Annotated in this window: 110 protein-coding genes, 2 tRNA genes and 1 pseudogene; 69 read left to right on the plus strand and 44 right to left on the minus strand. The window is 71.1% G+C overall.

Annotation, left to right across the window (positions count from 1 at the left end):
- Nucleotides 1-197 precede the first annotated feature (197 nt).
- A complete protein-coding gene (locus ACIPYQ_RS30475; RefSeq protein WP_401257108.1) occupies nucleotides 198-983 on the plus strand; it encodes a hemolysin III family protein in 786 nt (261 codons plus the stop codon).
- Nucleotides 984-1049: 66 nt separating this feature from the next.
- Here ACIPYQ_RS30475 and ACIPYQ_RS30480 read toward each other — a convergent pair whose 3' ends face one another.
- Nucleotides 1050-1394, minus strand: a complete 345-nt coding sequence (locus ACIPYQ_RS30480) for a PRC-barrel domain containing protein (protein WP_401257110.1) — start codon at nucleotides 1392-1394, stop codon at nucleotides 1050-1052.
- 517 nt (nucleotides 1395-1911) lie between these two features.
- Between ACIPYQ_RS30480 and ACIPYQ_RS30485 the strand changes: the two genes are divergently transcribed.
- A complete protein-coding gene (locus tag ACIPYQ_RS30485; protein ID WP_401257429.1) occupies nucleotides 1912-3120 on the plus strand; it encodes a PP2C family protein-serine/threonine phosphatase in 1209 nt (402 codons plus the stop codon).
- 48 nt (nucleotides 3121-3168) lie between these two features.
- On the opposite strand, the gene ACIPYQ_RS30490 is transcribed toward ACIPYQ_RS30485, so the two are convergent.
- On the minus strand, nucleotides 3169-3507 hold the full coding sequence (locus ACIPYQ_RS30490) for a MerR family transcriptional regulator (RefSeq protein WP_385358118.1): 339 nt from the start codon (nucleotides 3505-3507) through the stop codon (nucleotides 3169-3171).
- A gap of 1278 nt (nucleotides 3508-4785) precedes the next feature.
- Here ACIPYQ_RS30490 and ACIPYQ_RS30495 point away from each other — a divergent pair.
- Together ACIPYQ_RS30495 and ACIPYQ_RS30500 are read left to right on the plus strand one after the other, a co-directional pair.
- Nucleotides 4786-5001 carry a hypothetical protein gene (locus ACIPYQ_RS30495; RefSeq protein ID WP_401257112.1) on the plus strand — a complete coding sequence of 72 codons (216 nt, stop codon included), beginning with the start codon at nucleotides 4786-4788 and terminating at the stop codon, nucleotides 4999-5001.
- Nucleotides 5002-5214: 213 nt separating this feature from the next.
- Nucleotides 5215-5388, plus strand: a complete 174-nt coding sequence (locus ACIPYQ_RS30500; protein WP_266594583.1) for a CsbD family protein — start codon at nucleotides 5215-5217, stop codon at nucleotides 5386-5388.
- Between the two features lie 74 nt (nucleotides 5389-5462).
- Here the strand turns inward: ACIPYQ_RS30500 and ACIPYQ_RS30505 are convergent, their stop codons facing one another.
- The 3 genes from ACIPYQ_RS30505 to ACIPYQ_RS30515 form a co-directional block, all read right to left on the minus strand.
- Nucleotides 5463-5909, minus strand: coding sequence for a DUF2267 domain-containing protein (locus ACIPYQ_RS30505; protein WP_389114476.1), 447 nt, complete (start codon nucleotides 5907-5909; stop codon nucleotides 5463-5465).
- Nucleotides 5910-5963: 54 nt separating this feature from the next.
- The gene (locus ACIPYQ_RS30510) at nucleotides 5964-6359 is read right to left on the minus strand and encodes a DUF2267 domain-containing protein (protein WP_401257114.1); all 396 of its coding nucleotides are present in this window, start codon (nucleotides 6357-6359) and stop codon (nucleotides 5964-5966) included.
- A gap of 96 nt (nucleotides 6360-6455) precedes the next feature.
- Nucleotides 6456-6890 carry an Hsp20/alpha crystallin family protein gene (locus ACIPYQ_RS30515; protein WP_351147638.1) on the minus strand — a complete coding sequence of 145 codons (435 nt, stop codon included), beginning with the start codon at nucleotides 6888-6890 and terminating at the stop codon, nucleotides 6456-6458.
- 129 nt (nucleotides 6891-7019) lie between these two features.
- Here ACIPYQ_RS30515 and ACIPYQ_RS30520 point away from each other — a divergent pair, with 129 nt between their 5' ends.
- The 4 genes from ACIPYQ_RS30520 (at nucleotide 7020) to ACIPYQ_RS30535 (ending at nucleotide 10640) form a co-directional block, all read left to right on the plus strand.
- Nucleotides 7020-7700 (plus strand): HSP18 transcriptional regulator, encoded by a 681-nt coding sequence (locus tag ACIPYQ_RS30520; protein ID WP_401257116.1) that lies wholly within the window; start codon nucleotides 7020-7022, stop codon nucleotides 7698-7700.
- Nucleotides 7701-7774: 74 nt separating this feature from the next.
- Nucleotides 7775-8173 (plus strand): STAS domain-containing protein, encoded by a 399-nt coding sequence (locus tag ACIPYQ_RS30525; RefSeq protein ID WP_401257118.1) that lies wholly within the window; start codon nucleotides 7775-7777, stop codon nucleotides 8171-8173.
- A 419-nt stretch (nucleotides 8174-8592) separates the two neighbouring features.
- Nucleotides 8593-8868 (plus strand): isoamylase early set domain-containing protein, encoded by a 276-nt coding sequence (locus ACIPYQ_RS30530; RefSeq protein WP_266594579.1) that lies wholly within the window; start codon nucleotides 8593-8595, stop codon nucleotides 8866-8868.
- 1412 nt (nucleotides 8869-10280) lie between these two features.
- Complete coding sequence (locus ACIPYQ_RS30535; protein ID WP_401257120.1) at nucleotides 10281-10640, plus strand: hypothetical protein; 360 nt, start codon at nucleotides 10281-10283, stop codon at nucleotides 10638-10640.
- A gap of 106 nt (nucleotides 10641-10746) precedes the next feature.
- Here ACIPYQ_RS30535 and ACIPYQ_RS30540 read toward each other — a convergent pair whose 3' ends face one another.
- The 4 genes from ACIPYQ_RS30540 to ACIPYQ_RS30555 all read right to left on the minus strand — a co-directional run bounded on the left by ACIPYQ_RS30540 (nucleotide 10747) and on the right by ACIPYQ_RS30555 (nucleotide 13589).
- On the minus strand, nucleotides 10747-11058 hold the full coding sequence (locus tag ACIPYQ_RS30540) for an SCO5918 family protein (protein ID WP_327736547.1): 312 nt from the start codon (nucleotides 11056-11058) through the stop codon (nucleotides 10747-10749).
- Between the two features lie 51 nt (nucleotides 11059-11109).
- Nucleotides 11110-11514 carry a CBS domain-containing protein gene (locus ACIPYQ_RS30545; protein ID WP_383934380.1) on the minus strand — a complete coding sequence of 135 codons (405 nt, stop codon included), beginning with the start codon at nucleotides 11512-11514 and terminating at the stop codon, nucleotides 11110-11112.
- Between the two features lie 46 nt (nucleotides 11515-11560).
- The gene (locus ACIPYQ_RS30550) at nucleotides 11561-13075 is read right to left on the minus strand and encodes a DEAD/DEAH box helicase (protein WP_401257123.1); all 1515 of its coding nucleotides are present in this window, start codon (nucleotides 13073-13075) and stop codon (nucleotides 11561-11563) included.
- Nucleotides 13076-13385: 310 nt separating this feature from the next.
- On the minus strand, nucleotides 13386-13589 hold the full coding sequence (locus tag ACIPYQ_RS30555; RefSeq protein ID WP_030647895.1) for a cold-shock protein: 204 nt from the start codon (nucleotides 13587-13589) through the stop codon (nucleotides 13386-13388).
- Nucleotides 13590-14551: 962 nt separating this feature from the next.
- On the opposite strand from ACIPYQ_RS30555, the gene ACIPYQ_RS30560 reads away from it, so the two are divergent.
- Complete coding sequence (locus tag ACIPYQ_RS30560) at nucleotides 14552-14722, plus strand: hypothetical protein (RefSeq protein ID WP_385359762.1); 171 nt, start codon at nucleotides 14552-14554, stop codon at nucleotides 14720-14722.
- A gap of 271 nt (nucleotides 14723-14993) precedes the next feature.
- On the opposite strand, the gene ACIPYQ_RS30565 is transcribed toward ACIPYQ_RS30560, so the two are convergent.
- Nucleotides 14994-15064, minus strand: a tRNA-Gly gene (locus ACIPYQ_RS30565).
- A gap of 454 nt (nucleotides 15065-15518) precedes the next feature.
- On the opposite strand from ACIPYQ_RS30565, the gene dcd reads away from it, so the two are divergent.
- Nucleotides 15519-16106, plus strand: a complete 588-nt coding sequence (gene dcd, locus ACIPYQ_RS30570; RefSeq protein WP_319722747.1) for a dCTP deaminase — start codon at nucleotides 15519-15521, stop codon at nucleotides 16104-16106.
- Nucleotides 16103-16606 carry a phosphoribosyltransferase gene (locus ACIPYQ_RS30575; RefSeq protein ID WP_361752259.1) on the plus strand — a complete coding sequence of 168 codons (504 nt, stop codon included), beginning with the start codon at nucleotides 16103-16105 and terminating at the stop codon, nucleotides 16604-16606. Before dcd ends, ACIPYQ_RS30575 begins: the two co-directional genes overlap by 4 nt.
- Before the next feature lie 69 nt (nucleotides 16607-16675).
- Here the strand turns inward: ACIPYQ_RS30575 and ACIPYQ_RS30580 are convergent, their stop codons facing one another.
- Nucleotides 16676-17611: a Yip1 family protein gene (locus ACIPYQ_RS30580; protein WP_401257126.1), complete on the minus strand. Its 936-nt coding sequence runs from the start codon at nucleotides 17609-17611 to the stop codon at nucleotides 16676-16678.
- A gap of 245 nt (nucleotides 17612-17856) precedes the next feature.
- Here ACIPYQ_RS30580 and ACIPYQ_RS30585 point away from each other — a divergent pair, with 245 nt between their 5' ends.
- Nucleotides 17857-18819, plus strand: coding sequence for a hypothetical protein (locus ACIPYQ_RS30585; RefSeq protein ID WP_401257127.1), 963 nt, complete (start codon nucleotides 17857-17859; stop codon nucleotides 18817-18819).
- Nucleotides 18820-19317: 498 nt separating this feature from the next.
- Here the strand turns inward: ACIPYQ_RS30585 and ACIPYQ_RS30590 are convergent.
- Nucleotides 19318-21525, minus strand: a pseudogene (locus ACIPYQ_RS30590) ((Fe-S)-binding protein); the annotation flags it as partial.
- 110 nt (nucleotides 21526-21635) lie between these two features.
- Nucleotides 21636-22172 carry a sugar transferase gene (locus tag ACIPYQ_RS30595; RefSeq protein ID WP_401257129.1) on the minus strand — a complete coding sequence of 179 codons (537 nt, stop codon included), beginning with the start codon at nucleotides 22170-22172 and terminating at the stop codon, nucleotides 21636-21638.
- A 322-nt stretch (nucleotides 22173-22494) separates the two neighbouring features.
- On the opposite strand from ACIPYQ_RS30595, the gene dnaK reads away from it, so the two are divergent.
- Genes dnaK through ACIPYQ_RS30615 form a run of 4 tightly spaced genes read left to right on the plus strand, consistent with a single transcriptional unit; the run spans nucleotide 22495 to nucleotide 26713 of the window.
- Nucleotides 22495-24348, plus strand: coding sequence for a molecular chaperone DnaK (gene dnaK, locus ACIPYQ_RS30600; protein WP_361752269.1), 1854 nt, complete (start codon nucleotides 22495-22497; stop codon nucleotides 24346-24348).
- Nucleotides 24348-25016, plus strand: a complete 669-nt coding sequence (gene grpE, locus ACIPYQ_RS30605) for a nucleotide exchange factor GrpE (protein ID WP_361752271.1) — start codon at nucleotides 24348-24350, stop codon at nucleotides 25014-25016. Before dnaK ends, grpE begins: the two co-directional genes overlap by 1 nt.
- Before the next feature lie 39 nt (nucleotides 25017-25055).
- On the plus strand, nucleotides 25056-26240 hold the full coding sequence (dnaJ, locus tag ACIPYQ_RS30610; RefSeq protein ID WP_401257131.1) for a molecular chaperone DnaJ: 1185 nt from the start codon (nucleotides 25056-25058) through the stop codon (nucleotides 26238-26240).
- 2 nt (nucleotides 26241-26242) lie between these two features.
- Nucleotides 26243-26713: a heat shock protein transcriptional repressor HspR gene (locus tag ACIPYQ_RS30615; protein ID WP_401257132.1), complete on the plus strand. Its 471-nt coding sequence runs from the start codon at nucleotides 26243-26245 to the stop codon at nucleotides 26711-26713.
- Nucleotides 26714-26773: 60 nt separating this feature from the next.
- Here ACIPYQ_RS30615 and ACIPYQ_RS30620 read toward each other — a convergent pair whose 3' ends face one another.
- Nucleotides 26774-27847: a helix-turn-helix transcriptional regulator gene (locus ACIPYQ_RS30620; RefSeq protein ID WP_401257134.1), complete on the minus strand. Its 1074-nt coding sequence runs from the start codon at nucleotides 27845-27847 to the stop codon at nucleotides 26774-26776.
- Nucleotides 27848-28236: 389 nt separating this feature from the next.
- Between ACIPYQ_RS30620 and ACIPYQ_RS30625 the strand changes: the two genes are divergently transcribed.
- A complete protein-coding gene (locus tag ACIPYQ_RS30625; RefSeq protein ID WP_051858941.1) occupies nucleotides 28237-28518 on the plus strand; it encodes a (2Fe-2S)-binding protein in 282 nt (93 codons plus the stop codon).
- A 134-nt stretch (nucleotides 28519-28652) separates the two neighbouring features.
- On the opposite strand, the gene ACIPYQ_RS30630 is transcribed toward ACIPYQ_RS30625, so the two are convergent.
- A complete protein-coding gene (locus ACIPYQ_RS30630) occupies nucleotides 28653-29063 on the minus strand; it encodes a pyridoxamine 5'-phosphate oxidase family protein (protein WP_401257136.1) in 411 nt (136 codons plus the stop codon).
- Nucleotides 29064-29183: 120 nt separating this feature from the next.
- Between ACIPYQ_RS30630 and clpB the strand changes: the two genes are divergently transcribed.
- Complete coding sequence (gene clpB, locus ACIPYQ_RS30635) at nucleotides 29184-31769, plus strand: ATP-dependent chaperone ClpB (protein ID WP_401257138.1); 2586 nt, start codon at nucleotides 29184-29186, stop codon at nucleotides 31767-31769.
- A gap of 46 nt (nucleotides 31770-31815) precedes the next feature.
- On the opposite strand, the gene ACIPYQ_RS30640 is transcribed toward clpB, so the two are convergent.
- A complete protein-coding gene (locus ACIPYQ_RS30640; RefSeq protein WP_401257139.1) occupies nucleotides 31816-32316 on the minus strand; it encodes a hypothetical protein in 501 nt (166 codons plus the stop codon).
- Between the two features lie 120 nt (nucleotides 32317-32436).
- On the opposite strand from ACIPYQ_RS30640, the gene ACIPYQ_RS30645 reads away from it, so the two are divergent.
- Nucleotides 32437-32982 (plus strand): YbjN domain-containing protein, encoded by a 546-nt coding sequence (locus ACIPYQ_RS30645; protein ID WP_361752283.1) that lies wholly within the window; start codon nucleotides 32437-32439, stop codon nucleotides 32980-32982.
- A gap of 1 nt (nucleotide 32983) precedes the next feature.
- On the opposite strand, the gene ACIPYQ_RS30650 is transcribed toward ACIPYQ_RS30645, so the two are convergent.
- Nucleotides 32984-34174, minus strand: coding sequence for a hypothetical protein (locus ACIPYQ_RS30650; RefSeq protein ID WP_361752285.1), 1191 nt, complete (start codon nucleotides 34172-34174; stop codon nucleotides 32984-32986).
- 116 nt (nucleotides 34175-34290) lie between these two features.
- Nucleotides 34291-35481: a pyridoxal phosphate-dependent aminotransferase gene (locus tag ACIPYQ_RS30655; protein WP_401257141.1), complete on the minus strand. Its 1191-nt coding sequence runs from the start codon at nucleotides 35479-35481 to the stop codon at nucleotides 34291-34293.
- 127 nt (nucleotides 35482-35608) lie between these two features.
- Here ACIPYQ_RS30655 and ACIPYQ_RS30660 point away from each other — a divergent pair, with 127 nt between their 5' ends.
- The 13 genes from ACIPYQ_RS30660 to ACIPYQ_RS30720 all read left to right on the plus strand — a co-directional run bounded on the left by ACIPYQ_RS30660 (nucleotide 35609) and on the right by ACIPYQ_RS30720 (nucleotide 48122).
- On the plus strand, nucleotides 35609-35821 hold the full coding sequence (locus tag ACIPYQ_RS30660) for a hypothetical protein (protein ID WP_361752289.1): 213 nt from the start codon (nucleotides 35609-35611) through the stop codon (nucleotides 35819-35821).
- A gap of 344 nt (nucleotides 35822-36165) precedes the next feature.
- Nucleotides 36166-36714 (plus strand): DUF2617 family protein, encoded by a 549-nt coding sequence (locus ACIPYQ_RS30665; protein WP_361752291.1) that lies wholly within the window; start codon nucleotides 36166-36168, stop codon nucleotides 36712-36714.
- 124 nt (nucleotides 36715-36838) lie between these two features.
- Nucleotides 36839-38482: a polyamine aminopropyltransferase gene (locus ACIPYQ_RS30670; protein WP_401257144.1), complete on the plus strand. Its 1644-nt coding sequence runs from the start codon at nucleotides 36839-36841 to the stop codon at nucleotides 38480-38482.
- Between the two features lie 32 nt (nucleotides 38483-38514).
- Nucleotides 38515-39345 carry an SRPBCC family protein gene (locus ACIPYQ_RS30675; RefSeq protein ID WP_401257146.1) on the plus strand — a complete coding sequence of 277 codons (831 nt, stop codon included), beginning with the start codon at nucleotides 38515-38517 and terminating at the stop codon, nucleotides 39343-39345.
- A gap of 33 nt (nucleotides 39346-39378) precedes the next feature.
- Nucleotides 39379-40167 (plus strand): aldose 1-epimerase, encoded by a 789-nt coding sequence (locus ACIPYQ_RS30680; RefSeq protein ID WP_401257148.1) that lies wholly within the window; start codon nucleotides 39379-39381, stop codon nucleotides 40165-40167.
- A 21-nt stretch (nucleotides 40168-40188) separates the two neighbouring features.
- Nucleotides 40189-40728: an orotate phosphoribosyltransferase gene (gene pyrE / locus ACIPYQ_RS30685; RefSeq protein WP_361752299.1), complete on the plus strand. Its 540-nt coding sequence runs from the start codon at nucleotides 40189-40191 to the stop codon at nucleotides 40726-40728.
- Between the two features lie 258 nt (nucleotides 40729-40986).
- Nucleotides 40987-42009, plus strand: coding sequence for a class II fructose-bisphosphate aldolase (fbaA, locus tag ACIPYQ_RS30690; protein WP_361752301.1), 1023 nt, complete (start codon nucleotides 40987-40989; stop codon nucleotides 42007-42009).
- Nucleotides 42010-42228: 219 nt separating this feature from the next.
- Nucleotides 42229-42642 carry a DUF3151 domain-containing protein gene (locus tag ACIPYQ_RS30695; RefSeq protein ID WP_361752303.1) on the plus strand — a complete coding sequence of 138 codons (414 nt, stop codon included), beginning with the start codon at nucleotides 42229-42231 and terminating at the stop codon, nucleotides 42640-42642.
- Between the two features lie 165 nt (nucleotides 42643-42807).
- On the plus strand, nucleotides 42808-43656 hold the full coding sequence (locus tag ACIPYQ_RS30700) for a tryptophan 2,3-dioxygenase family protein (protein ID WP_361752305.1): 849 nt from the start codon (nucleotides 42808-42810) through the stop codon (nucleotides 43654-43656).
- Entirely contained in the window at nucleotides 43649-44854 is a 1206-nt protein-coding gene (kynU, locus tag ACIPYQ_RS30705; RefSeq protein WP_401257151.1) for a kynureninase, read from the plus strand. The genes ACIPYQ_RS30700 and kynU overlap by 8 nt, the downstream gene beginning before the upstream one ends.
- Nucleotides 44855-45025: 171 nt before the next feature.
- Nucleotides 45026-45907 (plus strand): alpha/beta hydrolase, encoded by an 882-nt coding sequence (locus ACIPYQ_RS30710; protein WP_401257153.1) that lies wholly within the window; start codon nucleotides 45026-45028, stop codon nucleotides 45905-45907.
- Between the two features lie 132 nt (nucleotides 45908-46039).
- On the plus strand, nucleotides 46040-46330 hold the full coding sequence (locus ACIPYQ_RS30715) for a hypothetical protein (RefSeq protein WP_361752311.1): 291 nt from the start codon (nucleotides 46040-46042) through the stop codon (nucleotides 46328-46330).
- 187 nt (nucleotides 46331-46517) lie between these two features.
- Nucleotides 46518-48122 (plus strand): PKD domain-containing protein, encoded by a 1605-nt coding sequence (locus ACIPYQ_RS30720; protein ID WP_401257155.1) that lies wholly within the window; start codon nucleotides 46518-46520, stop codon nucleotides 48120-48122.
- Between the two features lie 43 nt (nucleotides 48123-48165).
- On the opposite strand, the gene ACIPYQ_RS30725 is transcribed toward ACIPYQ_RS30720, so the two are convergent.
- From ACIPYQ_RS30725 to ACIPYQ_RS30745, 5 genes are all read right to left on the minus strand, one after another.
- Nucleotides 48166-49122, minus strand: a complete 957-nt coding sequence (locus ACIPYQ_RS30725; protein WP_401257431.1) for an MASE1 domain-containing protein — start codon at nucleotides 49120-49122, stop codon at nucleotides 48166-48168.
- A gap of 4 nt (nucleotides 49123-49126) precedes the next feature.
- Nucleotides 49127-49975, minus strand: coding sequence for a PP2C family protein-serine/threonine phosphatase (locus ACIPYQ_RS30730; protein ID WP_361752315.1), 849 nt, complete (start codon nucleotides 49973-49975; stop codon nucleotides 49127-49129).
- A 111-nt stretch (nucleotides 49976-50086) separates the two neighbouring features.
- A complete protein-coding gene (locus ACIPYQ_RS30735; RefSeq protein WP_401257158.1) occupies nucleotides 50087-50611 on the minus strand; it encodes a carboxymuconolactone decarboxylase family protein in 525 nt (174 codons plus the stop codon).
- A gap of 156 nt (nucleotides 50612-50767) precedes the next feature.
- On the minus strand, nucleotides 50768-54739 hold the full coding sequence (locus tag ACIPYQ_RS30740) for a hypothetical protein (protein WP_401257160.1): 3972 nt from the start codon (nucleotides 54737-54739) through the stop codon (nucleotides 50768-50770).
- 141 nt (nucleotides 54740-54880) lie between these two features.
- Nucleotides 54881-56164, minus strand: coding sequence for an adenylosuccinate synthase (locus tag ACIPYQ_RS30745; protein WP_319725173.1), 1284 nt, complete (start codon nucleotides 56162-56164; stop codon nucleotides 54881-54883).
- Nucleotides 56165-56346: 182 nt separating this feature from the next.
- Between ACIPYQ_RS30745 and ACIPYQ_RS30750 the strand changes: the two genes are divergently transcribed.
- Nucleotides 56347-57201 carry a diacylglycerol kinase gene (locus ACIPYQ_RS30750; RefSeq protein WP_401257433.1) on the plus strand — a complete coding sequence of 285 codons (855 nt, stop codon included), beginning with the start codon at nucleotides 56347-56349 and terminating at the stop codon, nucleotides 57199-57201.
- Nucleotides 57198-57764 (plus strand): hypothetical protein, encoded by a 567-nt coding sequence (locus ACIPYQ_RS30755; protein ID WP_401257162.1) that lies wholly within the window; start codon nucleotides 57198-57200, stop codon nucleotides 57762-57764. The genes ACIPYQ_RS30750 and ACIPYQ_RS30755 overlap by 4 nt, the downstream gene beginning before the upstream one ends.
- Here the strand turns inward: ACIPYQ_RS30755 and ACIPYQ_RS30760 are convergent.
- Entirely contained in the window at nucleotides 57761-58021 is a 261-nt protein-coding gene (locus tag ACIPYQ_RS30760) for a hypothetical protein (RefSeq protein ID WP_401257164.1), read from the minus strand. The genes ACIPYQ_RS30755 and ACIPYQ_RS30760 overlap by 4 nt on opposite strands.
- A gap of 6 nt (nucleotides 58022-58027) precedes the next feature.
- On the opposite strand from ACIPYQ_RS30760, the gene ACIPYQ_RS30765 reads away from it, so the two are divergent.
- The gene (locus ACIPYQ_RS30765; protein WP_401257166.1) at nucleotides 58028-58423 is read left to right on the plus strand and encodes a hypothetical protein; all 396 of its coding nucleotides are present in this window, start codon (nucleotides 58028-58030) and stop codon (nucleotides 58421-58423) included.
- Nucleotides 58424-58439: 16 nt separating this feature from the next.
- Here ACIPYQ_RS30765 and ACIPYQ_RS30770 read toward each other — a convergent pair whose 3' ends face one another.
- The 7 genes from ACIPYQ_RS30770 to ACIPYQ_RS30800 all read right to left on the minus strand — a co-directional run bounded on the left by ACIPYQ_RS30770 (nucleotide 58440) and on the right by ACIPYQ_RS30800 (nucleotide 65985).
- A complete protein-coding gene (locus tag ACIPYQ_RS30770) occupies nucleotides 58440-59648 on the minus strand; it encodes a cytochrome P450 (protein ID WP_401257168.1) in 1209 nt (402 codons plus the stop codon).
- Between the two features lie 53 nt (nucleotides 59649-59701).
- Nucleotides 59702-60361 (minus strand): response regulator, encoded by a 660-nt coding sequence (locus tag ACIPYQ_RS30775; RefSeq protein WP_401257170.1) that lies wholly within the window; start codon nucleotides 60359-60361, stop codon nucleotides 59702-59704.
- Nucleotides 60358-61695, minus strand: a complete 1338-nt coding sequence (locus ACIPYQ_RS30780; protein WP_401257172.1) for a sensor histidine kinase — start codon at nucleotides 61693-61695, stop codon at nucleotides 60358-60360. The genes ACIPYQ_RS30775 and ACIPYQ_RS30780 overlap by 4 nt, the downstream gene beginning before the upstream one ends.
- A gap of 107 nt (nucleotides 61696-61802) precedes the next feature.
- A complete protein-coding gene (locus ACIPYQ_RS30785) occupies nucleotides 61803-62474 on the minus strand; it encodes a response regulator transcription factor (protein ID WP_361752329.1) in 672 nt (223 codons plus the stop codon).
- Entirely contained in the window at nucleotides 62471-63823 is a 1353-nt protein-coding gene (locus ACIPYQ_RS30790; RefSeq protein ID WP_401257174.1) for a sensor histidine kinase, read from the minus strand. The genes ACIPYQ_RS30785 and ACIPYQ_RS30790 overlap by 4 nt, the downstream gene beginning before the upstream one ends.
- Nucleotides 63816-65015: an acyltransferase gene (locus ACIPYQ_RS30795; RefSeq protein WP_401257176.1), complete on the minus strand. Its 1200-nt coding sequence runs from the start codon at nucleotides 65013-65015 to the stop codon at nucleotides 63816-63818. Before ACIPYQ_RS30795 ends, ACIPYQ_RS30790 begins: the two co-directional genes overlap by 8 nt.
- Nucleotides 65008-65985 (minus strand): alpha/beta hydrolase, encoded by a 978-nt coding sequence (locus ACIPYQ_RS30800; RefSeq protein WP_401257435.1) that lies wholly within the window; start codon nucleotides 65983-65985, stop codon nucleotides 65008-65010. The genes ACIPYQ_RS30795 and ACIPYQ_RS30800 overlap by 8 nt, the downstream gene beginning before the upstream one ends.
- Nucleotides 65986-66273: 288 nt before the next feature.
- On the opposite strand from ACIPYQ_RS30800, the gene ACIPYQ_RS30805 reads away from it, so the two are divergent.
- Nucleotides 66274-66750, plus strand: coding sequence for an HIT family protein (locus ACIPYQ_RS30805; protein WP_401257437.1), 477 nt, complete (start codon nucleotides 66274-66276; stop codon nucleotides 66748-66750).
- Nucleotides 66751-67085: 335 nt separating this feature from the next.
- Here ACIPYQ_RS30805 and ACIPYQ_RS30810 read toward each other — a convergent pair whose 3' ends face one another.
- The 3 genes from ACIPYQ_RS30810 to ACIPYQ_RS30820 all read right to left on the minus strand — a co-directional run bounded on the left by ACIPYQ_RS30810 (nucleotide 67086) and on the right by ACIPYQ_RS30820 (nucleotide 70047).
- Entirely contained in the window at nucleotides 67086-68672 is a 1587-nt protein-coding gene (locus ACIPYQ_RS30810) for a serine/threonine-protein kinase (protein WP_401257178.1), read from the minus strand.
- 225 nt (nucleotides 68673-68897) lie between these two features.
- Nucleotides 68898-69425: a MarR family winged helix-turn-helix transcriptional regulator gene (locus tag ACIPYQ_RS30815; protein WP_401257180.1), complete on the minus strand. Its 528-nt coding sequence runs from the start codon at nucleotides 69423-69425 to the stop codon at nucleotides 68898-68900.
- Entirely contained in the window at nucleotides 69418-70047 is a 630-nt protein-coding gene (locus ACIPYQ_RS30820) for a DJ-1/PfpI family protein (RefSeq protein WP_401257182.1), read from the minus strand. The genes ACIPYQ_RS30815 and ACIPYQ_RS30820 overlap by 8 nt, the downstream gene beginning before the upstream one ends.
- A 236-nt stretch (nucleotides 70048-70283) precedes the next feature.
- Here ACIPYQ_RS30820 and ACIPYQ_RS30825 point away from each other — a divergent pair, with 236 nt between their 5' ends.
- From ACIPYQ_RS30825 to ACIPYQ_RS30835, 3 genes are all read left to right on the plus strand, one after another.
- Complete coding sequence (locus ACIPYQ_RS30825; protein WP_361752345.1) at nucleotides 70284-71654, plus strand: aspartate aminotransferase family protein; 1371 nt, start codon at nucleotides 70284-70286, stop codon at nucleotides 71652-71654.
- Nucleotides 71655-71751: 97 nt separating this feature from the next.
- The gene (locus ACIPYQ_RS30830; protein ID WP_362232767.1) at nucleotides 71752-72417 is read left to right on the plus strand and encodes a GntR family transcriptional regulator; all 666 of its coding nucleotides are present in this window, start codon (nucleotides 71752-71754) and stop codon (nucleotides 72415-72417) included.
- Nucleotides 72418-72525: 108 nt separating this feature from the next.
- Entirely contained in the window at nucleotides 72526-73176 is a 651-nt protein-coding gene (locus ACIPYQ_RS30835) for a hypothetical protein (RefSeq protein ID WP_319733147.1), read from the plus strand.
- 89 nt (nucleotides 73177-73265) lie between these two features.
- On the opposite strand, the gene ACIPYQ_RS30840 is transcribed toward ACIPYQ_RS30835, so the two are convergent.
- Complete coding sequence (locus ACIPYQ_RS30840; RefSeq protein WP_327415351.1) at nucleotides 73266-74012, minus strand: SLATT domain-containing protein; 747 nt, start codon at nucleotides 74010-74012, stop codon at nucleotides 73266-73268.
- A gap of 279 nt (nucleotides 74013-74291) precedes the next feature.
- Here ACIPYQ_RS30840 and ACIPYQ_RS30845 point away from each other — a divergent pair, with 279 nt between their 5' ends.
- The 7 genes from ACIPYQ_RS30845 to ACIPYQ_RS30875 all read left to right on the plus strand — a co-directional run bounded on the left by ACIPYQ_RS30845 (nucleotide 74292) and on the right by ACIPYQ_RS30875 (nucleotide 80503).
- Nucleotides 74292-74636, plus strand: coding sequence for a YbaB/EbfC family nucleoid-associated protein (locus tag ACIPYQ_RS30845; protein ID WP_401257185.1), 345 nt, complete (start codon nucleotides 74292-74294; stop codon nucleotides 74634-74636).
- A 46-nt stretch (nucleotides 74637-74682) separates the two neighbouring features.
- Nucleotides 74683-75282, plus strand: a complete 600-nt coding sequence (gene recR, locus ACIPYQ_RS30850) for a recombination mediator RecR (protein WP_030709293.1) — start codon at nucleotides 74683-74685, stop codon at nucleotides 75280-75282.
- Nucleotides 75275-75922 carry a DUF5063 domain-containing protein gene (locus ACIPYQ_RS30855; RefSeq protein WP_361752350.1) on the plus strand — a complete coding sequence of 216 codons (648 nt, stop codon included), beginning with the start codon at nucleotides 75275-75277 and terminating at the stop codon, nucleotides 75920-75922. Before recR ends, ACIPYQ_RS30855 begins: the two co-directional genes overlap by 8 nt.
- Nucleotides 75923-76059: 137 nt before the next feature.
- The gene (locus ACIPYQ_RS30860) at nucleotides 76060-77334 is read left to right on the plus strand and encodes an aspartate kinase (protein WP_401257188.1); all 1275 of its coding nucleotides are present in this window, start codon (nucleotides 76060-76062) and stop codon (nucleotides 77332-77334) included.
- On the plus strand, nucleotides 77331-78404 hold the full coding sequence (locus ACIPYQ_RS30865) for an aspartate-semialdehyde dehydrogenase (RefSeq protein WP_361752353.1): 1074 nt from the start codon (nucleotides 77331-77333) through the stop codon (nucleotides 78402-78404). The genes ACIPYQ_RS30860 and ACIPYQ_RS30865 overlap by 4 nt, the downstream gene beginning before the upstream one ends.
- Before the next feature lie 273 nt (nucleotides 78405-78677).
- On the plus strand, nucleotides 78678-79418 hold the full coding sequence (locus tag ACIPYQ_RS30870) for a SigE family RNA polymerase sigma factor (RefSeq protein WP_401257439.1): 741 nt from the start codon (nucleotides 78678-78680) through the stop codon (nucleotides 79416-79418).
- A complete protein-coding gene (locus tag ACIPYQ_RS30875) occupies nucleotides 79415-80503 on the plus strand; it encodes a hypothetical protein (protein WP_361752355.1) in 1089 nt (362 codons plus the stop codon). Before ACIPYQ_RS30870 ends, ACIPYQ_RS30875 begins: the two co-directional genes overlap by 4 nt.
- 27 nt (nucleotides 80504-80530) lie before the next feature.
- Here ACIPYQ_RS30875 and ACIPYQ_RS30880 read toward each other — a convergent pair whose 3' ends face one another.
- Nucleotides 80531-81292, minus strand: a complete 762-nt coding sequence (locus ACIPYQ_RS30880; protein ID WP_401257191.1) for an SURF1 family protein — start codon at nucleotides 81290-81292, stop codon at nucleotides 80531-80533.
- Between the two features lie 34 nt (nucleotides 81293-81326).
- A complete protein-coding gene (locus ACIPYQ_RS30885; protein WP_401257193.1) occupies nucleotides 81327-83132 on the minus strand; it encodes a prolyl oligopeptidase family serine peptidase in 1806 nt (601 codons plus the stop codon).
- An 87-nt stretch (nucleotides 83133-83219) separates the two neighbouring features.
- Here ACIPYQ_RS30885 and ACIPYQ_RS30890 point away from each other — a divergent pair, with 87 nt between their 5' ends.
- From ACIPYQ_RS30890 to ACIPYQ_RS30910, 5 genes are all read left to right on the plus strand, one after another.
- The gene (locus ACIPYQ_RS30890) at nucleotides 83220-83387 is read left to right on the plus strand and encodes a hypothetical protein (protein WP_361752361.1); all 168 of its coding nucleotides are present in this window, start codon (nucleotides 83220-83222) and stop codon (nucleotides 83385-83387) included.
- Nucleotides 83388-83422: 35 nt separating this feature from the next.
- Nucleotides 83423-84724 (plus strand): cytosine deaminase, encoded by a 1302-nt coding sequence (gene codA, locus ACIPYQ_RS30895; RefSeq protein ID WP_401257195.1) that lies wholly within the window; start codon nucleotides 83423-83425, stop codon nucleotides 84722-84724.
- Nucleotides 84725-84730: 6 nt separating this feature from the next.
- Nucleotides 84731-85315, plus strand: a complete 585-nt coding sequence (locus tag ACIPYQ_RS30900) for an HD domain-containing protein (protein ID WP_401257197.1) — start codon at nucleotides 84731-84733, stop codon at nucleotides 85313-85315.
- A 65-nt stretch (nucleotides 85316-85380) separates the two neighbouring features.
- Complete coding sequence (locus tag ACIPYQ_RS30905) at nucleotides 85381-85887, plus strand: DUF5956 family protein (RefSeq protein WP_401257198.1); 507 nt, start codon at nucleotides 85381-85383, stop codon at nucleotides 85885-85887.
- Between the two features lie 84 nt (nucleotides 85888-85971).
- Nucleotides 85972-86247, plus strand: coding sequence for a hypothetical protein (locus ACIPYQ_RS30910; protein WP_361752369.1), 276 nt, complete (start codon nucleotides 85972-85974; stop codon nucleotides 86245-86247).
- A 363-nt stretch (nucleotides 86248-86610) separates the two neighbouring features.
- On the opposite strand, the gene ACIPYQ_RS30915 is transcribed toward ACIPYQ_RS30910, so the two are convergent.
- Together ACIPYQ_RS30915 and ACIPYQ_RS30920 are read right to left on the minus strand one after the other, a co-directional pair.
- Nucleotides 86611-87300, minus strand: coding sequence for an HAD family hydrolase (locus ACIPYQ_RS30915; protein WP_401257201.1), 690 nt, complete (start codon nucleotides 87298-87300; stop codon nucleotides 86611-86613).
- Nucleotides 87290-88156 (minus strand): GntR family transcriptional regulator, encoded by an 867-nt coding sequence (locus tag ACIPYQ_RS30920; protein ID WP_401257203.1) that lies wholly within the window; start codon nucleotides 88154-88156, stop codon nucleotides 87290-87292. Before ACIPYQ_RS30920 ends, ACIPYQ_RS30915 begins: the two co-directional genes overlap by 11 nt.
- Before the next feature lie 480 nt (nucleotides 88157-88636).
- Here ACIPYQ_RS30920 and ACIPYQ_RS30925 point away from each other — a divergent pair, with 480 nt between their 5' ends.
- The 14 genes from ACIPYQ_RS30925 to ACIPYQ_RS30990 all read left to right on the plus strand — a co-directional run bounded on the left by ACIPYQ_RS30925 (nucleotide 88637) and on the right by ACIPYQ_RS30990 (nucleotide 100962).
- Nucleotides 88637-88918, plus strand: a complete 282-nt coding sequence (locus ACIPYQ_RS30925) for a DUF6284 family protein (RefSeq protein WP_401257204.1) — start codon at nucleotides 88637-88639, stop codon at nucleotides 88916-88918.
- Nucleotides 88915-89256, plus strand: a complete 342-nt coding sequence (locus ACIPYQ_RS30930; protein WP_401257206.1) for a hypothetical protein — start codon at nucleotides 88915-88917, stop codon at nucleotides 89254-89256. The genes ACIPYQ_RS30925 and ACIPYQ_RS30930 overlap by 4 nt, the downstream gene beginning before the upstream one ends.
- Nucleotides 89253-90242, plus strand: coding sequence for a DUF2637 domain-containing protein (locus tag ACIPYQ_RS30935; RefSeq protein ID WP_401257207.1), 990 nt, complete (start codon nucleotides 89253-89255; stop codon nucleotides 90240-90242). The genes ACIPYQ_RS30930 and ACIPYQ_RS30935 overlap by 4 nt, the downstream gene beginning before the upstream one ends.
- A complete protein-coding gene (locus tag ACIPYQ_RS30940; RefSeq protein WP_401257209.1) occupies nucleotides 90239-90577 on the plus strand; it encodes an RRQRL motif-containing zinc-binding protein in 339 nt (112 codons plus the stop codon). The genes ACIPYQ_RS30935 and ACIPYQ_RS30940 overlap by 4 nt, the downstream gene beginning before the upstream one ends.
- 79 nt (nucleotides 90578-90656) lie before the next feature.
- Nucleotides 90657-92318, plus strand: a complete 1662-nt coding sequence (locus tag ACIPYQ_RS30945; protein WP_401257211.1) for a hypothetical protein — start codon at nucleotides 90657-90659, stop codon at nucleotides 92316-92318.
- Nucleotides 92318-94426 (plus strand): hypothetical protein, encoded by a 2109-nt coding sequence (locus tag ACIPYQ_RS30950; RefSeq protein ID WP_401257213.1) that lies wholly within the window; start codon nucleotides 92318-92320, stop codon nucleotides 94424-94426. The genes ACIPYQ_RS30945 and ACIPYQ_RS30950 overlap by 1 nt, the downstream gene beginning before the upstream one ends.
- Nucleotides 94427-94647: 221 nt before the next feature.
- The gene (locus tag ACIPYQ_RS30955) at nucleotides 94648-95136 is read left to right on the plus strand and encodes a hypothetical protein (RefSeq protein ID WP_401257215.1); all 489 of its coding nucleotides are present in this window, start codon (nucleotides 94648-94650) and stop codon (nucleotides 95134-95136) included.
- 9 nt (nucleotides 95137-95145) lie between these two features.
- The gene (locus ACIPYQ_RS30960; RefSeq protein ID WP_401257217.1) at nucleotides 95146-95424 is read left to right on the plus strand and encodes a hypothetical protein; all 279 of its coding nucleotides are present in this window, start codon (nucleotides 95146-95148) and stop codon (nucleotides 95422-95424) included.
- A gap of 85 nt (nucleotides 95425-95509) precedes the next feature.
- Nucleotides 95510-96430 (plus strand): bifunctional DNA primase/polymerase, encoded by a 921-nt coding sequence (locus ACIPYQ_RS30965; protein ID WP_401257219.1) that lies wholly within the window; start codon nucleotides 95510-95512, stop codon nucleotides 96428-96430.
- A complete protein-coding gene (locus ACIPYQ_RS30970; protein ID WP_401257221.1) occupies nucleotides 96427-96786 on the plus strand; it encodes a hypothetical protein in 360 nt (119 codons plus the stop codon). The genes ACIPYQ_RS30965 and ACIPYQ_RS30970 overlap by 4 nt, the downstream gene beginning before the upstream one ends.
- Nucleotides 96783-98324: a YfjI family protein gene (locus ACIPYQ_RS30975; protein WP_401257223.1), complete on the plus strand. Its 1542-nt coding sequence runs from the start codon at nucleotides 96783-96785 to the stop codon at nucleotides 98322-98324. The genes ACIPYQ_RS30970 and ACIPYQ_RS30975 overlap by 4 nt, the downstream gene beginning before the upstream one ends.
- A gap of 331 nt (nucleotides 98325-98655) precedes the next feature.
- On the plus strand, nucleotides 98656-99000 hold the full coding sequence (locus ACIPYQ_RS30980; RefSeq protein WP_401257224.1) for a DNA-binding protein: 345 nt from the start codon (nucleotides 98656-98658) through the stop codon (nucleotides 98998-99000).
- Nucleotides 99001-99054: 54 nt separating this feature from the next.
- Nucleotides 99055-100572, plus strand: coding sequence for a tyrosine-type recombinase/integrase (locus tag ACIPYQ_RS30985; protein WP_401257226.1), 1518 nt, complete (start codon nucleotides 99055-99057; stop codon nucleotides 100570-100572).
- A 114-nt stretch (nucleotides 100573-100686) separates the two neighbouring features.
- Nucleotides 100687-100962, plus strand: coding sequence for a hypothetical protein (locus ACIPYQ_RS30990; protein WP_401257228.1), 276 nt, complete (start codon nucleotides 100687-100689; stop codon nucleotides 100960-100962).
- A 119-nt stretch (nucleotides 100963-101081) separates the two neighbouring features.
- Here ACIPYQ_RS30990 and ACIPYQ_RS30995 read toward each other — a convergent pair.
- Both ACIPYQ_RS30995 and ACIPYQ_RS31000 read right to left on the minus strand, forming a co-directional pair.
- Nucleotides 101082-101155 (minus strand) — tRNA-Pro (locus tag ACIPYQ_RS30995).
- 101 nt (nucleotides 101156-101256) lie between these two features.
- On the minus strand, nucleotides 101257-102195 hold the full coding sequence (locus tag ACIPYQ_RS31000; protein WP_401257230.1) for a metallophosphoesterase: 939 nt from the start codon (nucleotides 102193-102195) through the stop codon (nucleotides 101257-101259).
- A 68-nt stretch (nucleotides 102196-102263) separates the two neighbouring features.
- Between ACIPYQ_RS31000 and ACIPYQ_RS31005 the strand changes: the two genes are divergently transcribed.
- Nucleotides 102264-102725: a GatB/YqeY domain-containing protein gene (locus ACIPYQ_RS31005; RefSeq protein ID WP_319722136.1), complete on the plus strand. Its 462-nt coding sequence runs from the start codon at nucleotides 102264-102266 to the stop codon at nucleotides 102723-102725.
- A 75-nt stretch (nucleotides 102726-102800) separates the two neighbouring features.
- Here ACIPYQ_RS31005 and ACIPYQ_RS31010 read toward each other — a convergent pair whose 3' ends face one another.
- A complete protein-coding gene (locus ACIPYQ_RS31010; RefSeq protein ID WP_361752411.1) occupies nucleotides 102801-105101 on the minus strand; it encodes a transglycosylase domain-containing protein in 2301 nt (766 codons plus the stop codon).
- Between the two features lie 385 nt (nucleotides 105102-105486).
- On the opposite strand from ACIPYQ_RS31010, the gene ACIPYQ_RS31015 reads away from it, so the two are divergent.
- Nucleotides 105487-105837 carry a WhiB family transcriptional regulator gene (locus ACIPYQ_RS31015; protein WP_319722166.1) on the plus strand — a complete coding sequence of 117 codons (351 nt, stop codon included), beginning with the start codon at nucleotides 105487-105489 and terminating at the stop codon, nucleotides 105835-105837.
- Nucleotides 105838-105866: 29 nt separating this feature from the next.
- Here ACIPYQ_RS31015 and ACIPYQ_RS31020 read toward each other — a convergent pair whose 3' ends face one another.
- Complete coding sequence (locus tag ACIPYQ_RS31020; protein WP_401257231.1) at nucleotides 105867-107258, minus strand: ArsA family ATPase; 1392 nt, start codon at nucleotides 107256-107258, stop codon at nucleotides 105867-105869.
- Complete coding sequence (locus ACIPYQ_RS31025; RefSeq protein ID WP_401257232.1) at nucleotides 107255-108250, minus strand: ArsA family ATPase; 996 nt, start codon at nucleotides 108248-108250, stop codon at nucleotides 107255-107257. Before ACIPYQ_RS31025 ends, ACIPYQ_RS31020 begins: the two co-directional genes overlap by 4 nt.
- Nucleotides 108251-108349: 99 nt before the next feature.
- Here ACIPYQ_RS31025 and ACIPYQ_RS31030 point away from each other — a divergent pair, with 99 nt between their 5' ends.
- Entirely contained in the window at nucleotides 108350-108511 is a 162-nt protein-coding gene (locus ACIPYQ_RS31030) for a DUF4177 domain-containing protein (protein ID WP_007264966.1), read from the plus strand.
- A complete protein-coding gene (locus ACIPYQ_RS31035; protein WP_361752417.1) occupies nucleotides 108508-108981 on the plus strand; it encodes a RidA family protein in 474 nt (157 codons plus the stop codon). Before ACIPYQ_RS31030 ends, ACIPYQ_RS31035 begins: the two co-directional genes overlap by 4 nt.
- The last annotated feature ends 110 nt before the right edge of the window (nucleotides 108982-109091 follow it).

A 109091-nucleotide genomic window follows, 5' to 3' on the forward strand; every position in this document is an offset into this window, starting at 1 on the left:
CACTCCCCGCCGACCCCCCCCCCGTGGGGGGGGCGGGCCCCCCGCCCCCACACCGGGGCCGCGTACACACCCGGTCGGGGTCGTTCCGGGGGGGGGGGCCGGGGGCGGCCCGCCCCCCCCCGCGCCTGCGGGCAAGCTCCTAACATGAGCACGTGGTTGCCAGTGACGCCCAGCAGTCCGAGGCAGGAAGGGAAGCAGTGTCCCGCGACGACGTCGAAACCGGCGGTGTGTCTTCCGCACCGACGGTCGGAGGATGCGAGGCAAGTGGTCCTCCCTCCGGATCGCACCGTGACAAGGCCGCCGAGGACTCCCACCCGGTTGCCGACCTGGTCGAGCGAGCGGCCGATCTGGTGGAGCCGATCAAGCCGAAGCTACGAGGCTGGCTTCACGCCGGAATGGTCCCCGCATCGCTGGCCGCGGGCATCGTTCTCATCTGCCTGGCTGGGACGCCGCACGCCACCCTGGCCTGCACCGTGTACTCCGTCACCGCCTGGATGCTGTTCGGGACGAGCGCCGTCTACCACCTGGGCATTTGGGGACCACTCGGTGAGGCCGTTCTGCGTCGCCTCGACCACGCCAACATCTTCCTGATCATCGCCGGCACCTGTACCCCGCTTGCCGTGCTTCTTCTCCCCCCTGACCAGCGGTCCGTCCTGCTGTGGATCGTGTGGACGGGCGCTCTGGCCGGCATCGCCTTCCGTGTCCTGTGGGTCGGAGCTCCCCGCTGGCTGTACACCCCCTGCTATCTGGCCCTGGGTTGGGCACCGGTGCGTTACCTGCCCGACTTCCTGGACAGTGGTGGGGCGCCCGTACTCGCCTTGATCGTGACCGGCGGGCTTCTTTACAGTGCGGGCGCGGTTGTCTACGCCCTTCAGCGCCCCGACCCCTCGCCCCGCTGGTTCGGCTTCCACGAGGTCTTCCACGCCCTGACCGTGGCAGCCTTCACCGCGCACTACATCGCCATCTCCTTCACCGTCTACTGAGCACGGCAATGTTCTGCCCGGAGCTGCTGTCGCCCTGGGGCGGGCGAGTTGCCGGCTGGCTTCGGGTCAGGGTGCGAGGGGGCGGCGGAGGGAGAGGTAGTAGTTGCCGACGGCGGACAGGTAGCGGTGGTCAGCCGTTTCGCTGTCGGTGGTGAACTGGGGAGCGGCTTTGATCTCTTCCAGGGTCCCTGAAACCTTTACCGTCCGTGTTTCGGTGTCGATGCCGTCGACGGCGCCGGCCGGGATCAGAATGCTCTTGCCGAACACCCACACGCCGGTGTCGACGACCAGGTGTTGCATGCCGGGCTGGTCGTGCTGGCGGTCCACGTGCCCGATGGTTCCGTCAGCCGCCGCAACCGTGAACCCCACCAGTGACTGCCGGGACGTGTAGCCGCTGTCCTGCGCGTACATCCACACACCGCTCACAACCCCGTCTCCTCACGCTCGGCTCGAAGGCGGTGGCCACAGCCACACCGCCGGCTGACTCGTCCATTGCCCCGGTGCTTGCCTCGTAACCGGGTCCTCAGAGGATTCCGGGCGCGCGTGCTATGCCGGTGGCCGGGCGGCGTCCCCGAGTAGGGCCGATGCCTGCTGTTCGGGTGAACCAGTCAGGCAGCGCGGCCTGCGCGGGCAGCAGCAGCCATCTGGCGTGTGGGTCCTCGGGCAGGGTTGAGGACGGTCGGCCCTGCGGGTTTCTCGGATCTGTGCCGGCCGTGGTCACAGGCCGCGACCCCAGATGGATGGCTTCGACGAGGCAGTGGGGGCCGACCGTAAGGCCTCGGGCGCTCGGAAAGAGCGTCAGGGAGCAGTTCTCGTGGAGGGGCCGGTCCCACGGTGTCGGAGGAGGAGAGGAGCGGTCATGCCGCCAACCGAGGAGCGAGATCCAGGCGCCCATCAGGGACGCGCCGGCGGAGAGCAGCTGGTGGAGGTGGACCTTGCGGGCGTGCTCGCGGCGGCGGAGTCCGCCTCCCCTGTGGAGTCCCTGGACGTCGTCGCACGGATGCTCAGGGAGCGCCTGAACGCTGCTGTGGTCTCGTTCCTGATCGTCGACTTCACCGGGTCGTCCGTGGTGCGGCTCGGGGCAGCCGACAGCGTCGAGTCCGACGAGCCCCCTGAGCGCGTCGCTCTGCCCGGCACCCTCTACGCGGACGCGTTGCGCACACAGCGGCCAGCCCTCCAGCAAGAGGGCAACAGCCGGGTCAGGGTCGTGGCGCCCGTCACCAACCGCGGCGACGCCATCGGCCTGCTCGAACTCTTCCTGCCGGATCACCCCGACGACTTCGCGATGAGGCAGATCGGCGCGACCGCTCACGCCCTGGCCTACATCGTGATCGCCAATCGGTCCTTCACCGACGTCTACCAATGGGGTCGCCGTACACGGCCCCTGAACCTGGCCGCCGAGATCCAGCACCGACTCCTGCCCACCTCACTGGCGTGTGAGGCAGCCCAGTTCACGGTCGCCGGAGCGCTGGAACCGGCCACGCACGTCGGCGGTGACACCTTCGACTACGTCGTCGACCGCGACACCATGCAACTCTCCGTCACCGATGCCATGGGCCACGACGTGGAAGCCGCGCTACTCGCCACCCTCGCAGTGGGCGCCCTTCGCAGGGCCAGGCGTGCCGGCGCCGAGCTCGAAGTACAGGCCTTGGAGGCCAACCGGGCCGTCATCGCCCACGGCAGGCGGGGCTTCGTCACTGGGCAGCTGCTGCGCATCAGCCTGCTCGACGGGACCACCCAGTTCGTCAACGCCGGGCATCCCTGGCCGCTGCGCCTCAGGCGGGAAAGGGTCGAGCAGATGGTTCCCGAGGTCGATCTCCCCTTCGGTATCCAGCCACGTACCGCCTATCGGGTGCAGCAGCTGGACCTGCAGCCGGGTGACCGCCTCGTGATGCTCACCGACGGCATGCTCGAGCGCCGCGCTGTGGAGGTCGATCTGCCCTCCCTGATTGTGCGCACGGGCGATCTCCACCCCCGCGAGGCCTCCCGCGCCCTGGTCGCCGAGATTCTGCGCGCACATGGCGGCCGTCTCCAGGACGACGCGACGGTCATGTGCCTGGACTGGCACGGTACCCACCAGGTCACACGCAGCGCTGACGCCGGGGCGGACCTGGCGGAGGCGTCCGCACCCGAATAGCACTCCTTCGACGACCGAGGCCCGCCGATCCCGACGGGCACACTCGGGTCAGGCCGAGGACGGCGGCCCGGATGATTCGGCGGCGCGGCGGTACTCGGCGTTGATGCGCTGGGCTTCCTCGAGCTGGTCTTCGAGGATGATGATGCGGCAGGCGGCCTCGATGGGGGTGCCCTGGTCGACGAGTTCCCGGGCGCGGGCGGCAATGCGCAGCTGGTAGCGGGAGTAGCGGCGGTGGCCGCCCTCGGAGCGGAGCGGGGTGATCAGGCGGGCTTCTCCGATGGCGCGGAGGAAGCCCTGGGTGGTGCCGAGCATCTCGGCGGCCCGGCCCATCGTGTAGGCGGGGTAGTCGTCGTCGTCGAGACGGCCGAACGAGTCGTCTGCTGTCATTGAACCTCTCTCGTGGAACGCGTGGAGGGGCCCTGGTGCCGTACGGCACCAGGGCCCCGAAGGAACTACTACACCATCTGTCGGCCCTGATACTGCGCCGACCCTGTGTTTCCGCCGACCCGACCGAGATGCTGCCGGGAGTGCGGGGATCGCGGTTGCTTGACCGGAGACCACCTCACTATCGATGTCCTGCGGTACCCGGGCTCAAGGCTTCCGCCCGGGCGATCCTGATGGTGCTCGGCTCCTCCGTTCTTCCCTCGGTGATCAACTGCTTACTGCTGGTACTGCTCTACTGCGTACTGCTGGTGGCCTGTGTCAGCGCCACTCTTCGGCAGCCAGCCCCGTTGCCCAACCTGCGTCTGCTCTGGCTTAGAACCCCACTGCCGAACTTCCCGGTGCGCGCGCCCGCAGCCGACGCCTTCACCGAGGTGCTACTCACTTACTTCACTGCTGGGTACTTCGAACTGCACTTACAGGTACTGCCACTGCGTTAACTGCTGGTACTGCTCACGGCGGCCCCTGATCACTGCGGGCCACCCGGTCCGGTCGTCAGTCCCGTCGCCGTCTTGCAACAACCTGGCTTCGGAACTCCACCACCGCACCGTCCTGCGCACTGCAACTGCGGGTACTGCTGCCCGGCAGTTCGTCTCTGCCAGGCCTTGCTGTCTCTCTGGGCTACGAGAGAAACCATAACCACGCCACAGCTCAATGTCTACTCCGGCCGTCATAGATTTTCGTGTGGCGGGTGAGGAGGTAATCGACCTCGAACGCACGGTCGCTCCTGTCGATGCGCAGCACAGGGAGCAGCTGGGGGCGGTCAACGGTGTGTGCCTCATCGAGGGCCAGAGCAACGGTCGAGAGCGTCGCGGCACACAGGAAACGGTGTCCTGAGGATGGAAGAATCGTTTTGACGAACGTGACGGACGATCATTGGACGGACTCCAGCCGCGGCGCACAGGCCGGCAGCGGCCAGCGCAGAGCGGTTGGCCGACTTCCGGTACAAGCGCGCCGAAGGCCTTCCCGTAGCCCGGCACACGCCCGTGGCCGGATTCCCGGAGAACCCCCGGACCAGGGCACACCCCTGTACACGCAGCTTGCCGAGGAATGGGCTGCCCGCGGCGCCGCCGTCCCCGGCCTCCCCGACCCGCTGTGGCAGCGTCTGGCCTCTTCCGAACACCTCAGGCGCGAGACGGAAAGCACCTTGCGCCAGCTCCACCTGGCGGGGGAGGCCCGCCCCGTGGATGGCTCAGCCGAGTCGGTTCAACCGGAGGCACTCCCGTGAACCACGCTGCACTGGTGTGCCGGGGCTGCTTGGGCAACCTCTATGCCGTCTCCACCGACTGCGCCCCCGCCGCACCCTTGCCCACCTGGGAAGTCGACCACGACCACACCCCGGCCGACTGCCCCCTGCGCCCTCTCCTGCCGCTGGAAGGTGCGGCCGCTCACGTCCACGAGCTCCCCGACGCAGGCCACGTCCTGACCGAGCCGGCCTGACACGATTCCGGCTCGTCACCACCTCGCTCCGGCTCGCTGGCACGGTCACCTCCATGAGGCGCCGCGCGGACCGCTGCGACATCCAGGCCGGCTGGCCCATGGCCGAACGCTTCGCCCCGAGCGTCACCGTTGCCAGCCCGTCTGTTTAAGGAGGGATCCACCGGCCATACGGGGTTCCGTAAGACCTTTCCATCGAACAGGGAGTGATCAGCTGTGTCTGGTGAGCAGAAGGCCGAGGCGAAGGGCGAGCAGGCCAAGGGCAAGCTCAAGGAGACCGCTGGCCGCCTGACGGGCAATGAGCGGATGACCGCCGAGGGTCGCGCGGAGCAGGCCAAGGGCGATGCCCGCGAGGCCAAGGAAAAGATCAAGGACACCTTCAAGCACTGACCCTCGTGTGCACGGGGCCGGGACCGCAGGAGCGGTCCCAGCCCCGTTGCACGTCCGCGCGCAGCCGGCTCCGGTCAGGCGGCGGCGCGCTGAGGCCGGCGCAGTTGCGCCTGTCCGAAGAGGAGGGCGTAGTCGTCGGGGAGTCGCTGGAGGACGCGGGCGAGGAGGTCGGGTCCGGCGAGCGCGGTGACGGTGGCGAGTACGGCGCCGGTGTCCCAGCGGGCGATGGCCGGGCTCACGCCGGTTCGTGCGGCCAGGTCCTTGACGAAGCCCCAGCCGGTGAGCTGCTCGGTATCGGGGATCTGGGCGGTCAGGGTGAGGGCGGCTTCGACGGGCAGGCACTGGGCGAGGTCGACGCGCTCGTCACCGGTGACCTGCCGGCCGAGCGCGGCAAGCACGGTGCGGACGGCTTCTTCCGCGCGTTCGCGGGTGGGGTAGGCGCCCTCGTAGCGGACGCGTTCCAGCATCTGGTCGAACGTCATGGCGGGGGTGGGCCGGTCCGGTCGAGGCTGGTCGTACATGGTGCTGCGGTTGCCTTTCTCTTCGAAGGTTCGAGTTCCGGCCGTCGGCGCCGGTCAGATGGGCTGGGGGTGGCCGAAGAGGAGGTCGTAGCCGGGCGGGAGCTGGAGCAGGACCTCGCGCATGAGGACGTCACCCGCCGCTGCGGCCACGGTGGAGAGGACCGCGCCGATGTCCCACAGGGCCGTCTTCTCGGTGGCGCCCTCGATCCAGGCCGCGGTCGCGCGGACGAAGCGTTCGGGTGAGAGCGGTTCGGCGGCCTGCAGGGGATTCAGAAGGATCAGGGCGTACGTCTCGGGGAGCCGGGCGGCGAGCTCGGCCCGCACGGTGCCGACCAGGTGCGCGCCCAGTAGGGCCAGGACGACGCGCGCCGCCCGTTCGGCTTCCGGGAGGGTCGTGTACTCGCCGCGTTCCTGGACGTGGGCCAGGAACGCCTCCCTGCGTATCGACATCACGTCACCTCCGGGGAGGGGTGAAGGGGCGAGAGGCGCGGAGGACGGGGTGCCGGAGGGGGATCGGTTCCCCGTCCTCCGCCGCTTCGGGGCCGATCAGCCGGAGATCTGCTTGCGGCCGGATTCGCCGCCGATGCTGATCTTCCGCGGCTTGGCGCGCTCGGCGATCGGGATCCGCAGGGTCAGGACGCCCGCGTCGTAGTCGGCTTCGATGTGCTCGGTGTCGAGGGTGTCGGCCAGCATGATCTGGCGGGAGAAGACGCCCAGGGGCCGCTCGGAGAGCTCCATCTGCACTCCGTCGGACTTCCCCGTGGGCCGACGCTCGGCCTTCACCGTCAGCATGTTCCGCTCGACGTCGATGTCGATCGCCTCGGTGCTCACGCCGGGGAGGTCGAAGGCGATCACGTACACGTCGCCCTGACGGTAGGCGTCCATCGGCATCACCGACGGCTTCGACCACGTGCCAGACGCACCCGACAGCTGCTGGACGATCCGGTCCATCTCGCGGAACGGGTCGGTGCGCATCAACATCGCGAAACACCTCCAGTTGGTTCAGGCAGAAACTGCCAATGCGCTTCAACGTGCCTCCGTTGTAACATGTCATCGAAACGATGACAAGTAAGCAGTCATCTGGAGGATGACAAACCAACGGAGAGTCCCATGAACGAGGCCGAACGCGAGGCCACCCCACCGCCCGCCCAGGTCCCCTTCCTCGCCGCCGCGGCGGCTCTGGAGACCATCGACCAGGCCCTGCGGGACGCGCAGCGACCCTCCGCAGCACCAACGACGGCCCCGACGGGGCGCGCGCCGGACCCGGGTCCACACCCGGCCCTGGCCGCGCTGTTGCTGCTGCGCGAGGTCCGCGAGCAGCTCGCCGACTGGGAGAGCGGGCTGATCGAGACCGCCCGCGGGCGGGGCGCGAGCTGGGCCGACCTCGCGGGCCCGCTCGGGGTCGCCAGCCGCCAGGCCGCCGAACGGCGCTACCTGCGGCTGCGCCCGGGAGCGGTCGGGAGTACCGGCGAGCAGCGCGTCCAGGCCACGCGCGACACGCGCGCCGCCGACCGCACGGTGACCGCCTGGGCCCGCGACCACGCGGCCGACCTGCGCCGTCTCGCCGGCCAGGTCACCGCTCTGACCGGTCTCCCCGACGGTGCCGAGGGCGCCGTCGGCGACCTGAACCTGGCCCTCGCCGACGACGACGCCGCCCGCCTCGTCCGCCCTCTGATCGACACCCGTGCCCACCTGCGACCCGAGGACACCGAGCTCGCCGAACGCATCGACGCCCTGACCCGGCACACCGACCGGCTCCGCCAGGAAACCCACGACCAGCGCAGCACCTGACCCGCCCCTCCCCCGAACCGCCGACCGGACCACGGGCTTCGGGGGCCACGCCACGAACCCAGGAGTGACCCACCATGGCCGAACGCCCTTCCCCGGAGGCCGGCGGCAACGCCATCGCCGTGGAAGTCCTGGAGCACGCCGTTGCCATCAGGCCCTCGGGCGAGATCGACATCGAGACAGCCCCCGCCCTGCGGTTCGCCCTCGCCGAAGCCCTCACCCACGCCTCACCGGCCAAGCCCGTGACGGTCGACTGCAGCCGCGTCTCCTTCTGCGACTCCTCCGCGCTCAACGCACTCCTCGTCGCCCGGCGCGCAGCACAGGAGACCGGAACCGTCGTCCGCCTGGCAGCCCCCAACCACCAGCTCCTGCGCCTCCTGGAGATGACCGGCACCCTGCCCCTCTTCCCCGCGGACCACGACCCGCCGCCCGGCGACCGCTCTCCGGAGGGATGGTCGGACGGCCTGCCTCAATAGGCACACAGGTCGCGTACGGGCGCCGCCCGGGTCACCGGCGGGGACGGTCGCCTTCCGGGGCCAATCCCCTGGCGCCGACCAGGACCGAACCCTCGGGCCACCCTTGCTGAAGTGGGCTGGAGTGGGGGTGACACTTTTGGCGCCAGCCGGTCCGAAGTTTGGCGTGCTCGCGGAACGTCTGCTTCGCATGGCGCAGGACCCGGCCGGTGTGGCTACGGGGCCCCGGCCGGGTCCTGCTTGCGTGGGGCAACCGTCGTCGTACCCCACGTGCACTGTCACATGTGCCCGGTTGCGCGTCCTGCTGGGTGCAGCGGGTGGGTGACCCGGTGGGCAGTACGGCGGCGTCGGCGTGCGCGGCTCCTGCTCTGCCCTGACCATGGGCCCGTACTGTCCCTCCCCCTGTCCGTCAGGAGTCTCTCGTGCTCGAACGCGCCGTGCGCAAGAACCGCGCCAAGGTCACTTTCGTTCTGCCCGCCGACACGCCTGCGGCCGAGGTGAGCGTGGTCGGCGACTTCAACGACTGGTGTCCCGGCGTGCACCCTCTTACCCTCCGCAAGGACGGCAACCGCGCGGTCACCGTTGAGCTGCCCACCGGCAGCAACCATTCCTTCCGCTACCTGGCCGCCGGCGACTACTGGTTCAACGACGACACCGCCGACGAGCAAGACGGCCCCAACAGCCGTCTCCGCACCTGATCGCGTATGGCAAGTGCTCTCCGATGCCGGCTTCCAGAAGATCGCTACCGCCGGCGAAGGTGCGCACCTGATCCGGCATGGCTGCGGCGTCATGGTCGCTTGGCTTCCGGCGGGACACGCTGCCGCGAGTAGTGGGCGAATAAGTCCGGGCAGCCGCCGTCCTGGGCGATGAAACCGAGCCCTTCTCCGCGTGCAACCTTCACGGCGAGGCCTCCCACTCGATGCGGACGCGGAGGTAACGCCCGGGTTCGTTACCATCTGGGCCGCCCCCACGAGTGTGCCGTGGTCGACGAGCTCCCGGACGGGGGCGGCGGTGCGCAGCTGGGTAGCGGGAGTAGTGGCGGAGGACGCCGGCGAGCGGAGCGGGTGATCAGACAGGCCTGGAGAGGAAGAGGGGGCGGAACGAAAGGAGGGGCCCCGGTGCGTTCAGCACCGGGGCCCCGAAGGAACTGTTACACCATCTGCCGGCCTAGTCCTGCGCCGGCCTACTGTTTCCGCCGACCCGTCCGAACGGGGACAGGCTGTGCGGGGATCGCGGTTGCTCGACCGGAGATCACCTCACTATCGATGTCCTGCGGTACCCGGACTCACGACTTCCGCCCGGGCGATCCTGATGGCGCCTCAACTCCTCCGTTCTTCCCTCGGTGATCAACTGCTTACCAAACGGGAGAGACTGCGAACTGCGGGTTACCACTCACTGCGGTACTGCTCTACTGCGTACTGCTGGTGGCCTGTGTCAGCGCCACTCTTCGGCAGCCAGCCCCGTTGCCCAACCTGCGTCTGCTCTGGCTTAGAACCCCACTGCCGAACTTCCCGGTGCGCGCGCCCGCAGCCGACGCCTTCACCGAGGTGCTACTCACTTACTTCACTGCTGGGTACTTCGAACTGCACTTACAGGTACTGCCACTGCGTTAACTGCTGGTACTGCTCACGGCGGCCCCTGATCACTGCGGGCCACCCGGTCCGGTCGTCAGTCCCGTCGCCGTCTTGCAACAACCTGGCTTCGGAACTCCACCACCGCACCGTCCTGCGCACTGCAACTGCGGGTACTGCTGCCCGGCAGTTCGTCTCTGCCAGGCCCTGCTGTCTCTCTGGGCTACGAGAGAAACCATAACCACGCCACAGCCCAATGTCTACTCCGGCCGTCATAGATTTTCGCGCCCGTCGAGGAGAGCTAGACCTCTGCGGTGGGACCAGATGTGCAGAGCATCCTGCACAGCAGGTCAGGGGCTCGGACGCCCTGTCCTGTACGGCCGCCGTACCGGTGGATTCGGCTGGCCCATGGTCACCGCAGCGCCCGAGCAACCGGTGTCACCCGTCGGCCCTCCGGCAGGAAGACGGTGAGTGCTCTTCTCGACCGGTAGTCCTCCCCGTCGAGAGAACGGGACGACCGGTGCATAAAATCGGCTCCCATGTCGAAGCCTGACGAGCTGCTCGTTGACGTTGCCACCCTGGTGGAGTCCGGGCAGAGCAATCAGATGTCCCTGACCGTTGTCACCGGTGGCGCTGTCATCACCGGTCGGCTGGCACCCGAAGCCGTGTGGAGGCAGCGGGTGTCGGAGGTCCTGACGGATTCCGCCCGCCTGTGCGAGTTCGCCGCCATCTTCACCGCCACGACACCCCACGAGGGGCCGCCCACTCATCTGCACTTCCATGTGGCCCGCATCCTTCAGGGCACGGTGGGGATCCCGGAGACGGGTGGGATGTACCGCGTCTCGATCGCGGATGTCAGCGCCTGGACCATGGGCGACTTCAGCTACTCCGACCACTGACCGACATCGCGTAAGAACCCCTGGGTACGCGGGAGGGCCCGACCGGCCTGTGCCGGTCGGGCCCTCCTCGCTGTGTTCGGGTGTCGGCTCGCGCCGGTCCTGTCCGTCAGACGGTCACCGGGATGCCGAGCATCGCGGAAGCCTGCTGGAGCGGGCTGAGGACGCGCCTGGGCGCGGCGGCCCGGGGGAGGCCGCGGCAGGTGAACCCGAGCTGGGTCATGGCCCGGAGGACTTCACCGGCGCTGAAGTCGCGGCGGTCCTGGCGCGTGATGACCTGACCGACCTGCTTGACGGGGTAGGTACGGCGCCCGATGATCACGGACTCGCCGACGACCTGCTCGGGCTTGATGCCCTTCATCGACTCCAGGACACCGCTCTTGGTCAGGTCGAACGGGAAACGGGCGATGACGCAGCGCATGTTGCCTCACAGGAAGAAGAAAGGGGGACGGTCGTGCCGTGGTGAGGCGGTTCAGCGGGCAAGGGCGAGGACGCCCAGAGCACTGCCCTGCTCATCGACGACCGGCAGGGCATCGAGCCGGCGGTAGCGCATCGCGTGCTCGGCTTCGGCCATCGTGGTCAAGGGCGAGGTAACCGGCCCGCGGTCTCCCAGGAGGTCGCGGATACGGACCTGGTCCGTGTACGCCGCGCTGTCGCGGACGGTGGCGAGCCTGGCCTGGGTGACCAGTCCGGTGCACAAGCCGTCCTCGTCGCAGACGAGCAGATGACCCGCGCGGGCACTGGCCATGACGGCCAGGGCCACCTCGACCGTCATGTCGTCACAGACCTGTGGACCGGCCGCCTCCATCGCCTCGTCCACCGTCCGGTGCACAGGGTGGGCGTTCGCCGAGCGGGGCTGCATCTGGACCAGCGTCAAAACGTGCCTCCTGCAGAGATGGGTCAGTTTCCTGATCACGTGCTTCTCAGGCCGCCGCATCGAAGGCGGACTGCCGCACGCTCACGCGCCGGGCCGTCGAAGCGGGCCGGCGCCTGCCACGGGATGCCGAGCTGCGCTTGGCGCGTTCGACGACGGGTGCGGCGATGACGACGGGGATACCGGAGGGGGCCTGGGCGCCGGTGATGCGGTTCAGGGCCTCTTCGCCGGAGCGGACCTGGGTGGTCTGCGGGGTGATGCCGGCGGCCTGCATGAGGCGGGTCATGTCGCGGCGCTGGTTGGGGGTGACGAGGGTGACGACGCTGCCGGACTCGCCGGCGCGGGCGGTGCGGCCGCCGCGGTGGAGGTAGTCCTTGGGGTCGGTGGGCGGGTCGATGTTCACGACGAGGTCGAGGTTGTCGACGTGGATGCCGCGCGCCGCCACGTTCGTCGCGACCAGCACGGTCACGTGACCCGTCTTGAACTGGGCGAGGGTGCGGGTGCGCTGGGGCTGCGACTTCCCGCCGTGTAGGGCGGCGGCCCGGACACCGCTGTTCAGCAGGTCCTCGGTCAGCCGGTCCACGGCGTGCTTGGTGTCCAGGAACATGATCACCCGGCCCTCGCGCGCCGCGATTTCCGTAGTCGTTTGGTGCTTGTCGGCGCCATGGACGTGCAACACGTGGTGCTCCATCGTCGTCACCGCACCGGCCGAGGGGTCCACCGAGTGCACGACGGGGTCGGTCAGGTAGCGCCGGACCAGCAGGTCGACGTTGCGGTCGAGGGTGGCGGAGAACAGCATCCGCTGGCCCTCGGGGCGCACCTGATCGAGGAGGGCGGTGACCTGCGGCATGAAGCCCATGTCGGCCATCTGGTCGGCTTCGTCCAGGACGGTGATCGCGACCTGGTTCAGCCGGCATTCGCCACGGTCGATGAGGTCCTTCAACCGGCCGGGCGTGGCCACGACGACCTCCGCGCCGCCGCGCAGCGCTCCGGCCTGCTTGCCGATCGACATGCCGCCGACGACCGTGGTCAGGCGCAGCTTCACGGCGCGGGCGTACGGGGTGAGGGCGTCGGTCACCTGCTGGGCCAGCTCGCGGGTGGGGACGAGGATCAGGGCGAGCGGCTGGCGGGGCTCGGCGCGCTGTCCGGCGGTGCGGGCCAGCAGGGCGAGGCCGAAGGCGAGGGTCTTGCCCGAGCCGGTACGGCCGCGGCCGAGGACGTCACGGCCCGAAAGGGTGTTGGGCAGGGTCGCGGCCTGGATCGGGAACGGCACGCTCACGCCCTCGGTGCCGAGCGCGGCCAGCAGCTGCCCGGGCATGTCGAGGTCGGCGAAGGACTCGACGGCGGGCAGCGCGGGAGTGATGGTCTTCGGCGGAGCGAACTCGCCCTGTACCGCTGCGGGTCGGCGGCCGTAGCCGCCCGAGCGGCGCGGACCTCCGGAACGGCTCGGGGCCGAAGACCCGAAGCGGCTGCCCCGCTCCGAACCGGCGGCAGCGCCGAAAGCGGGGCCGCCGGTGCGGCTGCGGGTGCGAGAGGAACGGTCGTTCGTACGTGTGCGGTTCATTCAGAACCTTTCCTTGATGCGGCGCGTATCAAGGAATTCCCGCAGCGAAACGCAGCGCAGGGAATCACAAGAACGGGCCGAATGGAATGTGAAAGCGACTCTGGCCAACAGAGATTCTGTACGGGCGCATGCGCTGAGATGAGGTGGCGTCACGGAGACGCGAAATCAAGAAATCGAGTGGGGTGAAGCGCCGAGCAGGCTGTAACCCTGAAATACTTCATCCCGCAGGTGACACCACTGCGGGAAATGCGTGCAGCTGGGGCCCGCACCCCGAGGGATGCGGGCCCCAGCTACGAAATGCGCGTCAGCGTCAGGCGGGAACGATGTTCTCGGCCGTCGGGCCCTTCTGGCCCTGCGCGATGTCGAAGGTGACCTTCTGGCCTTCCAGCAGCTCGCGGAAGCCCTGGGCGGCGATGTTCGAGAAGTGGGCGAAGACGTCGTCGCCGCCACCGTCCTGCTCGATGAAGCCGAAACCCTTGGCCGCGTTGAACCACTTCACGGTGCCAGATGCCATGTCATATCTCCTTTGGGGCAGTACACCAGCATCCGCACCATACGGACACCGTGTCGCCGCGATGATGCCCCGCCGGAAAATGACCGGAAATATGAAGCACTCGAATGTGGCGCGGAGGCCGACTGGAGCGCTTGAAGTTTTGGGTACCAAAACTGCAACCGAGACCGACAGTAGCACGCTGCAGCGGTTCGTGTGCGTTAAATATCTCCATCGTGTGCGGTGCGGAAAAACTCTCCCTGCGGGGTCCATTAAACTCTCTGACCGCGGGGATAGATATTGATTCCCCCCGAGTGCAGCGTTTCGGGAGCAGGAGCGTCCGCCAGCTGCGACGTGCAGTCCAGGGGGGCGTGAGCCTACGGGGTGTGTCAGCAGCGCCCTCCCCGAAGGGATCGGCAGCTCGCAGGGCTCCATGGCGGTCTCGGGGGCGTTCACGGCAAGGCGGCGCGGCCAGCCCCGCGCTCGCTACACGTCTGTTCCGCAGCGCCTGACCGTCACTGCGGTCGTTCGCGAAGCCGCTCCCGCAGGTGGAGGAGAACCTCGGTGTCGGCGATGTCGACCAAGGCTGCCAACAGGATCCGGATACGAGCGTCATCGCCATGGTGCACAGCCCGCACGATGGCCTCGACGGTGGCGGCCGCCTCAGCGGGAAGGCATGGTGGGCCGGCCGTGGCCCACACGTGAACGGCAGGACCGGCCCTGCCCGGCCGTTCTGCCGGAGTGTCCTGCTCAGGGTCACTGCCTTCATCCACCGGCACCCGTGGGAACCTCCTGACGAGATGGTCAGCTCAACGGTGATCTCAGTGGCCATCTCACTGGCACGGCTGGACCAGGCCGCCCCCGAGTCCCGGTGCGCCGCTCTCTTCGAGACTTGCATCAGTGGGGACCGGTGTGTGGAGCCTGTCCCGCTGAGAGGCGTGGCACTCTCGTCGCGAGCACCGTTGGCGGGGAAGGTGGCGTAGGTGATGGCTGAGCTGAAGTTCGAAACCGTCGTGTGCCCGCACTGCGCGGCCTGCCCGGCCACTGGACAGGCCCGTACCATCGCCGCCGACCGATGCCGGGTGACGGTGACGTGGCACCTCCCTTCCTGCCCGCACTACGCCGCCGATCGCGTGTTGGCGGGGAAAGAGGACTAGGTAGTCCCGTCGAGGGCCTGAGCCAACCCCTCCGACCAACCGCCCCTTTTGGAAAGCGAATTCACGCGACGGAGACAGCGGTGTGACGCAGGTCATCGAGAACGCGTCTCGCGGCGCGAGACCGGCGGGGGCTCGTGTGGTGCAAGTGGTGCGCGAAGAGCCCTCCGGCCAGGGAGTTCCCGCGAGTTGGGGCACGCGGAGGGCATGGCGAGGGTCGAGAGGTCTAGACAACGACGAAGGCCCAGGTCTGTGACCTGGGCCTTCGTTCAAGAGCGGATGACGGGAATCGAACCCGCGCTATAAGCTTGGGAAGCTCATGTTCTACCATTAAACTACATCCGCGCGGTGGGCCAGTTGCCTGGAGCTCCATCGTCGCCCACTCTACCCCATGATCGACCCCCGGTGAATCTGCCGAGGGGTCGTCGTCGTGTGTGGTGTGCACCGAGGCGTGTGTGTGCGGGAGTTGGGGCGTACCGTGTGGGTGCGGAGCGGCGGCTGGAGTGGGTGCCGATCATCCCCTAATGTGGCGATTCGTCGCAGTACGGCTCGTTGGGGAAAGGGACTCGATGGAGCACACCGTCGTCCGTTGTGCCGAAGGGCACGTTTTCAGTACCGCTTCCTTCCCGCTGCAGCACCTCGGTGCCGGCCGGATCGGGCCCGGGCGGCTGCTGCGGTGTCCGCGGTGCGCACGGTTGCGGCACGCCGTGCCCGTCGGGGCGGTCAAGCGGTAGCGGACGGGCGCGCGGGCGCCGCTCTCGATTGGGGGTGGCCCGCGCGCTCTGCGTATCCTCGGGACGTGCTTCTCTCTGACAAAGACATCCGGGCCGAGATCGACAGCGGACGGGTTCGCATCGACCCGTTCGAGGAATCGATGGTGCAGCCCTCCAGCATCGATGTACGTCTCGACCGGTTCTTCCGGGTGTTCGAGAATCACCGGTACGCCCACATCGATCCGGCGATCGAGCAGGCGGACCTGACCCGGATGGTCGAGCCGGAGGGTGACGAGGCCTTCATCCTGCACCCCGGTGAGTTCGTGCTCGCCTCCACCTACGAGGTCGTCTCGCTGCCCGACGACATCGCCTCCAGACTGGAGGGGAAGTCCAGCCTCGGCCGGCTGGGGCTGGTGACGCATTCGACCGCAGGCTTCATCGACCCCGGGTTCTCCGGGCACGTGACCCTGGAGCTGTCGAACCTCGCCACGCTGCCGATCAAGCTCTGGCCGGGCATGAAGATCGGGCAGCTGTGCATGTTCCGGCTCAGCTCGCCCGCGGAGTTCCCGTACGGCAGCGAGCGGTACGGGTCCCGGTACCAGGGGCAGCGCGGCCCGACCGCCTCGCGCTCCTTCCAGAACTTCCACCGCACCCAGGTGAGGCACGAGGCATGAGCGACGACGCAGTGCGCGAGAATCTTGACTACGAGGGCTTCGGGCGGGCTGTGCGCGAGCTCGCGCAGACCATCGCCGACGACGGGTACGAGCCCGACATCATCCTGAGCATCGCCCGTGGCGGCGTGTTCGTGGCCGGTGGGCTGGCCTACGCGCTCGACTGCAAGAACATCCACCTGGTGAACGTGGAGTTCTACACCGGAGTGGGGACCACGCTGGAGATGCCGGTCATGCTGGCGCCCGTGCCCGAGGCGATCGACTTCACCGACAAGAAGGTCCTCATCGCCGATGACGTGGCCGACACGGGCAAGACGCTGAAGCTCGTCCACGACTTCTGCCTGGGCCACGTCGCCGAGGTGCGCTCCGCCGTCATCTACGAGAAGTCCCACTCGCTCGTGAAGTGCGAGTACGTGTGGAAGAAGACCGACGAGTGGATCAATTTCCCCTGGTCGGTCGAACCGCCCGTCGTGAAGCGTGAGGGTCAGGTCCTCGACGCCTGAGCCGAGTGAGCACGAGCACGAGGGCCCGCCGCGCAGAGACTGCGCGGCGGGCCCTCGTGCGTGCGCGGGCTAGATGGTGCCCAGTTTGATGATCGACAGGAGTGCGATCAGCTGGATCGCGGAGGCGCCCAGCGCCTTCGGCCACGGCAGGTCGTGCGACTTGCTGATCAGCGAGGTGAAGAGCGCTCCGGCCGCGACCCAGGTGGCCCAGCCGAGGATCTGCACGACCATGTTGTCGCCGCCGAGGAACACCGCGAACAGCAGGCGCGGCGCGTCCGTGATGGACATGATCAGCATCGACAGGCCGACCGTCGGCTGCCACGTGCCGTCGCCGCCCAGCTGACGGGCCAGCGTGTGGGTGACCGCGCCCAGGATCAGACCGCAGATGACGAAGGCCACGCCGGCGGAGAGGACGATCGGGACGGCCTTCGACAGGGTCGCGTTGATCACGTCCTCGCGGGCGTCGTCGAGGCCGAAGACCGCGAGGAGACCGTAGAGGAAGGTCACGATCAGCGCGGGACCCCAGACGGAGTAGTCGCGCATCTGCAGGAAGGTCTGGCCCGGCCGCGTCACGATGCCGAGCAGGAGCTCCTTCCACGGCAGCCGCGGCCCGGCCGGCACGGCCGCGGCCGCACCCGCCTGGTAGGTCGCGCCCTGGCCGTACGGGTCCTCCCCGACCGCGAAGACCTGGGTGTGACCCGGGTTGTCGTTGGTGTAGCCCCCGCCGCCACCGTGACCGCCGCCACCGGGGCCTCCGTGGCCGTACGGGGGCTGCTGCTGCGGGTGCGGCGGCTGCTGTCCGTACGGGTCGAAGTACTCCGGCTCGCCGTGTCCCCCGCCGCCCGGCTGCGGCCACTGCTGCTGCGGAGGTGGGCCTCCGGCGGGAGGGTAGGGCTGCTGGCCGTAGGGCGGCGGTTGCTGCCGGCCGTACGACTGCTGCTGCTGCGGGGGTTGTTGCGGAGTGCGGTTGTTGTCCCGGCCCCGTCCGATCCTGAATCCAGCCACGTGATCGAACGTACCTGGTCCCGCGGACTCCGGTGGACAGTCGCCCGGATAAGGCACCCTTTGCGGCTGACCTGTGACATCCCCTAGGGGTACCCCGAGGCCTTACCAAGTGTCCGGTTTACGTGGCTGCGTCGTAGCCTGCGGTTCTTCGTTACGTTGCCGATGGAATACCCACATATCGGGCCCGTAGCTTCGTGTTCGTCGCCGCCCCTCAGTACGAACGAGCACGAGGAAGAGACCACACCATGCGCAGCACCCGCCGGACCACCCTCCGTACCGCCGCCGTCGTCGTCACCGGCGCGGCCGCCGTCCTGGCCCTCCCGGTCGGATCCGCCTTCGCGGATGCGCCGGCCGTCCCGGAGCCGGAGGTGCTGCCGGGCATCGAGCAGCCGCCCGTGGTGCCGCCCGTCGAGCCCTCCGTCGACCCGTCCGTGCCGCCGGCGCCGCGGCCCACGTCCACGTCCACATCCACGCCCGCGCCCGTCAAGCCGAAGCCGGGAGTCCGGGCGTACGTCACCACCGTGAAGCTGGCGGACGGCTCCGTCGCCAAGGTCTACAAGATCGGCGACAAGCACTTCGAGGCGGACATGTTCGCCGGCTCGACCAAGCTGGACACGCTGGTCAGCAAGGGCGGCGCCGCGTCGTACGGGCAGAACAACGGCCTGCACGTCGTGCTCCAGCCGAACGGCACGGTGACCTCGTGGGTCGACGGCGCGCCGAAGCCGAAGCCCAAGCCGGACGTGCGCGTCACCCTGCCCGACGGGCGGATCGCGAAGCTGGTCGACGGACCGAACGGCAAGCGCGTCGAGATCTCCACGCCGAACGGCCGTGCCCTGGGCACGATCGACCTGAAGCGTCCGAGCACGCAGCACGACGGCTGGACGTACAAGCTCGTCCAGGACGGCAAGCGCGTGAAGTTCGTCGTCATCGACGGCAAGGACGGCGGCAACAGCTGGGTGTACGACTTCAGCGGCCGGCTGATCGAGAAGTACACGGTCGACCCGGCGAGGAATGACGTGCCGAAGGACGTGAAGCGGGACGTCAAGGTCGTTCCGAAGGGCGGCGTGAAGGCCGGTGCGGAGGAGGTCGCCCCGTCGGAGGACGGTGCGCCGGTGCTGGTCGCCGCGGGCGGCAGCATGGCCTCTGCGGGCGCGGCCGGGCTCGGCTTCGCGCTGCTGCGGCGCGGCCGTGCGGGGGGCGAGGGCTGAGCCCCGCCGCTCCGCCTGCCTGAACGCCGGAACGGCCGGCCCCTGGAGTGGGGACCGGCCGTTCCGTTCTGCGTTCCGTTCCGCTGACGCGGGCCTGCGCTACTTGGCGTCCTCGGGCTTCGAGCCCTCGGGCTTGGCCTCCGTGGCTGCCTCTGCCTCGGGCTCCGCAACGGGCTCCGCCTCGGCCTTGGCATCAGCCTCCGGCTCGGCCGCGGCCTCCGCCTCGGTCTCAGCCTCGGTCTCAGCCTTCGCGTCGGCCTCGGTCTCGGTCTCCGCCTCGGCCTTCGCTTCCGCCTCGGCCTTCGCTGCGGCTTCCGCCTCAGCCTCGGCCTTCGCCTTCGCGGCCGCCTCTGCCTCCGCCTTCGCAGCGGCCTCCGCCTTGGCCTTCGCCTCAGCCTCCGCCTTCGCGGCGGCAGCAGCGGCCTCGGCCTCCGCCGCGGCAGCCGCCTCGGCTTCCGCCTCCGCCGCCAGCGCGGCCAGCTCCGCCTCCGTCGGGCCCGGCGTCTTCACCGAGTCCAGCAGCAGCTGCGCCACGTCGACCACCTGGACGTGTTCCTTCGCCTGGCCGTCGTTCTTCTTGCCGTTCACCGAGTCGGTGAGCATGACGAGGCAGAAGGGGCAGGCGGTGGAGACGATGTCCGGGTTCAGGGACAGGGCCTCGTCGACGCGCTCGTTGTTGATGCGCTTGCCGATCCGCTCCTCCATCCACATCCGCGCGCCACCGGCGCCACAGCAGAAGCCCCGCTCCTTGTGGCGGTGCATCTCCTGCTGGCGCAGGCCCGGCACGGCCGACATGATCTCGCGCGGCGGCGTGTAGACCTTGTTGTGCCGGCCCAGGTAGCAGGGGTCGTGGTAGGTGATCAGGCCGTCCACCGGCGTGACCGGCGTGAGGCGGCCCTCGTCGATCAGGTGCTGCAGCAGCTGCGTGTGGTGGATGACCTCGTACTCGCCGCCCAGCTGCGGGTACTCGTTCGCGATGGTGTTGAAGCAGTGCGGGCAGGTCGAGACGATCCGCTTCGCCGACTTCGGCTTCTTCGTCGACGGGTCCTCGTCGTCCTCGCCGAACGCCATGTTCAGCATGGCCACGTTCTCCTGGCCCAGCTGCTGGAACAGCGGCTCGTTGCCCAGGCGGCGCGGCGAGTCACCGGTGCACTTCTCGTCGCCGCCCATGATCGCGAACTTGACGCCCGCGATGTTCAGCAGCTCCGCGAAGGCCTTCGTGGTCTTCTTGGCCCGGTCCTCCAGCGCGCCGGCGCAGCCGACCCAGTAGAGGTAGTCGAACTCGGAGAGGTCCTCCGCGTCCTTGCCGATGATCGGGACCTCGAAGTCCACCTCCTTGGTCCACTCGACGCGCTGCTTCTTCGCCAGGCCCCAGGGGTTGCCCTTCTTCTCCAGGTTCTTGAGCATCGTGCCCGCCTCGGACGGGAACGCGCTCTCGATCATCACCTGGTAGCGGCGCATGTCGACGATGTGGTCGATGTGCTCGATGTCGACCGGGCACTGCTCCACGCACGCACCGCAGGTCGTGCAGGACCACAGCACGTCCGGGTCGATGACGCCGTTCTCCTCGACGGTGCCGATCAGCGGGCGCTCGGCCTCCGCGATGGCCGCGGCCGGGACGTCCTTCAGCTGCTCCGCCGTGGCCTTCTCGTTGCCCTCCATGTCCTTGCCGCCGCCCGCGAGCAGGTACGGGGCCTTGGCGTGCGCGTGGTCGCGCAGCGACATGATGAGGAGCTTCGGGGACAGCGGCTTGCCCGTGTTCCAGGCCGGGCACTGCGACTGGCAGCGACCGCACTCCGTACACGTGGAGAAGTCGAGGATGCCCTTCCAGGAGAACTGCTCGACCTGGGAGACGCCGAAGACGTCGTCCTCGCCCGGGTCCTCGAAGTCGATGACCTTGCCGCCGCTGGTCATCGGCTGGAGCGCGCCGAGCGCGGTCGCGCCGTCCGCGTTCCGCTTGAACCAGATGTTCGGGAAGCCGAGGAAGCGGTGCCAGGCGACACCCATGTTGGTGTTGAGCGAGACGACGATCATCCAGATCAGCGAGGTGCCGATCTTGATCATCGCGGTGAAGTAGATGGCGTTCTGCAGCGCGCTCGCCGAGAGCCCGTCGAAGGCCAGGACCAGCGGGTACGAGACGAAGTACGCCGGCTCGTACGAGTCCACGTGGTGGATCGCGCCCTCGAGGCCGCGCAGGCACAGGATCGCGAGGCCGATGGTGAGGATGATGTACTCGACGAAGTACGCCTGCCAGGCCTTCGAGCCGGTGAAGCGCGACTTGCGGCCGGCCCGGGAGGGCAGGCTGAGCAGTCGGATCGCCATCAGGACGACGATGCCGACGACCGTCATCAGGCCGATGAACTCGATGTAGAGCTCGAACGGCAGGAAGCCGCCGACGATCGGCAGCGTCCAGTCGGCCTGGAACAGCTGGCCGTACGCCTGCGCGAGGGTGGGCGGCAGCGTCAGGAAGCCGATCGCGACGAACCAGTGCGCGAAGCCGACGATGCCCCAGCGGTTCATCCGGCTGTGGCCGAGGAACTCCCGGACGAGGGTGAGGGTTCGGGCCTTCGGGTCGTCCGTGCGGCTGCCGGCCGGCACGGCCTGGCCGAGCTTCACGAAACGGTAGATCTGCGCCACGGCTCGGGCGAGCAGCGCGACGCCGACCACGGTCAGGACCAGCGACACGATGATCGCGGCGAGTTGCATGGGAGGGCTCCTCGGGCGGCACTTACTAAGCGGTAACTTATGAAGTCAAGGCTTGAGGTTACCCATTCCCGACGCCGCAATGTAGCCGAGCGTGCGGTGATCTGTGTCGCTCAGGCGAGCCTTTGTCTGTAGGCCGCCCGCGGGGTCTGCGCAAGGATCGCGAGGTCCATCCCGAGCCAGTGGTTCTCCACATAATGCCGGTCCAGCAGAGCCATCTCCTCCCAGGGGAGGTCCGAGCGCGCGCTCACCTGCCACAAACCGGTCATTCCGGGGCGTACGAGCAGCCGGTCGGGGCGGTCCGTACGGGCTTCCGGGCGCGGCCCGACCAGTGACATCTCGCCGCGGAGCACGTTGATCAGCTGGGGGAGCCCGTCGAGGGCGCAGCGATCCAGGGCCGTGCCGAGCCGGCCCGTGCCGTCGGTGCGGAGCCGCCACGTGCGGAACGGCCTCCCGGCCAGGCCGGCGGCGGGCTCCCGTACGAAGGGGCGGCCGCGCCGGGTCGCGTACAGCAGTGCGGTGGCCGGGCCCAGGGCCGGCGCGAGCAGGATCAGCAGGATCGCCGCTCCGATGAGGTCGACCACCCTTTTCGCCGGCGGGGCCGTGGGTACGCGGACCCGTAGCCGGGGGGCGGTGAGTGTGAGCGGCATGCCAGCACGCTGCCGTATGCCTCCGGCGGTCTTGCGGTGCCGCGCGGCCACGGTGACCCGTTCGGCCCCGGCTTCGCCGCTGGGGGCCCTGCCCCCAGACCCCCGCGCCTCAAACGCCGGCGGGGCTGGATTTTCAGCCCCTCCGGCGTTTGAGGAGCGGGGTCTGGGGCGGAGCCCCAGGGGGCAGGGCCGCGCCCGGGCCCCAGGGTTGCGCGTAAGTGCCACTTAAAGGTTGAGTCGACCCGGCTCAGTTCTGTTGACGCAAGCGCAGCGATACGGCATGGTTGAGTCTGTTCCACTCAAGTCAGCTGGAGGAATTGAAATGGCACGTGCGGTCGGCATCGACCTGGGCACCACTAACTCCGTCGTCAGCGTTCTGGAAGGCGGCGAGCCCACCGTCATCACCAACGCCGAGGGCGCCAGGACCACGCCGTCCGTCGTCGCCTTCGCCAAGAACGGTGAGGTGCTCGTCGGCGAGGTGGCCAAGCGCCAGGCGGTCACAAACGTGGACCGGACCATCCGCTCCGTCAAGCGCCACATGGGCACTGACTGGAAGATCAACCTGGATGGCAAGGACTTCAACCCGCAGCAGATGAGCGCCTTCATCCTGCAGAAGCTGAAGCGCGACGCCGAGGCGTACCTGGGTGAGAAGGTCACGGACGCGGTCATCACCGTCCCGGCCTACTTCAACGACTCCGAGCGTCAGGCGACGAAGGAGGCCGGTGAGATCGCGGGCCTGAACGTCCTGCGCATCGTCAACGAGCCGACCGCCGCCGCCCTGGCCTACGGTCTCGACAAGGACGACCAGACCATTCTCGTCTTCGACCTCGGTGGCGGCACCTTCGACGTGTCGCTCCTGGAGATCGGCGACGGCGTCGTCGAGGTCAAGGCCACCAACGGTGACAACCACCTCGGTGGCGACGACTGGGACCAGCGCGTCGTCGACTACCTGGTGAAGCAGTTCGCCAACGGCCACGGCGTCGACCTGTCCAAGGACAAGATGGCGCTCCAGCGTCTGCGCGAGGCCGCCGAGAAGGCGAAGATCGAGCTGTCCTCCTCCACGGAGACCACGATCAACCTGCCCTACATCACGGCTTCCGCCGAGGGCCCGCTGCACCTGGACGAGAAGCTCACGCGCGCCCAGTTCCAGCAGCTGACCGCGGACCTGCTCGACCGTTGCAAGACCCCGTTCCACAACGTCATCAAGGACGCCGGCATCGCGCTGTCCGAGATCGACCACGTGGTCCTGGTCGGCGGCTCCACCCGCATGCCGGCCGTCGCCGAGCTCGTCAAGGAGCTCACCGGCGGTCAGGACGCCAACAAGGGCGTCAACCCGGACGAGGTCGTCGCCATCGGCGCCACCCTCCAGGCCGGTGTGCTCAAGGGTGAGGTCAAGGACGTCCTGCTCCTCGACGTGACCCCGCTGTCCCTCGGTATCGAGACCAAGGGCGGCATCATGACCAAGCTCATCGAGCGCAACACCACGATCCCGACCAAGCGGTCCGAGATCTTCACGACGGCCGAGGACAACCAGCCGTCCGTGCAGATCCAGGTCTACCAGGGCGAGCGCGAGATCGCGGCGTACAACAAGAAGCTCGGCATGTTCGAGCTGACCGGCCTGCCGCCGGCCCCGCGTGGCGTCCCGCAGATCGAGGTCTCCTTCGACATCGACGCGAACGGCATCATGCACGTCACGGCCAAGGACCTCGGCACGGGCAAGGAGCAGAAGATGACCGTCACCGGCGGCTCTTCGCTCGGCAAGGACGAGGTCGACCGCATGCGCCAGGAGGCGGAGCAGTACGCGGACGAGGACCTCCGTCGCAAGGAGGCGGCCGAGTCCCGCAACCAGGGCGAGCAGCTCGTCTACCAGACGGAGAAGTTCGTCAAGGACAACGAGGACAAGGTCCCGGCCGACGTCAAGACCGAGGTCGAGGCGGCCGTCTCCGAGCTGAAGGAGACCCTCAAGGGCGAGGACACGGCCGAGATCCGCACCGCGACCGAGAAGCTCGCCGCGGTCAGCCAGAAGCTCGGCCAGGCCATCTACGCCGATGCCCAGGCCGCTCAGGGCGCCGCCGGTGCCGCGGGCGCCGAGGGTGCCCAGCAGGCCAAGGCCGACGACGACGTCGTCGACGCCGAGATCGTCGACGACGAGAAGCCGAAGGGTGGCGCTGCCTGATGTCGGAGGAGACCCCGGGTTTCGACGAGAAGCCCGAAGTCCCCGACGCCGGTCAGAACGACGCCGAGCCGAAGGCCGCCGACTCCGCCCAGGAGGAGGCGGCGGCCCCGGCCGGGGACGCAGCACAGGACGTAGCGCTGCTGGCGCAGCTGGACCAGGCCCGTACGGCGCTCTCCGAGCGCACCGCGGACCTCCAGCGGCTGCAGGCGGAGTACCAGAACTACCGCCGCCGGGTGGAGCGGGACCGGATCACCGTCAAGGAGATCGCGGTCGCGTCCCTCCTGACGGAGCTCCTCCCGACCCTGGACGACATCGGCCGGGCGCGGGAGCATGGCGAGCTGGTCGGCGGCTTCAAGTCGGTGGCCGAATCGCTGGAGACGGTGGCCGCCAAGATGGGGCTGCAGCAGTTCGGCAAGGAGGGCGAGCCCTTCGACCCGACGATCCACGAGGCCCTGATGCACTCGTACGCGCCGGACATCACCGAGGACACCTGCGTGGCGATCCTTCAGCCGGGGTACCGGATCGGCGAGCGTACGATCCGTCCCGCACGGGTCGCGGTGGCCGAGCCCCAGCCGGGCGCGACCCCCAAGGCCTCCGGTTCCGACGCAGCGGTCGCGGAGGGCGAAGGGCCGTCGGACAAGGACGCGGATGCCCCCGACGAGGGCTGATGCACCACACGTAGAGGCACGAGAGGAGGGACACCGGGGATGAGCACGAAGGACTTCGTCGAGAAGGACTACTACAAGGTCCTCGGTGTCCCGAAGGACGCCACCGAGGCAGAGGTCAAGAAGGCGTACCGGAAGCTCGCGCGCGAGTTCCACCCGGACGCCAACAAGGGCGACGCCTCCGCCGAGGAGCGCTTCAAGGAGATCTCCGAGGCGAACGACATCCTCGGCGACCCGAAGAAGCGCAAGGAGTACGACGAGGCGCGCGCCCTGTTCGGCAACGGTGGCTTCCGCCCCGGGCCGGGCGGGGGCGGCGGCTCGTTCAACTTCGACCTGGGCGACCTCTTCGGCGGCACCCAGCAGGGCGCCGGCCAGGCCGGCGGCTTCGGCGGCGGCCTGGGTGACGTCTTCGGCGGCCTCTTCAACCGCGGCGCCGGCCCGGGTGCGGGCACCCGTACCCAGCCGCGCCGAGGCCAGGACATCGAGTCGGAGGTCACCCTCTCCTTCACGGAGGCGGTGGACGGGGCCACGGTCCCGCTCCGGATGTCCTCCCAGGCGCCCTGCAAGGCCTGTTCGGGCACCGGCGACAAGAACGGCACGCCCCGCGTGTGCCCGACCTGCGTCGGCACCGGCCAGGTCTCGCGGGGCAGCGGCGGCGGCTTCTCGCTGACCGACCCCTGCGCGGACTGCAAGGGCCGCGGCCTGATCGCGGAGACCCCCTGCGAGGTCTGCAAGGGCAGCGGCCGGGCCCGTTCCTCCCGCACCATGCAGGTCCGGATCCCGGCGGGCGTCTCCAACGGCCAGCGGATCCGGCTGCGCGGCAAGGGTGCGCCGGGCGAGCGCGGCGGTCCCGCCGGTGACCTCTACGTGGTCGTGCACGTCGATTCGCACCCCGTGTTCGGCCGTAAGGACGACAATCTGACGGTGACCGTGCCGGTGACGTTCGCGGAGGCGGCGCTGGGTGCCGACGTCAAGGTCCCGACCTTGAACGGCCCCTCGGTGACGCTGAAGCTGCCGCCGGGCACCCCCAACGGACGGACCATGCGGGCCCGCGGCAAGGGGGCGGTCCGCAAGGACGGCACCCGCGGCGACCTGCTGGTGACGGTGGAGGTCGCTGTTCCGACCGAGCTGTCGGACAAGGCCCGTGAGGCGCTGGAGATGTACCGCGAGGCGACGGAGTCCGAGGACCCGCGCTCCGCGCTGTTCGAGTCCGCGAAGGGAGCATGAGCATGGACGGCCGCCGACGACAGTCCTCCCGCTTGGGCGGGGGCTACCAACTCACCGACGAGACCCCGGTCTACGTGATCTCGGTGGCCGCCCGGCTCTCGGGTCTGCATCCGCAGACCCTGCGCCAGTACGACCGTCTCGGCCTGGTCTCCCCGGACCGTACGGCCGGCCGCGGCCGGCGCTACTCGGCCCGTGACATCGAACTGCTCCGCACGGTGCAGGCGCTGTCCCAGGACGAGGGCATCAACCTGGCGGGCATCAAGCGGATCATCGAACTGGAGAACCAGGTCGCCGCGCTCCAGCAGCGCGTGGCCGAGCTCTCCGCGGCGGTGGACGGCGCGGCCGCCACGCTGCAGGCCCGCGAGGCCCAGGTGCACGCCTCGTACCGGCGCGACCTGGTCAAGTACCAGCCCCCGCAGCCGGGCAGTGCCCTGGTCGTCTGGCGGCCCAGCCCCAAGCGGCCGATGGACTGACCCCGGTCCCGCTCTCGTACGTTCAGGCTCCGCCCCTCCAGGGCGGGGCCTGACGGCGTTCTAGAGGCCTTCCCGGTCCTCGTGGGGGTCCTGGTCCAGGTCCCCGTCGCAGTCCCGCTCCGGGGCGGAGGACCGGCCCAGGATGCCCGACTGGGCGATGAGGTAGCCGAGCTGGGCACGGCTGCCGCTGCCGAGGGTCGTGGCGAGCTTGGCGATGTGGGCCCGGCAGGTGCGCACGTTCATGCCGAGGCGGCGGGCGATGGCCTCGTCGACGTGGCCCTCGATGAGGAGCTGCGCGATGGTCCGCTGCACGCCCGATATCCCGCCGGGGGTCCTGCGGTAGGTCACTTCCTCCTGGAGGGGCACGGCGCGGTGCCACAGCTGCTCGAACACCTTGATGAGGTAGTCGACGAGGCCGGGGTGGCGCAGTTCCAGCGCGACCCGGCGGTCGTCGCTGACCGGGATGAAGGCGACCGTGCGGTCGAAGATGATGAGGCGCTCTATCAGCTCTTCGAGCGTGCGGATCTCCACCTTCCCCGTGGAGATGCGGTCCACGTAGGCGAGCGTGCCCTGGCTGTGCCGCGCGGTGTGCTGGTAGAGCGTCCGGATGCTGACCCCGCGGTCGATCAGCGGCTGATCGCGCTCCAGGGCCTGGGTGAGGGCCTCGGAGGGCCGGGCCCCGCCCGGCTGTACCGTCAGTACCTCGGTGTGGCATTCGGCCGTCGCGAGGTTGAGGGCGGCGTTGATCCGCTCGAAGCCCTCCAGCACGGTGATGGCGTGGGTGTTGGCCGGGCTCTGCGCGCTGATGGCCAGGAAAGGCTCGAAAGTGTCGGTGAGATCTACAGCGCTGCGCCGACGGTCCTGGATCTCGCGTTCAATCGGATGGAGCCGTTGAGCCAAAGCGACGGACGGGGGAACCGGGCGCAGTTGGTTCGCGTCATCCGGGTCGGGCTGCAGAAGAGCGAATTCAAGCAGGCAGGGGGCGTTCTGGATCTCGCCCCGGGCGATCCGGCCGGTGCTCAGTGCGGTCGCGTAGAGCCGCGTTCCCTCGGCGCACATGGACGTGACGGGGTGGGGATGTGTCGCCATTGTCCCGTTTCGCGTCAAATCTCCACCCCCCAGGGTCCTGAACATGCAAGAACATGATGCATCGTCCCTGTGGCATTGACGTGCCTGAATGAGCCATCGTCTGACACGCGGGGGAGAGGATTCCATCAAGTGAGGACGAAGCCGACCATGTTCAAGAGAATGCTTCGCTCGGTGCTTGCCATAGGTTTCTCCGCCGTTGCGGTTTTTGGGGCAGTCAGCGCCGTCGAAAGTGACGCGGGGAGCGCTAGGGGCGGTCAGGACACGAGCCTGACGAGCACGGAGTTCGACACCGGCTGGACCACGGCTCCCGTGGGTAAGTACGCCGACACCGGCTGGACCAGCGGCCGGCTGGGCGGAGGTGCCGATACAGGCTGGACCCAGGCTCCTGTGACGGTGTCCGCGTGACCCCCGACGATCGCGGTTTCCGCCGCGAGATGGCATCCGCCTACCGCTCGGGGTGGCAGTTCATCGATCTCGCCACGGCCATCCCCCACGCTGGCGATTCGCTGATGGTCACCCTGTTCGGCCAACCGATCGTCGTCGTGCGTGAGGAGGACGAGGACGTACGTGCCTACCGGTGCCTGCGCCGCCCGCGCGGCGCGCCGCAGCCCGTCCGCTGCGAGGTGCGCTACGGAATGGTCTTCGTCAATCTCGATCAGCGCGACCACCAGCTCTTCGAACCCGATATCACCACCGCCACCCCCCGCAGTGCCTGAAGCGATTCCCCCGTCGTTGCAGATCGCTCAGGCGCTACCCCCACACAACGGCGCCATCGTGGACCTGACCACGATGGCGCCGTTGTGATGCCCGCGTCCAGTGCCTGAACCGGACAAGATGAAGAATCAACGGCTCACGCGCGACCCATGGCCCGGTCCAGGGCGATCTCGATGACCACGCGGTCGGGATTGGGCGACGGCGTCCGGCCGTACCGCTGCGCGTAGCGGGCCACGGCGTCGGCGACCGACGCCTCGTCCGTACGGATCACCGCGCGCCCTTCGAGGGTGGCCCAGCGGCGCCCTTCCATCTGGCAGACCGCGACCCGGGCCCCGGCCGGAGCCCCCTGTGCCGCGAGGACGTTGCGCACCTTCTTGCTGTGCTTGTTGCTGATCACCCGTGCCACCCCGGCCTCCGGGTCGTACGTCACGCCCACCGGCACCACGTGGGGCGTGCCGTCGGGGCGCGGGGTGGTCAGCGTGCAGACGTGCCGCTCCCGCCAGAAGGCGAGGTACTCGGGCGTCGGGTTGAGTACGTCATGGGACATGGGCCGAAGGGTACGGGCCGATGGTGTCCTCACCTGCCTTGAGTGGAATAGACTCAACTTTGCATAGGTTGTCTCTGTCAGATTCGTCGGATTTACCCCTTGGGGAGAGGAGAAGACGCAGTGGACGCCGAGCTGACCAACAAGAGCCGGGACGCGCTGAACGCGGCCACCGGCAGGGCCGTCAAGGACGGCCACGCCGACCTGACCCCCGCGCACCTGCTGCTGGCCCTGCTCGCCGGCGAGGACAACGAGAACGTCACCGACCTGCTGGCCGCCACCGACGCCGACCAGGCCGAGGTGCGGGCCGGTGCGGAGCGGCTGCTGGCCGCCCTGCCCAGCGTCACCGGCTCCACGGTCGCGCCCCCGCAGCCCACCCGCGACCTGCTCGCCGTACTCGCCGAGGCCGACACCCGGGCGGGCAGGCTCGGCGACGAGTACCTCTCCACCGAACACCTGCTCATCGCCATCGCCGCCAAGGGCGGCGCGGCGGGCGAGGTCCTTTCCACCCAGGGCGCGAGCGCGAAGAAGCTGCTGGCCGCCTTCGAGAACGCACGAGGAGGACGGCGGGTGACCACCCCCGACCCCGAGGGCCAGTACAAGGCCCTGGAGAAGTTCGGCACGGACTTCACGGCGGCCGCGCGCGAGGGCAAGCTCGACCCGGTCATCGGCCGCGACCACGAGATCCGCCGCGTCGTGCAGGTGCTCTCGCGCCGTACGAAGAACAACCCGGTGCTCATCGGCGAGCCCGGCGTCGGCAAGACGGCCGTCGTCGAGGGCCTGGCCCAGCGCATCGTCAAGGGCGACGTCCCCGAGTCCCTCAAGAACAAGCGCCTGGTCTCCCTGGACCTCGGCGCGATGGTCGCCGGCGCCAAGTACCGCGGCGAGTTCGAGGAGCGCCTGAAGACCGTGCTCGCGGAGATCAAGTCCAGCGACGGGCAGATCATCACCTTCATCGACGAGCTGCACACGGTCGTCGGCGCGGGCGCCGGCGGCGACTCCGCCATGGACGCGGGCAACATGCTCAAGCCCATGCTGGCCCGCGGTGAACTGCGCATGGTCGGCGCGACCACCCTCGACGAGTACCGCGAGCGCATCGAGAAGGACCCGGCGCTGGAGCGGCGCTTCCAGCAGGTGCTGGTCGCCGAGCCGTCCGTCGAGGACACGATCGCGATCCTGCGCGGGCTCAAGGGCCGCTACGAGGCCCACCACAAGGTCGTCATCAACGACAGCGCCCTCGTGGCCGCCGCGACCCTCTCCGACCGGTACATCACCTCCCGCTTCCTCCCCGACAAGGCCATCGACCTCGTCGACGAGGCCGCGTCCCGGCTGCGCATGGAGATCGACTCCTCTCCCCTGGAGATCGACGAGCTCCAGCGCTCCGTGGACCGTCTGCGCATGGAGGAGCTGGCGCTGAAGAACGAGTCCGACCCGGCCTCGATGGAGCGCCTGGAGAAGATCCGCAAGGACCTCGCCGACAAGGAGGAGGACCTGCGGGGCCTGACCGCCCGCTGGGAGAAGGAGAAGCAGTCCCTCAACCGGGTCGGCGAGCTCAAGGAGCGCCTGGACGACCTGCGCGGCCAGGCCGAGCGCGCCCAGCGCGACGGGGACTTCGACACCGCCTCCAAGCTGCTCTACGGGGAGATCCCGACCCTGGAGCGCGAGCTGGCGGAGGCCACCGAGGCCGAGGCCGAGGCGTCCAAGGGGACGATGGTCAAGGACGAGGTCGGCCCCGACGACATCGCGGACGTGGTGGGCGCCTGGACGGGCATTCCGGCGGGCCGCCTGCTGGAGGGCGAGACCCAGAAGCTGCTCCGCATGGAGGACGAGCTGGGCCGCCGCCTGATCGGCCAGGGCGAGGCCGTACGGGCCGTCTCGGACGCCGTGCGCCGCACCCGCGCCGGCATCGCCGACCCCGACCGCCCGACCGGCTCCTTCCTCTTCCTCGGCCCGACGGGCGTCGGCAAGACGGAGCTGGCCAAGGCCCTCGCCGACTTCCTCTTCGACGACGAGCGGGCCATGATCCGCATCGACATGTCGGAGTACGGCGAGAAGCACAGCGTGGCCCGCCTGGTCGGCGCCCCGCCCGGCTACGTCGGCTACGAGGAGGGCGGCCAGCTCACGGAGGCCGTGCGCCGCCGCCCGTACAGCGTGGTGCTCCTGGACGAGGTGGAGAAGGCCCACCCCGAGGTCTTCGACATCCTGCTCCAGGTCCTGGACGACGGCCGCCTCACGGACGGCCAGGGCCGGACCGTGGACTTCCGCAACACCATCCTGATCCTGACCTCGAACCTGGGCAGTCAGTTCTTGATGGATCCGCTCACCCCGGCGGAGGAGAAGAAGCAGAAGGTCCTGGAGGTGGTCCGGGCGAGCTTCAAGCCCGAGTTCCTGAACCGCCTGGACGACCTGGTGGTCTTCTCCGCCCTGACCGGCGACGAGCTCGCGCACATCGCCGAGCTGCAGATCGGCCGCCTGGCCAAGCGCCTGGCCGACCGGCGCCTCACCCTGGACGTCACGCCCGAGGCCCTGGCCTGGCTGGCGGTCAAGGGCAACGACCCGGCGTACGGCGCCCGGCCGCTGCGCCGCCTGATCCAGACGGCGATCGGCGACCGGCTGGCCAAGGAGATCCTCTCGGGCGAGGTCCGCGACGGCGACACCGTACGGGTCGACGTGGCGGGCGAGGACCTGCTGGTCGGCAAGGCCCTCTAGCCGCACCGCCCGGCCCGGCTCCCGGCTCCTCGGCGCCGCCGCGCTGCTAACGCGCCGGCGCCGAGGCCAGGATCTCCACCCGGTCGGTCCCGTCCGCGAGCCGCACGACCCCGTACCTCACGTACCTCGCGGTCTCAGGAGAGTCCTGCGCCGGCCACCGATCCTCGCCGCAGTCGGACAGCGCGCACGTGTTGTTCGGCTGTGCCGTCAGGTACGTGGCCGTGAGCCAGTCGTGGGCAGCGGTGCGTTCCATCCGGAACGTGGCGACGACCCTGGTGTGCCCGGGGACGGGGCTGGTGCGGCAGTCCGCGTCGAGGCCCGCCGCGGGCAGCTGCGCGTGGGCGAAGGCCAGGGCGTCGGTGCAGTCCATGACGGCCAGCGACGACCTGTCGTCGGGGACGGACACGTCGTAGTTGTACGCGTACTTCTCGTCGCCGTACGGGTCCCCGAAGAAGAAGGCGAGGAACAGCCCGAAGGGTGAGCCCGGGACGAGGACGAGCCCCACCGCGACGCCCATCCCCACGCCGATCTTCGCAAGCCTGTTCATCCCGCCCCCTCCGCCCGGCGGATCCTCTGTCCGCTGCGAGCGGATCGTAGCCGCCCGGGCTGGACACAAGGTGGGCGCGATGGGGGAGGATGCATGTATCCGCACGAAGGGAAAAACACGGTGAGCATCGACCCGGCCTCGATTCCGAACTTCGGAGGGCAGCAGCCCGATCCGCAGGCCACAGGACCGGCGGGCCCCGTCGTCCCCGACCAGGATCTGGTCAAGCAGCTGCTGGAGCAGATGGAGCTCAAGTACGTCGTCGACGACGAGGGTGACCTCGCGGCGCCGTGGGAGGAGTTCCGCACGTACTTCATGTTCCGCGGCGAGGACGAGCAGCAGGTTTTCTCGGTGCGGACCTTCTACGACCGTCCGCACAAGATCGACGAGAAGCCCCAGCTTCTCGAGTCGATCGACGACTGGAACCGCCGCACCCTGTGGCCGAAGGTCTACAGCCACACGCACGACGACGGCTCGGTCCGCCTGATCGGTGAGGCGCAGATGCTGATCGGCACCGGCGTCAACCTGGAGCACTTCGTGTCCTCCACGGTCAGCTGGGTCCGCGCCTCCATCGAGTTCGACAAGTGGCTCGTCGAGCAGCTCGGCCTGGAGAACGACATCGACTCCACCGACGGCGAGAGCGACGGCGACGGCGACAGCGCTAACTGAGCTAGAGCGGTACGCGGGCCCCCAGCAGCAGGTACAGCCCGTGGCCGTAACCGAGCCCGGCCACCACCGCGGTCACCACGACCGCGGTGCGGGGCCGGGCTCGCGCCATGACGGCGGCCAGCGGCAGGAGCAGCGGGAAGGCCGGCAGCAGGAAGCGCGGCTTCGACTCGAAGAAGCCGGCCCCGCCGAAGGCCATCACCAGCAGGACCGCCGTGTACGCGAGCAGCGCGAGCGGGGTGCGGTCCAGGAGCAGCAGCACCGCCAGCAGCCCGGCCGCGGCCAGCAGGACCACCGTCACGGTGGTCGCGAAGGCCACGTGCCCGCCCGTCAGCACCCGTTCCGCCGAGCGCAGCGCCCCGGCGCCGAAGTCGAAGCGGGAGCCCCAGCTGCGCTGCACGGCGAAGTAGCCGCCGAAGGGGTCGCGCACCTGCACCCCGACGGCCAGGACGTACGCCGCCCAGCCCGCCGGCGCCACCAGCCCGGCCACCCACACCTCGGGCGCCCGGGATCTTCGGACGAGGATGGCGTGGAGGGCCACGGCCGACACGGCGGCCGCGACGGCGAGCCCGGTGGGCCGGGTCAGCCCGGCGAGCACGGCGAGGCCCGCGGCCCACAGCCAGCGGCCGCGCAGCAGGGCGTGGAGCGCCCAGGCGGCGAAGGCGGCCAGCAGGGCCTCGGTGTAGGCGAGGGTGAGGACCACGGAGTGCGGCAGGGCCGCCCACAGCCCCACGAGCAGCAGTCCGGCGCGCGGCCCGATGACCCGCTCCCCGACCCGGTAGATCCCGACGGCGGCGACGGCGGCGGCGGTCCAGGCGATGAGGAGCGCGGCGGGGACGGGCCCTCCGGGCAGGATGCCGGAGACGGCCCGTATCAGCGCGGGGTAGAGCGGGAAGAAGGCAAGGTCGCTCTGGATGGGGCCGGTGCCGGTGACGGCGTCGGGAAACATCAGGGTGCGTCCGTAGCCGTTGGTGGCTATCCGGAGGTACCAGTCCGCGTCCCAGGACCGGCCGAGCACCCGCAGCGGATCCCGTCCGGCCCACCAGGACCCGAGGGCGAGCAACAGCACCCCGGTCCCGCGCACGGCGGCGAACACGCCGAGCGCTATCACCGTGGCCGGCGCGGCCGACCGTACGGCCCGGACCGCGCGTATCTCCAGGGGCGACGCGGACACCGTCGCTCTGCCCGTTGCCATGTATCCCGACTTCCGTCTCTCGGTGAGGTCCGCTCACCGGGGGGTGAGGGCTTCGGGCGCTCGTGCGAGCGACAGCTTCACACCGCCCCCGGCCACCCCGCAAGCAGGCCTGGTGGTCAGAGCCGGCGCAGCCGCGAGACGGCCTCCCGCAGAACGTCCTCGCGCTTGCAGAAGGCCCAGCGGACCTGGGTGGCGCCGGCGGACTTGTCGTCGTAGAAGACCTGGTTCGGGATGGCGACCACGCCGCAGCGTTCGGGGAGGGCGCGGCAGAAGGCGAGGCCGTCCTTCTCGCCGAGGGGGGTGATGTCGGTGGTGATGAAGTACGTGCCCTGCGGGCGGAAGACCTCGAAGCCGGCCGCCGCGAGGCCGTCGGCGAGGATCTCGCGCTTGGCGGCCAGGTCGGCGCGGAAGGCGTCGTAGTACGTGTCGGGGAGGGCGAGGGCCTCGGCGATCGCGTACTGGAAGGGGCCCGAGGAGACGTAGGTGAGGAACTGCTTCGCCGAGCGGACCGCCGTGACCAGTTCCGGCGGGGCGGTGACCCAGCCGACCTTCCAGCCCGTGAAGGAGAAGGTCTTCCCGGCCGAGGAGATGGTGACCGTGCGCTCGCGCATGCCCGGCAGGCCCGCCAGGGGGACGTGGGCGCCCTCGAAGACCAGGTGCTCGTACACCTCGTCCGTGACGACCAGCAGGTCGCGCTCGACCGCCAGCTCGGCGATCGCGGCGAGCTCGGCCGCGGTGAGGACGGTGCCCGTCGGATTGTGCGGGGTGTTCAGCAGCAGCAGGCGGGTGCGCGGGGTGACGGCGGCGCGCAGTTCGTCCAGGTCGAGGGCGAAGGCTCCGGCGTGCGGGCGCAGGGTGACCGGGACGCGTACCGCGCCGGCCATCGCGATGCAGGCCGCGTACGAGTCGTAGTACGGCTCCAGGGCGATGACCTCGTCACCCGGTTCGAGGAGGGCGAGGAGGGAGGCCGCGATGGCCTCCGTGGCGCCCGCAGTGACCAGGACCTCGGTGTCGGGGTCGTAGGACAGGCCGTAGAAGCGCTGCTGGTGTGCGGCGACGGCCGTGCGCAGCTCCGGGACGCCGGGGCCGGGCGGGTACTGGTTGCCCCGGCCCGTGAGGACCGCGCGGGAGGCCGCCTCGGCGATCTCCGCCGGGCCGTCGGTGTCGGGGAAGCCCTGACCGAGGTTGATCGAACCGGTGCGGGCGGCCAGCGCCGACATCTCCGCGAAGATCGTCGTGCCGAAGGCCGCCAGCCGGCGGTTCAGGAAGGGGCGGTCGCTGCTCACGGGTGCGCTCATGGGCGTCATCCTGGGGTCAACCTCTGGACTTCCTCAAGTGTGCTTTGGGCCGTGCGGAGCGGGGGCATCCCCCCTTCACGCGGGACGCGGGGATCCCGCTCCCCGGGAAGACCGGGGTGAGAGAAGGGCGGACCGCATGTTCGTCTTCATCGTGATCGCCATCATGGTCGTCGCCTTCGTCGTGACGATCGCAGCCCGTTCGGCCAAGAGCGGGCACACCGGCGGCCGTCGCAAGCGCAGTGGAGGTTCGTGGGTGGACGGGGGCGGCGGCTCGGGCTGCGGCTCTTCCTCGTCCTGCGGCTCGTCGTCCTCGTGTGGCGGCGGGGGAGGGTGCGGCGGTTCCAGCTGACACGGGGCAGCCGGCACCGTGTGGAGGAGGGCGTTCGGCGGTCCCGTTTCCGTCGGGCGTCCTCGTCGTTCGCCCCTGCGTGACGCCTCGTCCGTCGATGCATGACGACGCGCGGGACGCAACTCGTTGAACACGTGAACTGTGGAGCCCCCGGGGGGATGTAAACCCCAGCAAGTTGGGTAAAAACGCTGTGAGTGCCGTGCCTTTCATGATTCCCTCGGTTGAGTAGACCAGTCCTCGGACCTCCCTGGACTTCCTGTGGACCCGTGCCGGTGTCCCCCCACCCGTTGACTACCGCTGGCGGGCCCCGGCCCATCTCCCTCGCGCGTTTGCGGAGCCGACTCATGCTCACGACCCTCCAGACCTCTTACACCGACACGCGTGCCGCCGATCTCGCCTGGGCCCTGGGTCGGGACCGGCTGCCCGCCCTGGCCGTACTGAACCTCGAACTGTCGGGCGCCAAGGTGGAGTTGCGCCTGCTCGGGGCCTCCCATCAGGTTCTTCTGGAGGAGGCCGAGGTGCTCTGCTCGGAGACGGTCGCCTGCATGCCCGGCAGTAGTACGCCGCTGCCGCTCGGCGTGGCCAAGCGGGTGGGTGACTGGGAGTACGAGTTCGCCGCGCGGGTCGAAACCCTCTCCCGCGGGTCCTTCGCGGGGCGGGCGCAGGAGCTGCTCGCACTGGTGGCTGATCACCCGAACGGGCTAGCGGGGACCTTTCCGGGAAGTCCGCACGCCTTCACCGCCCTGCTCGCGCAGCGCTACGAGGGCCAGGTGCGCTGGCGGACCTGGCACGCGTACCCGCAGGAGGGCCAGCTGGTGGCCACCCGGACCCGGGTGGGCGTACGGACGGGGGCCCCGGCCGCCGCGGCGCTGGAATCGCCCGCGCTGCTGTAGCGGCGGGCGGCGCCTCCGGGGCGCGGACGGCCCGTCGCCGTTACGCCAACCGGCTGGATCGATGCGCCACTTGCACCCATGTGGGTGACCGGATGTAGGTGGGTGGTGACGTACGGTTCGCTTCATGATCGACCGTTCCGTCCCGCGCCGGGTACTCCCGGCTCCGGAGCCGCGGGGCGCCGCGACCGTCCCGGCCGCCCTGCCCGTACGGCCCCGGACCGGCCGACTCCTCGTCCTGGCCACCGTGTTCGTCTGCGCCGCCTGCGGGCTCGTGTACGAACTGGAGCTGCTCGCCCTGGGCACCTACCTCATCGGCGACTCCGTCACCCAGGCGTCGGTCGTGCTGTCCGTCATGGTCTTCGCCATGGGCGTCGGCTCCCTGCTCGCCAAGCGCCTGCGCCACCGGCCCGCCTTCGGCTTCGGCGCCATCGAGGCCGGGCTCGCCCTCCTCGGCGGGCTCTCGGCCATGGCGCTCTACGCGAGCTTCGCCTGGCTGGGGGAGTCCCGCCCCGCCCTCGTCGGCTTCTCCTTCGTCATCGGGGTGCTCATCGGCGCGGAGATCCCGCTGCTGATGGTCCTCATCCAGCGCATCCGCAGACAGGACGCGGGCGGGGCCGTCGCCGACCTGTTCGCCGCCGACTACGTGGGCGCCCTCGTCGGCGGCCTCGCCTTCCCGTTCCTGCTGCTCCCGATGCTCGGCCAGCTCACCGGCGCCATGCTCACCGGCACCGTCAACGCGGCCGTCGGCGGCGGGCTGGTCCTGTGGCTGTTCCGCCGCGACCTGAGCCGCCGCTGCCGCTGGCTGCTGATCGCCGCGAACGTGACCGTGCTGGCCGTGCTCGCCTCGGCGACCGTCCTCGCCGACGACTTCGAGCGGGTCGCCCGGCGCGCCGTCTACGGCGGGGAGGTGCGGGTCGCCGTCCGGACCGGAGTGCAGGAACTGGTGCTCACCGGCCCCCCGACCGGCTCCCCGCGCTCCCTCGACCTGTACCTCGACGGGCGGCTGCGGGTCAGCGGCTACGACGAGTACCGCTACCACGAGGCCCTGGTCCACCCCGCGATGACCGGCCCGCACGCCCGCGTCCTGGTCCTCGGCGGCGGCGACGGGCTCGCCGCCCGCGAGGTGCTCCGCTACCGGGACGTAGCCTCCGTCACCGTCGTCGAGCTCGACCCCGGAGTGGTCGGGCTCGCCCGCACCGATCCGATGCTCTCCGCGCTCAACGCCCGGGCGTACGAGGACCCGCGCATGGCCGTCGTGACGCAGGACGCCTTCCGCTGGCTGCGGGGGCCGGCCGCCGCCGACGGGTTCGACGTCATCGTCTCCGACCTGCCGGACCCGGGCATCACCCCCAGCACGAAGCTGTACTCGCAGGAGTTCTACGGGCTGGCCGCGCGGGCCCTGCGCCCCGGGGGCCGGATCGCCGTGCACGCCGGGCCGCTGGCCAGCCGCCCGCGGACGTACTGGACCGTCGACTCCACCCTCCGCGCGGCCGGCCTGCTGACCTCCCCCTACAGCGCGGGCGGCCGCCTCTCCGGCTTCGCCGCCGGACCCGACCGCACCCCCCTCGGCGTCGCCGGCGCACCGCCGCAGGACTGGGGCTTCGTCCTGGCCGCCCGCGAGGGGGTTCCCCCGCTGCGCGTGGACCGCGACACGCCCGCCCTGCGCTCGCTGTCGACCGGCTCGCTGCAGGACTCCGCGCGCGACGCGGAACGCACCCGGGTGCCCGGGCTCCCGCCGTCGACCCTGCCGCACCCGCGGTATTCGTGACCCGGTGCGCTGCCGTCGGTAGGCTCGACCGCATGGAGCATCAGGTGTTCGTCCCGGTACCGGCAGACGATCTCCGCGCCGTGCTGCGCGACCCCGTCCGGGTGGCCCGGTGCGTACCGGGACTCCAGCAGGACGCCGACACCGAGGCGGGGCCGGTCTCCGGCCGGCTGAAGGTCCGCGTCGGCGGGAGCACCGTGACCTACCGGGGAGCCCTGGCCGTCATCGAGCGGGACCCCGGCCACTTCACCTTCGAGGGTGAGGGCACGGAGGTCCGCGGCAGCGGGACGGTGAAGTTCTCCGTGGACCTGCTGCTGACCCCGGCCGAGGACGGGACCCGGCTGGACTTCACCGCCCGGGCCACCGCCGACGGGCGCGCCGCCGCCTTCGCCCCCGAGGCCGCGGCCGCCGCCGTACAGCGGCTGCTCGACCGGGCCGCCGGCCAGCTGAGCATCGGGTCCGCCTTCGGTGACCCCGTGGCCGAGGCCGAGGAGGCGGAGGCGGAGGAGACCGACGACACCGACGGCACCGGCCCCGGGTTCGTCGAGGGCGACGTCACCGAGGTCACCGCCTCCCTCTTCGACACCGAGGTGCCGCCCCCCTCGTTGGATCCGTTCCTGGCCGGTGGTTTCGAGGAGCTCGACGGGGCCCCGCGGCCCCCGGCCGAGGCCGCCCACGCCCGCCGCACCATGATCGGCCGCAGTGCGGAGGAGGTGGACCACGCGCCTCCGCGCGGCCGGTACGCCCCGGTCCCCGCGCCCGCCGCCACCACCGCCGGCGACAGCCTGCGCTGGATCGCCCCGGCCGCCGCCCTCGCGCTGGCCTCGGCGGTCGTCATCGGCCGGGCCCTGCGCCGCCGCCGCTGACCTGCGGCCGCGGCCCGCATTAGGGTCGACCGCATGAGTACGCAACTGAGCGCCGGCGGCGCCGAGGTGACGGTCGACCAGGAGAACGGCTGCCGCATCAGCAGCCTGCGCATCGACGGGACGGAGCTGCTGCGCCAGGGCCCGCGGTACGGGTCGTTCCCGATGGTCCCGTGGTGCGGCCGGATCGAGGACGGCCGGTTCCGCGACGGCGGCACCGTCCACCAGATGCCGGTCAACCACCCGCCGCACGCGCTCCACGGCTTCGGCCGCGACGCCCCCTGGCGCCCCGCCGGAGCCACCGCCACCGAGGCGGCGTTCACCTTCGACCTCGCCGAACCGTGGCCGTACCCGGGCCGGGTGACCCAGGTGTTCACGCTCGCCGAGGACGCGCTGACCCTCACCATGGGCGTCGAGACGTACGGGAACTCCTTCCCGGCCCAGGCCGGCTGGCACCCCTGGTTCCGGCGCGACCTCGGGACCGGCGGCGGGGCGGCGGAGCTCTCCTTCGAGCCCGCCTGGCAGGAGGAGCGCGGCGCCGACCACCTCCCCACCGGCCACCGCATCGACCCGAAGCCCGGCCCCTGGGACGACTGCTTCGGCATGCCGCACGGGGTCGACGTCACCCTCACCTGGCCCGGCGCCCTGGAACTGCGGCTCACCAGCCGGGCCGAATGGGTGGTCGTCTACGACGAGGAGTCCGAGGCGATCTGCGTCGAGCCGCAGTCCGGTCCGCCGAACGGGCTGAACACCCTGCCGCGCCTGGTCACCCCCGTGGACCCGCTGGAGGTCTCCACGACGTGGACGTGGCGGCGGCTGCGCTAGGGCGCAATTAAGCTCAGGGCCATGAGTGACGTACGGGATGCGCTTCTGCAGCAGATCAAGGACAAGGCCGTCGTGCACGGCAAGGTGACCCTCTCCTCCGGCCGGGAGGCCGACTACTACATCGACCTCCGCCGGATCACCCTCGACGGCGAGGCGGCCCCGCTGGTCGGTCAGGTCATGCTCGACCTGACCGCCGAGCTCGACTTCGACTGCGTCGGCGGTCTGACCCTGGGCGCCGACCCGGTCGCCACCTCGATGCTGCACGCCTCCGCCGCGCGCGGCGGGCGCCTCGACGCCTTCGTCGTCCGCAAGGCGCAGAAGGCCCACGGCATGCAGCGCCGCATCGAGGGCACCGACGTGAAGGGCAAGCGCTGCCTGGTCGTCGAGGACACCTCGACCACCGGCGGTTCCCCGCTGACCGCCGTCGAGGCGGTCCGCGAGGCCGGCGGCGAGGTCGTCGCCGTCGCCACGATCGTCGACCGCGGTGCGGCCGACGCCATCGCCGAGGCCGGTCTCCCGTACCTCACCGGCTACCTCCTCGAGGACCTGGGCCTGTCCTAGGTCCGCTCTGCCGGCCCCGTCCGGCCACCGCGAGAACTGGCGACGAAGGTCCTCGGCCGCCCCGCCGGGCGGTCTGACCTGGCAAAACCCGGCGGCCCGGGATGTTCCACGTGAAACATCCCGGGCCGTTCGCCCACCACGTGAGACCGGCAGTCTGGACCCCCGCGCCGAGTCTGGAAAGATAGGCGCGACGATGACGTCGCCCCCAGGTCAGGGCCCGCAAGAAGCACACTCCCCGCACACCCAAGGAGCCGGCAGATGCCCATCGCAACCCCCGAGGTCTACAACGAGATGCTCGACCGGGCGAAGGCAGGCAAGTTCGCCTACCCGGCCATCAACGTGACCTCCTCCCAGACCCTGCACGCTGCCCTGCGCGGCTTCGCGGAGGCCGAGAGCGACGGCATCATCCAGATCTCCACCGGTGGTGCGGAGTTCCTGGGTGGCCAGCACAACAAGGACATGGTCACCGGTGCGGTCGCCCTGGCCGAGTTCGCGCACATCGTCGCCGCCAAGTACGACATCACGGTCGCCCTGCACACGGACCACTGCCCGAAGGACAAGCTGGACGGCTACGTACGTCCGCTGCTCGACATCTCCGCCGAGCGCGTGGCCCGCGGTCAGAACCCGCTCTTCCAGTCGCACATGTGGGACGGCTCCGCCGAGACCCTGGCCGACAACCTGGCCATCGGCCAGGAGCTGCTCGCCAAGGCCGTCGCCGCCAAGATCATCCTTGAGGTCGAGATCACCCCGACCGGCGGCGAGGAGGACGGCGTCAGCCACGAGATCAACGACGAGCTCTACACCACCGTCGACGACGCGATCCGCACCGCCGAGGCCCTCGGCCTGGGCGAGAAGGGCCGCTACCTGCTGGCCGCCTCCTTCGGCAACGTCCACGGCGTCTACAAGCCGGGCAACGTCGTCCTGCGCCCCGAGCTCCTCAAGGACCTCCAGGCCGGTGTCGCCGAGAAGTTCGGCAAGCCCTCGCCGTTCGACTTCGTCTTCCACGGCGGCTCGGGCTCCACGGCCGAGGAGATCGCCACCGCGCTGGAGAACGGCGTCGTGAAGATGAACCTCGACACCGACACCCAGTACGCCTTCACCCGCCCGGTCGTGGACCACATGTTCAGCAACTACGCCGGTGTGCTGAAGGTCGACGGCGAGGTCGGTACGAAGTCCAAGTACGACCCCCGCACCTGGGGCAAGGCCGCCGAGGCCGGCATGGCCGCGCGTGTCGCCGAGGCGTGCGCGAACCTGCGCTCCACCGGTACCAAGCTCAAGTAGCCGGCCGCAGCCGCAGCCGCAGCGGCAGCCGCGGCAGCAGTCGCACAGGAGGGCCCGGCCCCCGTCCCAGGACGGGGGCCGGGCCCTCCGGCTGTGTGAACGGCCTCCGTGTGCGGCCCGCCCCGGAGCACAACGGGCGGGTGCCGGACGGGCCGTCGGGGCGGTGGCGGCGGGGGGACGGCGGGTTTTGCGGATCACCGCACCCGGCAGACTGGGGGCATGTCCATTCACCAGAACCTGCTCGGGGGCCCCGCCCCCACCCACCTGCCCGACGAGCCGGGCCGCGAGGCCATCGCCGCCGGCACCCCCGCCGTAGAGGTGGCCGCCGCGCACCCGACGTCCTCCCTCGCCTGGGCGATCCTCGCCGACGAGGCCTTCGCCGCCGGCAGCACCGTCGAGTCGTACGCCTACGCCCGCACCGGCTACCACCGCGGCCTCGACGCCCTGCGCCGCGCCGGCTGGAAGGGCCACGGCCCGGTGCCGTGGGAGCACGAGCCGAACCGCGGTTTCCTGCGGGCCCTGCACGCCCTGGCCCGCGCGGCCGGGGCGATCGGCGAGAAGGAGGAGTACGAGCGCTGCTCGACCTTCCTGCGCGACTCGTCCCCGACGGCGGCGGACACGCTGAGCGCCTGATCCCGTACAGCGGGGAGTGACACGCACCGAATTGTGTGGTCTGTGTCACTCTCCGCTGGAGCGCCGGCGCGACGGTGTCCTATGCTGCGGGCAGGGGACCGGGGCTCCACTCACCTCACGGAAGGAGCGGACCGCTACCCGGAAGCACGTGTCGAGGAGACAGAAATGTCGAACACCCTTGATGCCTCCGGAGTCGGCGGGTCGGACACCCCGAACCTCGACTTCGACGGCACCACCCCGTACGAGGACTACGTCCAGGCGGACGTTCTCACCCACCTCCAGCACCTCCGCTCGGACGACCCGGGCGAGATGGTCTTCCTGGTCACGACCCAGGTCATGGAGCTGTGGTTCACGGTCATCGTCCACGAGTGGGAAACCGCCGCGAAGGCCCTGCGCGAGGACCGCATCCCGGTCGCGATGGATGCGCTGAAACGTTCCCTCCGCGAACTCGAAGCCCTCAACGCCTCCTGGCGCCCGCTCGCCCAGCTCACCCCGGGACAGTTCAACGCCTACCGCTCCGCGCTCGGCGAGGGTTCCGGTTTCCAGTCCGCGATGTACCGCCGGATGGAGTTCCTGCTCGGCGAGAAGTCCTCCTCCATGCTCGTCCCGCACCGGGGCGCGCCGCGCGTCCACGCGGAGCTGGAGAAGGCCCTCCACGAGCCGAGCCTCTACGACGAGGTCCTGCGCCTCCTCGCCCGCCGCGGCCTCGCGGTCCCGGCCGCCGTCCTCGACCGCGACCTCTCGCTGCGCTACGAGCCCTCGGCCGAGGTAGAGGCCGTCTGGACCGGCCTCTACGCCACTCCGGACGAGCACCTGGACCTGCACCGCCTCGGCGAGGTCCTCACCGACGTCGCCGAGCTCGTCTGGCGCTGGCGCAACGACCACCTGGTCGCCACCCGCCGGGCGATGGGCGCGAAGACGGGCACGGGCGGCTCGGCCGGCGTGACCTGGCTGGAGAAGCGCGCCACGAAGAACGTCTTCCCGGAGCTCTGGACGGCCCGCAGCCATGTCTGAGACCTCCGTCGCCGCCGGCCTGGCGGCCCGTGCGCAAGCCCTGGACACCGCCGACGAGCTGGCCAAGCTCCGCGGCCGCTTCACCCTCCCCGAGGGGGTCGTCTACCTGGACGGCAACTCCCTCGGTGCGCTCCCGGCCGGCGTCGCGGGCACCACCGCCGACGTCGTCTCCCGGCAGTGGGGCGAGCTCCTCATCCGTTCCTGGGAGGAGAGCGGCTGGTGGACCGCCCCCGAGCGGATCGGCGACAAGCTCGCCCCCCTCGTCGGCGCGGCCCCCGGCCAGGTCGTCGTGGGCGACTCCACCAGCGTCAACCTCTTCAAGGCCTTGGTCGGCGCCGCACGCCTCGCGGCCCCCGGCCGGACCCGGATGCTGGTCGACGCGGCCACCTTCCCGACCGACGGCTACATAGCCGAGTCGGCGGCCCGGATGACGGGCCTGACCGTCACCCCGGTGGACCCCTCGCACGCGGCGGAGGCGATGGACGCGGACACCGCCGTGGTCCTCCTCAACCACGTCGACTACCGCACCGGGCGGCTCCACGACCTGCCGGCCCTCACCACGGCGGCCCGCGCCGCCGGGGCGATCACGGTCTGGGACCTGTGCCACTCGGCCGGGGCCCTTCCGGTCGGCCTGGACGAGCACGGCGTCGACCTCGCGGTCGGCTGCACGTACAAGTACCTCAACGGCGGCCCGGGCTCGCCCGCGTACCTGTACATCGCCGCGCGCCACCAGGCCGGCTTCGACTCCCCGCTCCCCGGCTGGAACGGCCACGCGGATCCCTTCGCGATGACCCCGGCCTTCGAGGCGGCCCCGGGCGCGACCCGCGGCCGCGTCGGCACCCCGGACATCCTGTCCATGCTGGCGCTGGAGTCGGCGCTCGACGCCTGGGAGGGCGTCCCGGTCGAGGCCGTACGGGCCAAGTCGCTCGCCCTGACCGACTTCTTCCTCGAATGCGTGGCGGCGTACGTCCCGCAGGGCCGGGTCGAGTCGGTCACCCCGGACGAGCACGAGCACCGCGGCAGCCAGATCTCGCTGCGCACCGAGAACGCCCGCGAGGTCATGCGGGAACTCATCTCCCGGGGCGTCATCGGCGACTTCCGCGCACCCGACGTCCTGCGCTTCGGCTTCACCCCGCTCTACGTCGGTTTCGCCGACGCCGAGCGTGCCGCGCGCACACTGGGTCACATTTTCGGGTGACTCGCTAGCGAAACGTCACATCACCGGGCGGGCGGGGCTACGGCTCCGTCCGCCCGGTCTCATTCCGGACCCCGCACGGAAGCTCCCGTTCCAGACTGATACGGTCCCGCTCTGCCGGAACACCGGAACATCTGTCCCCGCTGTCCCACGCGTTACCGAGAGGTTGAGCCGATGACGGACCCCGCCGCCGTGGAACGGGACGCCGCCGAGGCCGCCTCGGCCTTCTCCCATCCGGCCGTGGCGCCGGACGCGACCGCCGCGTACGGGGAACACCCCGACCACGTCGTCGACTTCTACGCCCCGCGCGCCGAGACCCCGGGCGGACCGGTCCCGTTGGTGGTCGTCCTGCACGGCGGCGCGTGGCGGGCCCCGTACGACAGGCAGCACATCACCCCGTTCGCGGACTTCCTGGCCCGGCGGGGTTTCGCCGTCGCGAACGTCGAGTACCGGCGCGGGAGTTCCCTCCCGCACCAGAACGCCGACGCGCCGGTCGCGGGCCGCTGGCCGGAGACCTTCGACGACGTCGCCGCCGCGATGGACGCCCTCCCGGGGCTGGCCGCCGCGGCGCTCCCGCAGGCCGACCCCCGCCGCGTGGTCGTCACCGGCCACTCGGCGGGCGGACACCTCGCACTGTGGGCCGCGGCCCGGCACGTGCTCCCGCACGGCTCCCCGTGGCGGCTGCCCTCCCCGCCGATGCTGCGCGGCGTGGTGGCGCTGGCCCCCATCGCGGACTTCGCGGTGGCGGAGGAGCTGGGCGTGTGCGGCGGCGCGAGCGCGCAGCTGCTGGGCGGCGAGGAGCACTTCGCGGACCGCCTCCCGTACGCGGACCCGGCGGCCCTGCTGCCGACGGGGATCGCCACGGCGGTGGTGCAGGGACGGGACGACATCGTGGTCCCGCAGCAGGTGGCCGAGGCGTACGTGGCGGCGGCGGCGAAGGCGGGCGAGATGGTCGGGCTGACGCTCCTCGACGGGGTCGGCCACTTCCCGCTGATCGACCCGGCGGCGGACGCCTGCGCGGTGGTGTCGGAGGAGATCGCACAACTGGCCTGGTAGCGGCCGCGGTTCCGGCGGGGACCGGGGCGGGGCGGCCGTCCCGGCCGCTGCGGCGGTGTGCGAGGATCCGCGCACGGGCACGAGCCCCCGTGGATCCCGGGGTCTCATCGAGCGGTCGGCGGGAGAGCGGACATGGGCAGCGACACCCTGCGGTGGGGGTTGCTCGTCGAGCAGCACATAGGCACCGGCGAGGGCCGGGAGTGGTCCATCAAGGTCCTGGGGCACGTCGACGGGACGCGCGAGGAGGCGGTGGCCGCACTGCGGGAACACGCCGAACACCACAAGCCCCAGCATCCGTACAAGTCGAAGCGACGGGTCCTGTACCGGGACGGCGATTCCTTCCTGCTCGTCCTGGACGGGCGCTGGCAGACCTTCCACTGCCGGTTCACGGTGGCGGAGCAGCTCCACGACAGCGCGGGCTGACACCGGCGTCAGAATTCCGCCAACTCCCCCTCCCCGCGGGGATATCGGCTGATCGCGCGACGAAGATCTATGTACTGTGGCCCCGACAGTTCCTGAGCATGTTCAAAAAATGGGGGGAACGGTGCGCAGTCGCCGTCTCGTAATTTCCGTTGCCGTCATAGCGGCCACGGTCGGTCTCGTCCCGGGGATGGCCCACGCGGCCGATCCGGTGGCTCCCGTCGCTCCGGCCGCGCAGGGTGTGACCGCTCCCGCCGTGGACCTGGGGAAGGCCGCGGCGCCGAACTTCAAGACCTTCAAGAGCCCCGCCGAGCGCTCCGTCCGCAAGGGCCTGCCCGGCGGGAAGGCCGGGGCCAGTGCCTCGCAGGCCGCCGGCAACCCGGACCTGGCCCTCGTGCTGAACGCGGCGAGCACCTCCGCGCACGCGCTGGACCTGGAGACCACCGTCATCAGCGCGGACTCCACGCTGAAGGTCACCGTCGACTGGGGCGACGGGAACACCGACGGAATGGACGCCTACGGCTCGACCGTCCTCAAGAGCAGCCACACGTACGCCGAGCTCGGCGAGTACACGGTCAAGGTCACCGTGACGGACCCGGCGAACCAGGCCGAGGTCGTCAACGAGTTCCAGGCCATGACCGCGGGCTCGGACTTCGTCCCGTACGCCCCCACCCGCCTCCTGGACACCCGCGACGGGACCGGCGCGGTCAAGGGCAAGGTCGCCCCGTACAGCTCCACGCGCGTGAAGGTCGGCGGCAACGGGGCGATCCCGGCCGGGATCACCGCCGTGGTCCTCAACCTGACCGTCACCAACACCACCAGCGCCGGCCACATCACGGCCTTCGCCGAGGAGTCCGAGCGTCCGACCACGTCGAACGTCAACTTCGAGGCGGGGCAGACCGTCCCGAACCTGGTGATCGTGCCGGTCAAGAACGGCTACGTGGAGCTGGCCAACCGCGGCTCCGAGTCGGTCGACCTGATCGCGGACGTGACCGGCTACTTCACCCGGACCCGGGCGAGCGGCTACACGCCGATGACCCCGGCCCGTTTCGTCGACACCCGTGAGGGACTCGGCGCGAACCGGGGCCAGCTCGGCGGCCGCAAGACGTTCTCCACCCAGATCGGCGGCCTGCGCGGCGTGCCCGAGGGCATCACCGCCGTGGCGCTGAACGTGACGGTCACCAACCCGAAGGAGGCCGGCCACCTGTCGGTCTTCCCCGGCGGCGCCACCCCGACCGCGTCGAACATGAACTTCACCCCCGGTCAGACGATCGCCAACTCGGTGATCGTGCCCGTCGGCGCGGACGGCAGGATCAGCGTCTTCAACGGCGCCTGGGCGGGCACCGACGTGATCGTCGACGTCGTCGGCTACTACAGCACCGACAGCAAGGCGTCCTACATGCCGCTCAAGCCGGGCCGCATCATCGACACCCGTGACCCCGCCTGGCCCTACGGCCCGCTGCGCGCCCGGAACTACATCTACACCTACAACGGGAAGTCGCCCGGCGATGTGGGCGTCGACGGGTACGTGCTGAACACCACCGTGACCAACACGAGAGGCACCGGCTTCCTGTCGGTCGCACCGGACCCGAACACGATCCAGCAGTACAAGGACCAGACCGCGGTCTTCCCGGAGCGTCCCAGCGCCTCGACCCTGAACTGGACGGCCGGCAAGACCGTCCCGAACCTGGTCCAGGCGAGCTCCGGCAAGAACGGCGTCGTCGACTACTGGAACCAGGGCTGGGAGGACGTCGACCTCGTCGTCGACATCTTCGGTTACTACGAGTCCAAGTGATCCACCGCTGAGCGCCCGGGGACGATCCGCCGTCCCCGGGCGCTCAGCGTTCCGGTTTGCCCCGGGCGAGGTGCTCCACCAGTTCGGCCAGGTCCTCGCAGACCTGTTCGATCTTGATGCGGACGTTGTTCTGCTCGGTGACCATCGCCGACAGCAGCAGCCCGGTCAGGGCCGCCGCCCCGTTGAGGGCCTGCAGGTTGATCATGGTCCCCAGGAGGGTCTGCCCGTCGAACGGTCCGGTCCGGTCGCTCGCCGCCGAGATCGACAGGACGGACACGAACAGGATGCACGGGGCGCTCCCGGCGAGCTGGAAGCGTACGGCCGCCCAGATGATCAGCGGGAAGACCAGGAACAGCAGGGACAGGGAGCTCTGGGTGGCCACGACGGTGACGACGACGGACGTGAGCACCAGGGCCGTCACCTCGGGCACCCGGTAGCCGCCCTCCCCGGGGCGGCGGATCCGGCGCAGGACCAGCAGGACGGGCGTCACCACGAGCACGCCCATCGCGTCCCCGGCCCACCACGCCGACCACACCGGCCAGAACCGGTCCGCGGGCAGGTCGCCGCTGAGCACCAGCGTCCAGGTCCCGACGGTCGCGCTGATCAGCATCGGCAGCAGACCGCCCAGGAAGACCAGCGCCAGGGCGTCCCGCAGCCGGTCGATCTCGCTGCGGAAGCCCGCCTTGCGGAGCATCAGGTACGCGCACACGGGCGCGAGGGTGTTCCCGGCGACGATGCCGAGGCCGGAGAGGTTGAAGTCGCTGATCCGCTCGATGGCGAGGTACGTGCCGAGGGCGATCCCGGGCCAGGTCCGCAGCCCCAGCCAGAGCAGGGCGGCGAGGGCGATGCCGGTGGGCGGCCACAGGGGAGTGACCTCGGCGCCGTTGACGACCACGGACTGGTGCAGGCCGATCCGTCCGCCCGCGTAGTACGCGACGGCGACGGCGAGGATCAGCAGGACAGCTGCGGGCAGACGTCGCCATTCCTCGGTGCGCACCACAGCATCAGACAACAGCCCCGCGTCCGGGCGGGGCGTGACGCGCCGCGTCGTGGGTGAGGACGAGCACTGCGGCGTCATCGGCGTGGCCGGTGGAGTCGGCCACCTTCATCACCTCGGCGGCCAGTTCGTCGGGATCGGTGCCCGCCGCCTCCCTGACGACGCGGGCGACGCGCTCCAGACCCACCTCGATCGGGAACCTGGGGCCCTCGACCACCCCGTCGGTGAGCAGGACGATCGATCCGGCCGTCGTCAGCCGGCGCCGGGTCACGCCGTACCCCGATCCGGTCTGCAGGTTCAGCGGCAGCCCACCGTCGTCCTCGGTGATGCCGTACCGGCCGTCGACGGTCGCCCAGATCGAGGGCACGTGGCCGGCCCGGGCGCTCTCCAGCTCCCACGTCTGCGGATCGAAGCGGAGCAGGCTGCAGGTCGCGAAGAGATCGCGGTCCATGGAGAGCAGCACCTCGTTGGCCCGGCCGAGCACCTCGCCCGGATCGGCGACGACGGCCGAGATGGCGCGCAGGCAGATCCGGATCTGCCCCATGAAGGCGGCCGCGTCCACATCGTGGCCCTGGACGTCGCCGATGCAGAAGGCAAGGGCGCCCTCGGGCAGCTGGAAGCCGTCGTACCAGTCGCCGCCGATGTCCAGGCCGTGCCGGGCGGGCGCGTACCGGGCCGCGGCGCGCAGCCCCGGCATCACGGGCAGGGAGGTGGGCAGCATCTCGCGCTGCAGCGCCTCGGCCAGCTCGACCCGGGCCTGCTGCAGCTCGACCCCTTGCCGCGCCTGGGCGGTGAGCCGTCCGAGCATGCTGAGCAGGTCCTCGCTCGCCACGCGCGGGGGGCGGCGCGGGCTCATGGAACGCTCCGAGGTGCATCCATCCGTCCCTGCTTCCGCTCCGCTCACGAGCCCGTGCACATCATATTTCCGGGCACCCGGAACGCGCCCCCCGAGACGGGTCCCGGAGCTTCAGTCCCACTGCTCGTCGGCCAGCGAGGCGACCGGCTGGGGCTTGCCGATGACGGCCAGGGCGATGAAGAAGTTGATCTGGCCGATCGCGATGGTGAGGGTGGCCAGCGCCTTCTCGTCGTAGTGCTTCGCCACCTCGGCGTACAGCTCGTCCGAGACGCGCTCCCGGCCGTGCGGGGCGGGCTGGAGGGTGGCCTCCACCAGGGCGAGGGCGGCGCGCTCGGCCCCGGTGAAGTACGGGGCGTCCTGCCAGGAGGAGACGGCGGTGATGCGCTCCTCGGACTCCCCGGCCTTGCGCAGGAAACCGGTGTTCAGGATGGTCAGGTAGGTGTTGTGGACGATCTGCCCGGCGCGCAGGTGGACGAGGCTCATCGTGGTGCGCGGCACCGAGCGGTTGCCCGTGGCCCGGAAGAGGGCGGCGCTGATGTCGTTCAGCTCGGGCACGAACTCGGCCGGGTTCGCCATCCGCGAGATCGAGGCGGCGGTGGCGGTGGCGGTGGCGGTGGTGTTCGAGGTGTTCGTCATGGCTGCTCTCCTTCAGGCTGCGCCGGTGTCTGCACAGCACTGACGGACGGGCCCGCGCGGATGTGACCGGATGCGGAAAGATTCTTTTCCCGAAAACGCGGAGGGCCCCGCCCGGTCTCCCGACCGGACAGGACCCTCGCTCGCACCACCGGGACGTCAGGACGTGAAGTAGCCGTTCAGATCGGCGATCACATCGACGGAGCCCGAGTTGTTGAAGAACGTCACCCGTCCGTCCACGACCGGGACGACCACCAGGTTGGCGACGGTCTGCCCGGGGGTGTAGTTCAGGTTCGACACGTTGGGACGCGCGACCCCGTGGGGGTGGACGATCAGGTGGCTGGCCCCGGTCGGGTTGGTGACCGTGACGTTCAGGACGACGGCGGTCACCCCCTGCGCGGGCACGCCCGCGACCCCGGCCACCTGGAGGTTCACCAGGCCGCCCGGACCCACGGCGCCCGCGGGGGCACCGGTGCCGTCACGGGTGTCGAGCAGCCGGACCGGACCCGCCGCGGAGAAGGTCGAACCGGTGGCCGCGTAGTAGCCGGTGACGTCGGCGATGAGGTCCACCGATCCGGCGTTGTTGCGCAGGTCGACCTTGCCGTTGACGACCGGGACGGTCACCAGGTTGGGGACGATCTGCCCGGCCGTGAAGTTGAGGTTCGACACGTCCGGCGCCGCCTGCCCGTTGGGGTAGACGGTGACGTGCCCGGCCTGGGTCGGGTACACGGCGGTCACGTTCATGACGACCGCGGTCACCCCGGTGGCCGGGATCCCCTTGACGCCCGCGACCTGGACGGTGACGACCCCGCCCGGTCCGACCTGCTTCTTCGGCGCGCCGGTGCCGTCCCGCGTGTCCAGGAACCGCGACGGCGTGATCGAGTTCAGCGCGGAGCCGGCCCCGGCCTTGTCGGTGTAGTAGCCGGTGACGTCGGCGATGAGGTCCACCGATCCGGCGTTGTTGCGCAGGTCGACCTTGCCGTTGACGACCGGCACGGTCACCAGGTTGGGGACGATCTGCCCGGGCGCGAAGTTGAGGTTCGACACCTTGGGCGTGGCCTGCCCGTTCGGGTAGACCATCACGTGCCCGGCCTCGGTCGGGTACACGGCGGTCACGTTCATGACCACGGCCGTGACACCCGTCGCCGGAATGCCCTTCACACCGGCGACCTGGAGGGTGACGACCCCACCGGGACCGACGCGCTCCTTCTTCGCACCGGTGCCGTCCCGCGTGTCCAGGAACCGCGACGGCCCGTGCGGCACGAACCGGCTGCCCTTCTGGACGGGTGCGGGGGCCGTGACCGTGTAGGCCTTGGGCAGGTAGCCCGGGGACGGGACCCCGCCGGTGTACGCGGCGCCGTCGAGCAGCAGGTCGTACTGCCCGGGCTCCAGCCCGTTCGTATCGACGGTGACGTGCAGCTGCTTTCCGTCGGTGTTCGCCGTGATCGGCTCCAGCACCCGGTCCGGCGAGCCGCTGCGGATCAGCTTGAGCTTGGTGCCGAAGGTGAGACCGGTCCCGCTGACGACGGCGTCGGTACGCGTACCGACCTGGCTCGTCGACGGGCTGATGCCGGTCGGGTTCGGCGCCGGCGGCTCGACGCAGCCCTCCTGGCACTCTCCCCGCAGGGAGAAGTCGACGGGGGTGCGGGCCCGCTTGGGACTCAGCAACAGGACCGCCTGGCCGGGCGCCGCGCCGGCGCTCGTCATGCAGCTGAAGGCGAACCGATCACGGTCGGCCGTGCAGCCGTACCCGGCGGTCTGGGAGGTCCATTCCGGCCCGTTCATCAGGTCCAGGCCCGGCTTGTCGAACTCCGTGGTGCTGGTGGTGCCGGAGACGGCGATGGTCTGGCCGGGCCTCATGTCGATCACGGCGCAGTAGGCGGTGGAGGCTTCGGAGAGGGTCCCGGTCCGCGCGGGGAAATCGTTGACCCCCACACGGTTGGCGGTGCATTCCGGGGCCCAGCCCGATGCCGTGCCCACGCGCCAGGTGTCCAGCTTCGCGGCCACCGGGATGCTGCCGGACTTGTCCGGGCCGATGACCGCCAGGTACGAGGTCGAGCCGGCGACACGGCAGGAGCCGGTCTCCGTGCACACGGCGCGGCCGTCGCCGTCGACGACGGTCAGCGGGGCGCTGTCGGCGTACGGGACGTTCGGTGTCCGTGACGCGATCCAGAACTTGTCCGTGGCGGCGCCCTTCACCCGCACGCAGCGGGTGTCCAGGGGCGACGTCAGGTCGTAGGCGAGGGAAGGTCCGCCCGTCTTCGTCGAGGGCGCGTCCGTGCACTGCGCGGACGCGGACACGTCGCGCCGGACCAGCCGGTACGTCTCCGTTCCGCCCCAGGCGACGGCCCAGCTCTGGAGCAGGACCGTGTACGGCACACCGGAGGCGAGGGAGCACACGTTGGTCCTGGTGGAGGACGTGGTCTCACACCGGACGTTGCCCGCCGCGTCGACCACCTTGACGGTCGCCGTCACGTCCTTACGGGTGTCGGAGACGTGGTCCAGCAGCTCCGCGGTGGAGTGGGCGTTGCCCGGCACGCTCAGGCATGCCTGCGTCCGGTTGAAGGCCACCGCCACCTCGGCACCCCAGGTGCCGTTGCCGAACGTGGACTGCGGCCACGGCGTGCAGCCCTCGGCCTCGCCGGTCCGGTGGAACACCAGTCCGAAGGTCGTGGTGGGCGAACTCCTGAGCACCGCACGGAAGGGGGCGGTGCCGGTCAGCTTGCAGATGGCACCGTCGCCGCACTGCTGCAGGGTGCCGGACGCGTCGTAGATCTTGTGCGCGGTGTAGCCGCCTCCGGCCGGCGGCCGGTTCAGCACGTAGATGCCCTTGCCGCTGGCGGTGGGCAGGGTCAGACAGAGCACCTGCCCGGGACCTGCGAAGGTGCCGGTGGCCGGACCGGCCACCAGACCGTTGTCGTGGGTAGGGGTGCAGCCCCTGGTCTCCCTGGCGGAGTGGAAGGCGATGCCGAAGGCCTCGAAGCCGTCGCTCTGGGGGTTGGCCGACCAGGTGTAGTCACCCGGGGCCAGGTTGCAGACGCCGTTGTCGCAGCCGGGCACGACCTCACCGGACTCGGTCAGGAGCGGCGACGGGAGCGGGTGGACGCCGGAGGCGACGACATCGGCGTAGGTGTATTCGGCTGCCTGCGTGACCCGCAGGATGCGGCAGTGCTCCGTCGGGGTCAGATCCGGGAGGCTCCCGAAGGCCTGGGGCTCGACGATCGCGCAGCCCTCCGGCTTGGAGAGCCGGGCCACGGAGTAGTCGTAGCCGTCGACGGCCTTCCCCGAGGGCTGCAGTGCCGAGATCCGGAACGGTGCGGTGCCCGTGAGCCTGCAGTCCAGGGCGTACGCCCCGCGGCCCTTGGACGTGCAGACCTCTTTGCCCGAGGCGTCGTACACGCCGTGCAGGACCTCGGACCGGGAGCTGAACGCGCGCAGGGCGTCACCGGCGGCCAGGTCCAGGGTGTAGCAGTCGCCCGCCGAGCCGGCCGGCAGCGAGCCGTGCAGCTTGTTCGGCGCGCCGAGCCTGCGGTCGGTGGCGCCGACGGCCTTGCACGCGGTGGAGGAGAGGAGTGGGGCGTACGACACGGAGGTGCCGTTCGCCGTGCTGCTCTTGTCCGTGACCTGCAGCGTGTACGTCCCGGCCTGAGCGGTGGGGCACCGCAGTGCCGTGTACGCGGGGCTGTGGACGCTCTCGCAGGTGACGGCGGCGCCGCCGGGCGCGATCAGCTTGGTCGTGGCCCACTGGGTCGTGACGACCTGGAGCAGGACGAGGTCCTTCTGCTGCGGCAGGGCGAGCGAGAAGGACGCCGTCTGGGACGGGTCGACCGTGCAGGTGACGACCGTGTGCGGCGCGAGGGCCGCCGGGCACGGCTCGGAGAGGTCGCTCTTCTGGAGCGTGCGTACGGCCGCCTGGTGGTCGGCCGTGGGATCCGGCTCCGGCGTGGCCTGCGGGCCCGCGGCCTTCGGCTGGGCCGTGGTCGTGGCGGGCGGCGCCGTGGCCGCCGCGGCGGTGACGCTCTGGCCCGCGAGTGAGGCCAGCAGTGCGAGCAGCAGGGTGCCCGAGGCGGCGATCGCGCCGCCCCGCCCCCGTCTGCTCCGTTCTCTTCTGCCGATCGGCAGCAAACTCATGAACCCCCCAGTTCGGATGGGCCCGACTCCCGTGACCTGCTCAGGAGCTCTGGGCAGCCGGAGTGTAGCGCCTGCCCCGGACAGCCCGAAGGGCGGGACGCCGTAAGCGCGTCCCGCCCCTGCGGTGGGTAACCCTCCTGCTTACAGGAAGGAGTTGATCTCGATCGTCTCGGTGCGGCCGGGGCCGACGCCGATCGCGGAGATCGGGGCGCCCGACATCTCCTCCAGGGCCTTGACGTACGCCTGCGCGTTCGCCGGCAGGTCCTCGAAGGTCTTGGCCTTGGTGATGTCCTCGGACCAGCCGGGGAGGTATTCGTAGATCGGCTTCGCGTGGTGGAAGTCGGTCTGCGAGTAGGGGAGCTCCTCGACGCGCTTGCCGTCGATCTCGTACGCGACGCAGACCGGGATCTGCTCCCAGCCGGTCAGCACGTCCAGCTTGGTGAGGAAGAAGTCGGTGAGGCCGTTCACCCGGGTGGCGTACCGTGCGATCGGTGCGTCGAACCAGCCGCAGCGACGGTCACGGCCGGTGGTCACACCGCGCTCGCCGCCGATGCGGCGCAGGTCCTCGCCGTCCTGGTCGAACAGCTCGGTCGGGAACGGGCCCGCGCCGACGCGGGTCGTGTAGGCCTTGAGGATGCCGATGACGCGGCTGATCTTCGTCGGGCCCACGCCGGTGCCGGTGCAGGCGCCGCCCGCGGTCGGGTTCGACGAGGTGACGAAGGGGTAGGTGCCGTGGTCGACGTCGAGCAGGGTGCCCTGGCCGCCCTCGAAGAGCACGACCTTGTCCTCGTCCAGCGCGTTGTTGAGGATCAGGGTGGTGTCGGCGACGTACGGCTTGATCTGCTCCGCGTACTGGAGCATCTCCTCGACGATCTGCGCGGCGTCGATCGCGCGGCGGTTGTAGAGCTTCGCCAGGAGCTGGTTCTTGCCCTCCAGCGCCGCTTCGACCTTCTGGGTGAGGATCGACTCGTCGTAGAGGTCCTGGACGCGGATGCCGATGCGGTTGATCTTGTCCGCGTACGTCGGGCCGATGCCGCGACCGGTGGTACCGATCTTGCGCTTGCCGAGGAAGCGCTCGCCGACCTTGTCGAGGGTGACGTTGTACGGCGTGATCAGATGCGCGTTGCCGCTGATGAGCAGCTTGGAGGTGTCGATGCCGCGCTCGTTCAGACCGCGCAGCTCGGAGAGCAGGACGGCCGGGTCGACGACGACGCCGTTACCGATGACCGGGGTGCATCCGGGGGAGAGGATGCCGGAGGGGAGAAGGTGCAGCGCGTACTTCTGGTCGCCTACGACGACCGTGTGGCCGGCGTTGTTGCCACCCTGGTAGCGCACTACATAGTCAACGGATCCACCGAGCAGGTCGGTGGCCTTTCCCTTGCCCTCGTCACCCCACTGAGCTCCGAGCAGCACAAGAGCGGGCACAGGCGTACACCTCTTCCGGATGGGGCATGTCCAAGGTCAGGGGGGCGTACGACGATGTACGCAGGCTGAGCCGTCGGACCGGTACCCCGGAATAGACGAAGGCCCTGGCGCAATAGCGCAAGGGCCTCTTGCACAAAGATGCTACCCGAGGAAGGACCGAGGTGTCGGCTCCAGAGCCCACCATGAGCCATGCGGGCGCGCCGGTAGGCGGCCTGCTCGTGCTCGTCGACCCGGTCGCCCGCCGTCTTGACGGCGAGTCCGTGCGGATCGCGAAGGATGTGTTGTCAGCGGGCGCGGCGGCGAAAATCTGCCTCCCGGACTCGCAGGAGGAATTTGCGCGGGCTCTTGCCCGCCGGGGTCATCGGCAGCCGGTGATCGTGGGCGACGACCGGGCCCTGGTCCGGGCCGTGGGGCTGCTGTACCGGGAGCGCGCGCTGGGCGAGGGCGCCCTGGCGCTGGTCCCGGTGGGGCCCGTGGGATCCCTCGGGCTGGCGGGTTCCCTCGGGGTTCCGCTTTCGGCCGTTTCCGCGGCCCGGGCGGTGCTCGACGGGGCGGTGCGGGTGTGCGACCTGCTGGTCGACGACAGCGACGGGGTGGTGCTGGGTGCGCTGCGGATCCCGCCGGTGCGGGGGATCCCGCGGCCGGCCGGGCCGTCGGTGTGGAGCGCGTACCGCTCTCTGGTGCGGACGCTGGTGCGCCCGGTGGCGGCGGGCGCCGGCGCCGGGGGCGGCGGCGGTACGGGCGGGAGCGGAGGGCACCACCGGCTGCGGGTCGAGGCCGACGGGGTGCTGCTGGCGGACGTGGACCAGCCCGTGGAGGACGTCTCGGTGCGCACGTGCGACGACGGCGGTCCGGCCGAGGTCGTGGTCCGTACGGGAGGCGGCCCGGCGGGTTCGACGGTGACGGCCCGGGCCAAGACGGTGACGGTGTCGGGCGCGGACTTCCGCTACCGGGCCGACGCGGCGATGACCGGGCCGGTCCGCCGCCGTACGTGGACCCTGCGGCCCGGGGCATGGACGCTCACCCTCCCCCGGTGACGGAGGCGGTGGACGGTGCGCTGGGCGACTGGCGCCGGGACGGGCTGCTGCTCTGTCTGCTGCCGGTGTTCTGGTGGCCTGCGGTGGTCGCGGCCGTGCTCACCCGGCCGCTGGTGCTGGTGGTGCTGCTGAGTCCGGTGGCACTGGGGGTGCGGGAGCTCTACGCCGTCCGGCGGGCCCGGCGCGCGCTGCGGGACCCGGCGGTGCGCTGGACCCCGTACGAGGCGGCGGTGGTCCGCGCGCGATGGCGTCCGCCGGTGCTGGTCCTCGCGGACGGGCCGCACGCGCTGACCCTGGGCCTGCTGGGGCGGCGGGTGCTGCCGCCGCGCCCGTGGCCCCGTAAGGCGCCGGGCGCGGAGGCCTCGCCGGCTGTGACGGCCTCGTCGGGTTCGCCGCTCTCGCCGGCCGCGGCCGGGCATCGGGTGCAGGTGGTGCTGGTGGTGCAGCTCGCTGGGGACCCGGCCGTGGGCGGAGTGCTGTGGGCTCCGTACTCCGGTGGTCTGGGCCACGCCCGTCCGGTATGCCGTGCCGCGCCGGGGGCGGGCCGGCCGGGGCCGGGCTAGCCGAGGCCGAGCTTCTCCCTGTGGTTCCGCCAGTGGTCCATCATGGCCGGCATCTCGCCCTGCAGGAACTCGAAGAAGGCCGCGGTCTCCGCGACCCGCGCGCCGGCCGGCGAGCCGGCGCCGAGGGCGGCGGCGCCGTCGCGCAGGGTCTTCTCCCACAGGCTCAGGACCTGGTCGCGCCGGGTGAAGGCCTCGTGCGGGCGCGCGGAGCCGCTGCTCGCGAACGCGGTCGGCCGGGTGCGCTGGCCGGCGGCCACCTGGCCGTGGCCTTCGGCGGCTCGGCGCTGATCCTGCTACTGGCGGGGCCGGGCCTCGGCATCGGGCACGGCCGCGAGGTGGGGCCGGCGATCGGCGCCACGCTCGCACAGCTCCCGGCGGTGTGGCTGATCGGGGCGCTGGCGGCGCTGCTCTACGGGGCGGTCCTCGCGTACGCGACGGCCGCCTGGGCGGTGGCCGGGACCGCGCCGGCCCTGGGCCGGGTCGGCCCGGCGCTGAACCTCCCGCAGGCCGTCCTGGACCTCTCGCCCTTCGCCCACCTGCCCAAGCTCCCGGGCGCGCAGGCCCTGGCCTGGTCCCCGCTGCTGGTCCTGACCGCTCTGGCGGCGGCCCTGACCGCGGCCGGCCTCGCCGCCCTGCGCCGCCGCGACATGACCGCGTGAGCGGCGGTCTTCGGGGCTAGAACTCCACGAGCAGCTGCTCCAGCCCCCGGATGACGTACCCGTCCCGCCACCGCGGCTCCTCGACGAGCCGCAGGGGCGGGACTCCGTCCGCCAGCAGCGCCCCGAACGAGGCCTCCAGCTCCCGCCGCGCCAGCGGAGCCCCCAGGCAGTAGTGGATGCCCGCCCCGAAGCTCAGGTGCGGATTGTCGGCCCGTACGAGGTCCAGTGCGTCGGGCTCGTCGAAGCGCGCGGGATCCCGGTTCGCGGACCCGAACAGCAGCGCCACCTCGGCTCCGCGCGGGATCTCGGTTTCCCCGATCCGGATGTCGTCGAGCACCCAGCGCTCGAACATCTGCAGCGGAGTGTCGTACCGCATGAGTTCATCCACAGCTGTGGACAACTTTTCGGGATCGCGGCTCTCGCGGAGCGCGGCGAGCTCCGCGGGGTTGCGGAACAGCGCCCACCACCCGTTCACGGTGGTGTTGACGGTGGCCTCGTGTCCCGCATTCAGCAGGAGCACACAGGTGGAGATCATCTCCTGCTCGCTGAGCCGGCCCTCCTCGTCGTGGGCGGCGATCAGACCGGAGATCAGGTCCTCGCCGGGGCGCGTGCGGCGCTCGGCGATCAGCCCCCGCAGGTAGGCGCTGAACTCGACGCTCGCCCGCACCGCGCGCCGCGCCGTCTCCTCGTCCGGCCGGAGCTCGAACATCCCGCAGATGTCCGCCGACCACGGCCGCAGCAGCCCCCGGTCCGCCTCCGGCACGCCCAGCAGCTCCGCGATCACGGCCACCGGCAACGGCTCGGCGACGGTCGCGAGCAGATCCCCGCCCCCGTCCGCGAGCAGCCGCTCCACCAGCCCGTGGGCCAGCCGCTGCACGGCGGGCACGAGCCGCTCCACCGTGCGCGGGGTGAAGGCCTTCGCCACCAGCCTGCGCACCCGCGCGTGGGCGGGATCCTCCAGGTCCAGCAGGCCGTTGCCGTTGAGCACGTGGAAGGGCTCGTGCTCCGGCGGCGGCGCCTCGCGCCCGAACTCCTCGTGCGAGAAGCGGTGCAGGTAGGTCCGCCCCAGCCGCCGGTCCCGCAGCAGCGCGCTCACATCGGCGTAATGCGGCACCAGCCACTGGCCGGTCGCCTCCCACCACACGGCCCGCCCCTGCTCCCGCAACTCCCGGTACGCCGGATACGGATCGGCGACGAACGCGGCATCCCACGGATCAAAGCCCATCCCCGCACCCTAGGCCTTCCCCGCACCCCAGGGCCCGTCTTCCGGACCGGACCCTACGCCGGTGTCACCAGCCGGGTCTCGTAGGCGAACACCGCCGCCTGCGTGCGGTCGCGCAGGCCCAGCTTCACCAGGATCCGGCTCACATGGGTCTTGATCGTGGACTCCGCGACGATCAGGTGGGACGCGATCTCCGCATTGGACAGCCCCTGGGCGATCAGCACCAGCACCTCCGTCTCCCGCTCCGTCAGCTCGCCCACGCCCGCCGGATCCGCGAGCTTGCGCGTCTCGGAGATCTTCGAGAACTCCGCGATCAGCCGCTTGGTCACCGAAGGCGCCAGAAGGGCCTCCCCGGCCGCCACCACCCGGACCCCGTCCGCCAGCTGACGGGCCGACGCGTCCTTGAGTAGGAACCCCGAGGCCCCGGCCCGCAGCGCCTGGTACACGTACTCGTCGAGGTCGAAGGTCGTCAGGACCAGCACCTTCGCGTCCGTGTCCGCGGCGACGATCTCCCGCGTCGCCTCCAGCCCGTTCATCAGCGGCATCCGGATGTCCATCAGCACCACATCCGGCCTCAGCGCCGCCACCTGCGCGATGGCTTCCCGGCCGTCGACCGCCTCGCCCACCACCTCGATGCCGTCCATGGCGTTCAGCAGGACGGAGAACCCCTCCCGCACCATCATCTGGTCGTCGACGATCAACACTCTGATCGTCATGCGGTCCCCGCCTCCAGCACCGGCTCCGGCTCCGGCTCCTGACGACTGCGCACCGGTATGAACACCGCCACCTCGTACCCGCCGGCGGACGTCTCTCCGGCCGTCATCTCCCCCTCCAGCATGGCCACCCGCTCCCGCATCCCGGTGATCCCGTGCCCGGCTCCCGGCGAGGGCCGCACATCCGTGGTCGCCGCCTCATTGACGATCCGTATGCCCAGACCACCCAGCACGTACGAGACCTCCACCTCGGCCGCCGCTCCCGGCGCGTGCCGCAGCGTGTTGCTCAGGGCCTCCTGGATGATCCGGTACGCCGACAGCTCCACGCCCTGCGGCAGCTCCCGCACCGCGCCGGTGATCGTCTTCTCCACGCTCAGCCCGGTCTCCCGCACGTTGGCCAGCAGCCCGTCCAGCGAGGCCAGCGTCGGCTGCGGGGCGTCCGGAGCCTCGTAGTCGGCGGAGCGCACCACACCCAGCACCCGCCGCAGCTCCGTCAGGGCCGCCACCGCGTTCTCCCGGATGGTGACGAACGCCGCCTCCAGCTCCGGCGGCGGGTTCTTCACCCGGTACGGCGCGGCCTCCGCCTGGATCGCCACCACCGACATGTGGTGGGCCACCACGTCGTGCAGCTCCCGCGCGATCGTCGTCCGCTCCTCCAGCAGCGTCCGCTTGTCGCGCTCGACGGCCGTGACCTCCTGCTGCGCCGTGACCTCCTGCCGCGCCTCCTTGCGGGTGTTGCGGACGGTCACCGCGAGGAGGGAGACCGCGGACAGGAAGGCCATCGGTCCGGGCTCGAGGGGCTGGCCTATCAGTGAGGGCAGGAAGGACCCGGTCGCCACGGTGATCAGCCACAGCCAGCCGGCCACCCGCGGCCGGCTCCGCAACGCCACGATGGTGATCACGACGAGGTGGGCGAAGAAGGTGCCCGGAGACCACGGCCAGGTCATGCCCGTGCTCTCCACCATGGCCAGCGGCAGGGTCACGCCGAGCAGCACCCACACGGCGCCGACCGGCCGCACCAGCGTCATCAGCACCGGCGCCGCGGCCAGCAGCCCCAGCAGCAGCGACAGCCCGGAAGGGACCATCCTGTTGTTGACGATGGTGACGAACACCGTGATCACGGAGAGCAGGACCACCACGGCATGCGGCAGGAACGCCGTCCTCGGCCGCAGGGCCCGCGGAACCCAGCGGGCGAGCCGCCCGTCCGTGCGGATCGGCGGCAGCGGCCGATAGGCGAACGCATCGGTGATCAGGTCGTCGCGGAGGCTCTGGAAGAGCCCCGAAGCGAGTCGGAACTCAGGCGGCCGGGCTGTCCCCCCGGTGGTCGTCTCGGTCATAACCCCACCGTAGGGCGGCGGGCCCGTCGTCCGCGTCGCCGCTGAAGGGGATATCCCGGCATCCCTCTCAAGTACTACGAGGGCCGCGAGGACCGGCCCGGGCCGCCTCAGTATCCGGCCGGCCGGACCAGCCCCGTCTCGTACGCGAACACCGCCGCCTGCGTGCGGTCCCGCAGGCCCAGCTTCACCAGGATCCGTCCGACATGCGTCTTCACCGTCTGCTCCGCCACCGTCAGATGGGCCGCGATCTCCGCATTCGACAGGCCCTGCGCCACGAGCGACAGCACCTCGGTCTCCCGCTCGGTCAGTTCGTCGATACGGGCCCGCGACGGCGCCCGCGGCGCCCCCATCCGGGAGAACTCCGTGATCAGCCGCTTCGTGATGTTCGGCGACAGCAGCGCCTCGCCGGCCGCCACCACCCGCACCGCCTCGGCGAGCTGGTCGGCCGAGGCGTCCTTCAGCAGGAACCCGGAGGCCCCGGCCCGCAGCGCCTCGTACACGTACTCGTCGAGATCGAAGGTGGTCAGCACCAGCACCTTCACGGCGGCATCGGGCACCCCGGTGATGACGGACGTGGCCTCGATGCCGCCCATGCCCGGCATGCGGATGTCCATCAGCACCACGTCCGGGGCCAGCTCGGCGACCTTCGCCACCGCGTCGGCCCCGTCCACGGCCTGCCCCACGACCTCTATGTCGGGCTGCGCGTTGAGAAGCACGGTGAAGCCCTGCCGCACCATCATCTGGTCGTCGGCGATCATCACCTTGATCGGGGTGCTCATGGGGCCTTCTTCGTCTCGGGGGCGGTGCCGGCGGGCGGGTCCTGAGGGTCCATCGGCAGTACGGCGCTGACCTCGTACCCGCCGTCGGGGCGCGGGCCGGCGGCCAGTTCGCCTCCCAGCATGCCTGCCCGTTCGCGCATCCCCAGCAGCCCGTGTCCCGCCCCCTGGGAGGGCGGGGCGGTTCGGGTCGGCACGGTGTTGGCGATGCACAGGTGCAGCTCGTGCGGCCCGTACGCGATGCCGACCTCCACCTGCGAACCGGGCGCGTGGCGCAGACAGTTGCTCAGCGCCTCCTGCACGATCCGGTACGCGGTGAGCTCCACGCCCGGCGTCAGCGGCCGGCGTATCCCCGCGATCGCGGTGGTGACGTCCAGCCCGGCCCCCCGGACGTTGTCGACGAGGCCGTCCAGCTCGGCGAGGGTCGGCTGCGGATGGTGCGGGTTCGCCGGATCGTCGGGGTTCTCGGAGCGCAGCACCCCGAGGACGCGGCGCAGCTCGGTCAGCGCCTCCAACGCGTTCTCCCGGATGCCCGCCAGGTTCTCCTTGAGCTCCTCGGACGGGTTCTCCACAAGGTGCGGGGCGACCTGCGCCTGGATCGAGATCACCGACATGTGGTGCGCGACCACGTCGTGCAGCTCGCGGGCTATCCGGCTGCGCTCCTCCAGCAGCGTGCGCCGGGCCCGCTCCTCCTCGGTGAGCGACTCCTGCTCGACGAGCTTGCCGCGGGCCAGGCGCGTCGCGCGGAGCGCGTAGCCGAGGATTCCCACGAACCCGAAGAGGAGGGCCACGCCCGCGATGAGCGTCTGGCTGTACGGGGGGCTGAGGGCGGCCTCGGCCAGTCCGGACAGGGCGAGCGTGATGCCGATGACGCAGACGGTCACCCGGGGCGGCACCCGCAGGGCCACCATCAGGATGAGGGGCGCGATCGTGAACGGCCCCGCGGGCGTCCAGGGCCAGGACTGTCCCTGACCGACGTGGTCGTGGATGACCCAGGCGATGAGAGCGGCGGTGACGAGACCGAGCCACCAGGCGGCGATCGGCCGGAACATGCTGAGCAGGACGGACACGGACGACAGCAGCGACAGCCCCAGCACGGCTGCGCCCCGGATCCCGTAGTGGTCGTTCAGCAGCATCCCCGTCAGGACGCCGCAGGGAACGGCCGCGTAGCCGAGGACCACATGCGGCAGCCAGGCCAGCCAGCGCGGCCGGGACATCTTCGGGAGGGGATCCCGCTTCAGGGTGAACAGCTCCCGGGCCAGGCCGCGCAGTGCGGGACGGCCGCCGCGGCTCTGGCGGGCGTCGGGTGCCGGGGACTCGCTCGGATGGCTCACGGGCTTCAGCCTAGGCATGGGTGATCTCCTTGACGGGGGCCGTCGCCTGCTGGGGGCCGACGGCGATGCGGATGGTGCCCTCCGGCTTCCGGCGGCGGCCGCGCTCGTACGTGCGGAACGCGGCCCAACACACCGTCAGGGCGGCGGCGAACGCCGGCAGCCACAGCAGCCGGGCGGCTATCCAGCCCACCGAGTCGGGCACGGTGTGCAGACCGGGCAGGTCCGCCGACAGCAGCAGCCCGAGGGCGGTGACGGCCATCATGGCGGTCTGGTGCCACAGGAAGACCGTCATGGCGGAGAGGTTCACCAGGGCCACCTTCGCCCAGGCCGAAGGCCGCCGCATGGCCCGGGCCAGCGGCTCGCGCACCAGCAGGGCCAGCCCGCACTGGGCCAGTCCGAACGCGGCCGCGGCGAGCGTCGGCGGGTTCAGATTCGACACCGCGGCTCCGGGGACGCCCACCATGGACGCCGGGTACCCGCCCCACAGGACCAGTGCGGCCGTGGCCACGGTCCCCGCACCGAGCAGGAGCCACGCCGGCCGGCGCCGGGCGAGCGCCCCGCGGGACCAGGCGGCGCCCAGGGTGAAGGGGACGAGCCAGCCGGCGGCCACATTGACCCAGCCGATCCACTCGGGCCCACCGAGGCCGAAGCGCCACACGTCGACGCAGGCCACCACGGCCAGCGGCCACAGCGGGTTGAGCCGGGCCACGAGCGGGGTCGCGGCGGTCAGCGCGGCGAACACCAGCAGGAACCACAGAGGCGACAGCACCAGCTTGACCAGCGTCCGGACGGTGTCCAGCTCCGCCCCGCCGACCAGCATCCCGCCCGCCACGACGGTCCACAGGACGAGCACCGCGGCGACCGGCCGGAACAGCCGGCCCAGCCGCTGCCCGACCCACGTGCCGTACGAGACCTGCCGCTCGCGCGCCGCGACGTACCCGCGGGCGGCGACGTGGCCCCCGACGAGGAAGAAGACGGCCAGGGTCTGGAACACCCAGGAGACCGGGGCCAGCCACGGCAGGTGCGCCAGCGGGCTGGTGGTGCTCAGCCGGCCGTCGGTGGCGGTGAGGGCGGTGACCAGCCAGTGCCCGAGGACCACGCCGAGGATCGCGAAGGCGCGCAGCGCGTCCACGCTCCGGTCCCGGCCGGCCGGGGTGGCCGCGTCGATGTCCGTGGCGAGGGCGGACCAGCGGGCGCGGAGCTCATGCATGGGATGCCTCCGAGGCGGGGGTGGTGCCGAGGGCGATGGCCGCCAGGCTCTCCAGGGACTCGGTGCCCGGCTTGAGGTAGTCGCTGTGGCCGGCCGCGCCGGCGGTGAAGGCCCGTGCCCCGAAGGCGGGGTCGACGGGGTCGGTGCCGAAGCCGAGCCCGCCGAGCCGGACATGCGGGACGTTCGCCACCCAGTCGCCGCTGCCCCGCCCGGCCCAGACCCGGGCGCCGGTCGGCAGGTCCCGGGCGGCCGCGGCACCCGTGCCCGGGCTGCCGAAGAGAGCCATGTCGCCGACCGCGGGCCCGGTCGGGGTCCGGGCGCAGACCACGGAACCGTAGGAGTGGCAGAGCAGGGAGAGCCGGGCCCCCGGCGCGGCCATGCCGGCCAACCGGTCGAGGAAGGGCGTCAGTTCGGCGGCGGCCGCGTCGGCGCGGGCGGCGGTCAGGACGGTCGTGCTGACCGTGCCGGGGGTGTCGTACCCCAGCCAGGCGACCACGGCGGAGCGCGGATGCTCGGCCTGGAGGCGCTGCTGGAGGGCGACGGCCCCGGCACGGAACCTTTCGTACGTGTCGAGCGTGGTGTCGGAGCCGGGCACGAGGACGGCGACCCGGTCGGCGGTCTCCAGCTCGCCGAGCACCTCGACCGCCCGGCCCCTGCCGCGGCCGTCGAAGGCGAGGAACTGCGCGGCTCCGGCCGCCTCCATGGCGCGAAGCCTGGCGGCCCGCCCGGTGCGGTCGCCTTCCTGGGCCATACGGGCGGCCTCGGCGAGACCGGCGCGGTTGGCGGCGTACCGGACCTGGGGCGCGGCGTCCTCCGCGAACGAGGCGGGCGCGGGGGCGGGCACGTCGGCGGAGGCGGCCGCGGACACGGGGAACACCACGGCCGCCGCGACCAGGGCGGCCAGCGAGGTGCGGCGTATCCGGCCGCACCAGGCTCCAGCCCCCGAGGCCGTCCGGGTGGCGAGAGCCATCCCCGCCGCGCCGGTCGTGCCGGCCGTCCCCGCCGCGCCCGTCGCCCTCGCCGCGCCCGTCGTCCCCGCCGTTACCGCCGTCCCCGCCGCCATGATGTGCTCCCCCGGTCGTTCGGAAGAGCCGTCAGCGCTCTCCTCTGCTACCGAAGTTAGAAATCCGAGCCCGTGGTCGGCGTCCCGCCATAGAGCCGTGTCCGCGCGTAGCTCTCAGGTATGACAGGGGCTACTTGAGAGTCACGGCGAGCGGCGAACATCCGCGAAAGGGCGTGCAGTTAGGGTCCAGACGTGATCGACAACGACTGGCGGCACGACCGCATCGGCAGCGCGCACCGGGGGCAGAACCCCACCGTCCTGCGCCGCCTCGACTCCGGCTTCGCCGTCATCGGCGACCGGCAGTTCCTGCCCGGGTACTCGGTGCTCCTGACCGACGAACCGGCCGTGACCCGGCTCTCCGACCTGCCTCGGGCACGCAGGGCCGCGTACCTCGGCGATCTGGAGCGGCTCGCCGAGGCCGTCGAGCGGGCCTGCGCGCGGCTCGACCCGGCCTTCCGCCGCGTGAACATCGAGATCCTCGGCAACACCGACCCGTACCTCCACGCCCACATCTGGCCCCGCTACGACTGGGAGCCCGCCGACCGCGTCCGGCTGCCCGTGTGGCTGTACGAGGCGGAGTGCTGGCGCGGTGAGCGGCACGCGCTGGGTCCTCGCCACGACGCCCTGCGGGCCGCCATCGGCGCGGAGCTGGACCGGCTGGGAGAGGCCTGAGGGCTGCCAAGCCGCTCAGTCTGCGACCAGGTTCGACGTAGCCCGCCCGCCACCGGGGCGCGGGGTCCTGGCCGGGGCTGGTCCAGTACTCCCTCGCCTCCACGATCTCGCCGTCCCGCACGGTCCACAGGGTGCGTTCACCGCTCACGGGCCATTCGATGACAGCGTCCTCGGCGATGAGCCCGGCCACGCCGTCCCAGTCGCGTGCCCCGATCCGCTCCCGGAGTTGTGCCACTCCCGTCAACGGCTCCATGTGCCGCAGTGTCCGACAGCCCCGTTATACGTAACAAGCCTTGCTTTCAGGCTTATTGACCTCGACACGATCGGCTGTTCCGTCACTGCCTGCGGTAGCTGAGCGGCGGGTTGTCGCTGCCCGCCAGTTCCCGCTGCAGGGTCCCGTCGGGCATCAGCCGGAGCCGGCTCCAGCCGCCCGGGGTGCAGGTCGGCGGGGTGCCGGAGGTGACGGTGGAGGCGTCGAGCTCCACGGGGTCGTGGGCGTGGCGCAGGGGCGCGGTCCAGGCGCAGGCGAAGCCGGGGGCCTCGACGGCGAGGGACATCACCGGGTCGCCGACCGCGCCGCGGCCGAGGGTGAGCCGCCAGGCCTGGCTGCCGTGGGTGGCGTACCAGGTCCCGAGGTACGCGTCGGGCAGTCCGGCGGCCGAGGGGCCGGGGCCGGAAGTGGAAGCGGAGGGCGAATCGGAAGCGGATGCGGACCTGGAGGGGGACGCGGGCGATGGCGCAGCCGGGGTACGGGGACCACCGACGGGCGGCCGGGGATCCTCGGCCCCGCTCATCACCGCGTACACGGTGCCGGCGGACAGGACGGCGACGACCGTGGCCACCGCCAGGAGCAGGGCGGTCGAGGCGGTCCAGGGTCGGGGGGCCGGCCCGGCCTCCACCGGTGCGTGTGAGGAGTACGAGGAGTACGCGGACGGCACCGCCAGGGGCGTCGGCATTGAGGCGGGGGCGGCGGGCGGCCGGTCCGGACCGGCGTCCTCGCGGTCCAGCAGCTGTACGGCGTGCCGCCCGAGCCGGGCCACCAAGGGGGCCGGAAGCCAGGGCTCAAGTGCCCTTCCGTCGGCCACGGTGTCGCCCGCGCCGACCCGCGCGAGCACCTCGGCCGGCCCCGGCCGCGCGGCGGGATCCCGGTGCAGGCAGTCCCGTACGAGGTCGTGCAGCTCGGCCGGTACGCCGACCAGGTCCGGCTGCGCCTCCGTGCTGCGGAGCAGGAGCCCCGCCAGGCCGCCCGGCTGTTCCGCGTCGCCGAAGGGCAGCCGGCCGGTGGCCGCGTACACCAGGACCACGCCGAGGCAGAAGATGTCGCAGGCGGCGGTCACGGGCTCGCCGCGGATCTGCTCGGGCGCCATGAAACCGGGGGAGCCGATGACTTCGCCGACGCGGGTCAGGCCGCCGCCGGCCGCGTCGCCGGGCTCCGCCGGGGCGCGGGCGATGCCGAAGTCGATGACGCGCGGGCCGTCGAGGGTGATCAGGACGTTCGAGGGCTTCAGGTCGCGGTGGACGATGCCGGCGCGGTGGATGTCCTGGAGGGCGTACGCGAGGCCCGCGGCCAGGATCCGTACGGAACGGCCGGGCAGCGGGCCGAAGTCGCGGGCCACGACCTCGCGCAGGCTCGGCCCGGCGACGTAGCCGGTGGCGACCCAGGGGGTCGCGGCCTCGGTGTCGGCGTCGAGGACGGGGGCGGTCCATTCGCCGCCGACCCGCCTGGCGGCGGCGACCTCGTGGCGGAAGCGGATGCGGAACTCCTCGCGGGTGGCGAGGTCGTGGTGGACCAGCTTCACAGCGACGGTGCGGCCGCGGTCGGAGCGGGCGAGGTAGACCTGGCCCATGCCGCCGGCGCCCAGGCGGGAGAGCAGGCGGTAGGGGCCGATGTGGTGGGGATCGTGCGGATGCAGGTGTTCCATGCCGGGGTCCCTCCCGTGCCGAGCACTGGCCGAACGGCTCCGCAGGGAAGGACGGTTGGGCGTGCCGGGCGGTTGCTCCCGCCCGGGCCCGCCCCGCGCCTCGGGCCGGCGGGGCTCACAGATCGGGGCTCCGCCCCGGGCCCCGCGCCTCAAACGCCGGCGAGGCTGGATGTGCCCGTCGCACCGCTGGATGTGCCCGTCGCGCCGCTGGTTTGTGCGCCGGGGCTACAGATCGGGGCTCTGCCCCGGACCCCGCGCCTCAAACGCCGGCGGGGCTGGATCCGGGGACGCGGACAGGGTGTCCAGGGCTTGGGTCAGGCGTTCCAGGACGTGGACGGTTTCCGCGAAGGCGGTGTCGCCCAGTTCCGCCGCGAGGCGGGTGGCCAGGGAGGCGTGGCCGGGGCCGATGCGGGCCACCGCCGCGTGTCCCTCCTCCGTCGGGCGGAGCAGCTTCGCCCGGCGATGGGCGGGGTTCGGGGTGTATTCGGCCAGACCCTTGGCGACCAGCAGGTCCGCGATGCGCTGCACGCTCTGCCGGGTGATCCCCATGGTCCGGGCGATGCCCGCGACGGACTGCGGCTCCCGCAGCACCGCCCCCAGTACCTGCCACCAGGCGGCCGTCAGCCCGGCCGGACGGGCCAGCTCCTCCGAGACGGAGAGGAACTGGCCGTTCAGCCGGAACACCCCGAGCGCCGTGCGGCTCAGCAGGTCCTGGCGGGACCGGGTGGAGCCGGGCGGTCGCGACTCAGGCATCGCCGGCCTCCGCCGCCGCCATCAGGACCGGGAACGCGCTCGCGTCCGAGTCGTGGAAGAGCCGGTACCACGCGTCCAGGACGTCCGGCTTGTAGGCGTCGAGGCGGGCGAAGACCTCGCGGGCGAAGGCCACCGGTTCCGTCGGCCCCGCCGTGATCAGGTCGCCGTCGGTCACCGCGTCGGCCTCGACGTAGCTCGCGGCGCCCCCGTATCCCGGCTGCGAGGCCAGGTAGAAGGAGGCTGCGCTGGTGTGGGCCCGGCCGTCGAGCAGGCCGGCGCGGGCGAGACCCGCGGTGGCCCCGCAGATGGCCGCGACCGGCACGCCGGCCGCCAGGAACTCCTTCGCCTTCGCCGCGAACGGCGCCAGCTCCTCGCTCGTGTCCCACAGCGAGGCGCCGGTGAGGATCAGCAGCGAGGAGTCCTCCGGCCGCAGGTCGGCCAGGGCCTGGTCGGGCAGGATGCGGACGCCGCCCATGGTGGTGACCGGCTGGTCGGCGGCGAGGCCGACCGTGTGGACGACGTGGCCGCGCTGGGTGAGGTGCGCGGTGGTGTGTCCGGTCTCCCAGTCCGCGTACGTGTCGTAGACCGCGAGGTGGACGGGCTTGCGCGGGGTCTCGCTCATGGTGGTCGCCTCCAGCGTCGGTTCCGGCTGCTCCGGTCGGGCTCGTCCGGCGAGCCCTTATGACAAGAGACTGTCATATCGACAGGATGCTGTCAATCATTCCGCCTCGGTCGCCTCGGTCGCCCGGGCGGCGCACCCGCGGAGGCGGACGGGCCGACAGACTGCCGAGACCGGCCCCCCACCCGCATACAGTCCGCCGATATCCCTCCCCACCTGCGCACTTCTAGCGTGACGCCATGACCCCTCATGTCACCTCCCCCACCCTTGCCGCCGTGAAGGACGCAGACCGGAAGCACGTCTTCCATTCCTGGTCCGCCCAGGCCCTGATCGACCCGCTCGCCGTCGCGGGGGCCGAGGGGTCGTACTTCTGGGACTACGACGGCAAGCGCTTCCTCGACTTCTCCTCCCAGCTGGTCAACACCAACATCGGCCACCAGCACCCCAAGGTCGTCGCCGCGATCCAGGAGCAGGCCGGCCGGCTCTGCACCCTCGCCCCCGGCTTCGCCGTCGACGTCCGCTCCGAGGCCGCACGCCTCATCGCCGAGCGGACCCCCGGCGACCTGGACAAGATCTTCTTCACCAACGGCGGCGCCGAGGCCGTCGAGAACGCCGTCCGCATGGCCCGTCTGCACACGGGCCGGCAGAAGGTGCTGTCCACCTACCGCTCGTACCACGGAGCCACCGCCGCTGCGATCAACCTGACCGGCGACCCGCGCCGCTGGCCCTCCGACACCGCCGCCGCCGGCGTCGTGCACTTCTGGGGCCCGTACCTCTACCGCTCCGCCTTCCACGCCACCACCGAGGCCGAGGAGTGCGCCCGCGCCCTCGCCCACCTCGCCGACACCATCGCCTTCGAGGGGCCGCAGACCATCGCGGCGATCATCCTGGAGAGCGTGCCCGGCACCGCCGGGATCATGACCCCGCCGCCCGGCTACCTCGCCGGCGTGCGCGAGCTCTGCGACCGCCACGGCATCGTCTTCATCCTGGACGAGGTGATGGCGGGCTTCGGCCGCACCGGCAAGTGGTTCGCGGCCGAGCACTGGGACGTCACCCCCGACCTGATCACCTTCGCCAAGGGCGTGAACAGCGGGTACGTGCCGCTCGGCGGCGTGGCCATCTCTGCCGCCATCGCCGAGACCTTCGCCACACGCCCCTACCCGGGCGGACTGACGTACTCCGGCCACCCCCTGGCCTGCGCCGCGGCCGTCGCGACGATCAACGTCATGGAGGAGGAGGGCATCGTCGAGCACGCCGCCCACCTCGGCGAGAACGTGATCGGACCGGCGCTCGCGGAGATCGCCGAGCGGCACCCCTCGGTCGGCGAGGTTCGCGGCCTGGGCGCCTTCTGGGCCCTGGAACTCGTACGGGACAAGGAGACCCGCGAGCCGCTCGTGCCGTACAACGCGGCCGGTGCGGACAACGCGCCGATGGCCGAATTCGCCGCGGCCTGCAAGGCGTCCGGCCTGTGGCCGTTCGTCAACATGAACCGCACCCACGTCGTCCCCCCGTGCACCATCACGGAGGCGGAGGCGAAGGAGGGGCTGGCCCTGCTGGACGAGGCGCTGACGGTCGCCGACCGACACGCCGTATCACGCCACGCCGTATAACGAGTTGTGAATCCGCATACCGACCATCAACCGTTCGGTTTCGGCCGCGCTGTCTGGCCTATGGTGTCCGGAGTCCTACGACAGGAGACGGACCCCTATGCCAGGCAGCGGAGCTGTCACCCGCAACACACTTCGCCAGCAGATCGCGGACGCGCTGCGTGACGAGGTGCTCGCGGGACGCCTGCCTCCGGGGACCGAGTTCACCGTCAAGCAGATCGCCGAGCAGTACGAGGTCTCCGCGACCCCGGTGCGCGAGGCGCTCGTGGACCTCTCGGCCCAGGGGCTCCTCGAACTGGTCCAGCACCGGGGCTTCCGGGTCCGGATCCTCACCGTGGACGACTTCAGGGGAATGATCGAGGCCCGCTCGCTGGTCGTGGACGGCATCTTCCGCCGGCTCGCCGAGAGCGGTATCGCGCCAGGCTCCGGCGAGATGCTGGTGTCGGTACGCCGCCGCGCCGAAGAAGCGCGGCGGGCCGCGCAGAGCGGTTCGCTCGAAGTGCTGATCGGCTACGACCTGCGCTTCTGGCGGGAGCTCAGCGAGCTGGTCGCCAACACCTACATCTCCGAGTTCCTGCACCGCATCCGCGTGCAGTGCTGGGTCTTCGCCGTCCCCCACCTGCAGCGCGAGCCGAGGCTGCGGGAGGCGCTGTGGGACGGGCACGGCGATCTGGTGGACGCGGTGACGCTCGCGGACGCCGACGCCGTGCGCCGCATCGTGCAGGGCTACAACCAGCACGCGCTGGAGTGGGCCGACCGGATCTGAGGGCCGCCAGGCGCCCCCGCACGCTCACAGGTTCTGCGCACCCCTTCGCGGAGGGTGTTCGGCGCACTACGCTGGCCGGATCGGCGACAACGACTGATCGGAGGCCGTGTGGCCTGTGACCTGTGGCTGGTCCCCCTTGTCGACGTGCTGTGCCACAGCCCCGACAACCCCTTCGCAGAAGAGATCGCCTCGTACGACAAGGCGCTGGGCGAGGCCGGGCTGCCGTCCGTGCCCGTGTTCGCCTACATGCCGGGCCTGAGCGGGGACGTCGCCCCGGTCGCCGGCTTCGACTACGACGCCCTGCATTTCCTCAGGCGGGCGTACCTGCTCCAGCTCTGCGGGCTGCCGGTGACCCCGGTGGACGAGCTGGGCGGGGACTACGAGCAGCTGCTGGAGATGTTCGAGCCCACGGCGCAGCAGTCGCACCTGGTGTGGCACTACGACCACGCGGGGGCGTACGTGCCGGTGGACTTCGCGGCTCCGCTGGCGAACGAGGAGCTGCTGGCCGGGGGCGGTCCGCTGGGTTCCGCGCAGGGGCTGCTGCGGGAACTGGCGTTCGTGGCTCCCGCGATCGGGATAGACCCGGGGAACCCGCCCGCCGCGCCGGCTCCGCCGGGGCGGCCGACCTCGCTGGAGGAGCCGGCGGGTCCGATTCCGTACGACGACAGTCCCTTTGCGCGTGAGCGGCACGTGTGGCTCGGTCTGCACGCGGCGGCGACCCGCAGTCTGGGGCAGGGCTCGATGATCATCTTCAGCTGAGGCCGGGCGGGGCGGGTTCTGGGCGGGGTTCGGGGATCCGCCCCGAACCCTCCCCGGATTCCGTCCGGCGGGGCCCGATGGTGCGGCCTTCAGCGAGGTTGTTCCGGGGGGCGCTGTCGGGGCATGTTCGGGCGGGTGCCCGGGGGGAGCGGGAAGCGGGCCGGGGGGATGTTCGCGTCCGCACGGGCCCCGGAAGCGCCCAGGGACTGCATCACCAGGGGGGCGGGGCCGGAGCTGAACTCCACCATCCACTCCGCCGTCTCCGAGCGCACCAGCTCCGTCACGTCCTCCGAGAACCGCCTCAGCACGGTCAGGCACCGCTCGGCGGCCTCGCTGGCCGTGCCCTCGGTGGGCCCGAGCACCTCGCGCACGTTCTCCGACGCCCAGTCGAACTGAAGGGTCTGGAGCCGCCGCTGCACCGCCTGGGCCGTGGCCACGTCCCGCATCCAGCCGGACGTCAGCCCGAAGAACCGGTCGCAGGCCAGCGCGGCCGCGCCCAGCAGCAGCGCCAGGTACCCGTACGTCGAGGCGCCCGGCGCCGAGCCCGTCAGCTCCAGCAGCGGCATCGCGGCGCCCGTGACGGCGCCCACGGCCGCGCCGACGCGCAGCACCCGCGCGCCCCGGCGCTTCCACGCGCGGTCCGACAGGTACCACTCGGCGGTGCGCAGCGCATCGGCCTCGACCCGCCGGTAGAGCTCGTCGAGCCGCTCCGCGGGTTCGCCCCAGTCCCCGAGGGGGAACGGCCGGCCGGTCAGATCGCCCGCCGCCATCGGTCCGCCGCCTTCCTCCCGGGGATCCCGGGGTGGCCCCTCGGGCTGCATCTCCGGCTGGCTCACCCGGCACTCCCTCTGCCTGCGCTGACGTGTGGTGGTGCGCGTGTGCGCAATGATGCGCATGCTCTTCCTACCTTCGATTGACGGGCGATGGGCGCCGAATCCCGGGATTTCCGCCCGCAAGGAGGTCTCCATCAGGTACGCGTACGCCCCGTCTCTCACTCGAAAGAGTTGGTCCTCACGGCGTAGGGCGCAGCGCGCGGGGAGCACGTAGGCTCGGATTGACCAAGCGTTGCGAGGTCCCGACGGCCCGATGGCCCCGACGAACGGAGTGAGTGTCCTGTGATTCCCGGTGGTGGCCAGCCCAACATGCAGCAGCTGCTCCAGCAGGCCCAGAAGATGCAGCAGGACCTCGCGGCTGCCCAGGCGGAGCTCGCGCAGGCCGAGGTCGAGGGCCAGGCCGGCGGGGGCCTCGTGAAGGCGACCGTCACCGGTTCCGGTGAGCTGCGGGCCCTGGTGATCGACCCGAAGGCCGTGGATCCCGAGGACACGGAAACGCTCGCGGACCTGGTGGTGGCGGCGGTCCAGGCGGCCAACGAGAATGCCCAGGCGCTCCAGCAGCAGAAGCTGGGCCCCCTGGCCCAGGGACTGGGCGGCGGCAGCGGCATCCCCGGCCTTCCGTTCTAGTCCCGCACTACCCCCGCAGACACACACAGAGAGAGAAGGCAGTCCGTTGTACGAAGGCGTGGTTCAGGACCTGATCGACGAACTGGGCAGGCTGCCCGGCGTCGGGCCCAAGAGCGCGCAGCGGATCGCCTTCCACATCCTGCAGGCCGAGCCCACCGACGTCCGCCGCCTCGCGCACGCGCTGCTGGAGGTCAAGGACAAGGTCCGGTTCTGCGCGGTGTGCGGGAACGTGGCGCAGGAGGAGCGGTGCAACATCTGCCGCGATCCGCGCCGCGACCTCACGGTCATCTGTGTCGTCGAGGAGCCGAAGGACGTCGTCGCGATCGAGCGGACGCGTGAGTTCCGGGGCAAGTACCACGTCCTCGGCGGCGCGATCAGCCCGATCGAGGGCGTCGGCCCGGACGACCTGCGCATCCGCGAGCTGCTGGCGCGTCTGGCGGACGGCGAGGTGACCGAGCTGATCCTCGCCACCGACCCGAACCTGGAGGGCGAGGCGACCGCCACCTACCTCGCCCGCATGATCAAGCCCATGGGCCTCAAGGTCACCCGCCTGGCCAGCGGGCTCCCCGTCGGGGGAGATCTGGAGTACGCGGACGAGGTCACGCTCGGGCGGGCCTTTGAAGGAAGGCGACTTCTCGATGTCTGACGCAACGCTGCACGCCATCGGCCAGGATCCGGACGACTTCGCCGCCTCGATCGCGGACCAGATCGAGTCGTTCATCGTTGCGGTCACCGAGGTGGCCAAGGGGGAGGACCCGGACAGCGCGGTGCCCTTCCTCCTCCTGGAGGTGTCCCAGCTGCTGCTGGCGGGCGGCCGGCTGGGCGCGTACCAGGACGTGCTGCCGGACGAGCGTTACGAGCCCGACCTCGGCCCGGAGCCGGACGTGGACGACCTGCGCGAGCGGTTCGCGGTCATGCTCGAGCCGGTCGACGTCTACTCCGAGGTCTTCGACCCGTACGAGCCGCGCAAGGCCCCGGTGGCCCACCGGATCTCCGACGACCTGGCCGACGTGGTCGCCGACCTGCGGCACGGGCTCATCCACCACCAGTCGGGCCGCATCACGGAGGCGCTGTGGTGGTGGCAGTTCTCGTACTTCACCAACTGGGGCCCGACGGCCTCGGCCACCCTGCGCGCCCTCCAGTCGCTGATCTCGCACGTGCGGCTGAACCAGCCGCTGGAGGCCCTGGACGGCCTGGACACGGACGAGGACATGACCGAGGACGACCTCGCGGAGCAGGCGGGACGGGTGATGGCGGAGGAGCTCGGCGGCCTCGGCCGCAAATGAGCGCCCGGCGAGGTTGAGCGTCCGGCGAGGGAACCCATTCTTTGATCTTTTCGTCTCATGATGTGGTACGAAGCGGTCGGATCCCGGTCGCTCGTTACACTGCACCAGCAATGAGACGGACTGAGCGAGGAGCGCACGTGGGCCTTGTCGTGCAGAAGTACGGAGGCTCCTCCGTAGCCGATGCCGAAGGCATCAAGCGTGTCGCCAAGCGGATCGTGGATGCCAAGAAGAACGGCCACCAGGTGGTCGTCGTGGTTTCCGCGATGGGCGACACGACGGACGAGCTGATCGATCTCGCCGAGCAGGTTTCACCCATGCCTGCCGGGCGCGAATTCGACATGCTGCTGACCGCCGGAGAGCGGATCGCCATGGCCCTGCTGGCCATGGCGATCAAAAACCTGGGCCACGAGGCCCAGTCGTTCACCGGTAGCCAGGCAGGTGTGATCACCGACTCGGTCCACAACAAAGCGCGCATCATCGATGTCACGCCGGGCCGTATCCGCACCGCGCTGGACGAGGGCAACATCGCCATCGTCGCCGGCTTCCAGGGCGTGTCCGCGGACTCCAAGGACATCACCACCCTCGGCCGAGGCGGCTCGGACACCACGGCCGTCGCGCTCGCCGCGGCGCTGGACGCCGAGGTCTGCGAGATCTACACCGACGTCGACGGCGTCTTCACCGCGGACCCCCGCGTCGTGAAGAAGGCGAAGAAGATCGACTGGATCTCCTCCGAGGACATGCTGGAGCTCGCCGCTTCCGGTTCCAAGGTGCTGCTGCACCGCTGTGTCGAGTACGCACGCCGATACAACATCCCGATCCACGTCCGGTCGTCCTTCTCGGGACTGCCGGGCACCTGGGTCAGCAACGAGAATCCGCAAGGGGACGAGCAGGTGGAGCACGCCATCATCTCCGGAGTCGCTCACGACGTCTCCGAAGCCAAGATCACGGTCGTCGGCGTCCCGGACAAGCCGGGCGAGGCCGCGGCGATCTTCCGCGCCATCGCGGACGCCGAGATCAACATCGACATGATCGTGCAGAACGTATCGGCGGCCTCGACGGGCCTCACCGACATCTCCTTCACGCTCCCCAAGACCGAGGGCCACAAGGCCATCGACGCCCTGGAGAAGGCGAAGGGCGCGATCGGCTTCGACTCCCTGCGCTACGACGACCAGATCGGCAAGATCTCCCTGGTCGGCGCCGGCATGAAGACGAACCCGGGCGTCACCGCCTCCTTCTTCCAGGCGCTGTCCGACGCGGGCGTCAACATCGAGCTGATCTCCACCTCCGAGATCCGCATCTCGGTCGTCACCCGCCAGGACGACGTCAACGAGGCCGTCCGCGCCGTGCACACGGCCTTCGGCCTCGACTCCGACAGCGACGAAGCAGTCGTCTACGGAGGCACCGGACGATGACCGAGACCCGGTCCTCCGCCCCGGCGCTCGCCGTGGTCGGGGCGACCGGAGCGGTCGGTTCGGTCCTGCTCCAGATCCTGTCCCAGCGGGCGGACGTCTGGGGCGACATCCGCCTGATCGCCTCCGCGCGCTCGGCCGGCCGCACGCTGGCCGTCCGCGCGGAGGAGACCGAGGTGCTCGCCCTCACCGAGGACGCCTTCGACGGCTTCGGTCCCGGCGACGTCGCACTCTTCCTGACCCCGGCCGAAGTCTCGGCCCGGTGGGCGCCCGTCGTCACCGCGCGCGGTGCGGTCGTCGTCGACCAGTCCGCCGCCTTCCGGGCGGACCCCGAGGTCCCGCTCGTGGCGCCCGAGGTCAACGGGCACGCCGTACGGATCCGCCCGCGCGGGATCGTCGCCGCCCCGGACTGCGTGACGGCCGCCATGATCGCGGCCCTGGGCGCGCTGCACGCCGAGTACTCCCTCACCGGGCTGGTGGTCTCCTCGTACCAGGCGGCGAGCGCCGCGGGCCGGTCCGGCTCCGAGGCGTTGCGCCGCCAGCTCTCGCTGGTCGCCGGGACCTCCCTCGGGGAGCAGACCGGGGACGTCCGCCGTGCCGTGGGCGAGGACACCGGCCCCTTCGCCGGTCCCCTCGCCCTCAATGTCGTGCCCTGGTCCGGAGAGCTGCGCGAGGACGGCTGGTCCTCGCACGAGCTGGCGGTACGGGCGCAGACCCGCCGGATCCTGCAGCTGGAGCGGCTCCCGGTGTCGGTGACCTGCGTCCAGGTGCCGGTGCTCACCGGGCATTCGCTGACCGTGCTGGCCCGGTTCGAGAACGAGGTGGGGGCCCCGGACGCCCGGGTGGTCCTGGAGGCCGCGCCCGGCGTGGTGCTCGTGGACGATCCCGCGGCGGGGGAGTTCCCCACCCCCGCGGACGCCGCCGGGACGGATCCGGCCTGGGTGGGGCGGGTGCGGGCCTCGCTCGACGACCCCCGCGCCCTGGAGTTCTTCGTGTGCGCCGACAACCTCCGCAGGGGCGCCGCTCTGAACGCCACGCTGATCGCGGAACTGATCGCAGGTGAATTTGCGTAATTCGCTTTGTAGGATCGGTGCTGATCCCTTGATCAAGGTGATGGCCCGACTGCCGTCTCGATAAGACGGGGCAAATCGGGAAGATCGGGTACGCATGAGGGCAACGAGGATATGGCTGGTGAGGCTGCCTCGCGCGTACAACCCTGACGGGGGGACGCGTGTCCTACAGGCGTGGCAGAGGCACTGCTCGAATCGACCCTCCTCCCGGCGCCCCTCGGGATCATCCCGTCGCGCCGGGGTTTCCGTGCGTCCGGCGGCGGTCTCCCCGTGATCGTGCCCGTCCCGCCGGCGGGGCCCTCCGAGGCGCCCGTACTGACCGCCGCACCGATCCCGGGCGGTCTCGTGCCCCCGCCGCGCGACAGCGCTGAGGCGGCGGGGAGCAGCCGGAGCGAGCCGGCCGAGGCGACGGCCGAAGCGACGTCGGAGACGACGGACGAAGCGACCTCGGAGACGATGACCGAGGTGACGGCCGAGGCGACGGCCGAGGCGACGGCCGAGATGACGGTCGAAGTGGTGGCCGGGACCACCGTCGACCACCTCACGGCGACCTACCAGGCGCACTACCGCTCCCTGCTCGGCCTGGCCGCCCTGCTCCTCGACGACACCGCCTCCTGCGAGGACGTGGTCCAGGAGGCGTTCATCCGCGTGCACTCGGCGCGCAACCGGGTGCGCGACCGGGAGAAGACCCTGGCGTACCTGCGCCAGACCGTCGTGAACCTCTCGCGCTCCGCCCTGCGCCGGCGCATCCTCGGCCTCAAGCTGCTGTCGAAGCCGATGCCGGACATGGCGAGCGCCGAGGAGGGCGCGTACGACCAGCTGGAGCGGGACGATCTGATCAAGGCGATGCGCGGACTCCAGCGCCGTCAGCGCGAGGTGCTGGTGCTGCGCTACTTCGCGGACATGACGGAGGCCCAGGTCGCCGAGACGCTCGGGATATCGCTCGGCTCGGTCAAGGCGTACGGATCGCGGGGCATTGCCGCGCTGCGGGTGGCGATGGAGGCTGCGCAGTCATGATGGACGACCACACCCAGCCGGGCGGAGCGAGCGAGGAAGAGGCGCTGAGAGGCCTGTTCCACGGGGCCGTCGAGGGCCTGCAGCCCTCCGCGGACGCGCTGGAGCGGCTGCGGCACGCCGTCCCCGCGCGCCGGGCCCGCAAGCGCCAGGCCCTGGTCGGCGCGGCCGCGGTGGCCCTGCTCGCCGGTACGGCGATCCCGGCCCTCATGCACCTGGCGGGCCGCGAGGGCACGGCCACGGACCACGCGGCCATGGCCGGGCACGGCGAGCACACCGGCGACAAGCCGGGCGCGGTCGGGTCCGACCCGCACCAGAACGGATCCGGGAACCAGCCGAGGTCCAACCGGTCCTCCAGCGGCGCCCCGGCCGTGGGCGGCGCCACCGGGCAGCCGGACGCCACCCTGGGCGGTTCCCCCGTGGGCGGTCTGACGGCGGGCCCCTCGGGCACCGGCGGCGCGGGCGCGTCCGCCGGCACGTCCGGTTCGGCGGCGGGCTCGGGCCCGATGCCCCCGGTGGCCGCGCCGGGCGTGCCCGGGTGCGGTGCGGACCAGCTCGGGGTGGTGGGCTCGGCCCGCGCCCCGGAGACCGACGGCCGGGTGTACGGCAGCTTCCGGGTCACCAACGTCTCCGCGCAGGGCTGCGCCGTCACCGGCCAGGACGCCGTCTCGGCGGCCCCGGCGCCCGGTGCGCCGGCCGGCCAGGGCTCCTCGGTCGCGGTGGTCGGCCACACGGCGGGGGACCCGGCGAGCGGACTGCTGCCCGATCCGTCGGCGGAGGCCGCGGTGCTGGTGCTGCCGCCGAACACGGCGTACGAGGTCCGCTTCGCGTGGGTGCCGTCGGGGGAGGCCTGTACGCCGACGAACCCGGACGCGGGAGGGAAGCCGCCGCAGACCGGCTCCGCGGGCAGCTCGGGCGCCCCGGCGCAAGGGGCGGCCACCGAGCCGCAGACGGGAGCGCCCCCGGCGGCGTCGGGCGTCTCGGTCTCGCACACCCCGCAGCCGGGGTCCTCGGCCACGCGGACGACGCTTCCCGAGGCCTGCGGCGGAACGGTCTACCGGACGGGTGCGATCCCGGTCGCCAAGTAGCCCGGCCGGTGGCCGGGTGGGCCCGCCCTACGCGGCGGGTTCGAGCAGACCCGCCTCGGTGTCGCGGATGGTCTCCACCTCGCGGCGGTAGAGCCGGAACCACATGAAGAGCACGAAGGCGACGAAGACGAACCACTCGCCGGTGTAGCCGAGGTTCTGGAAGGCCTTCAGGTCGAGCCCGGTGTTGGTCGGCGCCTGCGCCGGCACCGGAACCATCCCGTCCGCCGGGGTCTGCACGGTCAGCCAGGCGTCGTACAGGTCGTACGGGACGATGTTGACGAGCGAGGCTGCCCCGATCACCCCGAGCTGCCCGGCCGGCAGGCCGCCCTGGGAGTGGACCCCCTTCGTGCCGGAGTTCTCCGAGGACTGCAGGGCGCCGGTGACCTCGACCCGGCCGGTCGGCGGGGCCGGGGCCTTCGCCGGGTCCGCCGCGCCCGGCAGCCAGCCCCGGACCACCGGGACGGCCATGCCGGAGTCGGTCTTCAGCAGGGTCAGCACGTAGAAACCGGACTCACCGTCGAGCCGCCGCTCCGGCACCAGCATCTGATCGGCGTACTCCCCGGCCGTGGAAGCCAGCCGTCCGGAGGTGTTCGTGTCCACCGGAAGCAGCGAGTCCAGGGGCTCGGCCACCTGGCCGGCGGGCCGCTCGGCCGTCGCCTCCCGGTGGCTGTCGACGCGGTCCTCGAACCGGCCGAGCTGCCAGGACCCCATGAACAGGCAGAAGGGGACGGCGAGCGCGACGAAGACGTTGATCCCCCACCAGCGCGGGGTCAGGAGAAACCGGTGCACCCCACCACCGTACGGGGGGTGCACCGGAGCGGGACTAGCGGGGCAGGTGCTTCAGCGCGAACTCCAGCTCCATCCGGACCTGCTTGATCCGCTCCTCCACGACCAGCGAGCCGTGCCCGGCGTCGTACCGGTACACCTCGTGCTCCGCGCCGCGTGCCACGAGCCGGTCCACGTAGTTGTCGATCTGCCGGATCGGGCAGCGCGGGTCGTTGACGCCCGCCGCGATGTGGACGGGAGCCTTCACCGCGTCGGCGTAGGTGAGCGGCGAGGAGACCTCGAAGCGGTCCGGGACCTCCTCCGGGGTACCGCCGAAGAGGGTGCGGTCCAGGGCCTTCAGCGCCTCCATCTCGTCGTGGTACGCCGTCACGTAGTCCGCGACCGGTACGGCGGCCAGGCCCACCGCCCAGGCGTCGGGCTGCGTGCCCAGGCCCAGCAGCGTCAGGTACCCGCCCCAGGAACCGCCCGAGAGCACGAGGCGCGCCGGGTCCGCGAGGCCGGAGGCCACCGCCCACTCCCGGACCGCCGCGATGTCCTCCAGCTCGATCAGGCCGACCCGGTGCTTGAGGGCGTCCGTCCACGCGCGGCCGTAGCCCGTCGAGCCGCGGTAGTTGACCCGCACGACCGCGAAGCCGTGGTCCAGCCAGGCCGCCGGGGTCGCCGCGAAGGCGTCGCTGTCGTGCCAGGTCGGCCCGCCGTGGATCTCGAAGATCGTCGGGAAGGGGCCCTCGCCGTGGCCGGCCGGCCGCTGCGCGAGCGCGTGGATCCGTCCGCCCGGGCCCTCCACCCAGACGTCCTCCACCGGCACCGACCCGGGGGCCTTGGAGCCGGGAGGGTCCAGGACGACCCCGCCCGCGGTGGACCGTACGGTCGAGGGCTCGGCGGCCGAGGACCACAGGTACTCCACGGTCCCGTCGGGCCGCGCGCCGGCCCCCGACACCGTCCCCGGCGGCGTGTCCACCCGTACGAGCTCCCGCGCGGCCAGGTCGTAGCGCCACAGCTCGCTGCGCGCCTCGAAGCCGTGCGCGACCAGCAGCGCGGACCCGTCCGGGTACCACTCGGCGCTGACGTCGCCCGGCAGGTCGATCGCGAGCTCCTGCTCGGCGCCGGTGGCCACGTCCCACACCATCGGCTCCCAGCGGCCGCGCCGCTGGTGGCCGACGAGGAGGCGGGTGTCGCCCGCGACCGGCGCGAAGCCGAGGACCTCAAGGCCGAGCTCCTGCGTGCCGCCGCGGGAGTCGTCCAGCTCGGCGACGGTGGACCCGTCGAGGGTCAGCACGCGCAGGGAGGAGTGCATCGCGTCGCCGTGCTCGGTGTGCTCGACGGCCACGAGCGTCCCGTCGTGGGACAGGTCGCCCACGCCGGCCGACTCCCGGTGCCGGTAGATCACGGTGGGCGCGGATCCGTCCGGGCGGACCACGTGGACCGTGGAGCCCTCCTCGTCCGTGGAGCGCCCGACGACCGCGGTGCCGTCGCGGCCGATGGCCAGACCGGCGGGGTAGGAGGGCTCCAGGCCGGGCGTGGCCGGCTCGTCCGGGCCGCCCCCGAAGGGCTGGCGCACCCAGGTGCCGAACTCGTCGCCGTCCGTGTCGGAGAACCACCAGATCCACTCGCCGTCGGGGGAGAGGGCGCCGTCGGTGGTTCCGTTCGGGCGGTCGGTGGCCTGCCGCTGGACGCCGGTGGCGCGGTCCCAGGCGTAGAGCTCGAAGGTTCCGGTCGCGTTGGAGACGAAGAGCGAACGGTCCGGGGCGTCCTCGGCCCAGTCGGGCAGCCCGACGCGCGGTGCCCGGAACCGCTTCTCCCAGTCGGGCGTCTCGGGGGTGATCTCGCTGTCGCTGGTCATGCGCCCATTGTGGCCGCAGTGGTCCCCGGGATGCCGACTGCTCCGAACGGGCGCAGAGTGGAACCCGTAGCCCAAGGAGGAACGATCATGGCCAAGAAGGCGCACACCGGCCACCACATCCACCAGGACTCCGAGCGCGCGCTGGCGAAGAACACGGCCGCCGAGGCCCGTGCCAAGGCCGCGGCCAGGGACATGCAGTCGTCCGCCGCGAAGACGCGCGGCATGCAGCAGAAGGCCCAGGCCAAGCGCGGCTGAGTCCGCGGCCCCGCGCGGGTCCGTAGGCTGGCGCCATGCGGATGATCGTCCGGGGCGCCCGGCTGCTGCACACCTCAGGCCTGTCCGACGTCGAGGTCGCGGAGGACGGCCGGATCGCGCGCGTGATCCCGCACGACGACCAGAAGGAACCGCCGGCCACCGGCATCCTCGTCGAGGCCCACGGCGCCCTGCTCAGCCCGCCCTTCGTCGAGCCGCACATCCACCTCGACACGGCGCTGACCGCCGGGGAGCCGCGCCCCAACGCCTCCGGCACCCTCTGGGAGGGCATCGCCTGCTGGAGCGAGCGCAAGCGGACCCTGACCCGTGAGGACGTGATCGCGCGGGCGACCGAGGTGCTGCGCTGGCAGGCGGCCCAGGGCGTGCTGCACGTGCGCACGCACTGCGACGTCACCGACCCGGCCCTCACCGCCCTCGATGCGCTGCTCGAAGTGCGCGACCGGGTGCGGGAGGTCATGACCCTGCAGATCGTCGCCTTCCCGCAGGAGGGCATCGCCTCCTTCCCGGACGGCGAGGCGCTGCTGCGGGAGGCGGTGGCCCGCGGGGCGGACGTGGTCGGAGCGATCCCGCACTTCGAGGACACCCGCGAGGACGGGGTGGCCTCCTTGAAGACGGCCTTCGCGCTGGCCGAGGAGCACGGGCTGCGGGTGGACGCGCACTGCGACGAGATCGACGACGAACAGTCCCGTTTCGTGGAGGTGCTGGCCACGCTGGCCCTGCGCTCGGGCCTGCGCGAACGCGCCACCGCCTCGCACACGACGGCCATGGGCTCCTACAACGGCGCGTACAGCTTCAAACTCCAGCGCCTGCTGTCCCGTTCGGGCATCAACCTGGTCGCCAACCCCTTCGCCAACCTCAACCTCCAGGGCCGCTTCGACGCCTACCCCAAGCGGCGCGGCCTGACCCAGGTCAAGGAGATGCTGGCCGCCGGGGTCAACGTGGCCTTCGGCCACGATGACGTGATGGACCCCTGGAACGCCCTCGGCACCGCCAACCCGCTGCAGACCGCCCTCGTCGGGCTGTACGCCGCCCAGCTCACCGGCGCGGACGAGATCCCCCTGGCCTTCTCGATGGTGACGGACCGTGCGGCGCGCGTCCTGGGCCTGTCGGACGCCGAGTACGGCATCACGGAGGGCGCCCCCGCCTCCTTCGTCCTGCTCCCGGCGCCGTCGCCCGAGGAGGCGATCCGCCGTCAGGTCCGGCCCCGGTACGTCGTCTCGCGCGGCTCCGTCCTCGCCGAGACCCCGCCCGCGCCGGCCCGGCTGAACTGGCCGGGGGAGGCCCCGTCCGAGGTGGACTTCAGCCGCCGCCTACGCTGACGCCCCATGACATGGATCCTTGACACCAACGCGGCCCGTACCGCCCTGCAGATCGCCTCGGAGTACGCGGACCCGGCGCTGCTGAACCACTCCGTACGCTCCTACGCCTTCGGCGCGCAGTACGCGCACCAGCACGGCCTCGCGTACGACGAGGAGCTCTTCTACGTGGCGGCCCTCCTCCACGACCTGGGCCTGACCGCGCCCTTCGACAGCCACACCCTCCCCTTCGAGGAGGCCGGCGGCCACGTCGCGCGCGTCCTGACGGCGGGCCTGGGCTGGCCGGCGGCCCGCCGGGCCCGCGCCGAAGAGGTGATCGTCCTGCACATGAGGGACGACGTCACCGCGGCCGAGGACGTCGAGAGCCACCTCCTGCAGGTCGGCACGAGCGCCGACGTCTCGGGCCTGCGCCTCTCCGAGTTCGACCCGGCCTTCACGGCCGCCCTGCTCGCCGCCCACCCCCGGGCCGGCTTCGGCGCCGCCTTCACCGCCCTGGTCGAGGACCAGGCGAAGCGCAAGCCCGACTGCGCGGCCGCCGCCTACGTCGCGAGCGGCGCGGCGGCCCGCATCGCGGCCAACCCTCTGGGGGCGTGAAGGCCGGGTGCGGGGTCGGGGCCGAGGTCACGCACATCCGCGACCGCGTCGGATAGCGTGCCCGCATGTCGTGGGACGAGGACGGAACACCGCACCCGCTCGCACTGCGCCGCACCGGCCGCAGCGAACTGGAGCCGGACCGGCTGCCCGAGATCCGGGAGCTGGAGGTGCTCGGCTGGGAGCCCGCGCCCGAGGACCTGCGCTGGGTGTTCCTCCCGTACGTATGGCCCCCGGCGGCCCGTACCTGGATCCCCGACCGTTCCACGCACTGGGCGGTGGACACCTCGCTCGACGGCCACGGCCACATCACCGGCGTGGAGTGCGCCCCGCTCGCCGAACCCGACCTGCACGACCTCGACCAGGAAGCCGACGCGGCCCTCAACGACCTCGGGCTCCCGCCCCGCCCCCGGGGCCGCCTCTGGCTGCTCCGCCCGGTCGGCCCCTTCACCAGCGTCGGCGCGGTACTGGACCACCTCGACGCACTGGCCGCGCAGCACGCCGTGGAGGCCGGCCCGTCCACGGCCTTCCTCACCCTGGCGCGCACCGAACTCTCCGCCCTCGACGCTCCCTAGCGCGCGGCCCCGCGCTCTCCCGGGCCGAGCCCGGCTCCGCTGGCTACCCTTGTCCATGAGGGGGTCCCGGCGGGAGGCGGTCTCATGAGGCGGCGCCATCACTTCCACATCGACCATGCCGGGCACTCGGTCAGTGCCACAGTCCAGACGGGCCACACCGCCGTCGTCGAGGTGCTCGTCGACGGCAAGGAGACGGGCCACGCCACGACGCGCGCCGACCACCCCGTGACCGTCCACGTCGAGCTGCCGACGGAACCGCCCACGCCCGTGTCGGTACGGGCGACCGCCGGCCCGGTGCCGGCATGCGTCTTCGAAAGCCCGCCCGCCGCCCCACAGCCCATGCAGCCCCGCCCGTTCTGACGCCGGTCCGCCGCGATCGCTCCGGGGCGCTCCGCTCCACGAGATCTCAGGACCGCACCGAAGGCGTATCACTCAGTTAGTCACCCACACGCAGAGAGAGCCGGTGCAGATTGCTCTGCACCGGCTCTCACCTGGTCTTACGAAGTCGGGGTGGCGGGATTTGAACCCACGACCTCTTCGTCCCGAATGAGGTCCACCCAAGATCCAAACATGGCCTTGGATGTGTATGCGCAGGTCAAGCCCTTGGGGTGCGTCGGTCTGGCCAGGGACGCGGAAGGCATCGGGAGAAGATTTTCTCCCAGCTTTCTCCCAGCAGCTTCGAGGCTCTGGTCACACGTTGGCCAGCGGTCGTCCGCGGCGGGCCTAAGGCGAGCTCAGCTCGTCAGCCATGGTGGACATCGCGGTGATGATCACGTCTGCGCCTGCATCGCTCAACGCGCTCGCCTTGCCCGGCTTGTTTGCGAAGCCGATGGAGGGGCCGCCGGCGGCCTTCGCGGCCTCCACGTCCGTCACTGAGTCGCCGATGAGGGTGCAGTGATGAGGGTGCGTTTGTAGCTGGCTGGCTGCCAGCAACAATGAGTGGGGATCGGGCTTCATCGCGTCCGGCCAGTACGGTGCGCGCCCCACAACCGCGTCCACGAGATGACGAAGCCCGTGCAGTATGAGGAAGGCACGCACACATGCCGTCGAGTTGTTGCTGACGATGGCGACTTTCCGGCCCGAGGAGCGGGCCGCTTCGAGAGCGGCCACGGCGCCTGGGACGGGCGGCCCTGCCAGCTTGACGGCTGTCACCTCGGCCTTGGTCAGTTCCTCCTCGATCGCTCGCAGGGCGGGCTCTCCACCTTGCGGGGAGAGGCGGAGGATCTCCATCGGGTCGTCAGTGTCGCGAGCCTTGCTGCCTAGAGCCGCGTCGTACCCTGCCAGGGTCTCAGCAAGATGGCGTGCGACATCAGGGGCCGGACTCCCCGCGAATACGTCGCAGATAGGCCCGTCAAAGTCGAACAGGACTGCTCGGGTGACTCCGAGGACTTCCGCGAGGGTGCTACTTCCCATCCGGGTCAAAGTCCCTTCCGATGGTGTCCCAGACGCTGTCGAACCACATGCGCGCCTGATTCACCTGCTGAGCGCCACTGGACGACTCGCCCTCGTTCAGCGAGTAGTGGAACAGGGTGGCGTCGGCCCCCACCAGGTCGTAAATCTCTATGGGTTCGCCCTGGGTGACGACCTTGTTCGGCCGGATCGGGTAGTACCCGAAGAAGGCGTCTTCCTGGTTGATTACGTAGAGCTTGAAGAACTGCGTCCCGCTGTGAACGCGAACGCTGACCTTCGCCTCACTGACCAGCCCTAGCACGCTGAGCTCATGCATCGTGTTGGCGATGCTTCTGGTGAAGCTGACCATCATGTCGTGCATACGGGCTCGGAGACGCGGGTCGTCGGCGCCATCCTCGCGCCTGACAGGTGCAGCCTGGGGGACTGACATGTCCGGCACCAGGATGCGGATGTTGATGCTTGACGGGGTCAGACGCCCGATGCGGATCTTGTCGATCGGTTCCTGAAGCGCCCCGTGCAGCGTTTCACTGGAGAACCCTGCGAAGTCGATCGACACGGTCTGGCTGGCGAAAGCCTGCTCCACGTATGGGCGGAGGCCCGCCGGCCGTTCGGTGCGGTTCCGGACGTACACGCCGCTGCCCTTGCGGGAGACGATCAGCCCCTCGTCTTCCAGCTCGCGGAGGGCGCGCTGGATCGTGGCTCGGGCGAATCCGTACGCCTCCGTCAGCTCCTTCTGCGAGGGGATCTTGTCTCCGGGCCCCAACTTTCGGGTCCGAATCGCTGCGCCGAGACTGCTCGCTACCTGCTCGTACGGCGGCCGATCGTCGTCCGGGTCCAGGGGTTCAGGCGTGAACGTCATGCCGTCGATGCTACGGCCTCCTCTGCGGATTAGGACAGCCAAGACAGTCAGGTGTTGACGTGGCTAGCCAGGATGGCTACGTTATTCCCATCCGAACCGGGCTAGCCAGGTTGGTCAGGTCGCTTCGGGGAGCTCTGCCATGAACCGCGCCTATCAGCACTTGGTGAGTCCCGTCTCGACGGGAGCCCGATCAGGGTTGCCGCGCTCATCGAATAGTTGCCGGTCCTTGAAATCTGAACAGTGTGGTTACCGCCTCCTGTAGCTGAAAAGGCGGTCAGCGCGGCTGAGGTTCGCGCACTCGACCATCCGCGGCTTGTGCTGCGGCCGGTTGCCTCCTCCGCCCGTCCGGCCCTTGGCCGTACGGGCGGAGTCGAGGGGAGCCGGAGTTCTTCCGCTTCATCCCAACGCAGTGCAGCCCCCGGCGCGGGAACGCCGGGGGCTGCTGTTGGGTCCCGTTCCTCTACCGAAGGAGCAAGACCCGTGAAGACCATCGCTGCACTTCAGAACCTCGTTACCCCGTGGTCGGACGGCTTGGAGCCGTCGGCTGCGGAGCTGGACGCGATCGAGTGGGAGATGCCGCTGATCCTGGCGGACGTCGACCTGCTCGACGCGGAGATTGCCGTGCTGGACCGGACGCCGTCCGAGCTGGACGAGCGGCGGATCCGCCGGGCCCGGCGCAAGAAGCTGGCGGTCCGCCGGGTGCTGCTGAACCAGGCCGCCGCCGCGGCGGCCGCGGCGAGCATGTCGGGTGGTGCCGCATGACCACTCCGATCCCTCTCTCGGCCCTGGGCGCTCCGTTGATGGCGCTGCGCATCTTCGCCGACGTATACCGGCACCTGCCGGCGCCGTCCGTGTCGGTGTCCACGGTCTACCCCAACGTTTTGGAGCTCGCCTTCCACGACGACCTCGAAGGGTTCGAGACGTGGTGTGAGGCCCTGGGGATCTCGCTCGGGAAGGTGTCGCACGGTGTTCAGAGCGGTGGCCGCACCCGCGTCCTGAAGGCCGAGACCAGCTACTCCGGCGGGATCGTGAAGCTGGTCGGTTACGCCACGATCCCCACCGTCGATGAGGCGCGTTCACGGGCGGAGGTCGGACCGTGAACCGTGTTCAGATCCGTTCATCCGAGCGGGCTCTGTCGGTCGGGACGTGGTTGATCGTCGGCGGGGCGATGCTCTACTCCGTCCTCACCGTCACCCCGCTCATGGCCGACCACACGCCCGCCGAGTGGCGCTGGACGGCCCCGATCCTGCCGCTCGTTGTCGACGCCGCGGTGGTGATCGTGGTCCGCCTCGACTCCGTCCTGGCCCGCCTCGGCGGGCACGGCGGTCCCTGGCCGGTGGCGCTGCGGTGGATGACCGGCACCATGACCCTCGCCCTCAACATCGGCGTATCCGCGCTGGCCGGAGACCTCGTCGGGGTCGCCGTGCACTCTGTCGCACCCCTGCTCCTCATCGTCACCGCGGAAGCGGGCCTCGCCTACCGGCGGGCCCTGACCGCGGCTGTCCTGGCCGTGGAGGCCCGCAAGCGCGCCGAGCAGGACGCCCGGGAACGGGCGGCGGCGGAGCGGGAGGAGAACCGGCTCCGGGCCGCTCGTGAACAGCGCGAGCATGAGGCGGCCATCGCCTGTGAACAGCGTGAACACGAGGAGCGGTTGGCCCGCGAGGAAGCCGACCGGCAGGACCGCATCCGCCGCGAAGAAGCGGAGCGGGCCGAGGCTTCCGAGAGGGCGGAGCGGGAAGCGGCTGAACGCCGTGAACAGATCCGTGAACAGCAGCAGGCCGAGCGTGAACGCCTTGAACGCCAGGCCGCCCAGCAGCGCGAGTTGGAGGTTCAGCAGCGGGCCGAGCGTGAACGCCGTGCACAGGAGCGGATCGAGCGTGAACGCGCCGCGCTGCTGGCCGCCGGGCCGCCGCCGGTGAAGCTGCCGGAGGAGCAGGCCCGCGCCACCGTGGCCGCCGCGTTCGCCGCCGGGGTCCCGGTGCGGGTCGCGGCTGAGCTGTCCGGCTGGTCTGTCGGCTGGGCTTCCGCCCGCTACCAGGAACACCGCGACAACGGCACCGCTGCCGCACCGGCCCTCACCCGATGAGCACCCTTCCCGCCTACCGCTGGCGCCTGGCCCCCGATGGGCTGGCCACCCGCCGGCAGCTCCGCGCCCTGGGGCTCCGCCCCGGCGGCCAGGACGTGGCCGCGCAGGTGGAGCGGCCCCGCCGCCGGCGGGGCCCGCTCGTCGCCTACCTCTACCGGATCGACCTCGCGCGGCCGGTGCGTCCGATGACCCCGGCCCGCCGGGCCGCCTTGGCCAAGGCGAACACCGCCCGCCGGACCTGTCCGACCTGCCGCCTCGATGCGGGGTACGTCATCCCGTCCTCGCTCGGCATGTGCGTCCCGTGTACGTACCCCGATGAACAGCGCGTCGCCTGAACCACTCAGCAAGGGCCCGGCCGCCAGCCTCCTACAGCGTCGGCCGGGCCCTCTTCTCCCGTGAAGGAGCACGTTCAGCATGACCGACACCGTCACCGAACCGCAGGCTCCACCCCAAGAATCCACCCCGACCCCTGCCCCGCCCGAGGCCGGTACGACCGCATTGGCCAAGGGCGTTGAGCACACCGCCGGGGGCTTCCCCGTGGTGCCGCTGTCCCTGTCCGGCACGAACACCGCCGCGGGCCTGTTGGCCACGGCCGCCCTGGCCGGTGGCCCGGTCGCCGCGGCCGTGGCGATGACCGGGGCCGCCGTCCTCGGCGTCGCCGCCGCCCGCCAACGCACCACGAAAGCCAAGAAGAAGACCCCGAACGGCAAGCCAGCCCCGGCCACCGGCCGGACGGCGAGCGGGAGCGGGGGGCGTGGCCTCTTGGGCCGGATCCCTTCCCAGCCGCAGAGCGGATCCCGCTCGGGCGGCCGGGGCGGCGCCGGATCCCGCAAGACATCCGGCGGGCAGGCCCGGCACCGCACGGCCGGGAGTCCTGCAGGACACCGGTCCGGCTCGGCCGGGAAGGCCAACAGGCTGTCGGCCCGGCAGCGCGCGGCACACGCCGCGGGCGCTCTGGCCGGTGGCCGCGCCGGACAGGTGCAGGCGCTGCGTCAGCAGGCCAAGGCGCAGACGCCGACCCGCGCCGCTGCCCGTACGGCCGCGGTGCAGGCCCGCCGGCAGGTCGCAGACACACGGCGGGCCGCGAAGGCCGCCACCCGCAACCCCGCCCCCACCAAGCCCCGCACCGGTGCCAGCCGCGGAGCAGGCGGCGGCGGGGGCGGGAAGGCGCGCGGTGCGGCCGCCCGCACGCTGGCCAAGGCGATGGGCACCGCGGCCGCGGTACGCGACAGGGCTGTCGCCGCCGGGCGCAAGGCCCGGGACCGCAGCGCGAGCCGGTCAGTCGCCGCAGGGCAACTGGGGGTGCGGGAGACGGCGCACCGCAAGCGGACCGCGCAGCTCAAAGCCCCCGCCCGGAAAGCCGCGCGGAAGGCCCTGCGCCGCTCCGCCGCACGCTTCCAGGCCCGCCGCGCGGTCGCCGCCGTTCTCGGCGGACTGCTGGGCGCTCTCGGGATGGTCACCACGCGGCTCGGGCGGAAGCTCGGGTGGGCCTGGCTGATGAATCCCGGCCGGCGCCTCTACCGGTTCCTCCTCGGGCGGGCCCGCGCAGAGCGTGAGGACCGGGACGCGGACATCCGCCAGCAGCTCGAAGACGACGAGCGGGCCGCTGTGGAGCAGGCGGACGCCGAACGCGACCAGGACACCGACAGCGACACGGTCGGGGACCGGGCCGCCCGTCCCACCACGCATGTTCCCGCACCTCCCACCCGTCAAGGAGTAGCCGTGAGCAACGTTTCCGGGTTCCGGTTTGAGGAGCTGGCCGCCGAGATGGAGCAGGCCGCGCAGTCCTACGAGCCGGAGAGCGCCATGGAGATCCTCGCCATGGTCGAAGGCCTGCCCGAGGCCCTCGCCTCGATCGCGAACATCATGCAGATCCTCGCGGAGCGCTCCGACTCCGAGTTCCCGCTGGAGAAGTCCATCGCGGACGGCTTCTCCGACATCTACGGCGCCCTCAACTCCGCCACGGCCGTTGCCGAGGACCTGGGGCCCGCGTTCCGGCAGGCCCACGAGCAGGACATCGCCCGCCACGAGGACCCCCGCAACGGCCCCGACGCCGAGAAGGGCTGGAACGTCTGATGACCGCCTCCCACACCGTCAAGCACGAGGGCCTGGCGCTGGACTGGGCGGCCGGACACGGACCCATCACCGGCGCCCTGTCCGCCACCACCGGCGCCTATGCGGTCGCCACTGTCGGCACCATCGCCCACATGCCGCCCACCTGGGCGCTCGCCGTCGGCACGGTCGGCGCGATCGGCCACACCGCCACCGGCCTGCGGCAGAAGCTCGCAGCCCGCACCATTAGCGCCCGGGCCGCGTCCTGGCTCCTCGGCTCCGGCTGGACCACCTGGGCCCTCGCCACCAACCCCCTCACCTGGACCGCGCTGGGCTCCCTCGCCGTGATCGGCGTCGGCATGGGCGCCGCGGCCCGCTCCGTCGGCCTGTATGAGGAGGCCCGCGAGCTGGAGGCCATCGCGGCCGCAGAGCGTCAGGTGGCCCGGGAACTGTCCGCCGGGCGGAGGGCGATCGCCGCGGAGTGGGTGGACCGGGTCCAGCGGGTCTGCGGAATCACGCTGCGGGTGGTCGCGGTCGAGATGTGGCCCACGAACACCGGCTTCACCATCGACGCCGAACTCCCCGAGGGCGGCACCACCTACGACCGGATCGCCCGCGAGAACGCCCGCCTGTCGGCGGATGCCAGGCTGCCGCACGGCTGCACCGCCGCCGCCTCCCCGGGCATCGACCAGGGCCGCGTCCTGATCGACGTGACCACGGTCAACGTGCTGGCCGCCGAAGTCCCGTACCCCTCCGAGTACAGCGCCCTGTCGATCCACACCGGGATCCCCTGGGGGTACCGCACCAACGCCGAAGAGATCTGCGCGTACCTGCGCGAGCAGTGCGCGCTCGTGGTCGGGCCGACCGGATCCGGGAAGACGAACATGGTCCACGTGATCCTGGCCGGGTTCGCCCGCGCCGAGGACATCCTGACCTGGGTCATCGACCTCAACGCCGGATCGGCCGGCCTGCCGTGGCTCCGGCCCGCTATGGAGCCGGCCGACGGCCAGAAGGTGGTGCGGCCGGGAATCGACTGGCTCGCCTCCACCCACGAGGAAGCCCTGAAGATGCTCGATGCCGCCCTGCGGATCGGGGACTACCGCAAGCGCGCCTACCAGGACCTCATGGCCAAGGCGAACACCGACCTGCTGCCCATCAGCCACGACCTCCCGCAGATCATGCTCCTGATCGACGAGGGCGCCGAGATCCTGATCAGCCGGGACATGAAGACCCGCGAGCTGGCCAAGAAGATCCTCGAAGTGATCCGGATGCTCCGCGCGATGGGCATCCGCACCGTCCTGACCGCCCTCGGCGCGACCAGCTCCATCCTGGGTGACCTGATGATCCGCCGCGAGGCCAAAACCCGCGTCGCCCTCACCGGCGGGGCAACGGAGGGCATGGACCTGGCCAAGCTGTTCCCCGGCGCGCAGGGCCTGCGGATCGAGCAGGCCCCCTACAAGGGCAGCGGGTTCATGGGCACGCCCGAGTCCCCCGCCGCGCTGTTCGGGACGTGGCGGATCCTGCCGAACCAGATCCGCGACATCGTCCACGCGACCTCGGACCGGCACCCGTACCTCGACGCCGTCTCCGCCAAGGCCGCCGGCCCCGACTACGCCCGCCGCTGGGATGCCACCCGCACCGCCTGGATCACCGAACACCAGCACACCGACCCCGACGAGGTCACCCCGGCCCCGGCCGGGACCGCGCCGGCGGGCAGGGGACTGAACCTCTCCGCCCACCGCACCGGTCAGGCGGCACCGGCCGCTGTGGATGAGGACGCGCTCGCCGAGCAGTTCCGGCGGGAGATCGACGCCCAGTTCGCCACCACCCCCGAACCCGGAGACCCGGAGACGCAGGCGCCGGTGCGGCCGGGGCTGAACCTGTCCGCGCACCGCGCCGAGGACAACGACGCCCAGCAGGCCGCCCTGACTCTCCTGATCGCCGCGGGTCCCGCCGGTACCGGCGCCTCCGCGATCGCCCGGGACCTCGACCGGTACGGGACCACCCGCCAGACCGTCGCCGGATGGCTCAAGGCCTGGGCCGAGGAAGGCGAAGCCGTACGGATCGGGACCGGCACCAAGACCCGCTACGTCCACCGCCGCCACGCCCCCGAGGCACCCGCCGAGGACTGACCTTGTCGCTTGCGCCCGCCCCGACAGAAACCCGCTCCGGGCCCTCCCGAGGGCTTGGAAAGGGTGTCTGACCTGGGAGGCGACAAGCGACAAGACAAGACAAGCGACAAGCCACACGACAAGCAGGCGACAAGCGACGCGACAAGCCAGACGACAAGCCCCGCGGAGACCACACCTTGACGTTTAGGTGTGGTCCCCCGCGCTCACGAGGGAGCCCCGTCGTGCATGAACCCAGCCGCACGAGCACCACCCCCGCAAGCCGCTACGGCGACCCGATCCTCTACCCGACCGCGATCCAGCAGCCGGTGATGCTGCCCGCCGAACTGCCGCCCGGAGTCGAGATGGTGACCCTCCCCGGCGGCTATCGCACCCTCGCCTACACCCACCCCACCGCCGCCCCCGCGTCCGCACCCGTGGCCGCGCTGCCGGTGCCGGTGTGGGCCAAGACCACAGCTCTCCTCGCCCCGACCGTGGGCGGCGGGATCGCCGCGGCCGGGTTCGGGATCTCCTACGCCGCCCCGGGACTGATCGCCATGACCGAAGCCCTCTGGGCTGCCGTCGCCCTCATTGCCGCCGGCGCCCTCGCACCCCTCCTCCTGCGCACCGGCAGCAGCCGCACGCACCGTCGCGGGCCGGTGCAGCACGTCACGCAGAACATCACCGCGACCGGCCTGTTCGGAAAGGCCAGCGGCACCCTCAACAACCGCTGAAGGAGAACCGTGCGACTCCGCATCCGACACACCACCTGGCCCCGTCCGGCCTTGATCCTGACCGACACTCCTCGCCCCGCCTGCACCGACTGCCGGGGCGAGGGCGGCCAGAACCGCGACTACGGCGACTACGAGACCGGCGAGTACGCGGGCACCGAGTGGGACCCCTGCCACTGCTGGGACGAAACCCGCCGCAGGGTCCTGCTTCCGCTCCCGCGCCTTCCCCGGCGCCGCCACGACAGCACGGACCCCTGGGGCGCCGCGTACACCGACGAACCCCCGTTCTGACCACACGAAAAGGGCGGCCCCCGTCTCGGCAAAGTCCGGGGCCGCCCTCATCCCAGCACGCTGACAGCAACTGGAGGCCTCCAGCATGACCCAACCCACCCCCATCCGGCGAGACAGCCGTGCCCAACTCCTGGCCGACGCGCTCGCCTTAGCCTCCCGCGGCTGGCCCGTCTTCCCGCTCCGCCCTGGCTCGAAGGCCCCCGCGCTGCACCGCCAGGAGCGCTGCCCCCTCACTGGTGCCTGCGGCGACGGGCACGTGAAGTGGGAGCAGCGCGCCACCACCGACCAGACCGCCATCACCCGGTGCTGGAACCACAAGCCGTACAACATCGGCCTCGCCACCGGCCCCGCCGGGCTGGTCGTGGTCGACCTCGACATGCCCAAGCCCGACAGCAGCGAGGAGGCGCCTGGCGGCGCGGACAACCTGTTGGCGCTCTGCGAGCGCGCCGGGCAACCCGTCCCGGCCACCCTCACCGTGCGAACTCCCTCCGGCGGAACCCACCTGTACTTCACCGCACCAGATGGCATCCGGCTCGGGAACACGGCGGGCAAACTGGCCCCGCTCATCGACACCCGCGCCCACGGCGGATACGTCGTCGCCCCCGGCAGCACCACAGCAGCTGGTACCTACAAGGTCACCGACAACTCGCCTGTTGCGGAACTCCCCACATGGCTGATGGCGCTCCTCCAGCCCCCGGCGCCACGCCCGCTCTGCATCCGGATGCCGGGAGCGGTCCGCACCGGCACCGCGGCCCGCGCAGCACTGGCCGCCGAGTGCGACGTCGTCCGGCAGGCGCCGGCGAAGCAGGCGAACAACACGCTCAACCGCAGCGCCTTCAAGGTGGGGCGCTTCGTTGCGTGGGGCGACCTCCCCCGCGAGGAGGTTGAGGAGGCCTTCCAAGCGGCGGGGGAGGACCGCGGACTCACCGTGGCCGAGTGCCGCGCCACGATCCGCAGCGCCCTCGACAGCTCCGCCCGCACCGTCCGCACCCGGGAAACGGCATGACCACCCACCCCCATCCCCCCTTGGAAGGCTCCACATCCCGCCCCGCCAGGCCTAGCCCCGCCGAACCGACCCTGCCCCGCGACGGCAGTGGAGCGCTGAAGGTCGTCGCCGAAGGCGTCCATTCATCTGTTCGCCCTGACCCGCGCGCCGACGACGGGCGCCGGCCGGTCGCCTGGCTCCACATCGTCGCCCCCGGTCGCGGCGTCACGCCGTCCGTCCGGTCGTGGTGCGCGTGCGGACGGGACCTGTTCGCTGCAGGCCAGACGCGCGCGCTCGCCCTGATCGACGACCACGTCCAGCACCGCACCCTCTGCCCGCTGCTCAACACGAACCTGGAAGGGAGGGAGGCCGCATGAGCGCCGCTGAGAGTGATCTGTGGGAGGGTTTCGAGGCCCTCGACCCGCAGGACATCACCGGGCCCGCCTGGGACGAACCCGTCCCCGTCCGCGCCCGGCCCGTCCTGCCCATCTTCCCCGCCCATGCCCTGCCCGCCTGGCTGCGCGACATGGCCAAGGGCGTGGCTGAGGAGACGCAGACGCCCGTTGACCTCGCCGGATGCCTGGCCTTGGCGGTCATGTCCACCGCGGCCGGCGGTCGGGTGCAGGTGTGCGTGCGCGGGAACTGGAGCGAGCCGGTGAACATCTTCACCGCGATCGCCCTGGACCCCGGCAACCGCAAGTCCGCCGTGTTCGGCCTCATGGTCCGCCCCCTGCTGGCCGCGGAGGGGGTGCTCGTGGAGGCGGCCGGACCAGTGATGGCGGAGGCGGAGACCAGGGCAGCCCTCGCCAAGTCCGCGGCCGAGCGAGCCACCCAGAAGGCTGCTGCAGCCGAGCCTGGCAAGAGGGACGAGCTCACCGCTGAAGCCGTGGCCCTTGCGCAGGAGGCGGCGAAGATGCGCGTCCCGGCTGTCCCGCAGCTCGTTGCGGACGACGCGACCCCCGAGACGATCGGGACGCTCCTGGACGAGCAGAACGGCCGCATCGCCTGCCTGTCCGCGGAGGGTGAGCTGTTCGACATCATCGCCGGCCGCTACAGCGGCAAGCCCAACATGGGCATGTTCCTCAAGGGCCACGCCGGAGACATGCTCCGCGTCAACCGGCAGAGCCGCGGCGCCCAGCACGTCGACGACCCCGCCGTCACCGTCGGCCTGGCCATCCAGCCCGAAGTCCTCGACTCCCTCGCCCGGATCGACGGTGCCGACGGCCGCGGCCTCCTCGCCCGCTTCCTGTACTCCAAGCCCCTGTCCCTGGTCGGCAGCAGGGACCTGTCACCCGCCCTGCTGGACGAGGAGACGGCCGCGGAGTACGCGCGCCGCCTCGGCGGGATCACGCTCGCCCTCGCTGGATGGACCGAGCCCGCGATTCTGACCCTCACCCCGGAAGCCGACCGGGTCATGCTCGCCTACCAGGCGGTGACCGAGTCCCGGCTCGGCAAGGGCGGCACGTACGCGTCCATCGTGAAGTGGGCCTCCAAAAGGGACGGGGCCGTCGCCCGGATCGCCGCCCTCCTCCACCTGGCCACCCATCCCGAGGACGGCTGGCACCGGCCGATCGAGGCCGCGACCCTGGCCGCGGCCACGGAGATCGGCGACTACTTCACCGCCCACGCCCTCGACGTCTTCGACGCCATGAGCGCCGACCCCGCCCACCACGCCGCCCACACCGTCCTGACCCACCTCCAGACCACCGCCCCCGGCACGTTCTCCAAACGCGACCTGTTCCGGGCCCTGCCCCGCGCGGACTTCCCCGCCATCGCCGACCTCGACCCCGCTCTGACCCTCCTGGAGGAACACGGCTGGGTCCGCCAGCAGCCCCCGCCCCCGCGCAACGGCCGCGGCGGCCGGCCGCCCTCCCCCCGCTACGAGACCCACCCCCGCATCACCCGCCGGACCTGACAGAACCCCCAACCCGCTGACAGAACTGACAGAACTCCCCGGCAGGCCACCTGACCTGCGCAAATACCCGTGATCGCGATCGTGACAGAACCTGGTTTTAACTCGACAGAACTCCCCGTACCCGCGGAGTGGGTTGTGACAGAACCTCCGCCCGGGAGGTTCTGTCGAGTTTTAATTCAGTTCTGTCAGAGATCACGAAACCCGCGAAATGCCAGGTCAGGGGCGGTCCGGGGAGGTTCTGTCAGTTCTGTCAGCGCTTCAGGGCCTTGCGGCGGCGGGGGACCGCCGCTGCGGCACCGGACGTTCACAGCCGACAGGAGTGATTCTGACCATGAAGCGAGACGGGCTTCCGCACCTGTACTACCCGTCGGACATCGCCAAGGCGCTCGGCATGTCCGAGTGGTGGGTGAAGGAACAAGCCCGGAGGCGTCGGATCCCGTTCACGAAGCCTGGACGGGCCTACCGCTTCACGGGTGAGCAGTTCGCGGAAATCCTCCGCCTCTTCGAAGCGCGCCCGGCCATCAGCGCTGCGGCACAGCCGACCAGGACCGTTCGACCCGCCGAGCGGCAGCCCGCCGTGATCAAGCCTGCACGGCAGACGGAGGCGCCTCTCAGGCTCCGAGCCCGGCCCCCGCGCCGGACCGTCCTCCTGGACCAGCAGCGCGACGCCGCCTGACAACTGCCCCGCCCGGCCTGCCCGGGCGGGGCTCTCACCTGTAGAGAGAGAACTTTGGGATTCGCAGAGAACCGCGGGGACTACTGGCGTGGGCGGTACAAGACCGCCCCCGGCAAGTACGGCACCGTCGCCGACGACAACGGCAAGACCATCCGCTTCAGGACGAAGCGCGCCGCCGAGAAGGCGGCGGCAGTCGAGGAGGAGAAGGCCCTCTCCGCCAGCCAGGCGGCACCAGCGCAAGAGGCCGAGAGGATCACGTTCGGCGAGTACGCGAGCAGGTGGTACGGGGAGCAAGACCTTGCCGCGTCGACCATGCAGAACTACCGGCGGCACGTCGAGGAGCACCTGCTCCCCGAGTTCGAGGACTCCATCGTCGACGAGATCACTAAGGCGGAGATCGATGCCTGGGAGCGGGGTGAGCGCGCCCGCGGCTACGCGGCCAGCAGCATCAAGACATGGCGCGGGACCTTGCACCTCATCCTGGCCGATGCGGTCGACGAGGGACTCCGCGACGCCAACCCGGCGACCCGTCGCCGCGGTCGGGGTAAGCGCGCCGGCCGCTCCCGGAACCGCGGTCCCGAGAAGGTCGTGACGTCGGCTCTGGGCGTGCTGCTAGTCGCCGAGCGAGCCGCTCTGCTCTCGGGCCGCGATGACGAGTTCGTCGCCATCGTGCTCAAGGGCTACACCGGGATGCGCTGGGGCGAGATCGTTGGCCTGGAGACGAAGTTCCTCCGGCCTGCGTCCGTGCGCGTCGAGTCGCAGCTCTACGAACTGGACTCCGGCGAGATGCACCGCTGCCCGCCCAAGGACGACTCCTACCGCACGCTCGACCTGCCTGACTGGCTCTCAGGCCTGTTGGCCGGGCAGGCAGTACGGGCGGGGGAACAGCCGTGCGCGTGCCACGGGCTGCGATACCTGTTCAGCGGGCACTCCGCCGCCAACGGAGCGGCCCGCCGGCCCGGCGCCAAGCTGGCCGACGTGGCGCGCGTAGCCGGCGTCTCCACCGGCACGGTCTCGAACGTGCTGAACCGCCCCGCCGCGGTCGCCGACGGAACGCGGGCCGCGGTCGAGAAGGCCATCGCCGATCTCGGCTTCATCCGGTTCTGGCCCGCCGGTGGGAACGCGGCCCACTGGCGCCGCAACGGCTTCGCCACGTGGCTCTTCCAGCCTGCGGCGACGGGCTGGTACCCGAAGAAGGCCCCGCAGGAGGCCCGCCCGGTGCCGCTGCTGGCAGATCCCTGGCCCGGCGTCCCCGCTCGTGGCCGGGGCGCCGCCGCCCGCGCGGAGGCCTCGTGGGTTCCGATTGCGCGTGGGCTCACACCGCACGGGCTGCGGCACAGCCACAAGACGATGATGGACGAGCTGCGGACCCCGCCCAAGCTCAAGGATGAGCGGATGGGGCACGAGGACGGTTCGGTGCAGGCCCGCTACTCCCACATCACGCCGGACATGAGGAAGGAGCTTTTGGCTGGCCTCACCGGCATGTGGGAGCAGTCCCTCGCCGCGCGTCGTCGGATGTCGCCGGGGTCGCCCGTGGCGGTCCTCGACGAGCTGCTGAGGGTGAGCCGGTAGGGGTGTCCCCGGGATCAGGCCCGTCGCCCGGTCGGCTCCTGTCGCCGTGCGGGGCGTTGGGCGGACTGCTCGACTGGGGGAGTTCCCCACCCCCGACCTCACGGGAGCAGCACCGTGGCCATCATCGCCATCATCGAGTTGCCGGGCGTCGGCAAGGATCAGTACCAGGCCAACCACGCGAGCATCTTCGCGGCGCCTTGGTGGCCGGCAGCGGGCTTCATCTCCCACGCAGGAGCACCGGCGAACGGTGGCTGGCTCGTGGTCGACCTGTGGGAGTCGAAAGAGGCCCTCGGGGCGTTCATGGAGCAGGCGGCACCGATCTTCCAGGCGAACGGCATGCCGAGGGCCGAGCCGAAGATCTACGAAGCGACGAACGTGGACATCGGCTAGGCGGGCGCGGGGGAGCCGCTTCGACGGAGATTCTCCCAGAATTCTCCCGAGAGCCCAGGGAGAAGCAGTCAGAGCCGGTGTCCTTGGAAGGACACCGGCTCTGAGCTGGTCTTACTCTGTCGGGGTGGCGGGATTTGAACCCACGACCTCTTCGTCCCGAACGAAGCGCGCTGCCAAGCTGCGCTACACCCCGATCGTCGCCTTGCAGCACTTGCTGTCCTGGCGACATCGATTACTTTAGCGGACCTCTCGCCGGAGACGAAATCCGGTTTTCGCGGAGCGGTCGCGCAGGCGCTACGCCTGCGGGGTCAGCGTCAGGAGGGTCGCCTCCGGCGGGCACGCGAAGCGGACCGGGGTGAAGCGGTTGGTGCCGCAGCCCGCCGATACGTGCAGGTACGCCCGCTGCCCCGCCGCCTCGTGCGTGGACAGGCCCTTCACCCGCTTGGTGTCGAGGTCGCAGTTGGTGACGAGCGCCCCGTAGAAGGGGATGCACAGCTGCCCGCCGTGGGTGTGCCCCGCGAGGATCAGCGGGTACCGGTCGGCGGTGAAGGACTCCAGGACGCGCAGGTACGGGGCGTGCACCACGGCCATCGAGAAGTCCGCGTCCTGCTCCGGGCCGCCGGCGACCATCTCGTAGCGGTCCCGCTTGATGTGCGGGTCGTCGAGCCCGGTGAAGGCCAGCTCCAGGCCTTCCAGCTTCAGCCGCCCCCGGGTGTTGGTGAGGTTCAGCCAGCCCGCCGCGTCGAAGGCGTCCCGCATCTCCTCCCACGGGTTGTGGACGGCGCCGACGACCGGCTTGTTGCCGTTCAGCCCGTGCCGGCCCTGGGCCTTCTCCAGCAGGTAGCGCCCGGGGTTGCGCAGCCGCGGCCCGTAGTAGTCGTTCGACCCGAAGACGTACACGCCCGGGAAGGACATCAGGGGGCCCAGCGCGTCGAGCACCTCGGGGATGCCCTCGGTGTCGGAGAGGTTGTCGCCCGTGTTGACGACGAAGTCGGGGCGCAGGCCGGCCAGGGACTGCAGCCAGGCGCGTTTCTTGCGCTGCCCGCCCACCATGTGGATGTCGGACACCTGGAGCACGCGCAGCGGGCGCATCCCCCGGGGAAGGACCGGCACCGTGACCCGGCGCAGGCGGAAGGACCTCGCCTCGAAACCGGCGGCATAGGCCACACCCGCGGCCCCCACCGCAGCGATTCCGGCAGCCGCTTTCAGGGGTACTCCGTAACGCGCACGCATGGCCCCATCGTCTCAGACCCGGAAAACCAGTGAGCGCCACTGCCCCCGCACCTGGCAGACTCACATCCATGACCACGCTCAAGGCCAAGCTCCAGGAAGACCTCACGACCGCCATCAAGGCGCGTGACGAGCTGCACTCGTCCACGCTGCGCCTGACCCTCTCCGCCATCACCAAGGAGGAGGTCGCCGGCAAGGAGGCACGTGTGCTCTCCGACGAGGAAGTCCTCAAGGTGATCGCCAAGGAGGCGAAGAAGCGCCGCGAGGCGGCGGAGGCCTTCGCCCAGGGCGGCCGTGCCGAGCAGGCCGCGCGGGAGACCGCGGAGGGCGAGTTCCTCGACACGTACCTGCCCAAGCAGCTCACCGATGACGAGCTCGTCGCGATCGTGGCGCAGGCGGTCGAGGAGGCCAAGGCCGCGGGTGCCGAGGGGCCGCGGGCCATGGGCGCCGTCATGAAGATCGTGAACCCGAAGGTCGCCGGGCTGGCGGAGGGCGGGCGCGTCGCCGCCGTCGTCAAGCAGCAGCTTTCGTAGATTCGGAGATGACACAAGGGAGGGCCCCAGCCGGTTCCGGCTGGGGCCCTCCCTTGTGTGCCGTGCCGACCGCTCCTAGTGGTCGTCGCGGCCGCCGATCACGCCGCCCGGGTCGAGCGTGATCCCGGGGAAGGGGGGCTGCGGATTGACGCCGCCCGTGGCCCCGCCGGTCGCCCCGCCCGTGGCGCCCCCGGTGGCTCCGGCGGTCTGACCGCCGGGCCGCCCGCCGGGCTTTCCGTCGCCGCCCGGCTTGCCGGGCCTGGTCGGGGTGGTGGGCGGCTTGTTGCCGCGGGGGCCGCCGGACGGGACGTTCGATTCCGGGATGCTGACGTTGACGAACCGCAGGGCCTCGCGGCCCTCCAGCGCGCCCGTCACCGCGTCCTTCCAGATCGGGCCGGGCAGACCGCCGCCGAAGACCTTCTGGTAGGGCCTGCCGCCGATCACGATGTTCTCCATCGTGATCTTCTTCGCCCCGCCCGAGCCGACCCACACCGCGCCGGAGATGTTCGGGGTGTAGCCCACGAACCAGGCGTTGTAGCGGTTGTCCGTCGTACCCGTCTTGCCCGCGCTGTCGCGGTCGGTCAGACCGGCCCGCTCACCGGTGCCGGAGTCGATCACTCCGCCCAGCAGGGTGTTGATGGTGTCGGCGGTCGTCTCCGACATCGCCCGCTCGCACTTGCTCTTCGGCACCGAGAGGGCCTTGTTGTGCGCGTCGGTGATCGACTCGATGGCGACGGGGGTGCAGTAGACGCCGCGGTTGGCGAAGGCCGCGTACGCGTTGGCCATCGTCAGCGGGGACATCTCCTCCGAGCCGAGCGCGATGGCGGGGCCGTCGGCCAGCTTCGCCCCGCTCGCCGGGACCACGCCGAGCTTCTGCGCCATCTCCGACACCGGGCACAGGCCGATCTCGGAGATCATCTCGACGAAGTAGGTGTTGATCGACTTCTCCATCGCCGTCCGCAGCGCGTAGGGGCCGACCTCGTCCTCGGTCTCGTTCTCCGCCGATTCCTTGCTGACGTTGACGTACTGGGACCCGTCGCAGCGGGAGATCCCGCTCGGGTAGTCCATCTTGTTCGGCGCCCCGTAGACCTTCGTCGGCGGCAGGCCCCGCTCCAGCGCGGCGGCCGCGATGAACGGCTTGAAGGTCGAGCCGACCTGGAAGCCGAAGTTCGAGCCGCCCATCCGCTTGTCCACGGAGTAGTTGATCTGCGTCTCGTTCTTCCCGAAGCCGTACGGCTTGGACTGACCCATCGCCAGCACCCGGCCGGTGCCCGGCTGGACCATGGTCACGGCCGTCGCGATCGAGTCGTCCTGGTAGACGTGGTCCTTGATCGACTCGTTGGCCGCGTCCTGCGACTGCGGGTCCAGGGTCGTGCGGACGGTCAGACCGCCCTGGTTCCAGACCTTCGCCCGCTCCTCGCGCGTCTTGCCGAAGACGGCGTCGGTCAGGAAGGTGTTGCGCACGTAGTCGCAGAAGAAGCCCGCGCCCTTGACCGCGGTGATGCAGCCGTTCTTCGGCTTGGTCACCTTCAGGGTGACCGGCTTCGCCTTCGCCGCGTCCGCCTCGGCCTGCGAGACGTCCTTGGTGTCGGCCATCCGCTGCAGGACGATGTTGCGGCGCTTCGTCGCCTCCTGGGTGTCGTTCACCGGGTCGTACCGGCTCGGCGACTGCACGACGCCCGCCAGCAGCGCGGACTCCTCCAGGGTCAGGTCCTTGGCCGGCTTGCTGAAGTAGCGCTGGGCCGCGGATTCGATTCCGTACGCCTGCTGGCCGAAGTACGTGATGTTGAGGTAGTTCTCGAGGATCTTCTTCTTCCCGAGTTCCTCCTCGACCTGGATCGCGTACTTCAGCTCGCGGATCTTGCGGCCGAGGCTCTTCTCCTGGGCCTCGCGCACCTTGGTCTCGTCGTCGCCGGCCTCTTCGACGAACACGTTCTTCACGTACTGCTGGGTGAGCGTGGAGGCGCCCTGTGCGGCGCCGCCCTCCTGCGCGTTGCGGTTGACCGCGCGCAGGATGCCCTTGAGGTCGACGGCTCCGTGTTCGTAGAAACGGGAGTCCTCGATGGCGACGATCGCCTTCTGCATGTACGGGGAGATCGCCGTGAGCGGGACCACCTGCCGGTCGCGTGAATAGACGGTGGCGATCAAGCCACCCTCGGCGTCCAGAATCGTGGTCCGCTGGCTCAGCGGCGGAGTCTTGAGATTGGCCGGGATCTCATCGAATCCCTCGACCGTGCCCTTGGCCGCCAGCCCCAGGGCGCCTGCAGCCGGAATCGCCATGCCGGCCAGCACAACTCCGGAGAGAACGGACACCCCGAGGAACTTGGCGGCCTGCTGGCTCCCCGTGAGCCCGCCGCCCGAGCGCTTCTTTCCCATAGAGGGCAGCCTACGTTCTGATTCGCCGGACACACGCGAATGCCTTGGCCTAAGCTGTCCCCAACTGTCACAGCAGTGTGGTGCGACATCAACCCCTCGGCTTGATTTTCACCCTTCCCGAATGGGGTGGACGCATGTCCGAATCCCGCCCCTCTGCTGACGCTGATCCGCCGATTCCACCCGAATTGCCGGAATGGCCGGGCATGTCGCCGGATCACTCCGTCGGGTGATCTGCCGCTTACCCATAGTCCGTTCGGACCATTCAAGATTGGGCCCGTCGGGGGTGTTGCACTGTGCCCGCCTTCCGTAACGTCCTCAACTGGCAGCGGTGAATATGCCGCTACCGCCGTGGGGGAGCCTCGATTCGGGAGAGGACGGCGCCGGGATGGGCTGGGTTACCGACTGGAGTGCGCAGGCAGCCTGCCGCACTACCGATCCGGATGAACTGTTCGTTCAAGGAGCGGCACAGAACAGGGCCAAGGCGGTGTGCACCGGATGTCCGGTGCGGACCGAATGCCTGGCCGATGCGCTCGACAACCGCGTCGAGTTCGGCGTGTGGGGCGGAATGACCGAGCGGGAACGACGTGCGCTGCTGCGCCGGCGTCCCACCGTCACCTCGTGGCGACGGCTGCTCGAAACCGCCCGTACGGAGTACGAGCGCAGTACGGGCATCCTCACCATGGATGCAGACACGGAGATCGACGTTCCGTACGAGACATACGCGGCAGCCGGGTAGACCACACGGCCGCCACGACGTACGAACGCCTACGCTCCGGCCGGAACCCCGGCCGCGAGTCGCTCTCCGATGGCCCGCAGCCCGGCGAGGTCGTGCACATCGCCGGGCAGGGCGGCCACTTCGGCCACCGCCACCTCGGGGTGGAGTGAGGTGAAGCGATCGCGTGTGCGCTGTTCACGCGCGATCACCTGCATCCGTTCGGCATGCAGGCGCAGCAGTCCTGCCGTGATCCGGTCGACGACCGCGGTATCGCCTTCGGTGCCGGGGGAGCCTGTCTCGGGAGGGTTCGCGGTCTTTGCGGTCCGTGCCGTCTCTGTCGTCGGTGCGGTCGCCGTCCGTGCGGTCGTCGTCCGTGTGGTTGCCGTCCGTGCGGTCGCCGTTTGTGTGGTCCCGGCCGTCTCGGTCGGTCCCGCGGCCGTGTCACGAAGTCCAGCTTTCCCGGACTCCTGATCGACAATGCCGCCTTCTTCAAGATTCTCTGCGGCGGCCAACGCCCGTTCGGCGGACAGCTGGTCGGCGCCGCTGCCGTGCACCCGGTTCAGTACCAGCCCGGCCAGCGGCATGCTCTCCGCGGCCAGCCGCTCCACGAAGTACGCCGCCTCGCGCAGGGCGTCCGCCTCGGGCGCCGCGACCACCAGGAAGGCCGTGCCGGGAGCCTGGAGCAGCCGGAAGGTCGCGTCGGCGCGCGTGCGGAAACCGCCGAACATCGTGTCCATCGCGGCCACGAAGGTCTGCACGTCCTTCAGCAGCGAGGCCCCCATCAGCTTGCTGAGGGTGCCCGTCATCATCGACATGCCGACATTGAGGAACTTCATCCCCGCCCGGCCGCCCACCTTCGCCGGAGCCATCAGCACCCGGATGAACTTCCCGTCCAGGAAGGACCCGAGGCGCTTCGGCGCGTCCAGGAAGTCCAGCGCGGACCGGCTCGGCGGGGTGTCCACGATGATCAGGTCCCAGTCGTCCCGGGCCCGCAGCTGCCCCAGCTTCTCCATCGCCATGTACTCCTGCGTGCCCGCGAAGCCGGCCGACAGCGACTGGTAGAAGGGGTTGGCGAGGATGGCCCGGGCCCGCTCGCCGTCCGCGTGCGCCTCGACGATCTCGTCGAAGGTCCGCTTCATGTCCAGCATCATGGCGTGCAGTTCACCGCCGTCGGCGCCCACTCCCACGACCTTGCGCGGGGTGTTGTCCAGCGAGTCGATGCCCATCGACTGCGCGAGCCGGCGCGCCGGGTCGATGGTGAGCACGACCGCCTTCCGCCCGCGCCCGGCCGCCCGTACGCCCAGTGCCGCGGCCGTGGTGGTCTTGCCGACCCCGCCCGCCCCGCAGCACACGACGATCCGGGTCTCCGGGTCGTCCAGCAGCCGGTCGACCGCCAGCCGCGGCGGAGTGTCCAGCCCCACGATGTCCACCCCCTCGCTCATTCGGCCACCGTCTGCTTCCGCAGGTCCTTGGCCAGCTCGTACAACCCGGCGAGATCCACCCCCGCGCCCAGCAGCGGCAGTTCGTACGTCGGCAGGTCCAGCCCCGCCAGTACGGTGCGCTGCGCGCGCTCCAGCTCCACCCGGCCCGCGTGCTCGGCGGCCTGCGTGAGCAGCGGTTCCACCAGCCGCTCGGCCAGCCCGCCGCGGCGCGCGCCGCCGAGGCCCGCCCGGGACAGCGCCCGGGCCACCTCGGCGCGGTGGTCGCCGGCCGCGGTGCGCAGGGTGTCCTCGTCCAGATGGTGCGGCCGCACCATGTTGACGACGACCCGGCCGACGGGCAGCCCGGCCTCGCGCAGTTCCTCGATGCCGTCGGCGGTCTCCTGGACGGGCATCTCCTCCAGGAGGGTGACCAGGTGGACGGCCGTCTCGGGGGACTTGAGCACCTTCATGACGGCCTGCGCCTGGTTGTGGATCGGCCCGAACCGGGCCAGCCCGGCCACCTCGTCGTTGACGTTCAGGAACCGGGTGATCCGCCCGGTCGGCGGCGCGTCCATGATCACGTGGTCGTAGACGTACCGGCCCGCCTTGTCCTTGCGCCGCACCGCCTCGCACGCCTTGCCGGTCAGCAGGACGTCCCGCAGTCCGGGGGCGATGGTCGTCGCGAAGTCGATGGCGCCGAGCTTCTTGAGCGCGCGGCCGGCCGAGCCGAGCTTGTAGAACATCTGGAGGTAGTCCAGCAGCGCCCGTTCGGCGTCGATGGCGAGCGCGAAGACCTCACCCCCGGCCTCACCGCCCCCGCCGGGCGCGACGGCGATCTTCCGCTCCTCGTACGGGAGCGCCTCGGCACCGAAGAGCTGCGCGAGCCCCTGCCTGCCCTCGACCTCCACCAGAAGAGTCCGCTTGCCCTCGCGTGCGAGGGCAAGCGCGAGTGCCGCGGCGACCGTGGTCTTGCCGGTGCCGCCCTTGCCGCTGACCACCTGGAGCCTGCTCACAGCGTCCGAGCCTAACCACTCGCCTTCCGGAACACGCATGAGCCTCCCCCGGACCCGGTGCGGGGGAGGCTCGGCACCACAGGCACTACCCTCGCTCCCATGACCAAGAAGTTCGAATACGCGACGGTCCCGCTGCTGGTCCACGCCACCAAGCAGATCCTGGACACCTGGGGCGAGGACGGCTGGGAGCTCGTCCAGGTCGTGCCCGGCCCGAACAACCCCGAGCAGCTCGTGGCCTACCTCAAGCGGGAGAAGGCATGAGCGGGGTTGTCGACGCGAAGCTGGCCGAGCTCGGCCTGACCCTGCCCGAGGTCGTCCCGCCGCTGGCCACGTACCAGCCGGCCGTGCGCTCGGGCGTGTACGTCTACACCGCGGGCCAGCTCCCGATGGTGAAGGGCAACCTGCCGGTCACCGGCAAGGTCGGCGCGGAGGTCTCGCCGGAGCAGGCCAAGGAGCTGGCCGCCACGTGCGCGCTGAACGCCCTGGCCGCCGTCAAGTCGGTCGTCGGCGACCTCGACAAGATCGCGCGTGTCGTGAAGGTCGTCGGCTTCATCGCCTCGGCCCCCGACTTCACGGCCCAGCCGGGCGTGCTGAACGGCGCGAGCGAGCTCCTGGGTGCCGTCCTCGGCGACAAGGGCGTCCACGCCCGCAGCGCGGTCGGCGTGGCGGTCCTGCCGCTGGACGCCCCGGTCGAGGTCGAGATCCAGGTGGAACTGGTTCCCGGAGCCTGACTCGTTCTTCGGAGGGGCTGGATTGCCGCAGGGCAAGGTCAGCCCCTCCGGCGATTGAGGAGCGGGGTACGGGGCGGAGCCCCGTGAAGCCTGCCGCAGGCCGGGACGGG

This window comes from Streptomyces sp. NPDC090045 (assembly GCF_044747975.1).
Classification (GTDB): Bacteria; Actinomycetota; Actinomycetes; order Streptomycetales; family Streptomycetaceae; genus Streptomyces.

Coding starts and splice junctions, on each gene's coding strand:
- ACIPYQ_RS30480 (WP_401257110.1), bottom strand. CDS start 1,394: ATGTACGCGCAGGACAGCGGCTACACGTCCCGGCAGTCACTGGTGGGG.
- ACIPYQ_RS30490 (WP_385358118.1), bottom strand. CDS start 3,507: ATGACAGCAGACGACTCGTTCGGCCGTCTCGACGACGACGACTACCCC.
- ACIPYQ_RS30505 (WP_389114476.1), bottom strand. CDS start 5,909: ATGTACGACCAGCCTCGACCGGACCGGCCCACCCCCGCCATGACGTTC.
- ACIPYQ_RS30510 (WP_401257114.1), bottom strand. CDS start 6,359: ATGTCGATACGCAGGGAGGCGTTCCTGGCCCACGTCCAGGAACGCGGC.
- ACIPYQ_RS30515 (WP_351147638.1), bottom strand. CDS start 6,890: ATGTTGATGCGCACCGACCCGTTCCGCGAGATGGACCGGATCGTCCAG.
- ACIPYQ_RS30520 (WP_401257116.1), top strand. CDS start 7,020: ATGAACGAGGCCGAACGCGAGGCCACCCCACCGCCCGCCCAGGTCCCC.
- ACIPYQ_RS30525 (WP_401257118.1), top strand. CDS start 7,775: ATGGCCGAACGCCCTTCCCCGGAGGCCGGCGGCAACGCCATCGCCGTG.
- ACIPYQ_RS30535 (WP_401257120.1), top strand. CDS start 10,281: ATGTCGAAGCCTGACGAGCTGCTCGTTGACGTTGCCACCCTGGTGGAG.
- ACIPYQ_RS30540 (WP_327736547.1), bottom strand. CDS start 11,058: ATGCGCTGCGTCATCGCCCGTTTCCCGTTCGACCTGACCAAGAGCGGT.
- ACIPYQ_RS30550 (WP_401257123.1), bottom strand. CDS start 13,075: ATGAACCGCACACGTACGAACGACCGTTCCTCTCGCACCCGCAGCCGC.
- ACIPYQ_RS30555 (WP_030647895.1), bottom strand. CDS start 13,589: ATGGCATCTGGCACCGTGAAGTGGTTCAACGCGGCCAAGGGTTTCGGC.
- ACIPYQ_RS30560 (WP_385359762.1), top strand. CDS start 14,552: ATGGCTGAGCTGAAGTTCGAAACCGTCGTGTGCCCGCACTGCGCGGCC.
- ACIPYQ_RS30575 (WP_361752259.1), top strand. CDS start 16,103: ATGAGCGACGACGCAGTGCGCGAGAATCTTGACTACGAGGGCTTCGGG.
- ACIPYQ_RS30585 (WP_401257127.1), top strand. CDS start 17,857: ATGCGCAGCACCCGCCGGACCACCCTCCGTACCGCCGCCGTCGTCGTC.
- ACIPYQ_RS30595 (WP_401257129.1), bottom strand. CDS start 22,172: ATGCCGCTCACACTCACCGCCCCCCGGCTACGGGTCCGCGTACCCACG.
- dnaK (WP_361752269.1), top strand. CDS start 22,495: ATGGCACGTGCGGTCGGCATCGACCTGGGCACCACTAACTCCGTCGTC.
- grpE (WP_361752271.1), top strand. CDS start 24,348: ATGTCGGAGGAGACCCCGGGTTTCGACGAGAAGCCCGAAGTCCCCGAC.
- dnaJ (WP_401257131.1), top strand. CDS start 25,056: ATGAGCACGAAGGACTTCGTCGAGAAGGACTACTACAAGGTCCTCGGT.
- ACIPYQ_RS30615 (WP_401257132.1), top strand. CDS start 26,243: ATGGACGGCCGCCGACGACAGTCCTCCCGCTTGGGCGGGGGCTACCAA.
- ACIPYQ_RS30620 (WP_401257134.1), bottom strand. CDS start 27,847: ATGTTCAGGACCCTGGGGGGTGGAGATTTGACGCGAAACGGGACAATG.
- ACIPYQ_RS30625 (WP_051858941.1), top strand. CDS start 28,237: ATGGCATCCGCCTACCGCTCGGGGTGGCAGTTCATCGATCTCGCCACG.
- ACIPYQ_RS30630 (WP_401257136.1), bottom strand. CDS start 29,063: ATGTCCCATGACGTACTCAACCCGACGCCCGAGTACCTCGCCTTCTGG.
- ACIPYQ_RS30640 (WP_401257139.1), bottom strand. CDS start 32,316: ATGAACAGGCTTGCGAAGATCGGCGTGGGGATGGGCGTCGCGGTGGGG.
- ACIPYQ_RS30650 (WP_361752285.1), bottom strand. CDS start 34,174: ATGGCAACGGGCAGAGCGACGGTGTCCGCGTCGCCCCTGGAGATACGC.
- ACIPYQ_RS30655 (WP_401257141.1), bottom strand. CDS start 35,481: ATGACGCCCATGAGCGCACCCGTGAGCAGCGACCGCCCCTTCCTGAAC.
- ACIPYQ_RS30660 (WP_361752289.1), top strand. CDS start 35,609: ATGTTCGTCTTCATCGTGATCGCCATCATGGTCGTCGCCTTCGTCGTG.
- ACIPYQ_RS30665 (WP_361752291.1), top strand. CDS start 36,166: ATGCTCACGACCCTCCAGACCTCTTACACCGACACGCGTGCCGCCGAT.
- ACIPYQ_RS30670 (WP_401257144.1), top strand. CDS start 36,839: ATGATCGACCGTTCCGTCCCGCGCCGGGTACTCCCGGCTCCGGAGCCG.
- ACIPYQ_RS30675 (WP_401257146.1), top strand. CDS start 38,515: ATGGAGCATCAGGTGTTCGTCCCGGTACCGGCAGACGATCTCCGCGCC.
- ACIPYQ_RS30680 (WP_401257148.1), top strand. CDS start 39,379: ATGAGTACGCAACTGAGCGCCGGCGGCGCCGAGGTGACGGTCGACCAG.
- pyrE (WP_361752299.1), top strand. CDS start 40,189: ATGAGTGACGTACGGGATGCGCTTCTGCAGCAGATCAAGGACAAGGCC.
- fbaA (WP_361752301.1), top strand. CDS start 40,987: ATGCCCATCGCAACCCCCGAGGTCTACAACGAGATGCTCGACCGGGCG.
- ACIPYQ_RS30695 (WP_361752303.1), top strand. CDS start 42,229: ATGTCCATTCACCAGAACCTGCTCGGGGGCCCCGCCCCCACCCACCTG.
- ACIPYQ_RS30700 (WP_361752305.1), top strand. CDS start 42,808: ATGTCGAACACCCTTGATGCCTCCGGAGTCGGCGGGTCGGACACCCCG.
- kynU (WP_401257151.1), top strand. CDS start 43,649: ATGTCTGAGACCTCCGTCGCCGCCGGCCTGGCGGCCCGTGCGCAAGCC.
- ACIPYQ_RS30710 (WP_401257153.1), top strand. CDS start 45,026: ATGACGGACCCCGCCGCCGTGGAACGGGACGCCGCCGAGGCCGCCTCG.
- ACIPYQ_RS30715 (WP_361752311.1), top strand. CDS start 46,040: ATGGGCAGCGACACCCTGCGGTGGGGGTTGCTCGTCGAGCAGCACATA.
- ACIPYQ_RS30720 (WP_401257155.1), top strand. CDS start 46,518: ATGGCCCACGCGGCCGATCCGGTGGCTCCCGTCGCTCCGGCCGCGCAG.
- ACIPYQ_RS30730 (WP_361752315.1), bottom strand. CDS start 49,975: ATGAGCCCGCGCCGCCCCCCGCGCGTGGCGAGCGAGGACCTGCTCAGC.
- ACIPYQ_RS30735 (WP_401257158.1), bottom strand. CDS start 50,611: ATGACGAACACCTCGAACACCACCGCCACCGCCACCGCCACCGCCGCC.
- ACIPYQ_RS30740 (WP_401257160.1), bottom strand. CDS start 54,739: ATGAGTTTGCTGCCGATCGGCAGAAGAGAACGGAGCAGACGGGGGCGG.
- ACIPYQ_RS30750 (WP_401257433.1), top strand. CDS start 56,347: ATGAGCCATGCGGGCGCGCCGGTAGGCGGCCTGCTCGTGCTCGTCGAC.
- ACIPYQ_RS30770 (WP_401257168.1), bottom strand. CDS start 59,648: ATGGGCTTTGATCCGTGGGATGCCGCGTTCGTCGCCGATCCGTATCCG.
- ACIPYQ_RS30775 (WP_401257170.1), bottom strand. CDS start 60,361: ATGACGATCAGAGTGTTGATCGTCGACGACCAGATGATGGTGCGGGAG.
- ACIPYQ_RS30780 (WP_401257172.1), bottom strand. CDS start 61,695: ATGACCGAGACGACCACCGGGGGGACAGCCCGGCCGCCTGAGTTCCGA.
- ACIPYQ_RS30785 (WP_361752329.1), bottom strand. CDS start 62,474: ATGAGCACCCCGATCAAGGTGATGATCGCCGACGACCAGATGATGGTG.
- ACIPYQ_RS30790 (WP_401257174.1), bottom strand. CDS start 63,823: ATGCCTAGGCTGAAGCCCGTGAGCCATCCGAGCGAGTCCCCGGCACCC.
- ACIPYQ_RS30795 (WP_401257176.1), bottom strand. CDS start 65,015: ATGCATGAGCTCCGCGCCCGCTGGTCCGCCCTCGCCACGGACATCGAC.
- ACIPYQ_RS30800 (WP_401257435.1), bottom strand. CDS start 65,985: ATGGCTCTCGCCACCCGGACGGCCTCGGGGGCTGGAGCCTGGTGCGGC.
- ACIPYQ_RS30810 (WP_401257178.1), bottom strand. CDS start 68,672: ATGGAACACCTGCATCCGCACGATCCCCACCACATCGGCCCCTACCGC.
- ACIPYQ_RS30815 (WP_401257180.1), bottom strand. CDS start 69,425: ATGCCTGAGTCGCGACCGCCCGGCTCCACCCGGTCCCGCCAGGACCTG.
- ACIPYQ_RS30820 (WP_401257182.1), bottom strand. CDS start 70,047: ATGAGCGAGACCCCGCGCAAGCCCGTCCACCTCGCGGTCTACGACACG.
- ACIPYQ_RS30825 (WP_361752345.1), top strand. CDS start 70,284: ATGACCCCTCATGTCACCTCCCCCACCCTTGCCGCCGTGAAGGACGCA.
- ACIPYQ_RS30830 (WP_362232767.1), top strand. CDS start 71,752: ATGCCAGGCAGCGGAGCTGTCACCCGCAACACACTTCGCCAGCAGATC.
- ACIPYQ_RS30855 (WP_361752350.1), top strand. CDS start 75,275: ATGTCTGACGCAACGCTGCACGCCATCGGCCAGGATCCGGACGACTTC.
- ACIPYQ_RS30865 (WP_361752353.1), top strand. CDS start 77,331: ATGACCGAGACCCGGTCCTCCGCCCCGGCGCTCGCCGTGGTCGGGGCG.
- ACIPYQ_RS30875 (WP_361752355.1), top strand. CDS start 79,415: ATGATGGACGACCACACCCAGCCGGGCGGAGCGAGCGAGGAAGAGGCG.
- ACIPYQ_RS30885 (WP_401257193.1), bottom strand. CDS start 83,132: ATGACCAGCGACAGCGAGATCACCCCCGAGACGCCCGACTGGGAGAAG.
- ACIPYQ_RS30890 (WP_361752361.1), top strand. CDS start 83,220: ATGGCCAAGAAGGCGCACACCGGCCACCACATCCACCAGGACTCCGAG.
- codA (WP_401257195.1), top strand. CDS start 83,423: ATGCGGATGATCGTCCGGGGCGCCCGGCTGCTGCACACCTCAGGCCTG.
- ACIPYQ_RS30900 (WP_401257197.1), top strand. CDS start 84,731: ATGACATGGATCCTTGACACCAACGCGGCCCGTACCGCCCTGCAGATC.
- ACIPYQ_RS30905 (WP_401257198.1), top strand. CDS start 85,381: ATGTCGTGGGACGAGGACGGAACACCGCACCCGCTCGCACTGCGCCGC.
- ACIPYQ_RS30910 (WP_361752369.1), top strand. CDS start 85,972: ATGAGGCGGCGCCATCACTTCCACATCGACCATGCCGGGCACTCGGTC.
- ACIPYQ_RS30915 (WP_401257201.1), bottom strand. CDS start 87,300: ATGGGAAGTAGCACCCTCGCGGAAGTCCTCGGAGTCACCCGAGCAGTC.
- ACIPYQ_RS30920 (WP_401257203.1), bottom strand. CDS start 88,156: ATGACGTTCACGCCTGAACCCCTGGACCCGGACGACGATCGGCCGCCG.
- ACIPYQ_RS30930 (WP_401257206.1), top strand. CDS start 88,915: ATGACCACTCCGATCCCTCTCTCGGCCCTGGGCGCTCCGTTGATGGCG.
- ACIPYQ_RS30940 (WP_401257209.1), top strand. CDS start 90,239: ATGAGCACCCTTCCCGCCTACCGCTGGCGCCTGGCCCCCGATGGGCTG.
- ACIPYQ_RS30945 (WP_401257211.1), top strand. CDS start 90,657: ATGACCGACACCGTCACCGAACCGCAGGCTCCACCCCAAGAATCCACC.
- ACIPYQ_RS30950 (WP_401257213.1), top strand. CDS start 92,318: ATGACCGCCTCCCACACCGTCAAGCACGAGGGCCTGGCGCTGGACTGG.
- ACIPYQ_RS30965 (WP_401257219.1), top strand. CDS start 95,510: ATGACCCAACCCACCCCCATCCGGCGAGACAGCCGTGCCCAACTCCTG.
- ACIPYQ_RS30970 (WP_401257221.1), top strand. CDS start 96,427: ATGACCACCCACCCCCATCCCCCCTTGGAAGGCTCCACATCCCGCCCC.
- ACIPYQ_RS30975 (WP_401257223.1), top strand. CDS start 96,783: ATGAGCGCCGCTGAGAGTGATCTGTGGGAGGGTTTCGAGGCCCTCGAC.
- ACIPYQ_RS30980 (WP_401257224.1), top strand. CDS start 98,656: ATGAAGCGAGACGGGCTTCCGCACCTGTACTACCCGTCGGACATCGCC.
- ACIPYQ_RS31000 (WP_401257230.1), bottom strand. CDS start 102,195: ATGCGTGCGCGTTACGGAGTACCCCTGAAAGCGGCTGCCGGAATCGCT.
- ACIPYQ_RS31005 (WP_319722136.1), top strand. CDS start 102,264: ATGACCACGCTCAAGGCCAAGCTCCAGGAAGACCTCACGACCGCCATC.
- ACIPYQ_RS31010 (WP_361752411.1), bottom strand. CDS start 105,101: ATGGGAAAGAAGCGCTCGGGCGGCGGGCTCACGGGGAGCCAGCAGGCC.
- ACIPYQ_RS31015 (WP_319722166.1), top strand. CDS start 105,487: ATGGGCTGGGTTACCGACTGGAGTGCGCAGGCAGCCTGCCGCACTACC.
- ACIPYQ_RS31020 (WP_401257231.1), bottom strand. CDS start 107,258: ATGAGCGAGGGGGTGGACATCGTGGGGCTGGACACTCCGCCGCGGCTG.
- ACIPYQ_RS31030 (WP_007264966.1), top strand. CDS start 108,350: ATGACCAAGAAGTTCGAATACGCGACGGTCCCGCTGCTGGTCCACGCC.
- ACIPYQ_RS31035 (WP_361752417.1), top strand. CDS start 108,508: ATGAGCGGGGTTGTCGACGCGAAGCTGGCCGAGCTCGGCCTGACCCTG.